Source organism: Pseudomonas sp. UBA1879 (assembly GCF_002338065.1).
GTDB lineage: Bacteria > Pseudomonadota > Gammaproteobacteria > Pseudomonadales > Pseudomonadaceae > Aquipseudomonas.
The window spans coordinates 697730-813072 of the sequence record NZ_DDHJ01000004.1; the positions used below are offsets into that span (position 1 = coordinate 697730).

100 protein-coding genes, 4 tRNA genes and 1 riboswitch (2 of these 105 running past the window's edge) are annotated in these 115343 nt (G+C 60.3%); of the genes, 53 read left to right on the forward strand and 51 right to left on the reverse strand.

Annotation, left to right across the window (positions count from 1 at the left end):
- A protein-coding gene (locus B3N48_RS06370) for a pyrroline-5-carboxylate reductase family protein (RefSeq protein WP_296180842.1) crosses the window boundary here: on the forward strand, positions 1-143 show its 3' end. It extends 637 nt beyond the left edge of the window; 143 of the gene's 780 nt are visible here — the last part of the coding sequence; its start codon lies off the left edge, out of view; it ends in the stop codon at positions 141-143.
- Positions 144-304: 161 nt separating this feature from the next.
- On the opposite strand, the gene B3N48_RS06375 is transcribed toward B3N48_RS06370, so the two are convergent.
- Positions 305-2341: an NADH:flavin oxidoreductase gene (locus B3N48_RS06375; protein WP_296180844.1), complete on the reverse strand. Its 2037-nt coding sequence runs from the start codon at positions 2339-2341 to the stop codon at positions 305-307.
- Positions 2342-2559: 218 nt separating this feature from the next.
- Here B3N48_RS06375 and B3N48_RS06380 point away from each other — a divergent pair, with 218 nt between their 5' ends.
- Positions 2560-3462 (forward strand): glycine betaine ABC transporter substrate-binding protein, encoded by a 903-nt coding sequence (locus B3N48_RS06380; RefSeq protein WP_296180847.1) that lies wholly within the window; start codon positions 2560-2562, stop codon positions 3460-3462.
- 274 nt (positions 3463-3736) lie between these two features.
- On the opposite strand, the gene B3N48_RS06385 is transcribed toward B3N48_RS06380, so the two are convergent.
- The 6 genes from B3N48_RS06385 to minC all read right to left on the reverse strand — a co-directional run bounded on the left by B3N48_RS06385 (position 3737) and on the right by minC (position 10556).
- Positions 3737-5884, reverse strand: a complete 2148-nt coding sequence (locus B3N48_RS06385; RefSeq protein WP_296181637.1) for a mechanosensitive ion channel family protein — start codon at positions 5882-5884, stop codon at positions 3737-3739.
- A gap of 215 nt (positions 5885-6099) precedes the next feature.
- Entirely contained in the window at positions 6100-7389 is a 1290-nt protein-coding gene (locus B3N48_RS06390; protein ID WP_296180850.1) for a M18 family aminopeptidase, read from the reverse strand.
- Between the two features lie 391 nt (positions 7390-7780).
- Positions 7781-8416: an RluA family pseudouridine synthase gene (locus tag B3N48_RS06395; protein WP_296180853.1), complete on the reverse strand. Its 636-nt coding sequence runs from the start codon at positions 8414-8416 to the stop codon at positions 7781-7783.
- Positions 8417-8546: 130 nt separating this feature from the next.
- Positions 8547-8801, reverse strand: a complete 255-nt coding sequence (gene minE, locus B3N48_RS06400; protein WP_166593368.1) for a cell division topological specificity factor MinE — start codon at positions 8799-8801, stop codon at positions 8547-8549.
- Positions 8801-9613 carry a septum site-determining protein MinD gene (gene minD, locus B3N48_RS06405; protein ID WP_062390343.1) on the reverse strand — a complete coding sequence of 271 codons (813 nt, stop codon included), beginning with the start codon at positions 9611-9613 and terminating at the stop codon, positions 8801-8803. Before minD ends, minE begins: the two co-directional genes overlap by 1 nt.
- Positions 9614-9809: 196 nt before the next feature.
- A complete protein-coding gene (gene minC, locus B3N48_RS06410; RefSeq protein ID WP_296180859.1) occupies positions 9810-10556 on the reverse strand; it encodes a septum site-determining protein MinC in 747 nt (248 codons plus the stop codon).
- 145 nt (positions 10557-10701) lie between these two features.
- On the opposite strand from minC, the gene B3N48_RS06415 reads away from it, so the two are divergent.
- The gene (locus B3N48_RS06415) at positions 10702-11634 is read left to right on the forward strand and encodes a lipid A biosynthesis lauroyl acyltransferase (RefSeq protein WP_296180862.1); all 933 of its coding nucleotides are present in this window, start codon (positions 10702-10704) and stop codon (positions 11632-11634) included.
- A 19-nt stretch (positions 11635-11653) separates the two neighbouring features.
- The gene (locus B3N48_RS06420; protein WP_296180865.1) at positions 11654-12889 is read left to right on the forward strand and encodes a patatin-like phospholipase family protein; all 1236 of its coding nucleotides are present in this window, start codon (positions 11654-11656) and stop codon (positions 12887-12889) included.
- A 172-nt stretch (positions 12890-13061) separates the two neighbouring features.
- Here the strand turns inward: B3N48_RS06420 and B3N48_RS06425 are convergent, their stop codons facing one another.
- From B3N48_RS06425 to B3N48_RS06435, 3 genes are all read right to left on the reverse strand, one after another.
- A complete protein-coding gene (locus B3N48_RS06425; protein ID WP_296180867.1) occupies positions 13062-13916 on the reverse strand; it encodes a pirin family protein in 855 nt (284 codons plus the stop codon).
- 199 nt (positions 13917-14115) lie between these two features.
- Entirely contained in the window at positions 14116-14919 is an 804-nt protein-coding gene (locus tag B3N48_RS06430; protein WP_296180873.1) for an MlaA family lipoprotein, read from the reverse strand.
- A complete protein-coding gene (locus B3N48_RS06435) occupies positions 14912-16210 on the reverse strand; it encodes a serine/threonine protein kinase (RefSeq protein WP_296180875.1) in 1299 nt (432 codons plus the stop codon). Before B3N48_RS06435 ends, B3N48_RS06430 begins: the two co-directional genes overlap by 8 nt.
- Before the next feature lie 1308 nt (positions 16211-17518).
- On the opposite strand from B3N48_RS06435, the gene B3N48_RS06440 reads away from it, so the two are divergent.
- The 3 genes from B3N48_RS06440 (at position 17519) to B3N48_RS06450 (ending at position 20717) form a co-directional block, all read left to right on the forward strand.
- Complete coding sequence (locus B3N48_RS06440) at positions 17519-18376, forward strand: glycine betaine ABC transporter substrate-binding protein (RefSeq protein WP_296180879.1); 858 nt, start codon at positions 17519-17521, stop codon at positions 18374-18376.
- A 374-nt stretch (positions 18377-18750) separates the two neighbouring features.
- Positions 18751-19062, forward strand: a complete 312-nt coding sequence (locus B3N48_RS06445; protein ID WP_081565997.1) for a DUF485 domain-containing protein — start codon at positions 18751-18753, stop codon at positions 19060-19062.
- A complete protein-coding gene (locus tag B3N48_RS06450) occupies positions 19059-20717 on the forward strand; it encodes a cation acetate symporter (protein ID WP_093463816.1) in 1659 nt (552 codons plus the stop codon). Before B3N48_RS06445 ends, B3N48_RS06450 begins: the two co-directional genes overlap by 4 nt.
- 1058 nt (positions 20718-21775) lie before the next feature.
- Here the strand turns inward: B3N48_RS06450 and B3N48_RS06455 are convergent.
- Positions 21776-21934 (reverse strand): DUF3309 family protein, encoded by a 159-nt coding sequence (locus B3N48_RS06455; protein WP_092410703.1) that lies wholly within the window; start codon positions 21932-21934, stop codon positions 21776-21778.
- Between the two features lie 303 nt (positions 21935-22237).
- Between B3N48_RS06455 and B3N48_RS06460 the strand changes: the two genes are divergently transcribed.
- From B3N48_RS06460 to csrA (B3N48_RS06475), 4 genes are all read left to right on the forward strand, one after another.
- Positions 22238-22615 carry a DUF2784 domain-containing protein gene (locus B3N48_RS06460; protein ID WP_296180896.1) on the forward strand — a complete coding sequence of 126 codons (378 nt, stop codon included), beginning with the start codon at positions 22238-22240 and terminating at the stop codon, positions 22613-22615.
- Positions 22616-22719: 104 nt separating this feature from the next.
- Positions 22720-23532, forward strand: coding sequence for an SDR family oxidoreductase (locus tag B3N48_RS06465; protein ID WP_296180899.1), 813 nt, complete (start codon positions 22720-22722; stop codon positions 23530-23532).
- 66 nt (positions 23533-23598) lie between these two features.
- The gene (locus tag B3N48_RS06470) at positions 23599-23931 is read left to right on the forward strand and encodes a YnfA family protein (RefSeq protein WP_296180902.1); all 333 of its coding nucleotides are present in this window, start codon (positions 23599-23601) and stop codon (positions 23929-23931) included.
- A 143-nt stretch (positions 23932-24074) separates the two neighbouring features.
- The gene (gene csrA / locus B3N48_RS06475; RefSeq protein ID WP_296180904.1) at positions 24075-24272 is read left to right on the forward strand and encodes a carbon storage regulator CsrA; all 198 of its coding nucleotides are present in this window, start codon (positions 24075-24077) and stop codon (positions 24270-24272) included.
- Between the two features lie 27 nt (positions 24273-24299).
- Here the strand turns inward: csrA (B3N48_RS06475) and B3N48_RS06480 are convergent, their stop codons facing one another.
- The 8 genes from B3N48_RS06480 to mnmC all read right to left on the reverse strand — a co-directional run bounded on the left by B3N48_RS06480 (position 24300) and on the right by mnmC (position 36229).
- Positions 24300-24530 (reverse strand): YheU family protein, encoded by a 231-nt coding sequence (locus tag B3N48_RS06480; RefSeq protein WP_296180908.1) that lies wholly within the window; start codon positions 24528-24530, stop codon positions 24300-24302.
- Positions 24531-24703: 173 nt separating this feature from the next.
- On the reverse strand, positions 24704-25888 hold the full coding sequence (locus tag B3N48_RS06485) for an osmoprotectant NAGGN system M42 family peptidase (protein ID WP_296180911.1): 1185 nt from the start codon (positions 25886-25888) through the stop codon (positions 24704-24706).
- 97 nt (positions 25889-25985) lie between these two features.
- Entirely contained in the window at positions 25986-27734 is a 1749-nt protein-coding gene (ngg, locus tag B3N48_RS06490; protein ID WP_296180913.1) for an N-acetylglutaminylglutamine synthetase, read from the reverse strand.
- Between the two features lie 3 nt (positions 27735-27737).
- Positions 27738-29510 carry an N-acetylglutaminylglutamine amidotransferase gene (locus B3N48_RS06495; RefSeq protein WP_296180916.1) on the reverse strand — a complete coding sequence of 591 codons (1773 nt, stop codon included), beginning with the start codon at positions 29508-29510 and terminating at the stop codon, positions 27738-27740.
- A 335-nt stretch (positions 29511-29845) separates the two neighbouring features.
- Positions 29846-30934, reverse strand: a complete 1089-nt coding sequence (locus B3N48_RS06500) for a lipocalin-like domain-containing protein (protein ID WP_296180919.1) — start codon at positions 30932-30934, stop codon at positions 29846-29848.
- Positions 30924-33404, reverse strand: a complete 2481-nt coding sequence (locus B3N48_RS06505; protein ID WP_296180922.1) for an ABC transporter permease — start codon at positions 33402-33404, stop codon at positions 30924-30926. The genes B3N48_RS06500 and B3N48_RS06505 overlap by 11 nt, the downstream gene beginning before the upstream one ends.
- Positions 33404-34072, reverse strand: a complete 669-nt coding sequence (locus B3N48_RS06510) for an ABC transporter ATP-binding protein (protein WP_296180925.1) — start codon at positions 34070-34072, stop codon at positions 33404-33406. Before B3N48_RS06510 ends, B3N48_RS06505 begins: the two co-directional genes overlap by 1 nt.
- A 180-nt stretch (positions 34073-34252) precedes the next feature.
- On the reverse strand, positions 34253-36229 hold the full coding sequence (gene mnmC / locus B3N48_RS06515) for a bifunctional tRNA (5-methylaminomethyl-2-thiouridine)(34)-methyltransferase MnmD/FAD-dependent 5-carboxymethylaminomethyl-2-thiouridine(34) oxidoreductase MnmC (RefSeq protein WP_296180928.1): 1977 nt from the start codon (positions 36227-36229) through the stop codon (positions 34253-34255).
- Positions 36230-36394: 165 nt separating this feature from the next.
- On the opposite strand from mnmC, the gene pap reads away from it, so the two are divergent.
- Positions 36395-37897 carry a polyphosphate:AMP phosphotransferase gene (gene pap, locus B3N48_RS06520; protein ID WP_296180933.1) on the forward strand — a complete coding sequence of 501 codons (1503 nt, stop codon included), beginning with the start codon at positions 36395-36397 and terminating at the stop codon, positions 37895-37897.
- A 142-nt stretch (positions 37898-38039) separates the two neighbouring features.
- On the opposite strand, the gene B3N48_RS06525 is transcribed toward pap, so the two are convergent.
- From B3N48_RS06525 to B3N48_RS06535, 3 genes are read right to left on the reverse strand one after another with little or no spacing between them, the layout of a single operon-like run.
- Positions 38040-39383 (reverse strand): HlyD family type I secretion periplasmic adaptor subunit, encoded by a 1344-nt coding sequence (locus B3N48_RS06525; protein ID WP_296180936.1) that lies wholly within the window; start codon positions 39381-39383, stop codon positions 38040-38042.
- Positions 39384-39395: 12 nt separating this feature from the next.
- Entirely contained in the window at positions 39396-41561 is a 2166-nt protein-coding gene (locus B3N48_RS06530; RefSeq protein WP_296181640.1) for a type I secretion system permease/ATPase, read from the reverse strand.
- A 45-nt stretch (positions 41562-41606) separates the two neighbouring features.
- Positions 41607-42965: a TolC family outer membrane protein gene (locus tag B3N48_RS06535; RefSeq protein WP_296180938.1), complete on the reverse strand. Its 1359-nt coding sequence runs from the start codon at positions 42963-42965 to the stop codon at positions 41607-41609.
- A 422-nt stretch (positions 42966-43387) separates the two neighbouring features.
- On the opposite strand from B3N48_RS06535, the gene B3N48_RS06540 reads away from it, so the two are divergent.
- A complete protein-coding gene (locus B3N48_RS06540) occupies positions 43388-49237 on the forward strand; it encodes a retention module-containing protein (RefSeq protein ID WP_296180940.1) in 5850 nt (1949 codons plus the stop codon).
- A 420-nt stretch (positions 49238-49657) separates the two neighbouring features.
- On the opposite strand, the gene B3N48_RS06545 is transcribed toward B3N48_RS06540, so the two are convergent.
- Both B3N48_RS06545 and B3N48_RS06550 read right to left on the reverse strand, forming a co-directional pair.
- Positions 49658-50071, reverse strand: coding sequence for a YbaN family protein (locus B3N48_RS06545; protein WP_296180943.1), 414 nt, complete (start codon positions 50069-50071; stop codon positions 49658-49660).
- A gap of 10 nt (positions 50072-50081) precedes the next feature.
- Positions 50082-50669 carry a YecA family protein gene (locus B3N48_RS06550; protein WP_110947439.1) on the reverse strand — a complete coding sequence of 196 codons (588 nt, stop codon included), beginning with the start codon at positions 50667-50669 and terminating at the stop codon, positions 50082-50084.
- A gap of 211 nt (positions 50670-50880) precedes the next feature.
- On the opposite strand from B3N48_RS06550, the gene recQ reads away from it, so the two are divergent.
- The 5 genes from recQ to B3N48_RS06575 all read left to right on the forward strand — a co-directional run bounded on the left by recQ (position 50881) and on the right by B3N48_RS06575 (position 57586).
- The gene (gene recQ, locus B3N48_RS06555; RefSeq protein ID WP_296180945.1) at positions 50881-53007 is read left to right on the forward strand and encodes a DNA helicase RecQ; all 2127 of its coding nucleotides are present in this window, start codon (positions 50881-50883) and stop codon (positions 53005-53007) included.
- A gap of 301 nt (positions 53008-53308) precedes the next feature.
- Positions 53309-53743, forward strand: coding sequence for a MarR family transcriptional regulator (locus tag B3N48_RS06560; protein ID WP_296180946.1), 435 nt, complete (start codon positions 53309-53311; stop codon positions 53741-53743).
- A 137-nt stretch (positions 53744-53880) separates the two neighbouring features.
- Entirely contained in the window at positions 53881-56175 is a 2295-nt protein-coding gene (locus B3N48_RS06565; RefSeq protein WP_296180948.1) for a FimV/HubP family polar landmark protein, read from the forward strand.
- A gap of 3 nt (positions 56176-56178) precedes the next feature.
- Positions 56179-56478 (forward strand): SelT/SelW/SelH family protein, encoded by a 300-nt coding sequence (locus B3N48_RS06570; protein WP_296180951.1) that lies wholly within the window; start codon positions 56179-56181, stop codon positions 56476-56478.
- A gap of 274 nt (positions 56479-56752) precedes the next feature.
- Complete coding sequence (locus tag B3N48_RS06575; RefSeq protein ID WP_296180953.1) at positions 56753-57586, forward strand: UDP-2,3-diacylglucosamine diphosphatase; 834 nt, start codon at positions 56753-56755, stop codon at positions 57584-57586.
- Here B3N48_RS06575 and B3N48_RS06580 read toward each other — a convergent pair.
- A complete protein-coding gene (locus B3N48_RS06580; RefSeq protein ID WP_296180955.1) occupies positions 57583-57894 on the reverse strand; it encodes a DUF962 domain-containing protein in 312 nt (103 codons plus the stop codon). The two genes, B3N48_RS06575 and B3N48_RS06580, sit on opposite strands and share 4 nt — an antisense overlap.
- 130 nt (positions 57895-58024) lie before the next feature.
- Here B3N48_RS06580 and B3N48_RS06585 point away from each other — a divergent pair, with 130 nt between their 5' ends.
- Positions 58025-59032 (forward strand): AraC family transcriptional regulator, encoded by a 1008-nt coding sequence (locus B3N48_RS06585; protein ID WP_296180957.1) that lies wholly within the window; start codon positions 58025-58027, stop codon positions 59030-59032.
- A gap of 117 nt (positions 59033-59149) precedes the next feature.
- On the opposite strand, the gene B3N48_RS06590 is transcribed toward B3N48_RS06585, so the two are convergent.
- On the reverse strand, positions 59150-60604 hold the full coding sequence (locus B3N48_RS06590; protein WP_296181646.1) for a TrkH family potassium uptake protein: 1455 nt from the start codon (positions 60602-60604) through the stop codon (positions 59150-59152).
- Between the two features lie 171 nt (positions 60605-60775).
- Between B3N48_RS06590 and B3N48_RS06595 the strand changes: the two genes are divergently transcribed.
- A complete protein-coding gene (locus tag B3N48_RS06595) occupies positions 60776-61336 on the forward strand; it encodes an NAD(P)H nitroreductase (RefSeq protein WP_296180959.1) in 561 nt (186 codons plus the stop codon).
- 278 nt (positions 61337-61614) lie between these two features.
- Here the strand turns inward: B3N48_RS06595 and B3N48_RS06600 are convergent, their stop codons facing one another.
- From B3N48_RS06600 to B3N48_RS06625, 6 genes are all read right to left on the reverse strand, one after another.
- A complete protein-coding gene (locus tag B3N48_RS06600) occupies positions 61615-62946 on the reverse strand; it encodes a sensor histidine kinase (protein ID WP_296180961.1) in 1332 nt (443 codons plus the stop codon).
- 94 nt (positions 62947-63040) lie between these two features.
- Positions 63041-63487, reverse strand: coding sequence for a Spy/CpxP family protein refolding chaperone (locus B3N48_RS06605; RefSeq protein ID WP_296180965.1), 447 nt, complete (start codon positions 63485-63487; stop codon positions 63041-63043).
- Positions 63488-63729: 242 nt separating this feature from the next.
- Positions 63730-64407: a response regulator transcription factor gene (locus B3N48_RS06610; protein WP_296180967.1), complete on the reverse strand. Its 678-nt coding sequence runs from the start codon at positions 64405-64407 to the stop codon at positions 63730-63732.
- 7 nt (positions 64408-64414) lie between these two features.
- Entirely contained in the window at positions 64415-64834 is a 420-nt protein-coding gene (locus B3N48_RS06615) for a translation initiation factor 2 (protein ID WP_296180970.1), read from the reverse strand.
- 646 nt (positions 64835-65480) lie between these two features.
- The gene (locus B3N48_RS06620; RefSeq protein ID WP_296180973.1) at positions 65481-65780 is read right to left on the reverse strand and encodes a YciI family protein; all 300 of its coding nucleotides are present in this window, start codon (positions 65778-65780) and stop codon (positions 65481-65483) included.
- A gap of 1 nt (position 65781) precedes the next feature.
- On the reverse strand, positions 65782-66390 hold the full coding sequence (locus B3N48_RS06625) for a septation protein A (RefSeq protein ID WP_296180975.1): 609 nt from the start codon (positions 66388-66390) through the stop codon (positions 65782-65784).
- A 65-nt stretch (positions 66391-66455) separates the two neighbouring features.
- Between B3N48_RS06625 and B3N48_RS06630 the strand changes: the two genes are divergently transcribed.
- The 6 genes from B3N48_RS06630 (at position 66456) to rluB (ending at position 71374) form a co-directional block, all read left to right on the forward strand.
- Entirely contained in the window at positions 66456-67316 is an 861-nt protein-coding gene (locus B3N48_RS06630) for a PHP domain-containing protein (protein WP_296180978.1), read from the forward strand.
- Positions 67317-67329: 13 nt separating this feature from the next.
- Positions 67330-67962: an L-threonylcarbamoyladenylate synthase gene (locus B3N48_RS06635; RefSeq protein ID WP_296180980.1), complete on the forward strand. Its 633-nt coding sequence runs from the start codon at positions 67330-67332 to the stop codon at positions 67960-67962.
- Positions 67963-68078: 116 nt separating this feature from the next.
- Positions 68079-68777: a segregation and condensation protein A gene (locus B3N48_RS06640; RefSeq protein ID WP_178115694.1), complete on the forward strand. Its 699-nt coding sequence runs from the start codon at positions 68079-68081 to the stop codon at positions 68775-68777.
- 17 nt (positions 68778-68794) lie between these two features.
- A complete protein-coding gene (gene scpB, locus B3N48_RS06645; protein WP_296180982.1) occupies positions 68795-69586 on the forward strand; it encodes an SMC-Scp complex subunit ScpB in 792 nt (263 codons plus the stop codon).
- Between the two features lie 197 nt (positions 69587-69783).
- Complete coding sequence (locus tag B3N48_RS06650; RefSeq protein ID WP_296180983.1) at positions 69784-69972, forward strand: DUF1289 domain-containing protein; 189 nt, start codon at positions 69784-69786, stop codon at positions 69970-69972.
- 184 nt (positions 69973-70156) lie between these two features.
- On the forward strand, positions 70157-71374 hold the full coding sequence (gene rluB, locus B3N48_RS06655) for a 23S rRNA pseudouridine(2605) synthase RluB (protein WP_296180985.1): 1218 nt from the start codon (positions 70157-70159) through the stop codon (positions 71372-71374).
- Between the two features lie 69 nt (positions 71375-71443).
- Here rluB and B3N48_RS06660 read toward each other — a convergent pair whose 3' ends face one another.
- Complete coding sequence (locus B3N48_RS06660; RefSeq protein WP_296180987.1) at positions 71444-72421, reverse strand: leucyl aminopeptidase; 978 nt, start codon at positions 72419-72421, stop codon at positions 71444-71446.
- A 70-nt stretch (positions 72422-72491) separates the two neighbouring features.
- Positions 72492-72629: a hypothetical protein gene (locus B3N48_RS06665; RefSeq protein WP_296180989.1), complete on the reverse strand. Its 138-nt coding sequence runs from the start codon at positions 72627-72629 to the stop codon at positions 72492-72494.
- 515 nt (positions 72630-73144) lie between these two features.
- Between B3N48_RS06665 and B3N48_RS06670 the strand changes: the two genes are divergently transcribed.
- On the forward strand, positions 73145-74569 hold the full coding sequence (locus tag B3N48_RS06670; protein WP_296180991.1) for an amino acid permease: 1425 nt from the start codon (positions 73145-73147) through the stop codon (positions 74567-74569).
- A gap of 10 nt (positions 74570-74579) precedes the next feature.
- Positions 74580-74993 (forward strand): alternative ribosome rescue aminoacyl-tRNA hydrolase ArfB, encoded by a 414-nt coding sequence (arfB, locus tag B3N48_RS06675; protein WP_296180993.1) that lies wholly within the window; start codon positions 74580-74582, stop codon positions 74991-74993.
- A 52-nt stretch (positions 74994-75045) separates the two neighbouring features.
- Here arfB and B3N48_RS06680 read toward each other — a convergent pair whose 3' ends face one another.
- The 6 genes from B3N48_RS06680 to phhA all read right to left on the reverse strand — a co-directional run bounded on the left by B3N48_RS06680 (position 75046) and on the right by phhA (position 79500).
- Entirely contained in the window at positions 75046-76260 is a 1215-nt protein-coding gene (locus B3N48_RS06680) for an MFS transporter (protein WP_296180995.1), read from the reverse strand.
- Between the two features lie 175 nt (positions 76261-76435).
- The gene (locus B3N48_RS06685) at positions 76436-76615 is read right to left on the reverse strand and encodes a hypothetical protein (protein WP_296180998.1); all 180 of its coding nucleotides are present in this window, start codon (positions 76613-76615) and stop codon (positions 76436-76438) included.
- A 79-nt stretch (positions 76616-76694) separates the two neighbouring features.
- Complete coding sequence (locus B3N48_RS06690) at positions 76695-76832, reverse strand: hypothetical protein (RefSeq protein WP_296181001.1); 138 nt, start codon at positions 76830-76832, stop codon at positions 76695-76697.
- Between the two features lie 294 nt (positions 76833-77126).
- Positions 77127-78323 carry an amino acid aminotransferase gene (locus tag B3N48_RS06695; RefSeq protein WP_296181003.1) on the reverse strand — a complete coding sequence of 399 codons (1197 nt, stop codon included), beginning with the start codon at positions 78321-78323 and terminating at the stop codon, positions 77127-77129.
- A 1-nt stretch (position 78324) separates the two neighbouring features.
- Entirely contained in the window at positions 78325-78681 is a 357-nt protein-coding gene (locus B3N48_RS06700) for a 4a-hydroxytetrahydrobiopterin dehydratase (protein WP_296181005.1), read from the reverse strand.
- A gap of 15 nt (positions 78682-78696) precedes the next feature.
- Positions 78697-79500 (reverse strand): phenylalanine 4-monooxygenase, encoded by an 804-nt coding sequence (gene phhA, locus B3N48_RS06705; protein WP_296181007.1) that lies wholly within the window; start codon positions 79498-79500, stop codon positions 78697-78699.
- A gap of 282 nt (positions 79501-79782) precedes the next feature.
- Between phhA and B3N48_RS06710 the strand changes: the two genes are divergently transcribed.
- Complete coding sequence (locus B3N48_RS06710) at positions 79783-81336, forward strand: sigma-54-dependent transcriptional regulator (protein ID WP_296181009.1); 1554 nt, start codon at positions 79783-79785, stop codon at positions 81334-81336.
- 118 nt (positions 81337-81454) lie between these two features.
- Here the strand turns inward: B3N48_RS06710 and B3N48_RS06715 are convergent, their stop codons facing one another.
- Positions 81455-81733, reverse strand: a complete 279-nt coding sequence (locus B3N48_RS06715; RefSeq protein WP_296181011.1) for a DUF2790 domain-containing protein — start codon at positions 81731-81733, stop codon at positions 81455-81457.
- A 450-nt stretch (positions 81734-82183) separates the two neighbouring features.
- On the opposite strand from B3N48_RS06715, the gene acs reads away from it, so the two are divergent.
- Complete coding sequence (gene acs / locus B3N48_RS06720) at positions 82184-84139, forward strand: acetate--CoA ligase (RefSeq protein ID WP_296181013.1); 1956 nt, start codon at positions 82184-82186, stop codon at positions 84137-84139.
- Between the two features lie 361 nt (positions 84140-84500).
- Here acs and B3N48_RS06725 read toward each other — a convergent pair whose 3' ends face one another.
- Genes B3N48_RS06725 through B3N48_RS06735 form a run of 3 tightly spaced genes read right to left on the reverse strand, consistent with a single transcriptional unit; the run spans position 84501 to position 86314 of the window.
- Entirely contained in the window at positions 84501-84854 is a 354-nt protein-coding gene (locus B3N48_RS06725) for a hypothetical protein (RefSeq protein WP_296181015.1), read from the reverse strand.
- The gene (locus B3N48_RS06730; protein WP_296181016.1) at positions 84844-85815 is read right to left on the reverse strand and encodes a hypothetical protein; all 972 of its coding nucleotides are present in this window, start codon (positions 85813-85815) and stop codon (positions 84844-84846) included. Before B3N48_RS06730 ends, B3N48_RS06725 begins: the two co-directional genes overlap by 11 nt.
- 10 nt (positions 85816-85825) lie before the next feature.
- Entirely contained in the window at positions 85826-86314 is a 489-nt protein-coding gene (locus B3N48_RS06735) for an Hcp family type VI secretion system effector (protein WP_296181018.1), read from the reverse strand.
- Positions 86315-87002: 688 nt separating this feature from the next.
- Between B3N48_RS06735 and B3N48_RS06740 the strand changes: the two genes are divergently transcribed.
- From B3N48_RS06740 to astE, 13 genes are all read left to right on the forward strand, one after another.
- Positions 87003-87779 (forward strand): ABC transporter substrate-binding protein, encoded by a 777-nt coding sequence (locus B3N48_RS06740; protein ID WP_296181021.1) that lies wholly within the window; start codon positions 87003-87005, stop codon positions 87777-87779.
- 90 nt (positions 87780-87869) lie between these two features.
- Complete coding sequence (locus B3N48_RS06745; RefSeq protein ID WP_296181024.1) at positions 87870-88559, forward strand: ABC transporter permease; 690 nt, start codon at positions 87870-87872, stop codon at positions 88557-88559.
- Positions 88556-89254 (forward strand): ABC transporter permease, encoded by a 699-nt coding sequence (locus tag B3N48_RS06750; protein WP_296181026.1) that lies wholly within the window; start codon positions 88556-88558, stop codon positions 89252-89254. Before B3N48_RS06745 ends, B3N48_RS06750 begins: the two co-directional genes overlap by 4 nt.
- 1 nt (position 89255) lies before the next feature.
- A complete protein-coding gene (locus B3N48_RS06755) occupies positions 89256-90368 on the forward strand; it encodes a succinylglutamate desuccinylase/aspartoacylase family protein (RefSeq protein ID WP_296181029.1) in 1113 nt (370 codons plus the stop codon).
- Positions 90369-90389: 21 nt separating this feature from the next.
- Positions 90390-91154, forward strand: a complete 765-nt coding sequence (locus B3N48_RS06760; RefSeq protein ID WP_296181031.1) for an ABC transporter ATP-binding protein — start codon at positions 90390-90392, stop codon at positions 91152-91154.
- A gap of 149 nt (positions 91155-91303) precedes the next feature.
- A complete protein-coding gene (argR, locus tag B3N48_RS06765; protein WP_296181034.1) occupies positions 91304-92287 on the forward strand; it encodes a transcriptional regulator ArgR in 984 nt (327 codons plus the stop codon).
- Positions 92288-92668: 381 nt separating this feature from the next.
- A complete protein-coding gene (locus B3N48_RS06770) occupies positions 92669-93889 on the forward strand; it encodes an aspartate aminotransferase family protein (protein ID WP_296181036.1) in 1221 nt (406 codons plus the stop codon).
- Between the two features lie 184 nt (positions 93890-94073).
- Positions 94074-95105: an arginine/ornithine succinyltransferase subunit alpha gene (gene aruF, locus B3N48_RS06775; protein WP_296181039.1), complete on the forward strand. Its 1032-nt coding sequence runs from the start codon at positions 94074-94076 to the stop codon at positions 95103-95105.
- Between the two features lie 90 nt (positions 95106-95195).
- Positions 95196-96221: an arginine N-succinyltransferase gene (gene astA, locus B3N48_RS06780; RefSeq protein WP_296181041.1), complete on the forward strand. Its 1026-nt coding sequence runs from the start codon at positions 95196-95198 to the stop codon at positions 96219-96221.
- Positions 96218-97687 (forward strand): succinylglutamate-semialdehyde dehydrogenase, encoded by a 1470-nt coding sequence (gene astD / locus B3N48_RS06785; protein WP_296181043.1) that lies wholly within the window; start codon positions 96218-96220, stop codon positions 97685-97687. Before astA ends, astD begins: the two co-directional genes overlap by 4 nt.
- A gap of 149 nt (positions 97688-97836) precedes the next feature.
- Positions 97837-99183 carry an N-succinylarginine dihydrolase gene (gene astB, locus B3N48_RS06790; protein ID WP_296181046.1) on the forward strand — a complete coding sequence of 449 codons (1347 nt, stop codon included), beginning with the start codon at positions 97837-97839 and terminating at the stop codon, positions 99181-99183.
- Between the two features lie 77 nt (positions 99184-99260).
- Positions 99261-99551 carry a topoisomerase II gene (locus B3N48_RS06795; RefSeq protein ID WP_296181049.1) on the forward strand — a complete coding sequence of 97 codons (291 nt, stop codon included), beginning with the start codon at positions 99261-99263 and terminating at the stop codon, positions 99549-99551.
- Between the two features lie 15 nt (positions 99552-99566).
- The gene (astE, locus tag B3N48_RS06800) at positions 99567-100574 is read left to right on the forward strand and encodes a succinylglutamate desuccinylase (protein WP_296181051.1); all 1008 of its coding nucleotides are present in this window, start codon (positions 99567-99569) and stop codon (positions 100572-100574) included.
- A gap of 150 nt (positions 100575-100724) precedes the next feature.
- Here the strand turns inward: astE and B3N48_RS06805 are convergent, their stop codons facing one another.
- Positions 100725-101219 carry a 6,7-dimethyl-8-ribityllumazine synthase gene (locus tag B3N48_RS06805; protein WP_296181054.1) on the reverse strand — a complete coding sequence of 165 codons (495 nt, stop codon included), beginning with the start codon at positions 101217-101219 and terminating at the stop codon, positions 100725-100727.
- A gap of 126 nt (positions 101220-101345) precedes the next feature.
- A riboswitch (FMN riboswitch) is annotated at positions 101346-101490 on the reverse strand.
- Between the two features lie 178 nt (positions 101491-101668).
- Between B3N48_RS06805 and ltaE the strand changes: the two genes are divergently transcribed.
- The 7 genes from ltaE (at position 101669) to B3N48_RS06840 (ending at position 107682) form a co-directional block, all read left to right on the forward strand.
- Positions 101669-102673 carry a low-specificity L-threonine aldolase gene (ltaE, locus tag B3N48_RS06810; protein WP_296181653.1) on the forward strand — a complete coding sequence of 335 codons (1005 nt, stop codon included), beginning with the start codon at positions 101669-101671 and terminating at the stop codon, positions 102671-102673.
- 144 nt (positions 102674-102817) lie between these two features.
- Positions 102818-105436: an alanine--tRNA ligase gene (alaS, locus tag B3N48_RS06815; protein WP_296181056.1), complete on the forward strand. Its 2619-nt coding sequence runs from the start codon at positions 102818-102820 to the stop codon at positions 105434-105436.
- A 93-nt stretch (positions 105437-105529) separates the two neighbouring features.
- On the forward strand, positions 105530-106762 hold the full coding sequence (locus B3N48_RS06820) for an aspartate kinase (RefSeq protein ID WP_296181059.1): 1233 nt from the start codon (positions 105530-105532) through the stop codon (positions 106760-106762).
- A 182-nt stretch (positions 106763-106944) separates the two neighbouring features.
- Positions 106945-107133 carry a carbon storage regulator CsrA gene (gene csrA, locus B3N48_RS06825; RefSeq protein WP_020290522.1) on the forward strand — a complete coding sequence of 63 codons (189 nt, stop codon included), beginning with the start codon at positions 106945-106947 and terminating at the stop codon, positions 107131-107133.
- Positions 107134-107195: 62 nt separating this feature from the next.
- Positions 107196-107286, forward strand: a tRNA-Ser gene (locus B3N48_RS06830).
- Between the two features lie 107 nt (positions 107287-107393).
- A tRNA-Arg gene (locus B3N48_RS06835) sits at positions 107394-107470 on the forward strand.
- A 135-nt stretch (positions 107471-107605) separates the two neighbouring features.
- Positions 107606-107682, forward strand: a tRNA-Arg gene (locus tag B3N48_RS06840).
- Positions 107683-107731: 49 nt separating this feature from the next.
- On the opposite strand, the gene B3N48_RS06845 is transcribed toward B3N48_RS06840, so the two are convergent.
- Positions 107732-108235, reverse strand: a complete 504-nt coding sequence (locus tag B3N48_RS06845; protein ID WP_296181075.1) for a cell envelope protein SmpA — start codon at positions 108233-108235, stop codon at positions 107732-107734.
- A gap of 321 nt (positions 108236-108556) precedes the next feature.
- Here B3N48_RS06845 and mgtE point away from each other — a divergent pair, with 321 nt between their 5' ends.
- On the forward strand, positions 108557-109999 hold the full coding sequence (gene mgtE, locus B3N48_RS06850) for a magnesium transporter (protein WP_296181077.1): 1443 nt from the start codon (positions 108557-108559) through the stop codon (positions 109997-109999).
- A gap of 121 nt (positions 110000-110120) precedes the next feature.
- Here the strand turns inward: mgtE and B3N48_RS06855 are convergent, their stop codons facing one another.
- The 3 genes from B3N48_RS06855 to B3N48_RS06865 all read right to left on the reverse strand — a co-directional run bounded on the left by B3N48_RS06855 (position 110121) and on the right by B3N48_RS06865 (position 111388).
- Positions 110121-110447, reverse strand: a complete 327-nt coding sequence (locus B3N48_RS06855) for an Arc family DNA-binding protein (protein WP_296181082.1) — start codon at positions 110445-110447, stop codon at positions 110121-110123.
- A 459-nt stretch (positions 110448-110906) separates the two neighbouring features.
- The gene (locus B3N48_RS06860) at positions 110907-111104 is read right to left on the reverse strand and encodes a PA3371 family protein (RefSeq protein ID WP_296181085.1); all 198 of its coding nucleotides are present in this window, start codon (positions 111102-111104) and stop codon (positions 110907-110909) included.
- A 50-nt stretch (positions 111105-111154) separates the two neighbouring features.
- Complete coding sequence (locus tag B3N48_RS06865; RefSeq protein WP_296181087.1) at positions 111155-111388, reverse strand: hypothetical protein; 234 nt, start codon at positions 111386-111388, stop codon at positions 111155-111157.
- Positions 111389-111697: 309 nt separating this feature from the next.
- Here B3N48_RS06865 and B3N48_RS06870 point away from each other — a divergent pair.
- Positions 111698-111774, forward strand: a tRNA-Arg gene (locus tag B3N48_RS06870).
- 184 nt (positions 111775-111958) lie between these two features.
- On the forward strand, positions 111959-112750 hold the full coding sequence (locus B3N48_RS06875; protein ID WP_296181089.1) for a class I SAM-dependent methyltransferase: 792 nt from the start codon (positions 111959-111961) through the stop codon (positions 112748-112750).
- Between the two features lie 315 nt (positions 112751-113065).
- Here B3N48_RS06875 and mqo read toward each other — a convergent pair whose 3' ends face one another.
- Together mqo and B3N48_RS06885 are read right to left on the reverse strand one after the other, a co-directional pair.
- Positions 113066-114703, reverse strand: coding sequence for a malate dehydrogenase (quinone) (gene mqo / locus B3N48_RS06880; RefSeq protein ID WP_296181090.1), 1638 nt, complete (start codon positions 114701-114703; stop codon positions 113066-113068).
- 445 nt (positions 114704-115148) lie between these two features.
- Positions 115149-115343, reverse strand: partial view of a methyl-accepting chemotaxis protein gene (locus B3N48_RS06885; RefSeq protein WP_296181091.1) — the 3' end only. The gene runs 1446 nt beyond the window's last position; 195 of the gene's 1641 nt are visible here — the last part of the coding sequence; its start codon lies beyond the right edge, outside the window — the gene reads right to left on this strand; its stop codon occupies positions 115149-115151.

A 115343-nucleotide genomic window follows, 5' to 3' on the forward strand; every position in this document is an offset into this window, starting at 1 on the left:
ATCCTCAAGCCATGATTGATTCGCTGGTGGCGTATAAGGGCGTCACGGCGGCGGCGTTGCAGAGCCTGATTGATGCGGGGTTTGGGGAGCAGATTGGGCGCGCGGTGCAGGCCGGCGCCGACGTGGCACGTAAGGGGATGTGATCGGCGCCGGGACGTCTGGCTGTTAACCATCAAGGTGGCACAACGCTGTGGGAGTGAGCATGCTCACGAAGAGGCCAGATCATTCAGCCTCTTATTGCCTGACCTTCCACCTTCGTGAGCAGGCTGACTCCCACAGCGGATCGTGTTTGATCCATTGCCTCCTACAAATCCTTCACCAACCGCAACGCATCATAAATCGCCGCATGGGTATTGCGCGCCGCGACCGCATCGCCAATCCGGAACAGCTGGAAACGTCCCTCAGGGTTGGTCACCAGGTTCTGCGCTTTCCCGGCGATCAGATCATGCTGTTCCACCGCCCCTTCATTGCTCGACAGCGGGCGCAGCTCGAAATACAGCTCGTCCATCGGCAGGGTGCCGTGGTTGATCACCACCTGGTCGACGATGCGCTCCTTGTTGACCCTCCCGTAGTCGCTGCCGAAGATCGCGGCGAGTTTGCCGTCGCGGCGCTGCACGGCTTCTACGCGATAGGTCACGGTGAACACCACGTCCAGGTCCTGCAGGCTGCGCATGTAGGGCACCAGGTTCATGGCCATGACTTCCGGCGAGAACGAGCGGTCCGGGGTTACAACCTCCAGACGCGCACCGCTCTGGGCGATGACTTCGGCGGCCTGTAATGCTGCATGGTCACCCGCGTCGTCGAAAATCAGCACGTTCTTGCCCGGTTTGACGTCGCCGGAAATGATGTCCCAGGCCGAGACCACCAGTTCGTTGCCTTCCTTCAGCACCTCGGTGTCGGGCAGGCCGCCGGTGGCGACGATGACCACGTCCGGCTCCAGGTCCAGCACCGTTTGCCCTTCGGCCCAGGTGTTGAACTGGAACTTCACTCCCAGCCGCTCGCATTGGGCCATGCGCCAGTCGATGATGCTGATCATCTCGCGACGACGTTCGCTGAGTGACGTCAGGCGAATCTGTCCGCCCGGTCGATCCGCCGCTTCCAGCACCGTCACGTCGTGCCCGCGCTCACCGGCGACCCGCGCCGCTTCCAACCCACCGGGGCCTGCGCCAATGACCACGACCTTGCGTTTGACCGCTGCCTTGGGAATCTCATGGGGCATGGTGGTTTCGCGACCGGTCGCCGCGTTGTGAATGCAGTACGCGGCGCCGCCCTGATAAATGCGGTCCAGGCAATAGTTGGCGCCGACGCAGGGACGAATCTCTTCTTCGCGCTTCTCGATGATCTTGCGCACGATATGCGGGTCGGTCATGTGGGCGCGGGTCATGCCCACCATGTCGACTTTGCCGGAGGCAATCGCATGGCGCGCCGTGGCGACGTCGGGAATCTTCGCGGCGTGGAAGGTCGGAAAGCCCGTGGCAGCGCGAATCTCGCCGGCGAAATCCAGGTGCGGCGAGTTGCGCATGCCCTGGATCGGGATCACGTCGGTCAGCCCGGCGTCGGTGTCGATGTGGCCTTTGACCACGTTGAGGAAATCCACCAGGCCGCTGTCTTTCAGGCGTTTTGAAATCTCGATGCCGTCTGCAGCGCCGAAGCCACCTGGCAAATCCTCGTCGCCGGTGTAGCGCACGCCGAGCAGGAAGTCTTCGCCGCATTGCTGGCGAATGCCGCGCAGGATGTCGAAGGTGAAACGCAGGCGATTGTCCAGCGAACCGCCGTAGTCGCCGTCCAGGTCGTTGGTCAGTGGCGACCAGAACTGGTCCATCAAGTGGCCGTACGCCTGAAGCTCAAGGCCATCCATCCCTGCGGCTTTCATGCGTTCGGCGGCGTCGACGTAATCCTTGATGATGCGCTGAATGTCCCAGTCTTCCAGCTTCTTGGGGAAGGAGCGGTGAGAGGCTTCGCGCCGATGGGAAGGCGACACCACAGGCAGCCAGTCGGCCTTGTCCCAGCGGGTGCGCCGACCGAGGTGGGTCAGCTGAATCATCACCGCCGCGCCGTGTTCGTGGCATTCGTCGGTCAGGTCCTTGAGCCAGCCGACCACTTCATCCTTGTACGCCAACACGTTGTTGAACACCGGCGGGCTGTCGCGGGACACCGCCGCCGACCCTGCGGTCATGGTCAATGCCACACCGGCCTTGGCCCGTTCCACGTGGTAAGCGCGATACAGGTCCTTGGGCATGCCATCCACCGGGTACGCCGGTTCGTGGGAGGTGGTGATGATGCGGTTGCGCAGGGTCAGGTTTTTGATCTTATAGGGCTGCAGCAGAGGATCGCTGGACATGGTGGTGCGCTCCTGGGAGGAACATCAGGCGTGGTTTGACGCGAACGTATGTGAAATGTACATGTGTGTCAATCGATGGTGACGCTGGTGTACATTTCGCTTGCTACCCCACTCCGTGTGTGGATAAGATCGGCGCAACAGCTGGCCAAAGACTGGCGCGATTCACTCTCTTCACTGCCACACCCAGTTACACCCATACACAACAGGGGAGATGCACGATGGTTGCTTATTCGCCGTATAAGAAAAAAAGTATTGGTTGGTTAGCAGGGGTCGCCTTGACGACTGTGAGTCTGTTCAGCCACGCCGCCGATCAGCCGCCGGTGCGCATCGGCTGGGTCAACTGGTCGGACACCGAGATCACCGTCAAACTGGCGACGCTGGTGCTGGAAGATCAGCTCAAGCAGCCGGTGAAATTGGTCATGGCCGACATCGGCATCCAGTTTCAGGCCATGGCCAACGGCAACATCGACATGATTCCGATGGTCTGGCTGCCGGGCACCCACAAGGCCTTCTACGACAAGTACAAGGACAAGATCGAAGATTTGGGCGTGCTGTATGAAGGGCGGATCGGCATGGCGGTGCCGGACATCGTGCCGGCCAGCGAAGTCTCCAGCCTGGCGGACCTGAACAAACCGGGCATCAGCGAGAAGTTCGACGGCAAAATCCTGACGTCCGAAGTGGGCAACGGGCAGTACAAGCTCACCGAAAAGGTGCTCAACGACAAGAAAATCGTCGGCTACAAAATGGTGGCGTCTTCGGAAAGCGGCATGTTGAGCGAGCTGGACCGCAACCTCAAACGGGGCAAATGGTCATTGGTCAACGCCTGGAGCCCGCACTGGATGTTCTCCAAATACCCTCTGCGTTACCTGGATGACCCTGAGCACTTGTTCGGCGGCGCGGAGCAGATCCACGCCTTCGCGCGCAAGGGGTTCAGTGATCAATACCCGAAAGTGGCGCAGTTCTTCGCCCACTATTCGATCCCCAAGGACGACCTGCAAAAGATGATGCTCGACGCGCGTGCGAGCTCGGCCGAGAAGGTCACCGCCGACTATTACGCGGCCCACAAGCAAAGCTTTGCGGCGATGTTCAAGGACAACACCACGGCCTCGGCCACGCCTTGATCTGACGTTCAACCTCAAACACGAAACCCCTGCAGCAGTCCGACTTGTCGGCGGCAGCGACCACACGGATGTCGCTGGCGAGCCGGACTGCTACAGGGGTTTCGTGTTTTTCATGGCTGTTTACGTTGGAGCTTGACCATTGATGGCCCGGGTTGCTGTCCTGGTGTCACTGAACCGGGTCTGTAGGAGTGAGCTTGCTCGCGATAGCTATTTGTCAGTCCCAAAGGGGTTGGGCGAACGCATCGCGAGCTCACTCCTACAGGCAGGCATGGCATCAGCTGCCGGATGCGCCATCCTTCTTCCCGGGAAAACCGCTGACGCTCCCGCCACTGGTATTCACCTGCACATTCAGGCGCGGCGTCGCCAGGTCCATGCCCGCCTCATCCAGATAGCGCTTCAGCGACAGGTTGAACGCTCGCGACACTTCCCATTGCTTGATCGGCGCGGTCTTGAAACGCGCTCGCAGGATGGCGTTGCCGGACTCGAAACTCTCTACCCCCTGGATCTCCAGCGGCGACCAGATGTTGCGGCGTTGCAGCGGGTCGGTGCGCATTTTCTGGCCGACGTCTCGAATCATCTTCAAGGCGTCGTCAATGTTCATGTTCGACGGAATGGCGATGCGGAAGATCGCGTAGCCGAACTCCCGCGAGTAGTTCTGGATACTCTTGATCTCACTGAACGGGATCGTGTGAACGATGCCGTCGATGTCCCGCAGGCGCACGGTGCGAATGGTCAGGCCTTCGACAGTGCCCAGGTGCCCGCCGACGTCCACGTAATCGTCGATTGCCAGCGAGTCCTCAATGATGATGAACAGGCCGGTGATCAGGTCCGCGACCAGTGACTGCGCCCCGAAACCGATGGCCAGACCGATCACACCGGCACCGGCCAGCAGCGGCGTCACGTTCATGCCCATGTTCGCCAGCGCGACGATCACCGCAATGATGAAAATCGTGACGAACAGCACGTTGCGGATCAGCGGCATCATCGTCTGCGCGCGCGCATTGGCCAGGCCTTTGCGCGAGCGGGTGAGGGCGTGATGAATCGCGGTGTCGGCAAGAATCCATACCAGCCAGGCGAAGATCAGCGTAGTCGCCAGACCGATGACGCGCACGCTGATGTCATGGCCGTCACCTTCGGAAAAGCGAATCAGCGACAAGCCCCACACCCGCAGCCCCAATTCGATGAACAGCAGCCAGACCAGCAGGTGCGCCACCATATAGAAGAAGCTTTTCAGCCGCTCCGAATACAGCGCGTGGCGTTTGTGACCGTGGGCCGGTTTCTGTGAATGACGCCGCACCAGGCCATTGATGACCATGCACAGGACCAGCAACACCGTGCAGATCAGCGATTGGCGCAGCGCGGTGCTGGTGTCGCCCGCGGAAAAGAACGTGGCAAACAGCGATACGCCCACCAGCACCAGCGCGGGGAGATACCAGAAGCTGCCGAGGATCTCGATGGTGTCGCTCAAGGCGCGGCGTTTCAGGCGGCGAGACAGCGGCTGGTTGCGGATCAGATGCGCGATGGGCCGACGGAAGCGGACGATGAACAATCCGGTCGAAATCGCCGCCATGACATTGGCGAGGGTCGCGGCCGTGTGGGCAAGGTGCACGCCGAGGCTGGCCACCAGTCGCGGATCACTCAGCGCTTCGCCGAAAGCGGCAAAGCTGCCGATCCACCACAGCGGCCGGAACGCCTGGTGGCGCAGGATATACAGCGCTTTGTGGCGGTGAGGGCCGTCGAGCAGGGAAAAAGCAATCACGCAGATCGCTGAAAACAGCGTGCCGACCACCAGCGCGTAGGCCAGCACCATCGCCAGATCACGGCCCAGCGACGGCGGCAGGGAATAGCTCAGGTAAACCGTGATGACCAGCGCAATCAGCCACGGGCCCAATTTGCGCAGTGCAAAGCGCAGCATGTCGGTCGGACGCGGGTGTTGCGGCAGCTCTTCCGACAACCCGAAGCGCACCCGCACGCGATGGCTGAGCCAGATCAGCGCGGCCGCGAGCAAACTCCACAACGCAATCACCACAGCGAAGCTGAAGATGATCGGCCACCACTGATTGGCCGGCAGCAGCAGGTCCATCAGCTCCTGTTCGGCGAGCGCCACTTCGTCGCCCCAACGGCTAAGAGGGCTGTCGTCGCCGGTGAACTGTTTCTCGAAGTCATGCAGCGTACTGCCGATCAAACCCAGCACGCCTTGCTCGACCGTGGGTTGGGCTTTCTTGGTGGCGTCGCGTAGCTTCTTCAGATCATCCAGCAACTTGCTGCGCTGCTGATCGTTTTCCAGCGAGGTGATCACCTCATCGAGGGACTGGCCCAAGGGTTCCTGGGCTTGTGGCTGGGCTTTCTGGCCGCCGCCCAGCAGGCTCGGCAACCCGGCGGCGTGGGTCAGCGCGACGGGGAACAGCGCCATCAGCAACATCAGCAACAGTGGGGGCAGGAAAGAACGGGAAGGGGCAGTCACCGGGTCATCAACCTCGATTGGGGACGGGTCGTTGATCACATTGTGGGAGCCGGCTTGCTGGCGAAAGCGGTGGATCAGTGACAGATGAACCGACTGATACTCCACCTTCGCCAGCAAGCCGGCTCCCACAACAGGCATTCACCATCTGGTCGGGCAGCGCCCGCGTAGTGGCGTTAAGGCAACTCGGCACTCGCATAAAACGCAGTCAGCACTTTGACCAGATGCGCCAGATCCTGACTTCCTGCCAGCTCGCGGATCGAGTGCATGGCGAAGGTCGGCAGGCCGATGTCCACGGTGCGCACGCCCAGATGAGCGGCAGTGATCGGGCCGATGGTCGAGCCACAGGCCATGTCGCTGCGCACCACGAAGCTCTGCACCGGCACTTCCTCGGCCATGCACAGATGGCGGAAGAAACCGGCGGTTTCGCTGTTGGTGGCATAGCGCTGGTTGCTGTTGACCTTGATCACCGGGCCTGCATTGAGTTTCGGGCCATGGTTGCCGTCGTGCTTCTCAGCGTAGTTCGGGTGCACACCGTGGGCGTTGTCAGCGGAAATCAGCAGCGATTTCTGCACCGTGCGCACGTAGTCATCGCCCTCCGGCATCAGACGTTGCAGCACTTGCTCCAGCATCGGGCCATCGGCGCCGCAGGCGGACGTCGAACCGACTTCTTCGTGGTCGGTGCAAACCAGCACGCACGTCTCTTCGCCATCGGCGTTGAGCAACGCTTGCAGACCGGCGAAGCACGACAGCAGGTTGTCCAGCCGCGCGCCGGCGATGAAGTCGCCGTTCAGGCCAATGACCGCGGCGCTTTGGGTGTCATAGAAACTCAGCTCGTAATCGAGGACAACGTCGGCATTCAGGCCGTGTTCGCGGGCGAGTTGATCGGTCAGCAGGGCGCGGAAATCGGCGCGCTCATCGCCGGCCACTTGGGCGAGGATCGGCGGCAATTCGTTCTGCGGGTTGATCTGCCAGCCTTCGTTGGCGGTGCGGTTGAGGTGGATCGCCAGGTTGGGGATGATCGCGATGGGCAGCTTGAAGTCGATCAACTGGCTTTCGACTTTGCCGTCGCGACGGAAGGTGACACGCCCCGCAAGCGAGAGGTCACGGTCGAACCACGGGGCCAGCAACGCGCCGCCATAGACTTCGACGCCCAACTGCCAGAAACCCTGGCGCTGCAATTCTGGCTGGGGTTTGACCCGCAGGCACGGGCTGTCCGTATGGGCACCGACCAGGCGAATGCCGCTGGTCAACGGTGATAGACGACCCAATTTGAAGGCGACGATGGAGGAATCGTTACGGGTGACGTAGTAGCGGCCACCGGCTTCGGTGTACCAGGGTTCGCGCTCGTCGAGACGCTGATAGCCCGCGCCTTCGAGACGTTGCACCAGGCTTGCGGTGGCGTGAAACGGGGTGGGAGAAGCCTTGAGAAAATCGATCAGGCCTTGGTTCAACTCTTCGCGCATAAGTTACTCCAGACAGCAATGGCGGGAGTTTACAGGCCAACGTCGGTGGGGGCGAATTCATTCGCTTGAGACCGCTACATCAATGCCCTACGGGCCTTTCGCCAGCAAGCCGGCTCCCACATTTGTCCAAACGTGCCGCAGTCTGACAGTTCTCCTTGACCGCCTTGAAAAGCCTCTCACCAAAGCCACGAAATAGCGTTGCGAGTCAACCGCCAATGCGGACAAGGAGATCCATCAGGCTGCGGCGCGTTGCAAAAAATGTGGGAGCCGGCTTGCTAGCGAAAAGGCCTGAAAGGCATCGAAGTAATGATCTAAAGTGAACTGCCCCTCAAATCATCTATAGCCCAAACCCACAGCCAACACTCTAAACCCACCCCTGGAGCCCACTCCCTCAAAACGGCGCCGGACACTCAAACCGCATCCGCGCTTTGCTCACCGGATGGGTAAACGTCAACATGCTCGCGTGCAGGCACAGCCGCGGATACGCCGCCAGCGCCTCGGGATGCGCATACAACCCATCCCCCAGTAACGGGTGCCCGATCGACAGCATGTGGACCCGCAACTGATGGGACCGCCCGGTGATCGGCGTCAGCTCCACGCGGCAATGGGTGTCATAGCGTTCCAACACCTTCCAGAACGTCAATGCGTGCTTGCCGAACTCATGATCCACCACATGCCGAGGCTTGGTGGGCGGGTCGTAGCGCAGGGGCAGGTCGATGCTGCCGCTGTCCAACTCGGGGTTGCCCCAGGCCAGCGCTGTGTAGGCTTTTTCGGTTTCCCGGTCATGAAACTGCCGAGAGAGCTCCCGATGCGTGTCCGCGTCACGCGCCAGCAAAATGATCCCCGATGTTTCCCAATCGAGCCGATGGACAATGCGCGCTTCGGGGTAGCCGTTTTCCTGCAGGCGCGTAATCAGGCAGTCCTTGTTGTCATCAGCGCGGCCAGGCACCGACAGCAGCAGGGTAGGCTTGTTCACCACCAGAACGGCGTCGTCCTGATGGAGAATGTGAACGTTGGACAGCGGCATGGAACAGCCTCGTGGCGAAAGCACTTTCAGAGCAGAAATCGGTGTGGACACAAACGCCAACGGCGGCTCGCTCACCCGAATCCCGCAAGGGATCAGGGCAACCGAGCCGCCGTGGCGGCAACCTGTTCGATCAACGATCAGGCAGGGTGATGTTGAGTTCCAGAATCGAGTAGCTGCCCTCGTTGTCGAGCGCAACCTGCACTTTGTCGTCCTCGATCTGGACGTATTTACGGATCACTTCCACCAGTTCTTTTTGCAGAGCGGGCAGGTAGTCCGGGGTACTGCGTTGGCCGCGTTCATGCGCCACGATGATCTGTAGACGCTCTTTCGCGACCGATGCGGTACTGGGCTTTTTGTTGGCACGAAAGAAGTCAAAAATGTTCATTAGTTACCCCCGAACAGGCGTTCGAAAAATCCTTTTTTCTGTACGTCCAGGAAACGGTGCTCGCGGTCTTTGCCCAACAGGCGGTCGACAGCATCGCTGTACGCCTGGCCGGCATCGCTCTGGTCATCGAGGATGACAGGCACGCCCTGGTTGGAAGCCTTGAGCACCGCTTGGGATTCAGGAATCACCCCGAGCAGGGTCACGGCCAGGATTTCCTTGACGTCTTCCACGCCCAGCATTTCGCCCTTGCTGACGCGCTCAGGGTTGTAGCGGGTCAGGAGCAGGTGTTCCTTGATTGGGTCTTCGTTGCGTTCGGCACGGCGGGATTTGCTGGCCAGCAGGCCGAGCATGCGGTCCGAGTCGCGCACGGAGGAGACTTCAGGGTTGGTCACGACGATCGCTTCGTCCGCGAAGTACATCGCCAGGTGAGCGCCCGTTTCGATACCGGCTGGGGAGTCGCAGACGATGTACTCGAAGGATTCCTTGAGTTCCATCAGGACTTTTTCCACGCCTTCTTTGGTCAGCGCTTCCTTGTCGCGGGTCTGGCTCGCGGCCAGGACGTAGAGGCCTTCGATCTTCTTGTCCTTGATCAGGGCCTGTTGCAGGTTGGCTTCGCCATTGACCACGTTGACGAAGTCATACACCACGCGACGCTCGCAACCCATGATCAGGTCGAGGTTACGCAAACCCACGTCGAAGTCGACGATGACCGTTTTGTGGCCGCGCAATGCGAGGCCGGTACCGATAGCGGCGCTGGTGGTGGTCTTGCCCACACCACCCTTGCCGGATGTAACCACGAGAATCTTGGCCAAGGTGTATCACCCCTAAAAGTAGGACGGCTAGTCCCTGAAGAGCCCCTCATCACGCAGCGTCATATCGAACAGAGAAGGAAACGAGCGTCTTGCGAAGCTCACGTTTCGAGAAAACACCTGAATTTCCCGGATTTCCTTGCCCTGTGCATCGTTTTCGCGACGAATCAGAGTGGCTTTGAAAATGGCGCAGTATCCGTTAAAGACGGATGATGTTCAACACGTCACCGGACAGACTGACTTGTACTCCGGCCCCCCACAAAGGGTCGCGTCGCAGGTCCTCCGCGACCTTGTATTGCCCGGCGATGGAGACCAGTTCGGCGACCATCTGCTGGCAGAAAATCCGCGCCTTGGTGTCGCCCTTGATGCCTGCCAGTGCCCGGCCCCGCATCGGGCCATACACATGGATGTTGCCATCGGCGAGAAGTTCCGCACCCGGGCTGACCGACGAAATCACTATCAGGTCCGAACCTTGAGCATAAATCTGCTGCCCGCCACGCACCGGGGCCGTGATGATCTTGGTTGGCTTGATCAATGGCTCGGGCGGTTTTTCCACGACTTCGGGCTTTTTCTTTATTTCCCCTTCCGTCGGATCGAGCGGCCTTTCGCGCGCGCCGGAGGGCGGCAGGACCGGCAGATCGATGGCGATGGCGGCGGCAATGTCTTCGATACGGTTGGCGCGAATGGCCAGGGTGCGCAGGCCGTGATGGCGACAGATGCGCATCATGCCTTGCAGATCGACGGCCCCTTCGTTGGGCGGGAGTTTGTCCAGCGCCAGCACTAATGGGGTATTGCTGAAAAAGTTCGGCGCCTGAGCGACTTTGGCCGCCAATTGACGATCCAGCGCTTCGAGGTTGTTACGGGCCAGTTCCAGCACGGTGATGGCCAGCATGCTGCCCTTCAGCTGGAACACCGGTTCCTTGTCTTGCAATTCGATTTGGCTCATGTCGGCATACAGCGGCTTGTCGCTAAAAGTGCCGAGACTTATAACGAGAACGCCCGCGAGTCGCAAGGGAGCCGCAACCGACGAAGCGTCACGAAAGCCCTCGAACCGATGTAGAATGCCCGCCTTTGTCTTGACGGAAGCCTTAATGGAACGCCCGCGTTTTCGAGCCCGATTTCTTCATCCCCGCTTCTGGCTGCTGTGGCTGGGGCTCGGTTTGCTCTGGCTGGTGGTGCAGCTACCGTTTCGCGTGCTGGTGGCCATCGGTCGGGTGCTGGGCGGGATTATGTATTACTTCGCCACCGACCGCCGGATCATCGCGGCGCGCAACCTCGAACTGTGTTTCCCCCAGTATTCCAGGGCCGAGCGCAAACGCCTGCTCAAGGAAAATTTCGCTTCCACGGGCATCGCTTTTTTCGAAATGGCCATGAGTTGGTGGTGGAGCCCCGCGCGTCTGGCGAAGCTGGCGCACATCGAAGGGTTACAGCACCTCAAACAGCCGCACCTCGACGGGCAGGGCGTGATCCTCATGGCCCTGCATTTCACGACGCTGGAGATCGGCGCGGCGCTGCTCGGTCAGCAGCACACCATCGATGGCATGTACCGCGAACACCGGAATCCGCTGTTCGACTACGTTCAACGCCGGGGGCGCGAGCGTCACAACCTGGATGCCATCGCTGTCGAGCGTGAAGACGTGCGCGGCATGATCAAGCAGCTGCGCAAGGGCCGCGCCATCTGGTATGCGCCGGATCAGGACTACGGCGCCAAGCAGAGCATTTTCGTGCCGCTGTTCGGCATTCCTGCAGCCACTGTGCCCGCCACCAGCAAATTCGCGACCCTCGGACGCGCCCTTGTGGTGCCGTTCACTCAGGAGCGTCTGGCCGATGGCAGCGGTTACCGGCTGGTGATTCATCCGGCGCTGACCGATTTCCCCGGCGAAAGCGACGAGGCCGATTGCCTGCGCATCAATCAATGGGTCGAGCGGGCTGTGACCGCCTGCCCCGAGCAGTATCTGTGGGCACACCGGCGGTTCAAGAGCAGGCCGCCCGGTGAGCCGAAGCTGTATAAAAAGCGGGGCTGACACCTGGGGCTGAGGGTTTATGACGACAAGCGCAGCAGAACAAAAAACAGTCAACAGCGCTTCAACGGTTTCGGTCGGTCGCGAGTCGATCACCGGACTGATTCTTTCTGGCGGGGGCGCTCGGGCCGCTTACCAAGTGGGGGTATTGGCGGGGATCGCCGACCTGCTGCCGGTAGGCACGAAAAACCCGTTCCCGGTAATCGTCGGCACGTCCGCGGGCGCGATCAACGCGGTGAAACTCGCCAGCGGCGCCGCCCAATTTCGTACTGCCATCCATGAATTGACGGTGTTCTGGCAGAGCTTTCGCAGCCATCAAGTGCTGCGCAGCGACTGGTCCGGCGTGATTCGTCAGGCCTCGCGTTTCGTCGGGCGCAGCCTGTTGGGAATCGGCCGCAAGCAGATTCCCGTGGCGCTGTTGAACAGCTCGCCGTTGAAGGATTTGCTGACCGAGCGCCTGAACCTTTCGGGCATCGACGAGGCCATCGAGGGTCATCATTTGCGCGCCGTCGCGGTCACCGCCTTTGGCTATGAGTCGGGGCAGGCCGTCACCTTTTATCAGGGTAAAGGCACCATCGATGCCTGGCTGCGGCATCGGCGGGTGGGCCTGCCGACGCGACTGACCGTCGATCATCTGCTGGCGAGTTCGGCGATTCCGCTGCTGTTCGCCCCGGTCAAGCTCGAACATGAATATTTCGGCGACGGCGCGGTGCGGCAGTCGGCGCCTATCAGCCCGGCGCTGCACCTAGGCGCCAACCGGGTGCTGGTGGTGGGCGTCAGCGGCAATCCGCGCGGCCCGGGGGCGAACAAGCCAGTGCATCGGGTCGTGAGCGGGGCGCAGCCGAGCCTGGCGCAGATCAGTGGCCACATGCTCAACAGCACGTTCATTGACAGCCTGGAGAGTGACATCGAATTGCTGGAGCGGCTGAACCTGCTGAGCCGCATGCTGCCCACGTCGCCCGAGCCGTCGCCGCAGGTGTCCGAACAGCCGACGCCGGTGCAGTCGTTGGCGCCGGTGGAGGTGCTGGTCATCTCGCCAAGCCAACCCCTCGACGAAATCGCCGCCCGCCACCGCCGCGAGCTGCCCCCTGCCTTGCGCACCTTTCTGCGCGGCCCGGGGGCGACCAAGACCAGTGGGGCAGGGGTGCTGAGCTACCTGCTGTTCGAGTCAGGGTATTGCAGCGAATTGATCGAATTGGGCCGCCGCGACGCGATGGCCCAGCGAGAGGAGTTGATGCGGTTTTTGCGGATCGCATGACGCCGCCTATTCCCTGTAGGAGCGTGGCTTGTCCCGCGATTGGCCGGGAACCGGCTATGACACCTGAAGATTTAAGTGCATCTGACAGGCTGCGTTGGCTGGTATGACTGCCGCTGCGCGTCAGATTGCGGGACAAGCCACGCTCCTACAGGAATCGCCATCTAGCGATTGTTTACGCCGTCAATTTGTCATCACGGAAATCCCGCAGCGCTTGTTCAATCTCTTCGCGGCTGTTCATCACGAACGGGCCGTATTGCACGATCGGCTCGTTCAAGGGCTTGCCCGCGATCAGCAATACCTTCGCGCCGGTCGCTGAATTGAGCTGCACTTGGCCATTTTCCGACAACCGAGCCAGACGGCTCTGACCGAGCGTTTGCGCGCAACCGGCAATCTCGACTTCGCCTTCGTACACATACAGCAGCACGCGATGCCCTTCTGGAACGATTGGACTGACCCCCTTGCCTGCCGGGATGTGGAAATCGAAATACTGCGGTTCGGTGTCGGGCCGCTGCACAGCCCCTGCCTGCTGCACCTGACCGTCGTCGAACTGCCCGGCGATCACCACCACGTCGACGCTGTTCTGCGTGGTGAGGCGAGGGACCCGTTCTGGCTGAATGTCATCGTAACCGGCGTCTCCCATTTTTGATTTCCCCGGCAGATTCAGCCACAACTGAAAGCCGCGCATCACGCCTTCTTCCTGCTCTGGCATCTCGCTGTGGATCACGCCACGCGCAGCGGTCATCCACTGCACACCGCCGCCTTGCAACAGGCCGACGTTGCCCATGTGGTCTTCGTGGCGCATGCGGCCTTCGAGCATGTAAGTCACGGTCTCGAAGCCGCGATGGGGGTGCGGCGGGAAACCGGCGATGTAGTCATCTGGCGTGTCTGAGCCGAATTCATCGAGCATGAGAAAGGGGTCGAACAGCTCGATACCGGGGCCACCGAATACCCGCGTCAGCTTGACGCCCGCGCCGTCCGAGGTCGGCTGGCCTGCCTGGATTGACAGCACTTTGCGAAATTGAGTCACGAGGGCGCACTCCGGAAGAGGGTGGGAATGACGCCTATGGTATGCCCGTAAGGGCGATGGATGGGTGACGTTTTTGCGCGGGATTGATCGGGTTGTTAGATGGGTTTTTGCATGCATGCGGTCTTTATTGTGGGAGCCAGCAAGCCGACTCCCACAGGGTTTTGCAGCGCCGATCAGCCATGTGATCGGCGGACACTCATCACTCCTGAATCTGCAATTTCCGCGCTTCGGTGTACACGTACCGCACTTTTTCGTACTCGAACGGGGAGTTCATCTGCCCATAGCGGAAGCTGGTGGTGTAGCGGCGATCGATCGCGCGCAACAGGTACAACTCCGGATGGTCCTCACTGACCTGCGCCACGTTCAGGAAGTTGATCTGCGATTCGGCGGTGAAGTCGAACACCAGGCCGCCGGTATCACGCAGGTTCGAAGGCCCAAGGATCGGCAACACCAGATACGGCCCTGCCGGAACACCATAGAAACCCAGGGTCTGACCGAAGTCTTCGCTCTGTTTCGGCAGGCCCATCCAGGTCGCCGCGTCCCACAGGCCCGCGATACCGATGGTGGTGTTGATGATCAGCCGGCCCGTCGTGTCCAGCGAGCGCTTGCCTTTGAACTGCAGCAGGCTGTTCAGCAAATTCGGAACGTCGCCCAGATTGCTGAAGAAGTTGCTGACGCCCGTGCGCACGAAACTCGGTGTGACGTATTTATAGCCATTGACCACCGGCAGGAAGACCCACTCATCGAAGCGGTAGTTGAAGTGGTAGACCCGGCGGTTCCACGACTCCAGCGGGTCGTACACGTTGAGGGCGTTCAGCGACGAACGCTCGAACTCCTGAGCGTCCAGGCCGGGGTTGAATTTCAGCGACTTCAACGGCTCGGTGAAGCCATCGGGGTTATCGACGCGCTTGACCGGCTGGGCCTGAGAAATGATAGGCGCGTCGGCCGCGTGAACGGCACCTGCGCAGAGCAGGGCGGCGATGAGCAATAGACGTTTAGCCACGGAAAAACTCCAGCATGGCGTCGCTGTTGACGCGATAGTTCATGTTGCCGCAATGACCGCCATACGGGTAAACGGTCAGGCGATCGCCAAATGTCTTGCGCAGAAAACCGAGGTCACCCGGGCCGAGGATCACGTCGTCGGCGTTGTGCATGACGGAAATCTTTTTGCTGGTGCTCAGGTAATCCTTGAGGGCGTACAGGCTGACTTGATCGACAAGTTGCAGCAGGCTGCCGCCGTCGGTGCGGGCGCGCCACATCGGGATCACTTGCTCGGTGACGTAACAGTCGAAATCGCACTGCAACGCACGCTTGAGGAATGGCGTCAGGCTGGTGCCTTCGCTGATCGGCGTCTTCGGCGGCGTGATCAGGCCGCGGCGGTTGATCAGGTCGGAGGTGAACGCGATGTCGGCGGCCGAGAAGCGGAACGACGTGCCGATCAGCATCGCCATTTGCTCGTTGGACAGGTGCTGCTTGGACTGCTGGAAGTCATAGAGCAGCGCGTCGTTGAGGTCGATGTAGCCTTTTTCGCGGAAGTAGCGGGTCAGCTTTTGCAGCACCAGCTCATAGAACGTCGTGCTGTTGGTGATGCCTTTCACGTCGGTCTGGACCATTTTGTCCAGGTTGGTGATCGAGGTGTAAAGGTTCACCGGCGGGTTGATCAGCAGGACTTTCTTGAAGTTGAAGCTGCGGCGTGTTTCGTCGAGTTTGCTGACGAAGGCCGCGTCCAGCGCACCAAGGCTGTAACCGCTGAGGTAATACTCGGTGACTTGCAGCTTGGTCTGCTGGGCCCGTACCGCCTGCATCACGCGATACAGGTCTTCAGCGTCCTCGGTCGTCACCCCCGGCGTCGCGAAACGTGAGGCTGCGCTCATGAAGTCGTAGCTGGTGGGCGACGACAGCTGCACGACGTTGTACCCGGCTCCGTAATACAGCCGTTTGAGGTATTCGTTGAGGGTGCTGTTGTAGGGGGCGCCGGTGCCGGCGATCAGGAAAATCAGCGGTGCGGGATGGTCTTGTTTGGCAAGGCGGTAACGCAGCTTCTTCACAGCCCAGAAGTTGTCGGGCAGGGTGAATTCACGATCCGGGCGCAACGTCAGGCTGTAGTCGTCCTGATCAATGTCAGCGTCGTCCGGTACCTTGGCGCGCAAATCAGGCGGCGTCGTGGCGATGGTCGCTTCAAACGGGTTGGTCAGAGGGAAGCCATAGCTGGACGGATCGATGTCGACCGCCATCACGGACGCACTCAAGAACAAGCCGCCCGAAAGGGCGGCGAGGCGTAGAAAACGAAGCATGACTGAATCCCTTGGGAAAGAAGTGCTGTTGAGATACGCAGGCTATGACACAGGGGGTGTGCAAAAAGTGCCGTAGTGGCAATTTGCAGTTAATCCCTCGCAGGCCCCTGCGAATCCTAGGCCACAATACAGGTTCTGGCATCCTTGGAGCGCGAGGTTGTGCTTTTAATAGGGGGCATTTCGTGTTTTGGGCCGACTGCGCACAGGCCGTGCGTGGTTTTCCTGCCTTTGAGAGTCGCATCGTGCGGCGATGCCGCTGATCGGTGGGAGATTAGGGTGGCTAGCAGGCCTCATTCGCCACCCAGGCGGCTCCCACTAATCTGATCACGCTTTTCCGAATTCCGGACAGCATAAAGGGGAGCCGAGGCTCCCCTTTAAATCGTTGCACGTGCTCTTTCTTATTGTTGTAGGGCGGTCTGTTGTTGTTTTTGGCAACCGGTCCCTTTCCAGCGTCTTCAGTGATCCCCATTCGGGATACAAGAGCAAACGTATTTTTTTGAGCGCTTATCTGCTTCGATCCAGTGCCTGAGGCGAGGATCCAACCCGTTCTGGACGCTACCTGACGGTAGTTTTATTGTTCTCGGTCGGGCTGTGAGGCCTGGGCCTCTGTAAAGCACATCTACTCCAAAAAAATCTGTTGGCTGCGTCTCTGTGCCGTTGTTCTTGTTATGTCAGAGCCGTTTCATCTTATTTTTATTGGGTTTTCACATTTTGTTCTTGTTATGAAGGAGATATAGCAGGCGGCGTGCCAACTTTATAAAGTCGTTATAAATCAATGGCTTGAAAAATAGACTCAAAGCGGCAGGCGTTCAAAGGCTGTTTTTCTGTTTCCGTGTTACCCGCATCTGGCTCCGGAATACCGTGTTCGGTAACACAATGTGTTTCTGGCGAAGGTCGCTTGGGGTTGCGCCGGATCGCATCAGCGACGGCAGGAGGGGAAGTGAGCTGCGAGCTACACGCGGCGGGAGGATCGTGCGGCGCCTGTTGTGACGCGCCGCTCGAGGCTCGAAACTCACCGCTGCCTTTGGGCATGCAAGATTCGGACGGATTGCCTCTTCGTTTACGACCTGTTTGTCGTTGATGGCCCGGTGATGTCGTTTCCCACTGCCTGAGTGTCGTTGACAGGAAAGGCACAAGGTCGGTGGGGGTTGATGATCGGTTCGTCGATGCAGCGAGTGCCGCTGTGAAGGCAAGGGGTTGAAGCGTGAAAGTTAAGCGGTGCGCCACCGAGGTGCGTCGGCCGCGAGCTTAAAAAAACGTTAACGATACCCGACCGCCGTCGGGTGCAGGACTACCGGGGAAGTAACGATGAAGATGCGAAATATCCTGGGTGCGGGCGCCGCGCTGGCCCTCGCCATCAGTTCCACGCTGGCCGTTGCCGCCGACAAACCCGAGCTGAGCATCGGTTATGTGGATGGCTGGTCCGATAGCGTTGCGACCACCAACGTCGCAGCCGAAGTGATCAAACAGAAACTGGGCTACCCCGTGAAACTGCAGGCCGTCGCTGCCGGGATCATGTGGCAGGGCGTCGCCACCGGCAAACTGGACATGATGCTGTCCGCCTGGCTGCCCGTCACTCATGGTGAATATTGGACCAAGAACAAAGACAAGGTCACCGACTACGGCCCGAACTTCAAGGACGCCAAGATCGGTCTGATCGTGCCTGAGTACGTGAAAGCCAACTCGGTTGCAGACCTGAAAACCGACGAGTCCTTCAAGAAGAAAATCGTCGGCATCGACGCTGGCTCGGGCGTGATGATCAAGACCGACCAGGCCATCAAAGACTACGGCCTCGACGGCTACAAACTTCAGGCGAGTTCCGGCGCCGGCATGATTGCCGAGCTGACCCGCGCCGAGAACAAGAAAGAGTCCATTGCCGTAACCGGTTGGGTGCCGCACTGGATGTTCGCCAAATGGAAACTGAAATTCCTGGAAGATCCAAAAGGTGTCTATGGTGCGGCTGAAACCGTGGACAACGTCGGCAGCCTGGACCTGGCGAAAAAAGCGCCAGACGTGGCTGACTTCCTGAAGAAATTCCAGTGGAGCAGCAAGGACGAGATCGGCGAAGTCATGCTCGCCATCCAGGACGGCGCCAAGCCCGAACAAGCCGCCAAAGACTGGGTCGCCAAACACCCTGAGCGCGTTAAAGAGTGGACCGGTAAGTAATTTGCCGCAAAAGATTCATGCGTGACATGAACCGCCCGACGATTTCTCGCCGGGCGGTTTTTTATTCCCCGCACCGATCAATCTTTGTGGGAGCCGGCTTGCTGGCGAATACGGCGTATCAGCCCCTGATTTGTTGATTGACACACCGCTTTCGCCAGCAAGCCGGCTCCCACGGCCTCCGGCCATAATCAAAATCTGCGTAGCCCCACAGGTCACTTCCGCCAAACATGCCTCTTCTTTTTTCTCATCCCTGAAACACATGGGCCTCCCTCCATCAACTAATGTCGTTCTAATACTAAGGTCGTCTGGAGCGCGGCTTAGAGCGAGCTACAGTGGAATACGTGACATCCATCTGTGCTGCGAGGACAAAAACAATGAACGACAGCATTTACCTCTCGATTCAGAACAGCCCCCGTTTCAAGGAGCTGGTCTCGAAAAGGGAACGATTCGCCTGGATTCTCTCGGCGATCATGCTTGGGCTCTATTCCGCTTTCATCCTGTTGATTGCGTATGGGCCTCAGATTCTCGGCGCCAAGCTCAGCGCCACTTCATCCATTACCTGGGGTATGCCTATTGGGGTCGGTCTGATCATTTCCGCGTTCGTGTTGACCGCCATCTACGTTCGCCGCGCCAACGGCGAGTTCGATGAGCTGAACAACGCGATCCTGAAGGAGGCACAACAATGATCCGGCGCCTGTTTGCAGCATTAGGCCTCGCGGCCTTTGCACCGACTCTCTGGGCGGCGGATGCTCTGACGGGGGCTGTACAAAAACAACCCCTTAACGTCGCGGCGATCGTCATGTTCGTGATCTTCGTCGGCGCCACGCTCTGCGTGACCTATTGGGCGGCGAAGAAAAACAAATCGGCGGCGGATTATTACGCCGCGGGCGGCAAGATCACCGGCTTCCAGAATGGTCTGGCCATCGCCGGTGACTACATGTCGGCAGCGTCCTTCCTGGGTATTTCCGCTTTGGTGTACGCGTCCGGCTATGACGGCCTGATCTACTCGATCGGCTTCCTCGTCGGCTGGCCGATCATCCTGTTCCTGATCGCCGAACGCCTGCGTAACCTGGGCAAGTACACCTTCGCTGACGTGGCGTCCTACCGCCTGAAGCAGAAGGAAATCCGGACCCTGTCCGCCTGCGGTTCGCTGGTGGTCGTGGCGTTCTACCTGATCGCGCAAATGGTCGGTGCCGGCAAGCTGATCCAGCTGCTGTTCGGCCTCGATTACAACGTGGCGGTGGTGCTGGTCGGTATCCTGATGTGCCTGTACGTGCTGTTCGGCGGCATGCTGGCGACCACTTGGGTGCAGATCATCAAGGCGGTGCTGTTGCTGTCCGGTGCCTCGTTCATGGCGCTGATGGTGATGAAACACGTCAACTTCGACTTCAACGTACTGTTCTCCGAAGCCGTCAAGGTTCACCCGAAAGGCGAGGCCATCATGAGCCCCGGCGGTCTGGTGAAAGACCCGATCTCGGCATTCTCGTTGGGGCTGGCGCTGATGTTCGGTACGGCAGGTCTGCCGCACATCCTGATGCGCTTCTTCACCGTGAGCGATGCGAAGGAAGCCCGTAAGTCGGTGCTGTACGCCACCGGTTTCATCGGCTACTTCTACATCCTGACCTTCATCATCGGCTTCGGCGCGATCCTGTTGGTCAGCACCAACCCGGCGTTCAAAGATGCAGCGGGCGCTCTGTTGGGCGGTAACAACATGGCCGCGGTGCACCTGGCCAATGCGGTCGGTGGCAGCCTGTTCCTCGGCTTCATCTCGGCGGTGGCGTTCGCGACCATCCTCGCGGTCGTGGCCGGTCTGACCCTGGCGGGTGCCTCGGCGGTGTCCCACGACCTGTATGCCAGCGTGATCAAGGCGGGCAAAGCCAACGAGAAAGACGAAATCCGCGTGTCGAAGATCACCACGGTTGCGCTGGCGATCGTCGCCATCGTGCTGGGTATCGCCTTCGAAAGTCAGAACATCGCGTTCATGGTCGGCCTGGCGTTCTCCATCGCGGCGAGCTGTAACTTCCCTGTGTTGTTGCTCTCGATGTACTGGAAAAACCTGACGACTCGCGGCGCGATGATCGGCGGCTGGATGGGCTTGATCAGTGCCGTGGTGCTGATGATTCTTGGCCCGACCATTTGGGTGCAGATTCTGCATCACGAGAAGGCGATCTTCCCGTACGAGTATCCGGCGTTCTTCTCGATCATCATCGCGTTCGTGGGGATCTGGTTCTTCTCGATCACTGACAAGTCGAAAGCGGCTGAGGGCGAACGTGCGTTGTTCTTCCCGCAGTTCGTGCGTTCGCAGACCGGTCTGGGGGCGAGTGGGGCGGTTTCGCACTGATCTGAGTTAAGCGTTTCAAATGAAAAACCCCGCTCTTTGTAGTGGGGTTTTTTTATGCTGAGATTGGGGGCCTATCCAATTGCGGTGGTGTGGCTGATAGTGGTTCCGCTCTTACAGCGGGTCACTTTTGTAAGAGCGACAAAAGTAACCAAAAACGCTTGCTCCTGGTTTGGCCCTGACTGCGTCAGGGTTCCCGAACGCCGGCGACGCTCCGTGGGCCCGCGCCGAACGGACATCCATGTCCTTGCGGCGCTCTCGCGGCATCCCTGCCGCTCGGCCCACTCCGCGCCACCGGCGTTCGGCCTGCACCCAAGTCGCGTTCGGCGGCGTCTGTGCCGTCGTGGATAAAGAGCAACAGCAATAGCCGGAGTGGAACTGCACTGCACACGCTGGCTGGATACACGCGAATAAATGTAGGAGCCGCCGGAGGTACGACGGCAGCGAAAGCGGTAGGCCTGTGATAAACGATTTGCCTGATACACCGCTTCGCTGCCGTCGTACCTCCGGCGGCTCCTACAGGGACAGCTTTAAGATTCGAATTCAGCGTTCGCATTCGCGTCCGCAGCGGTAGGCCTGTAATAAACGATTTGCCTGATACACCGCTTCGCTGCCGTCGTACCTCCGGCGGCTCCTACAGGAATAGCGCTGGGGTGCGGGCTCAGCGTTCGCTTTTGATCTTGATCTTCGTGCACGTAAGTCCAGACACTGCTGGGCGCGACTTCGGTGCAGGCCGAACGCAGGCGGCGTGGAGTGGGTCGAGCGGCAGGGATGCCGCGAGAGCCGCGCTGGGCCATGGATGGCCCTTCGCGGCGGGCCCACGGAGCGTCGTCGGAGTGAGGGGACTTCGACGAAGTCGAAGCCAAACCAGGAGCAGGCACCCTTGGTTACTTGGGGTGCTTTTCCAAGTAACTCGCCGGAGGCGAAATCTTCTGCCCCTAGGCAGAACCGTAATCAGCAACACCACCGCAATCGGATATACACACAAAACCCAACAGCCCAAAAAGCCCAATAAAAAACCCCGCTACAAAGAGCGGGGTTTTTCGCTGGAGGCGAGTCAGTTATATCCTGCCAAGCAACACCAGAATCAGCAGAATGACCAGAATCGTACCGATGATCCCCGACGGCCCGTAACCCCAACTTCTGGAGTGCGGGAAGACCGGAAGACCGCCGATCAACAGGAGAATCAGGATGATGATCAGAATTGTGCCGATGCCCATGACGAGTTCCTTCTAATGTTCTTGGTAAATGGCAATGCCGTTCAAGCCTTCGCCAACTTTGTGAAAAGTGGTAGTGCTTGAATGATCCGACTCTGTGCCGCGACAAAAGGTTCTGATGGAAGGAAATAAAAGCTAACATTTCAAAAATAATCATCAGAATCAATGAGATGTGTTCATCAGGGGGGTTCTTTATTTCCCGAAATGCCGTGGTCGATCATTCCGCTTACAGCGAATTGGCATGGAACTTAGACATGTCACACAGGTCACGAAGTTGCCCTTGAGTCCACAATTAGGAAGCACGCTATGTTTTATTCGGTGATGGCCGATGCCGTGGTCGTCTTCCATCTAACGTTCATTGTGTTCGTCATGTTGGGCGGACTGTTGGTGTTGCATCGACGGGCATGGGCGTTACTTCACCTGCCTGCCGTGGCGTGGGGTATGGCGGTGGAGTTCTTGCACCTGTATTGCCCACTGACGCCGCTGGAGAACAGCCTGCGTCTGCAGGCCGGTGCCGCTGGCTATGAGGGCGACTTCATCGGTCATTACCTCATTGCGCTGATTTATCCCGCAGGCCTCACCCCACAGATTCAAACAGTACTGGGCAGCGTGGTCGTGTTGGCCAATCTGGGCATTTATCTTTGGGTCATCCTGCGGTGGCGGGGTCGGCGCAATGCCGCCTGAGGCGCCGGTTTGCCTGGCATATTCAGCGAGCTAATGAAGGCGCTGTCTGACAATGTGTCTGTTTACACTGAGGCCACTTCCCCGCAATCGACAAGGCAACGGTTATGCAAAATCGCATCATGATCACTGGCGCAGGTTCCGGCCTGGGGCGTGAAATCGCGCTGCGCTGGGCGCGCGAAGGCTGGAGACTGGCGCTGTCGGACGTCAGCGACGCGGGCCTTCAGGAAACCTTGAGTCTGGTGCGCAAAGCGGGGGGCGATGGTTTCGTTCAGCGGTGCGATGTGCGCGACTACAGCCAGTTGACCGCTTTCGCACAGGCTTGCGAGCAGAAGTTCGGCGGCATCGACGTGATCGTGAATAACGCGGGCGTGGCATCGGGCGGTTTCTTTGGCGAATTGTCGCTGGAGGACTGGGACTGGCAGATCGCGATCAACCTGATGGGGGTCGTCAAAGGCTGCAAGGCGTTCCTACCGCTGCTGGAGCAGAGCAAAGGCACGATCATCAACATCGCGTCCATGGCTGCATTGATGCAAGGCCCGGCGATGAGCAATTACAACGTCGCCAAGGCAGGGGTGGTGGCCCTGTCGGAAAGCCTGTTGGTGGAATTGCGTCAGCAGGAGATTGCGGTGCATGTGGTCTGCCCTTCGTTCTTCCAGACCAATCTGCTCGACTCCTTCCGCGGCCCCACCCCGGCGATGAAAGCCCAGGTCGGCAAGTTGCTGGAAAGCTCGCCGATCACCGCCAGCGACATCGCCGAGTATGTCTACGATCAGGTCGGCAAAGGCGAGTTTCTGATTCTGCCCCACGAACAGGGCCGCGTGGCCTGGCAGATCAAGCAGCAGAACCCTCAAGCGCTGTACGACGAAATGGCCAACATGGCCGACAAGATGCGCGCCAAGTCCAGGTCCGTTGGCTGACGATCAGCCCTGAATTTTCTGATAGGGTGGCGCGCAACCTCTGGCCACCCTCGAAGGGATTTCATCGTGCTCAATTACCTTTGGTTTCTCCTCGCGGCGCTGTTCGAGATTGCTGGCTGTTACGGGTTCTGGATGTGGTTGCGTCAAGGCAAAAGCGCGCTGTGGGTGATTCCGGCGTTGTTGAGCCTGACCGTCTTCGCATTGTTGCTGACCCGCGTCGAGGCCGCCTACGCCGGTCGTGCCTACGCCGCGTACGGCGGCATCTACATCGTCGCGTCGTTGGCCTGGCTGGCTGTGATTGAACGCGTGCGGCCCTTGACCTCGGACTGGCTCGGGCTCGCCCTGTGCGTCGTTGGCGCAACGATCATTCTATTGGGCCCACGCGGCACAGTTTCTTAAGGGAAATAACGCCTATGTAGGACACGTCTGTCAGCAACCGCCGCCAAGCCTTGCAGGGCAAGACTGATTTGTTCCAAGCACATTGATGCATTGGATCCAGCGCGGCAACCTGCCACCTCGGTTACCACCCAGGGAGTAGGAACATGCTGGTATTGACGCGGGAAATAGGCGAAACATTCTCCATCGGTGATGACATCACGGTGCAGGTTCTGGGGATCACTGGCAATCAGGTTCGCTTGGGTATCAATGCCCCGCAACACGTGAAAATTCACCGTGCCGAGGTCTTTCGGCGCATTGCAGCGCGCTTGCAGCAGAGGGCGACGCGACCTTCCGGCACCTGAAGGTGCCGCTTCATCCCTCGGTTTCATTCACTCGTCGAAATATTCCTTGGGCACGTCGTGCTTGAGCATCAGTTGGCATTGCTGGCTGTCGAGGTCGAAGAAGATCACCGCCTGACCTTTGCTCAATGCGTGGCGAACCCGTAAAACGCGAGTTTCCAGGGGTGTGTCATCGCCGTTGTCGGTGCCGTCGCGGGTCACGAAATCCTCGATCAGGCGCGTCAGGGTGTCAGCTTCGAGTTGGTCGTAGGGGATTAACATGGGGTTCTCGGTCGTTGCGAAGGGCAGATGGCGGGGATGCTAGCGTGGGCACGGTTGGCAGGCTACAGCGGTCGTCAATTTTCCTACTAGGGCACCGATGCTCGCGAGTCGAGAATTGTGGGAGCCAGCAAGCCGGCTCCCACAGGTTGGGACCGTGTACAGGCGTAGAGCGTCTAGCGCTGACCCACCAGCGTATCCACCGCAGGCACCCGCGTGTCCGATTCCATCTGCGCGTCGTGCTCCAGTTGATGGCTGAAGTTTTCCAGTGACGCATTGGCCGGCTTCGCATCACTGGCAAACACTGGCGGGCTGAGGATGTAGGCGGTCAGCAGCTTGCTCAACGTATTCAGGCTGTCGATGTGCGTGCGCTCATAACCGTGGGTGGCGTCGCAACCGAAGGCCAGTAGTGCGGTGCGCGTGTCATAACCGGCAGTGATCGCCGAATGCGCGTCGCTGTAGTAATAGCGGAACAGGTCGCGACGCACCGACAGTTCTTTTTCCTGGCCCAGTCGCAGCAGGTGGCGGGACAGATGATAGTCATACGGCCCGCCGGAATCCTGCATGGCCACGCTGACGGCGTGTTCGCTGGAGTGCTGGCCCGGGGCGACCGGGGCGATGTCGATGCCGACGAATTCACTCACATCCCACGGCAGGCTGCCGGCCGCACCACTGCCGACTTCCTCGGTGATGGTAAACAGCGGGTGGCAATCGATGGGTGGCTCGGCGCCGCTGTCAACGATGGCCTTGAGCGCCGCCAGCAACGCCGCGACCCCTGCTTTATCGTCCAGATGGCGCGCGCTGATGTGTCCGCTTTCAGTGAACTCGGGCAGCGGATCGAATGCCACGAAATCGCCGACGTTGATGCCCAGTGACTCGCAATCGGCCCGGGTCGCGCAGTAAGCGTCCAGCCGCAGCTCGATATGGTCCCAACTGATCGGCATGGTGTCGACCGCTGTGTTGAACGCGTGCCCGGAAGCCATCAACGGCAAAACGCTGCCGCGAATCACGCCGGTGTCGGTGAACACGCTGACACGGCTGCCCTCGGCGAAACGACTCGACCAGCAACCGACGGCTGCCAGGCCCAGACGACCGTTGTCCTTCACCTCACGCACACTCGCGCCAATGGTGTCCAAATGCGCAGAAACGGCGCGGTCGGGGCTGTTCTGCTTGCCTTTCAACGTCGCACGAATGGTGCCGCGTCGAGTGAGTTCGAAGGGAATGCCCAGTTCTTCAAGACGCTCAGCGACGTAGCGCACGATGGTGTCGGTAAAGCCCGTAGGGCTGGGAATCGCGAGCATTTCCAGCAGGACTTTCTGCAGATAATTCAGATCCGGTTCGAGGATTTTCGCAGTGGTCATGGGAGGCTCCAGTTGGAACAGCGGCTAGCTTCAAGCCACAAGCTGCAAGTGGTCGCGCCGACTTCTTGCAGCTCGCAGTTTGCAACTCACAGCTGTTTTACCCGTGAACGGGCAGGCTATGGGGGAACAACAGGTCAACGAAGCGTTCAGCGGTCGGCTGTGGCTCGTGGTTGGCCAGGCCGCAGCGCTCGTTGGCTTCGATAAACACATACTCCGGCTGGTCGGCGGCCGGGACCATCAGGTCCAGGCCGACCACCGGAATGTCGAGGGCGCGGGCAGCGCGGATGGCGGCGTCTTTCAACACCGGGTGCAGAATTGCCGTGACGTCTTCCAGACAGCCGCCCGTGTGCAGGTTGGCCGTGCGGCGGACTGCCAGCTTCTGATCGGCAGGCAACACGCTCTCGAAGGTGAAACCGGCGTCTTCGACCGTGCGGCGGGTTTCGTCGTCCATCGGGATCTTGCTTTCGCCCCCGGTGGCGGCGGAACGACGACGGCTTTGGGCCTCAATCAGTTGACCGATGGTGTGACGCCCGTCGCCCATGATTTCGGCCGGACGACGAATCGCAGCGGCCACCACATCAAAGCCGATGACCACGATGCGCAGGTCGAGCCCTTCATGAAAGCTTTCCAGCAGTACCCGGGAATCGAATTGACGCGCCCGATCCACCGCTGCCTGAACGTCTTCGATGGTACGCAGATCGACCGCCACGCCCTGACCCTGTTCGCCATCCACCGGTTTGACGACGATGCGTTGGTGTTCGTCGAGAAAGGCCAGGTTGTCATCGGCATTGCCCGCCAGTTGCTGCACGGGCAATTCAAGGCCCGCTGCTTTCAGTACCTTGTTGGTCAGGCGCTTGTCCTGACACAGGGTCATGCTGACCGCCGTGGTGAGATCGCTCAGCGATTCGCGGCAGCGAATGCGTCGGCCGCCATGGACCAGCGTGAACAGACCCGCTTCAGCGTCATCCACCTGCACCTCGATGCCCCGCCGATGGGCCTCATCGACAATGATCCGCGCATAGGGATTGAAATCCGCCTGCGGGCCAGGGCCGAGGAACAGTTTCTCGTTGATGCCGTTTTTGCGCTTGATGGCGAAGGTCGGCAGATTGCGGAAGCCGAGCTTGGCGTAGAGGTTTTTCGCCTGCTGATTGTCGTGCAGCACGGACAGGTCCAGGTAGGCGAGGCCGCGACTCTGAAAATGCTCGATCAGATGCCGCACCAGCACTTCACCCACGCCAGGCCGGGTGCACTGAGGGTCGACCGCCAGGCACCAAAGACTGCTGCCGTTTTCCGGGTCGTTGAAGGCCTTTTGATGATTCAGGCCCATGACGCTGCCAATGACCGCGTTGGTGGTTTCGTCTTCGGCGATCCAGTACACAGGGCCGCCCTGGTGACGGGGTGTGAGCAGTGTCGGCTCAATCGGCAACATGCCACGGGCGATGTACAGGTGATTGATCGCGTCCCAGTCAGCCTGATTTTGCGCGCGGCGAATGCGAAAGCCGCGGAACACCCGCTGGGCAGGACGATAGTCGCTGAACCACAGACGCAGCGTGTCCGAGGGATCGAGGAATAACTGCTGCGGCGACTGCGCCAACACCTGCTGGGGCGCCGCGACGTACAGAGCAATGTCACGCTCGCCGGGCTTTTCATTCAGCAGTTCGTGGGCCAAGGCTGCCGGATCAGGGTACGTATGGCCAATCAGCAAACGGCCCCACCCGCAGTGCAACGCGAGGGGCGCGTCATCGAGGGAACTGCCGTCCTCAGCAAAGCGCGCTTGCAGACGCTCGTAGGACGGCGCCTGACCGCGCAACAGGCGCTGATTGTAGATCGAAGCGTTGGCTTTCATTGGTCAGAGTCCTTGTTCGCTGAGCCACAGGTTCAGGGCCGCGAGTTGCCACAGCTTCGAGCCGCGCAGTGGGGTCAATTGCCCCTTCGGATCGGTCAGCAGTTTGTCCAGCATCGTCGGGTTGAACAGGCCGCGGTTTTGGCTCGGGTCGAGCAGCAGGTCGCGCACCCAGTTCAGCGTGTCGCCCTCAAGGTGCTTGAGGCCCGGCACCGGGAAATAGCCTTTTTTGCGGTCGATGACCTCGGACGGGATGACCAGACGCGCCGCTTCTTTCAGCACTTGCTTGCCGCCATCCGGGAGCTTGAAGCGCGCCGGGACGCGGGCCGACAGTTCGACGAGGCGATAATCGAGGAACGGCGTGCGCGCCTCCAGGCCCCACGCCATGGTCATGTTGTCGACGCGTTTGACCGGGTCGTCCACCAGCATCACGGTGCTGTCCAGACGCAGGGCTTTATCGACACCTGCCTCGGCGCCCGGCATGGCGAAATGTTCGCGCACGAAATCGCCGGCCGCGTCGTTCTGAGTCAGCCACTGCGGGGCGACCGTGGCAGCGTACTCGTCGTAGCTGCGATCGAAGAACGCGTCGCGGTAAGCGGCATACGGGTCGCTCGCGCCGTCCACTTGCGGATACCAGTGATACCCGGCGAACAGCTCGTCCGCGCCTTGGCCGCTCTGCACTACTTTGCAGTGCTTGGCGACTTCGCGGGACAGCAGGTAAAAGGCGATGCAATCGTGGCTGACCATCGGTTCGCTCATGGCGCGAAACGCGGCAGGCAACTGTTCGATGATCTCGCTTTCCTTGATGCGCAGTTGGTGATGGTTCGTGCCGTAGTGCTTGGCGATCAGGTCCGAATACTGGAACTCATCCCCGCGCTCGCCGCCGGCGTCCTGAAAACCGATCGAGAATGTCGACAGGTCCTTCACCCCGACTTCGCGCAGCAGCCCGACCAGCATGCTCGAATCGACGCCGCCCGAGAGCAGCACGCCGACGTCAACGGCCGCACGTTGACGGATGGCCACGGCTTCGCGGGTGCTATCGAGCACGCGGTCGCGCCAGTCTTCGAGGGTCAGGTTCGCTTCGTCGGCGCGAGGGCCATACGGCAGCGTCCACCAGACTTTCTGCTCAACCTTGCCGTCCGCACTGATGCGCATCCAGGTAGCAGGCGGCACCTTCTCGACGCCCGCCAGCAGGGTGCGCGGTGCAGGGACCACAGCATGGAAATTCAGGTAATGGTTCAACGCCACTGGATCGAGCATCGGGCTGATGTCGCCACCCTTGAGCAACGCTGGCAGGGTCGATGCGAAACGCAGGCGCTTGTCGGTGCGCGACAGGTACAGCGGCTTGACGCCCAGACGGTCGCGAGCGATGAACAGGCTCTTTTTGTCGCGCTCCCAGATGGCAAAGGCGAACATGCCATTGAGTTTGGGCAGCATCTCGGCGCCCCACGCGTGGTAGCCCTTGAGCAGCACTTCAGTGTCGCCCCCGGAATGGAAGGTGTAGCCGAGGGCTTCAAGCTCGGCGCGCAATTCCGGAAAGTTATAAATCGCGCCGTTGAAGGCCAGTGACAGGCCCAGATGACTGTCGATCATCGGCTGCGCCGAGCCGTCAGACAGGTCCATGATTTTCAGGCGACGATGGCCCAGGGCAATCGGCCCTTGGCTATGAAAACCCCAGGCATCCGGGCCACGGGGCGCCAGATGATGGGTGATGCGTTCTACTGCGGCGAGATCCGCAGGTTGATTGTCAAAACGTAATTCACCAGCTAATCCGCACATATCATCCTTACCGGTTTTCCGTTGGGGAACGTAGACGGGAAGTCCGGCTACCCAAAGACTGACCGGAGACGATTGTGAGAGTTTTAGAACGATCGGTTATAAGGCACAAAGGATGAGCGAGTCATTCACGGATAGGCGTTTGATTCTGGCCGAAGGCCGTAGGCGTTGGCTTGCTTGCGATCTGCCCGGGGTTGCGCCCGACCGCGGCGCTAGCGAATCGGGTATTTGGGTGATGTCTGTCCGCACCGGGTGGTCAGGGTTGCTGCCGGTAACCGGCAGATCGCGAGCAAGCTTGCTCCCACGCCCTCCGGACAGAGGCGGGGCTGCGTATGACGCTAATACCCCGTCATCTCCAGATACCCCACGCCTTCCTGGCTCCCGCTGACCTGCACAGGCCCTTCCCAATAGGGGATCTGCAGGTTCATCCATGCCTGGGCGTTGAGGGCTTCGACGGTGACGTCTATGCCCTTGCCGGGAATCTTTACCGACCAGCGGGTGGGCATGTCGCGGCCTTGAACGTCAGTGGTGTCTTCCGGTTCCAGCGCGATGTCCTCGGCGTTGAGCATTTCGGTGCTGCCGTCAGCGTTGATCCAGGTGCCGGTGAGGTACGGATCGTCGTGCCGCTGGCGCATGCGGTACAGCATGACCTGCGCGCCATCCTTCAAGTGCAGCGAGAACCAGTCCCAGCCCGTCTGGTTTTGCGTCAGCGGCTGGCTGCTCCATTCGCGATCCAGCCAGGCGGGGCCTGAGACCTGGTACGTCTTGCCATCGATTTCAATGCTCCCATCGGCCTCGAAGAACGGCTGGCTGTAGTAATACGAGGCCTGCCCCTGTTCCGACTTTTGACTGAAACCCTGCTGGCCCTGCAGCACCAGCGGCTTGCTCGATTTCAGGTGCAAGCGGTAGCTGAACTGCGCGCCCCGGGCCTCCAGTTGCATGTCGGCCAGCGGGTCTTCGACGCTGGCATGGCTGTTCAGTGACCAGTCGTCTATCCATGCCGACAGCGGCGCCAGCGTCACACCCGCCTGACCCACACCGCCACGAGCGTACCGTTCAGCGGCGTAGTGATCACCTTCCGAGGTCACCGCTGCGTGGCCCATCCACAGGTTGCGGTTGTTCCAACCGTGGTTGTCCTGCGGTCCGCTGTTCGAGCGGGGCAGGGCGTTGCGGAACAGCGTCCATTGCACGCCGAACGACTGACCGTCGGCGTCTTTCAGGTTGGCAGTGATGTACCACCATTCGATGCGGAAATCGTTGTGCGCGCCGTGATCGAGGGGGAACAGGAACGCCTTACCGGGGGTGACCTGCGCGTAATGCGCGGCATCGTCCGCCAACCCCGCGAAGCCTTTTTCTTCCTCGGGCTTGTCGTCGCACCCGGCCAGCCACACCATGACCAGCAGCAGGGCCATCGCCTTAGTTCTCATGGGCGAAGGTCCTCAACAGATCGGCCGGGCGAGTCCGATACAGGCGATACAGCGGCCAGGCCGAAGCCAGCAGCGTGGCGAGCATCGCCAGCAGCATCAAGCGCAACAATTGCATCGGGAAGACCTGCAACGGCAAGCGCCAGCCGAACGCCTGCACGTTGATCACCGCGTCCAGACACCAGGCCAGCAACAGCCCCAACGGAATCGCCAGCACCAGCGTCAGCACCGCCAGCAGCCAGGTCTGCGCCAGGTTCAGCAACATCAGCTGCTTGCGCGTCACACCCAGGGCCCACAGCGGCGCCAATTGCCCGAGGCGGCTTTGGCTTTGGGTCAGCAGACTGATGAACAGCGCCACACCGGCCACCATCAGCGTCAGGCTGTTGAGCGCAGCGGTGGCGGAAAAGGTGCGCTCGAACACCTGCCGCGACCAGGCCTTGAGCTGAATCTGGTCGACGATGCGATTATCGTCGATAGTGAATTTGTTGTGCAGCACCCGCAGCAATTGCGGGATGGCTCGGGTGTCGATGCGCAGATTGAAGCGATTGGGCGTCAGGTCCGGCCAATGTTCGAGCAGGTGATTGGCGTTAACCAGCATGTGCCCCTTGGGATTGCCGTAATCGGCGTAGATGCCCACCACACGCAGTGTCCAGTCGCCGTCTGGCGCCGGTAGCTTCACCTCGTCGCCGACGCCGACCTTGAGCCGGCGCGCCAACTGCTCGCTGAGCATCAGCGTGTTGTCCTTGGCCAGTTGCGCCCACGGGTCGCCGCTCGCCGCTTCCAACAGCGGCCAATGCTGGCGATAGTGCGGGTTGTCGACCACCCCGTACAACTCGGCAGGCCAGCCGTGCAACGGCAGCGATACTTGCCAGTTCGGCAGCACCGCGCGGGTCAGCGGCTGCTCGCTCAGCCATTTTTGCAGGGGCGCGGCCTGTGCCGGGTTCTGCGGGTTGATGTACAGCTCGGCGCTGAGGCGCTGTTCAAGCCAATGGCTGAAGGTCTGACGGAAACCGGACGTCATGCTGCCCGCGCCGATGTTCGCCGCCATCGCCAACAGCAGCGCCATCAGCGCCAGGCTCAGCGCCGGTAACTGCTGACGACAATCGGCGAGAAACCACTGCCCCAGCACCGAACGGCTTTTGCCCAGCAACGCGTCGAGCAGGGCGTTGAGCAGCACCGGCAGACCCAGTGCGGCGCTGAGCAACAGGCTGGCCATCAACACGAAACCCAGCGCCAGGCTGTTACCAAACACCGCCGCGAGCAGCGCAACCACCGCTGAAATGCCGGCGACCCAGCCTTGCCGCTTCAACCAATTGGCGTGGGTGTCATGCCAGGCCTGCGCGTTGGCCAATGCCAGCAACGGCAAACGCGCCGCGCGCAACAGGCTGCTGGCGCCGGCGAGAAAGGCGCCCAGCAGCGAGACACCAAGACCGCTCAACCACCACCAGAGGCTCAGGTTCAGGTGCCCGGCCAGTTCAGCGCCGTACAGCCCACGCAAGCTGGCGGCGACGTCAGGGAGCAGCGCGCTCGCCAAACCGTAACCGGTAATGACCCCGGCAATGCCGCCGAGCAGGGCAAGCACGCCGAGTTCGATCACCAGACTGCCGATCAGCCCGCGACCACTGACACCGCACGCCCGCAAGTTGCGTAGCAGGCCGCGACGCTGCTCCAACGCCAGGCCAATTGCAGCGTGAACAATGAACAGCCCGACCACGAACGACAGAAACCCCAGCGCGTCGAGGTTCAGGTGGAAGCTTTCGGTGAGGCGCCCCAAGTCGTTGTCTTCGCCGCTTTTACGGATCACCAGCTCGCCTTTCATGTCGGCTGGCAAGTCGGGCGGGTTCTCCGCGAAGTCAGCGGGAAGGATCATGCGCGAGATCTGGTCGGGCTGATTCAACAGCTGCTGGGCGAAACCGATGTCCATCAGCAACAGACCGGGGGCCATGTCGGGCTGCGCGTGCATCGGCGGCAAGGCCTGGCCGGATTCGCTCAGTGGCCGCTCACCTTCATGCAGACCCAGCGCCTGCATCGTCTGCGGGGATATCCAGGTGCTGCCCGGCGGGGTGAAGAAATTGACGATCTGCGCAGTGTCCAGCGACTGCCCCGCGAGCGCAGTGTTGGCCGGTAACGTCACCGGCTCGATACCCAGCACGATCAGGCGCTGATCCGGTGCGTTCTTCAGCGCGACACGACCACGCAACGCTGGCGACACCGGCCAGCCGGCGCGACGCAGGCTGACGAACAGTTCTTGCGAGTAATTCGCGCCATTGGGGGCGACCAGCACTTTTTGCGGCTCGCCGCCGATCAGCTGACTGGCCTTGGCGTAGCTTTCCCGCGCCTGGCTGTTCAGGGCCTGCACGCCTGTGAGCAAGCTGGTGGCGAGCCACAGGCCGGTCAGCACGCTGAAGAATTGCACCGGATGACGCCGCCAATGGCTGAGCAGCGCCTTGAGCGTCCAGAAAAACACCGGCATCAGCGATCGCCTTCAGTGGCCAGTCGGCCCAAATGCAACACCGCCTGACGGTTCAACCGCGCCGCGACCCTCGGGCTATGGGTGACCATCAACAGACTGGTAGGGCTGTCGACCAACAGGTCCAGCAGCAATTGCAGGACTTCGTCGCTGGTGTGTTCGTCGAGGCTGCCGGTGGGTTCGTCTGCCAGCAACAGACCGGGACGGGAGGCGAGGGCACGGCCGATCGCCACCCGTTGCTGTTGGCCCCCGGACAATTGCTCGGGGTAACGCTTGAGCAGCGCGCCAAGGCCCAGGCGCTCGATCAACTCCGCCTGCCATGAAGCGTCGAAACGCCCTGCCAGCCGCGCCTGAAACGCGAGGTTGTCTTCGACCTTGAGGCTGCCGATCAGGTTGAACTGCTGAAACACCAGACCGATTTCAGTACGCCGCCAGTTGGCCAATTGCGCCTCGTTCATCTGATCCAGCCGTTTACCGGCGATCTCGATGCTGCCCTGATCCACCTGATCCAGGCCCGCGACCAGATGCAACAACGTGCTCTTGCCGCTGCCAGACTCACCCATCAGCGCCAGGCTCTCGCCCTGGCCCAGCTGCACATCCACCCCGCGCAATACCGCCAACGGGCCTTGCGCCGTGGCATAGCTCTTGAATACGCCTTGGACTTGCAGCATTGACATGCACCTGGAAGAACGATGAAGGCGAGCATACCGGGATTTGCGTTGTGTTCGCGATCTGCTTCTGGCCGCAGGCCGTAGGAGCGCGCGTGCTCACGAAAGCGCCGGGTCAGGCACCATGCCTGTCACTGATCCACCGCAGCAAGCTAGCTCCCACGCGACACATGTCGCCTGCATTTATTTCCCGCGAATCAACTGCCTTACCACAAACCGATTCGGATGACAGGCCTCGGCCACGCTGCGGGGCAGGGGCAGGGGTTCGTTGTCCAGCCAGGCGGCAATCAACTCACCGGACAATGGGGCGGTGATCAGCCCTCTTGAGCCGTGTCCGCTGTTGACGTACAGGCCGTCGAGCCACGGGCAGGGGGCGTCGGGGGTTTGTCGGGCGTCTTTGCGCAAAACTGCATAGGCCTCGAAAAAAGCCTCTTTATCCGACAGCGGCCCGACGATGGGCAGGTAATCCGGGCTGGTGCAGCGAAAGGCTGCGCGGCCTTGCAGTGCTTCGATCGGGCGTTGCTCAGCCTGCAAGCGATGGGTCAGGTCGTTGGAGATTTCTCGCAGCAGGTCGAGATTGCCCCGATGCTCGGCGACGGTGGGGGTGAGGTCATCATTGTTGAAGTCGAAACTGGCGCCCAGCGTGTGCTCGCCCAAGCGACCCGGCGCGACGTAGCCTTCGGCACAGACCACGGTGTTCAGTGATCGGCTGGCCGGGGTTTCAGGCAGACGCGTGATCTGCCCGCGAATGCGCTTGAGCGGCAGGTCGGCACTGTGAGGGAAGCGTTTGACCTCGGCGGCCCCTGCCAACACCACGACAGGGGCCGAATCCAGCAAACGCTGGCCGTCCCACGCTTGCCACAGATCACCTTCACGGCGCAGCTCGACCACGTCGTTGTGCGTCATCAAACGAATGTTCGAAGCGCTGGCTTGCAACCGACACAGCGCGGGCGGGTGCACCCAACCGCCTTCCGGGTAAAACAGTCCGCCGCTGGGCAGCGCAACGCCCGCCGTGGCTTCAGCGTCAGACTGATTCAGCACGTGCAGCAATTCAGAGGAAAACGCTCCGGCCAATTGCGCCTGTCGCTCGCCTTCCTTTTGGTCAAACGCCAGCTGTAGCACACCACAATCGTCCCAATCCAGCCCCCGCTCGAGCCGCTCCAGCAGGCGCCGGGTGTGGCCGAAGCCGCTGAGGATCAGCTGCGACAACGCCGTGCCGTGGGCTGACAGTTTCAGGTACAGCACGCCCTGCGGATTGCCGGAGGCTTCTTGCGCCAGACCGGCATGGCGCTCCAGCAGGCTGACCTGCCAGCCACGGGCCGCGAGGCTCGACGCCGTGGCACAGCCTGCGAGTCCTGCGCCGATGACCAGGGCGTGGCGTTCCGTATTCTTCACGGCAGGGCGGGCGAACCAGGGTTTCGCAGGTAGGGGTCTCGGGACGTCTTCCGGCCAGCCGACAAACATCCCCCGCAGCACCTCCCATTTATGGCCGATGCCCGGTACCCGTTTCATCTTGAAACCCGCGGCGTTCAAGGCGCGCCGCACCCAACCCGTGCTGGTGAAGGTGCCGATCGTGCAACCCGGCGCCGCCAGACGCGCCAGTTCGGCGAACAATTCTGGGGTCCACATTTCAGGGTTCTTGGCGGGCGCGAAACCGTCGAGAAACCACGCGTCGATTGGCCCGTCCAGCTGCGGCAGCATCTCCAGTGCATCGCCGATCAGTAACGTGAGGGTCACGCGCCCACCGTCGAACACCAGCCGCTGAAACCCTTCATGAATCGCCACGTATTGCCCCAGCAGTTGATCGGCGAAGGATTTCAGTTCAGGCCACAGGTTCAGGGCGCGTACCAGATCCGAACGACTGAGGGGGAATTTCTCGACACTGACGAAGTGCAGCCGCGCGCCGTGAGCCGCACAGGCATCGAACAACTGCCAGGCGCACAGAAAATTCAGCCCGGTGCCAAAACCGGTCTCGCCAATCACCAGACGTCCGTCCGCCGGCAGCGCCGCGAAGCGCTCGTGCAGCGCGTTCTGGGTCAGGAACACGTGGCGGGTCTCGGCCAGGCCGGACTCATTGGAAAAATAGACGTCGGCGAACGCTCGGGAAATCGGGTTGCCGTTTTCGTCCCAGTCGAGCTGAGCATGCTGGAAGGTGGTCATGAGTGATCTGTCGGGGTGCGTTGGCAAGAGCGAGGCCGGCATCTTAACCCACTGCGGGCCTGGCCTTGCTGCACGACGATTGACCCATGGCAGGGTTTCGTTGTCACAACCCTCATCGCTCGCTTCGATCCGCTAGTCTTGAGCGATCTGGAACAGGAGCCCTACATGTTCGAATCCGCCGAAATCGGCCATACCATCGACGACGACACCTACGACGCCCAGGTCCCGGCCCTACGCGAAGCGCTGCTCGAAGCCCAATATGAACTCCATGAGCAGGCCAAGCGGCCCATTATCGTGCTGATCAACGGCATCGAGGGCGCGGGCAAGGGCGAGACCGTCAAGTTGCTCAACGACTGGATGGACCCGCGTTACATCGAAGTGCGCACCTTCGACCAACAGACGGACGAGGAACTGGCGCATCCACCGGTCTGGCGTTACTGGCGTCAGTTGCCGCCCAAGGGCCGCATCGGCATCTTTTTCGGCAACTGGTACAGCCAGATGATTCAGGGCCGGGTGCACAAACAGTTCAAGGACCCGGTGCTCGATCAGGCGATCAACGCTGCCGAACGCCTGGAAAAGATGCTCGTCGATGAGGGCGCGGTGATCTTCAAGTTCTGGTTTCATCTGTCGAAAAAACAGATGAAATTGCGCCTCAAGACCCTCAAGGATGACCCGTTGCACAGCTGGCGCATCAGCCCCCTGGACTGGCAGCAATCCAAGACCTACGACAAATTCGTGCGCTTCGGCGAGCGGGTGTTGCGCCGCACCAGCCGCGATTATGCGCCGTGGCACGTGATCGAGGGCGTGGACGCCAACTACCGCAGCCTGACCGTGGGCCGCGTGCTGCTCGAAGGCTTGCAGAACGCGCTGAAGACGCCGGAAGGCAACGCCAACCTGGTGAATATCGGGCCGCTGCCGAGCAACACCGATGAGCTGAGCCTGCTCGACAACCTGGACATGACCCTGGCGCTGGAGAAGGACGATTACAACGAACAGCTGATCGTCGAACAGGCGCGTTTGTCCGGGCTGATGCGCGACAAACGCATGCGTCGCCACGCGCTGGTGGCGGTGTTCGAAGGCAACGACGCGGCAGGCAAGGGCGGGGCAATCAAGCGCGTGGCCGGGGCGCTCGATCCGAGGCAGTACCACATCGTGCCGATTGCCGCGCCAACGCAGGACGAATTGGCTCAACCGTATTTGTGGCGCTTTTGGCGGCAGATTCCGTCGCGGGGCAAATTCACGATTTTCGATCGTTCCTGGTATGGCCGGGTGCTGGTCGAGCGGGTCGAAGGTTTTTGTTCCCAGGACGACTGGCTCAGGGCCTACAGCGAGATCAACGATTTCGAAGAACAGCTCACCGACGCGAACATTGTGGTGGTGAAGTTCTGGCTGGCTATCGACGACCAGACCCAACTGGAACGTTTCAAGGCTCGTGAGAAAATACCCTTCAAACGCCACAAGATCACCGACGACGACTGGCGCAACCGCAGCAAATGGCCGCAGTACCGCGAGGCGGTTGGAGATATGGTCGATCGCACCAGCACTGAAATCGCGCCCTGGACGTTGATCGAGGCGAACGACAAACGCTGGGCGCGGGTGAAAGTGCTGCGCACGATCAACGACGCGCTGGAGGCGGCGTTTGAGAAGGGTGACAAAAAGCGCAAGTAGCCTCTACGTGCTCTCTGGAACGTGCTTCATCTGTGGGAGCCGGCTTGCTGGCGAATGCGTCGTGTCAGCGAAACACATGTTGACTGACGTACCGCATTCGCCAGCAAGCCGGCTCCCACAGGTCCTGTGAACGGTCAGGAAATCACCGCTCCCGCAACGCCTCGGTCCGCGCTTTCAGCACCGGCTTCAACAGGTAATCCATCACGCTCTTTTCACCGGTAATGATGTCCACCGTGGCGACCATGCCGGGGATGATCAGCAGGGGTTTTTCGTCACTGCCCAGGTGATTGCGGTCGGTGCGGACCTGGATCAGGTAGAAGGTGTTGCCCTTGTCGTCGGTGGTGGTGTCGGCGCCGATCAGTTCGAGTTTGGCCGGCAGGCCGCCGTAGATGGTGTAGTCGTAGGCGCTGAACTTGACCATGGCTTTTTGTCCCGGATGCAGGAACGCCACATCCTGGGGGCGCACTTTGGCTTCGATCAGCAGGTTGTCGTCCAGCGGCACGATTTCCACCATGTCGCTGCCGGGCTGGACCACACCGCCGATGGTGTTGACCTTGAGCGTTTTAACGATGCCTTTGACCGGCGAGGTGACGGTGGTGCGGGTCACGCGGTCGTCGATGGCGATGCTGGTGGCGCTGGCTTTGGCCAGGTCCGAGCGCTTTTCGTTGAGGTCTTTGGCCGCATCGGAGCGAAAGCTGTCGAGGGATTCCTGAATCTTGCTCCTGATCTCGCTGATCGCCGCTTCCGCCCGGGGAATTGCGAGGGAGGTTGCGTCCATTTGCCCCTTCGCTTCCGAGGCCTTGCCTTTGAGCCGAATGATTTCAACCGGCGACACCGCGCCGCTGTTCACCAACGGCGCCGACATGCTCAGCTCCTGCTGAATGAATCCCAGCTGATTACGGTACTGGTCCTGTTTGGAACGAAACTCGGCAACTTCCTGCATTTTCTGCCGCAGTTGCTCCTGCAGCGTGCGTTGTTCGCTGGCCAGACGGCGCTGGCGCGAGTCGTACAGTGATTGCTCATCTGCTGCGACCTGCGGCGCCTTGCTCAGCACCACGGCAGACGGCTTGAACGGACGCCCTTCGGACTCCGCCGACAGCCGATCCACCTGCGCCATCAACGTGTATTTATCGACCTCGCTCTCGCCCTTGTTCGACAGAAATCGCGTGTCATCGAGGCGCAGCAGGGTGTCGCCCTTGTTCACGATCTGCCCTTCACGGACAAAGATCTCGGTGACGATGCCGCCCTCGAGGTTCTGGATCACCTGAACCTTGCTCGACGGAATCGCTTTGCCTTCGCCCATGGTGACTTCTTCGAGGACGGCGAATTTGGCCCAGACCAGTGCGCTGATGATCAACGCAGCGGCGATCCACACCGTGACGCGCGCGCCGCGGGACGAATCTTCGGCGGCAACGCCAGCGACTTCGGGCATGAACTCGGTGTCGACCTGACGGGCCGGATGAAAGTAGCTGTGAGCGGAAGACATGAGTGACGCTCCTTAAACCGAGGGCGGGCCGACACGGCCCTTGCGCAGGGCTTCGACGACCAATTCTTTGGGGCCGTCTGCGACCACTTTGCCGTTGTCCAGTACCACCAGCCGGTCCACCAGGCTCAGCATCGACATGCGGTGGGTGACCAGCAGCAGTGTCTTGCCTTGCATCCGGTCGAACAGCTTGTGCCGCAGAACATCTTCGCTGGCGTTGTCCATGTGGCTGGTGGGCTCGTCGAGCAACATGATCGGCGGATCGAGCAACAATGCCCGCGCCATCAGCACCGCTTGCCGCTGTCCGCCGGACAGCAACTGCCCGCGCTCACCGACCGGCCGGTCAAAGCCCAACGGGTGACTGCGTGCCAGCTCGGTCACCCCGGTCAGCTCCGCCACTTCGAGCATCCGCGCGTCGGTGACGTAGCGGGCGCCGAGGGTCAGGTTGTCCCGCAGGCTGCCCGCCAACAATGGCAGGTCGTGAGCGACGTAGCCCACTTGCTGACGCAAATCGGCCACGTCCAACTGACGCAGGTCCAACCCGTCGAGCAGCAGCTGGCCTTGGTCCGGCGCGTAGAACCCCATCATCAGGCGCGCCAGGGTGCTTTTACCGGAGCCGCTGCGGCCAATGATGCCGACGCGCTCGCCGGGTCTTATGCTGAGGCTGACGTCCTGCAGCGCTGCCGCCGTGCCCGGGCCGCCATACGCAAAACCGACGTTGACGGCCTGGATTTCACCTTTGAGCAGGGTGTGTTGCAGCGGGGTTTTGCCTGCTTCGCGCTCTTGAGGCAGGGCCATCAGGGCGTCGGTGCTTTTCATCGTGACCTGCGCCTGCTGGTAGCGCGTGATCAGCCCCGCGATCTGCCCCAGCGGCGCCAGTACCCGACTGCCGAGCATGTAGCTGGCGACCAGTGCGCCGACGCTGAGGTTGCCGGCAATGATGATGTACACCCCGGCCACAATGGTCGCCATTCCGGAAAACTGCTGGATGAACAGCGTGCCGTTGCTGGCCAGCGCTGAAAGATCGCGGGCATGGCTGTCGAGGCGGGTGAGGGCGCCGTGGGTGGATTCCCATTTGTGCTGACGCTCGCTTTCGGCGCCGCAAGCCTTGAGGGTTTCCAGGCCGCCCAAGGTTTCCACCAACAGCCCCTGTCGCTCGGCCCCGAGCGCCAGACTGCGTTCCACGGTATCGCGCAGGCGAATCTGAATGATCCAGGCAAACAGGATCGTCACCGGGAACGCCACCAGCGGAATTACCACCAGCCAGCCGCCGAGCAAGCCAATCACCGCCAGCATCAACACAGCAAAGGGCAGGTCGATGATGCTGGTCAGCGTCACGGCGGTCAGGAATTCCCGCAGGCCCTGAAAGTCGTGAATGCTTTGTGCGAAGCCGCCGATGGTGGTCGGGCGCGCTTTCATCGCCATGCCTGTGATGCGCTCGAACAGCGTGGCCGAGAGGATCACATCGGTTTTCTTCCCGGCCTTGTCCAGCAGGTGCGCGCGCACCAGGCGCAGAGTCAGTTCGAAGCCGGTGCCGATCAACAGCCCGATCGCCAACACCCACAGGGTCGACGTCGCCTGATTGGGCACCACGCGGTCGTAGGTCTGCATGACGAACAGCGGCACCATCAGGCCCAGCAGGTTGATCAACAGGCTCGCCAGAATCGCATCGCTGTACAGGCCGCGCGACAGTTTGAGCGTGTCGCGGAACCAGGCGTTGACCCTCGGCACCAGCGGCGCGCGCAAGTTTTCCAGCTCATGTCGCGGGCGGGCAAACAGGGCCTGACCGGTGTAAAGCGTTTGCAGCTCTTCGCGGCTGACCCGTTGCTCGCCACCGTCGGCTTCGCTCGGCAGAATCAGCGCGCGCCCATCGTCTTCCCATCGCCGGAGGATCGCGCAGCGCTTGCCCTTGAGCAGCAGCAACACGGGCAGGTTCAGGCCGTCGATGGCGCCAAGGTCGCGGCGCAGGATGCGCGCCTGCAGACCGGCGCGGGCAGCGGCGCGCGGCAGAAGATCGACGCTCAGCGACTGCTGCGCCAGGGGCAGGCCAGCGCTGAGGCTGCTGCGGCTGGCGCTGCAATCGTGGAGCCGACAGAGGATGAGCAAACCATCCAGCAGCGGGTCGTCGAAGTTCGAACGGGGGTCGAACGGCTGAGCCGGTTCTAAATCAGGCAATTCCATGCTGGTCACAGACTTCTCCCAGCGCTCGCGCGCTACGGTACTTCACTACTTCAGGTCGGGCAGCCGGGCTTCGCTTTTGACTTCCGTCAAGGCGACGGCGGCGGCAGGCAGGACGACGCGCGCCTTGCTCAGCAGTTCGCCTTCGGTGGCCAGCACGCGGTACATCGAATATTCCTCGGTGTAACGCAGTTCGGTGTAGCGGCGGGCGGCGTTGTACAGCTCGTTTTCGCTGTCCAGGAGGTCGAGCAGGGTGCGCTGACCGAGGCCGAACTGGTCCTGATACGCGGCGCGGACCTTGGTAGTGGTCTCGGCGTATTCACGGGCGATCGGGGTCTGCACACGGGCGTTGTTCATCGCGTTCCAGGCCAGCGACAGGTTCTCGTTGATCATGCGCAACGCGTTGTTGCGAATGTCCATGGCCTGGCCGGTCTTGTAGCTGTCCGAGTTGAGGCGGGCTTTGTCGCGGTTGCCGTTGAACAGGTTGTAGTTCATCACCACGGCGGCACGCCATTCGTTGTCGTGACCTTCTTCGCCAGCGATGTTGTTGTTCGCGCCGACCGCCAATTCACCGTCGAAACGCGGGTAGAACGGCGACTTGGCGACTTCGTACTGTTTCTCGGCGGCGTTGACGTCAGCCTGGGCCGATTTCAGGTAGGAGTTGTTGACCAGCATGCTTTGCTTGGCGTCGGTCAGGCTCTTGGGCACTTCACCCTTGATCGACGGCGGCGCTTCCAGCTCATCGGGCATTCTGCCCACCGCGCTGAAGAAGTTGGCTTCGGCGTCGGCCAGATCGACTTGAGCGGTGTAGAAGTTGTTCTCGGCCAGGGCACGGCGGGCCTTGGATTGATCGCTGTCGGCGTTGCTGCCGATGCCGCGATTGGTGCGCAGGCCAATCTGGTCGTTGATGCGCAAATGCGCCTGCAGGTTGTTCTTCGCCAAGTCCAGCAGCTCGCGGCGCTTGAGCACTTCGAGGTACACCTCGATGGCCCGCAGCGCGAGGTCTTCCGAGGTGCCGCGCAGGTAGTAGGCCCGAGAGTTGACCACCGCCTGGGTGCGGCCTACCTCGTTCTTGGTGTTGAACCCGTCGAACAGCATCTGCCGCAGGCGCAGCTCGGATTGGGTGTAGTTGAGGGTTTCTTCGTTGTGGTTGCGGCCGAAAGCGCGTGTGGTGGGGCTGTCGGTGTGTTCGCGACCGTAGGCAGCGACGAGATCGACGGTCGGCAGGTAGCCACCCTTGGCGATTTTGACGTCCTCGTCTGCAGACAATCGGTTGTTGAGGTTGGAATGAATCTCCGGGTGATTGTCGATGGTGTTCTGAATCGCCTGATTCAGCGACATGGCTTGCGCTTGAGCGCAGGCCACCGCCAACACAACTGCACTGTACAGCGGGGTCAAATCGCGCATGAAAAACTCTCCCTGAATGAATGTCGTGCCGCTCACGCCAAAAAACCGTCGAATCGGACTGCTAAAACCGTATCAGGTTTGTAACATCACAGCTAAGAACAACTTTCCGAAATGCTCAGACGTTTTTTTCATATGCCTTATTCCAAAAAAAACTTATGCCATTTTGCCGATTCAGGCGAAGGTGCTTTTCAAGAATTGCCTGTATTCAATGTTTTACAGGCGTCTTCGAGTCTATTAAGGCGTTTCAACGGAAATTTGACGACGTGCGATCAAGTGGTTTTTCGAGCAAAAAACTTGAAAAGATTCAGCGACATAAAATTGTCGCTGCGTGATAGCTCTTGGCTACCTCTGTGCGCATAAAGCACATTTTCTGTTGGATTCGTAACATTTTTTGAGCCGGTGTGTGCAGCAAGGGAGTGGATATGGCCAGGTTGATCGGTACCGTGCAGGCAGTTGTCGGGGAAGTTTTCGCGGTGGCCAGCGATGGCACCAAGCGATTGGTCGTCGAAGGTGACAAGGTGTATGCCGGCGAATCACTGGAAACCGGTGCGACCGGGGCGGTGGCCGTGCACCTGGCGAAAGGCGGTGAACTGACACTGGGACGCGACAGCAGCATGCCGCTGACGCCGGAGATCCTCGCCAATCACGCCACCCATGTGGACACCCCCGATGCACCGGCGCCGAGCCAAGGGCAATTGGCCGACGTGCAGCAGTTGCAGCAACTGATCGCAGCCGGTGCCGACCCGAGCCAAGTCACCGACGCCCCGGCGGCGGGCACGGCCAATCCCGGTGGCTCGCCTTCGGCCTTGGGCGGTGGACACAGCTTCGTGCTGCTGACGGAAACCGCAGGCGTGGTCACCCCCGTCATCGGCTTCCCGACTGCGGGCATCACGCCCACGTTCATCGTGCCGGAAGGGGAAGTGGGCCGGTTCGACGATGGTGGTCCTGGCGCCGACCTGCCGCCCATCGTTACCCCGCCTGACGAGCCGCCGGTGGTCACGCTGCCACCGGATCAACCGCCGCCAGATCAACCGCCGCCGGATCAGCCGCCACCGGATCAGCCACCACCGGTTCAACCTCCGCCAGACCAGCCACCGCCGGTCGATCCGCCGCCGCCACCCGTGAACAAGGGTGTGACGCTGGGCGGCAGTGAGGTCACCCTCAACGAAGCCAACCTCGTCGACGGCAGCGCGCCGAACCCGGACGCCTTGACCCAGAATGGCGTGATCAAGGTCAGTGCCCCTGACGGCTTGCTGACCCTGACCATTGGCGGCATCGACGTGGTGGTTAATGGCGTGTCGATGAGTTCGCCGCAGACCGTCACGCTGCCGTCCGGCAATACGCTGACGATCCTGGGCTACAACCCCAGCACCGGCGAAGCCAGTTACACCTACACGCTCACGGGGCCGGAAACCCACAATCAAGGCGCGGGAACCGTCAACGACGAGCAAATCGCGGTGCATGCCGTGGACAGCAACGGCGACGTCGCCGATGGCAGCATCAACGTGCATGTGCTGGACGACGTGCCTCAGGCCACTGCCGATATCGGCTATGTCAAGGAAGGCGGCGAAACCAGCGGCAACATTCTTGCCAACGACCTGTCCGGCGCCGACGGCCCGGGTGCCGGCGGGCTGATCGTCGGCGTGCGTGCGGGCGATGACACCTCGACCCCGGTGTTCGGTGGCGTCGGCACCGTGATTCAAGGGCTCTACGGCACGTTGACCGTGGATGCCAGCGGCCAGGCGTCCTACGTCGCCAACCCCAATGCCGGTGGCAACGGCGATGCCCAGGACATTTTCACCTACACCATTCGTGATGCCGACGGCGATACCAGCACCACCACGGTCACGGTCAACGTCTACCACAACGATGGGGTGATCATCGGTGGCAGCGACTGCACCCTCAACGAAGCCAACTTGCCGGACGGCACCGACCCGAACGCCGCTGCGCTGACCCAGACCGGCACGATCAAAATCACTGCGCCGGACGGTCTGCAAACCCTCACCGTTGGCGGCATCAACGTCGTCGAAAACGGCACGCCGCTGTCCTCGCCGCAATCGGTCACCCTGCCATCAGGCAGCACCTTCACGGTGCTCAATTACGACCCGGCCACTGGCGAGGTTACCTACACCTACACCCTAAACGGCGCGGAAACCCACAATCAGGGAGACGGCACCCTCAATAACGAGCAGATCGCGGTGCACGCCGTGGACAACGACGGCGACACCGCGGACGGCAACATCAACGTCCACATCACCGACGACGTGCCGCAAGCCACCGCCGACATCGGCTATGTCAAAGAAGGCGGCGAAACCAGCGGCAACATCCTGGCCAACGACCATGTCGGGGCCGATGGGCCAGGCGCGGGTGGCTTGATCGTTGGCGTGCGCGCGGGCGACGACACTTCGTCGCCCGTCTCGGGCGGGGTCGGCACAGTGATTCAGGGGCTCTACGGCACCCTGACCGTGGATGCCAACGGCCAGGCGTCCTACATGGCCAATCCGAACTCCGGCGGCCAGGGCGACGTGAAGGACATTTTCACCTACAGCATTCGCGACGCGGACGGCGACACCAGCACCACGACGATTACCGTCAACGTCTACCACAACGATGGCCCGTTCATTGGCGGCGGCGATTGCACGGTCGATGAAGGCAACCTGCCCGGTGGCTCGCACCCGAATGACGACGCTCTGACCCAGACCGGCACGATCAAAGTGACGGCACCGGATGGCGTGCAAAACCTGATCGTCGGCGGCATCGTTGTGATCGATCACGGCGTGCCGCTGTCATCGCCACAATCCACCACGCTGCCTTCGGGCAACACGCTGACCGTGCTGCATTACGACCCGAGCACCGGTGACGTGACGTACACCTACACGCTGAATCAGGCGGAAAATCACAACCAGGGTGACGGCACCTCGCTGAGCGATCCGATTCCTGTGCACGCTGTGGACACCAACGGGGACGTCCGCGACGGCACGGTTGTGGTCAAGATCCTCGACGACACGCCCCAGGCCCATTGCGACATCGGCACGGTCGTGGCCGGTGGCGATGTCAGCGGCAACCTGCTGCTCAATGATTCGGCGGGCGCCGATGGGGCAGGCGCCAACGGTCTGATCATCGGGGTACGCGCAGGCAGCGACACAAACACCCCGGCCATCGGCGGTCTCAACACCGTGATCACCGGGTTGTACGGCACGTTGATTGTCGATGGCCAAGGCAACGCGACCTACCACAGCGATCCGTCACAGGTCGGGCCGCAAGGTGAGCAGGACGTGTTCACCTACACCATCCGTGACGCCGATGGCGACACCAGCACCACCACGGTCACCGTCAACGTGACCGCGCCATGCCCGCCCGTGGCCTGCAACGACCACGACGTCACCGTGCAGGAAAGCGCCCTCGACACCCACAAGGACGGCCAGGATCTGGCGCCAGGTCTCGTCACCGGCAGCCACCCCGGCTCCACGGCGGAAACCGGCAGTGGCAGCGTGGCCAACGCTGTGCAGGGCGGCACCGGCGCGCTGACCTTCGCCCTCGAAGGGGCGCAGAACGGCACCGTGCAAGGGCAGTACGGCGTACTGCACCTGAACACCGACGGCAGCTACACCTACACCCTGACCTCGGCGCCGCACACGACGCCGGCGGCCAATGACGGGCCGAACGTGACCCATGAAGCGTTCAATTACACCGTCACCGATTCGCTGGGCCAGTCTTCGACGGCGCAGATCGTGGTCAACATCGTCGATGACCAGCCCCAGGCTGCCGACCTCGAAAAAACCGTGACCACGGACCCGGTCAACAGCAACCTGATGCTGATCGTCGACAACTCGGCGAGCATGAACGACGCCTCGGGTGTCAACGGTCTTTCTCGTCTGGGCCTGGAAAAACAGGCCATCGTCGCGTTGCTCGACAAATACGAAGCCCTCGGCGACGTGCGCGTGCAACTGGTGACGTTCAACAGCGAGGCGAACATCGGCAGTGATCAATGGGTCGATGTGGCCACCGCGAAGAACATGGTCAATGCGATCACTGCGGGCAATGGCACCAACTACGACGCCGCGCTGGCTTCGGCGCAACAGGCGTTCGTGCAGAAAGGCGCGCTCAGCGGGGCGCAGAACCTGGCGTACTTCTTTTCGGACGGCAACCCGACCGTTTCGCCACAGCATTCCGATCCAGGTCGCGAGCCGAATCCGGCCCGTGGCGATGGCATCAGCCCAAGCGAAGAGGCCGTCTGGACTCACTTCCTCGACAGCCATGACATCAACGCCTTCGCCATTGGCGTCGGCACTGACATCAGCAGCCAATACCTCAACCCTGTCGCCTACAACGGCGCCACCGGCAGCAATACCAGCGCGGTGATCGTCACCGACCTCGGCCAGCTGAACGCTGTGCTGACCGGCACTGTGCAAGGCGGCGTACAGGGCAGCCTGTTAGAGGGCGGCACCTTTGGCGCGGATCAAGGCTTCGTCAAATCCGTCAGCGTCGAGGGCACGACGTACACCTTCAATCCCCAGGCTCACAGCCACCAAGGCGGAATCACTGTCAGTGGCGGTCCGAACCACAGCAGCTTCGAGGGCACCAGCCATACGCTCACGGTCACGGGCCAGCACGGCACGTTCGTGGTCAACATGAACACCGGCGACTACAGCTACACGCCCGCCGCCGGCCTCACGGAGTCGGCAACCGACACGATTCACTACGTGCTGGGCGATAACGACGGCGACCTCGCCGGTGCCAATCTTGTCGTGCATGTCGAAGCCAGCGCGCCGAGTACGCCGACGCCGGTCTACGACGCGCCGGTGGCAGTCGCTGACACTGTCATCACCAACCTAAGCGGCTCGAGCATCGTCATTCCTGGCGCTGCGCTGGTAGCCAACGACGTATCGGGCAATGGCGGTGCGCTGACGGTGTCGCCGGGCAGCTTCACCACGGGCTGGAGCGCGCGGGGTGCAGACTTCAAGGCCGGTTCCCTCAAGACGATCCATTTCAACGGCCAGTCCGATACGGACGTGAACCAGCTGAAAAACCTCAACCGCAGCGACTTCTTCAGCAACACCGCGACGACCGCGATGTTGGTGATCAGCGGGTTCCTCGGGGCGGTCAACGCTTCGCCGTCCAACGCTCAGGACTTGTACAGCGTGCAGTTGAAGGCGGGTGAAACGGTCACGGTCGATCACAATCTGACCAATGACGTGCTAGGCATGGCCTGGCAATTCGAAGACGGCACCGCCCACGGCCTTGGCGACGGCGGCACCTTCACCGCGAGCGAAGACGGTACTTACCGCCTGATCGTGGTCAATCAGGCCGACGCGGATGTTCAGGGCAATTACGAGCTGCACCTGTCCATCGACACGGCGGCGGTCAATACCACGCCGGATGTGCAAAGCGCCTACACCGTTACCGATGCCCACGGCAACAGCAGCACGGCCCCCCTCGACATTAGCCATCAAGACGGCCACGTTGTGGTCGGCACGGCGGGCGATGACGTGCTGGTCGGGGCCGCCAACAGCGAGCTGCATGGCGGCGACGGCAATGACGTGCTGGTGGCCGGGCCGGGCAATAACGAGCTGTTCGGTGACAACGGCAACGACACGCTTTTCAGCGGATCGGGCAATGACCTGCTCGACGGCGGCGCAGGCACCAACACCGCCGACTACTCGCTGGCGACGGCAGGGGTGACCGTGAGCACCGCCGAAACGGGCCCGCAGCACACGGGCGGGGCGGGCACAGACACCCTGGTCAACATCCAGAACCTCATCGGCTCCAACTACAACGATCACCTGACCGGGGATTCGGGCAGCAACGTGTTGAATGGCGGCTTGGGCAATGACGTCCTCAACGGTGGGGCAGGGGATGACATCCTCATCGGCGGACCGGGCAATAACACCCTGACCGGTGGGCAGGGTCACGACACCTTCCTTTATCAGGCAGGCAATACCGGGCACGACACGATCACCGACTTCAACTTCGGTATCGACAAGCTGGACCTGTCGCAACTGCTGCAAGGCGAACACGGGGACGCGAACTCGCTGGAGAACTTCCTGCACTTCAGCGTCAGCGGCAACGGCGCTTCGCTGGTGTCCTCGATTGATGTCAGCAGCGTGGCGGGCGGCGCCGCAACGCAAACCATCGACCTGGCGGGCGTCAATCTGGCTCAGCATTACGGCGTCACCCCCGGGGCCGGAGGCGCCATTGCCGGAGGCGCCGACACCGCGTCGATCATCAACGGCATGCTCGGCGATCATTCGCTGAAAGTGGATACGGTGTGATCGACGGGGTTTGAGAAGCGGAGCTGGGGGTGCAGGGTGTCATGAATCCCGCACCCCCAGGCGGCGGTTCTGCGCTGCGCCGCCCTCGCGCTCGTCGTGGAAATCGCCACGCAGGCCGACCCGCACCCTGTATCAATGACTCAACACAATGCCTGTAGGAGACGCCGGAGGCACGACGGCGGCGACGGCGGGGTGTCAGACCCTTCACCTGTCACTGACCCACCGCGTCGCGGCCGTCGTCCCTCCGGCGGCTCCTACAGATTTTGGGGAGAGGTGGAGGGCTGGGTACGGCACAAAATCGCCACGCAGGCCGACCCGCGCGCTATATCGGTGACTCAACACAGTGCCTGTAGGAGACGCCGGAGGCACGACGGCGGCGGGCCCGAGACCATTCAAACGCCGATGAATACGTGCCGCGCGTTATCGACGCAATGTCTTCTGCCGCACAATAAACACGGTCACCCCCACCGCGCTCGCCAGCATAAACACGCGAGCCCACATTGACGGCACCAGCCAGCACGAAAACCCGATGCTTACCCACATCGACCCGATCGCCCACGCCTTGCCCTTGAGCGGAATCCCATCCCCCGCCAGATACCCACGAATCCACGGACCGAGCCGAGGGTGATCGACCAGCCAATGATAAAAGCGGGGAGAACTGCGCGCGAAACAGGCCGCTGCCAGCAAAAGAAAAGGCGTCGTCGGCAACACAGGAAGAAAAATCCCGATCACCCCCAACGCCACACTTAGCCAGCCAACGCCCTGCAACAGACCCCGTACAAGCCGCGACCGACTCGTAGGGGGGGATGAATCGCTCGAACCACTCGGCGCCATTGGCGCCGACTCAATGGTGACGGGGCTTGAGAATCGCCGGTTTCTCATCCGGCGCGTGCAACAGCAGATACAACGCGGTCAGCGCCTCTGGAATCTGCACGATCATGTCGTCCATCAGGTTGGCATCAGCGGCAATGTCCGCGAACTCCGCCTGCTCATCGAACAGACCTGAACCGACCATGATCGGCAACAACATCTCGCTGACTTCTTCCTCGTCATTCTCGAACCACGCCGATTCACGCAGGAAGACACCTTCCATGAAGCCGATGCACCAGCCGCGCAGTTCGGAATCGTCCGGGTCATCGCCCAGGTCCAGATCGCAGGGCAGTTCGAATTCTTCATCCGAGGCCAACTGACGGGCGATGTGTTCTTTGAGCTTGATCAGCGTGGCTTCGATTTCCTCGTGCTGCGCCTGATCGGCGTAGTGCGGCGGCTCGGCGAACAGCGCGTCGATCCACTCCCGGTCGGGGACGGTTTCAGCACAGATCGACAGCGCGGTCAGGTAGCCATGGGCGGCTACATAGTCCAGCGCTTCGTCATGCAGCTCATCGGCATCGAGGAAGGCTTGCAGGCGGTGTAATTGCTCAGCGAAGGACATGGACGGACTACCCTGGAAATAAACGATGCTGAATTCTAGGCCTTGGGGGCTGTAGATGCCAGCAAAGAGGCCCATGGAATCGGCATTCTTGATAATTTCGACCGCTGGTGTCGCCGCTGTCCTATCTCCGGGAGCGCTCCGGTATACTGCCGCGCTTTGCGATTTCAACAGCGATGTCTGACCCGCTGTAGTAGCACCATCCGGGGTATTTATGCTCGACCAGGCTCAACGCGTACTTAAAGACATCTTCGGCTACGACAGTTTCCGTGGTCGCCAGGGTGCCATTATCGAGCGCGTGGCCAGTGGCGGTGATGCGTTGGTGTTGATGCCCACAGGCGGCGGCAAGTCCTTGTGTTTTCAAGTGCCTGGCCTGTTGCGCGAAGGCCTGGCCGTGGTGGTGTCGCCGCTGATCGCGCTGATGGACGATCAAGTCGCGACCCTCGACGAGCTGGGGGTGTCGGCCGCCGCACTGAACTCGACCTTGAGCGCCGAACAGCAGCGGGACCTGGCCAACCGGATTCGCCTGGGCGAAGTCAAAATGCTCTATCTGGCGCCCGAGCGGTTGGTTCAGCCGCGCATGCTGGCGTTCCTGCAAAATCTCAAGATCGCCCTGTTCGCCATCGACGAAGCCCACTGCGTATCGCAATGGGGTCATGATTTCCGCCCCGAATACCTGCAATTGGGCCAGTTGGCCGAGTTGTTCCCGGACGTACCGCGCATCGCCCTGACGGCCACGGCCGACAAGCGTACCCGCGAAGAAATCGTTACCCGCCTGCATTTGCAGAATGCCGAACGCTTCCTGTCGAGCTTCGACCGGCCGAACATTTTTTACCGCATCGTGCCCAAGGAGCAGCCGCGCAAACAGTTGCTGGCCTTTCTCTCCGAACGGCGCAGCGATGCCGGGATCGTCTATTGCCTGTCGCGCAAGAAAGTCGAGGAAACCGCAGCGTTTCTCAGCGACAACGGTTATCCCGCCTTGCCGTACCACGCTGGACTGCCCATCGAAACCCGCTCCGAGAACCAGCGCCGCTTCCTTAATGAAGAAGGCCTGATCATGGTGGCGACCATTGCGTTCGGCATGGGCATCGACAAGCCCAACGTCCGTTTCGTGGCCCACCTGGACCTGCCTAAATCCCTGGAAGCCTACTACCAGGAAACCGGTCGGGCAGGGCGCGATGGCTTGCCCGCCGACGCCTGGATGGCCTACGGGCTGCAAGACGTGGTGATGCTCAAGCAGATGTTGCAGAACTCCGAGGGCGACGAGCGCCACAAGCGCGTGGAGCAACACAAGCTCGATGCCATGCTGTCGCTGTGCGAAGAAACCCGCTGTCGGCGTCAGGCCTTGCTCGCCTATTTCGACGAACACATGGCCAACCCTTGCGGCCATTGCGACAACTGCGTCGACGATGTGCAGACCTGGGACGCCACCGAACCGGCTCGTCAAGCGCTGTCGGCGATCTACCGCACCGGCCAGCGCTACGGCGTCGGGCATCTGGTGGATGTGCTGTTGGGCAAAGAAAACGATAAGGTCCAGAGCTTCGGTCATCAGAAACTGGCAGTGTTTGGCGTGGGCAAGGGCCGCAGCGAGGGCGAATGGCGCTCGCTGTTTCGTCAATTGGTCGCACGCGGGCTCGCGGATACCGACCTTGAAGGCTACGGCGGTCTGCGTTTGAGCGATTCGTGCCGTCCTTTATTGCGCGGCGAAGTCACCCTGGAACTGCGCCGGGATCTCAAACCCCAAGTGACCGCGAAGGCGTCCGGCAGCCCGGCAAGCCAGCTGGTGCGGGCCGAAGAGCGCGAACAGTGGGAGGCCTTGCGCACATTGCGTCGCAAGCTGGCCGAAGAGCATGGTGTGCCGCCGTACGTCATCTTCCCGGATTCGACCCTGCTGGAAATGCTCCGCAGCCAGCCCGGCAACATGGCTGAAATGGGGCGGGTCAGCGGCGTCGGTGCGCGCAAGCTGGAGCGTTATGGCGAGGCCTTCCTCGAAGTCCTGGGGGGGGCGGCCCCGGCGCCACGGGTGGTGACCGACCTGCGCCATGAGCTGATCAGCCTGGCCCGCGCGGGCATGACGCCGATGCAGATCGCCGGCCAACTACAATGCTCGGAAAAGAACGTGTACACCCTGCTGGCTGAAGCCATCGGCAGTCAGCAGCTGTCCCTGGAGCAGGCGCTGGATCTGCCGGAAGACCTGCTCACCGAAATTCAGGACGCCTTCCTCGACGGCGAAGGCGAACTGCCCCCCGTCGCCGCTATCGCCGAACTGTTCACCGGTCGTGTGCCGGAGGGCGTGCTGTACTGCGTGCGTGCAGCGTTGCAGTCCGAGTTTGAGGTTTAAAAGCCACTCGCGCTTACGTTCAAACAACACATTGCCTGTGGGCGCCGGCTTGCCGGCTTGCCGGCGAATACGGTCTGACAGTTGACGAAGAGGTCGCTGACCCTCCGCTTTCGCCAGCAAGCCGACTCCCACAGGGTGGGTATGCGGGCTTGAGGGAGTGAATACCTCAGGCCAAACTGGCCGCTTTCCGGTGTATGCCGCCTCGGTGCGACGAAACGCCACACCCGGCCCCTTGCCTCGTCCCAGGCTCCATGGTTAGCTGCCTATTGATTAGGAATTGCCCTTAACCATCGAGTTACTTATGCCGTTATCAGAAGAACACCGCTTTGGCATGCAACTGGCCAGTCTGTCCCGTGGCTGGCGTGCCGAACTGGACCGTCGACTGGCCGATCTCGGACTGTCTCAAGCGCGTTGGCTGGTCCTGTTGCACCTGGCCCGTTTCCAGGAGGCCCCCACCCAGCGCGAACTGGCGCAGAGCGTCGGCGTTGAAGGCCCGACCTTGGCGCGGTTGCTCGACAGCTTGGAAAGTCAGGGGCTGGTCAAACGGCAGGCGGTCGTCGAAGACCGACGGGCGAAGAAAATTCTCTTGAGTGACACGGCGCGGCCGCTGATCGAAAAAATCGAGACCATCGCCACGGCGTTGCGTCATGAACTGTTCGAGGGCATCGATGTGAATGATTTGCGAGTGTGCATGCGCGTGCACTCGATGATTCTGGCCAATCTGGAAAAATCCTGACGTTATGGCCCCGCGCCAGCGACAAATACATTGAACCTGTCGAAACATCCTGTTCTATTTGCACCCATACTGATTCTGTCCGGGCATGGTGTCCGCACAACGAAGTCTGCAGGGAAGCCTGCCTCATAAGGGTTCGCATGCTGAAGAGTTTTCAGGCCGGTAGTCGGCGCGGGAGTTACGGAGCATTTCGCGTTCAGTCGGGTCTTCGCACGGGGGTGCTGACGCTGGCAATCGCTTCGGCGTCTTTGCTGCACAGCGCCACCGCGGCCGCATTGGGGCTGGGCGACATCACCCTGCATTCAGCGCTGGGCCAGCCGTTCAATGCCGACATCGAGCTGATCGAAGCCGGTGGCCTGACCCCCGAAGAAATCGTGGTCACCTTGGCCTCGACCGAAGCGTTCGCCAAGGCGGGCGTGGAACGGGTGTTCTTCCTCAATGACTTGCGTTTCACCCCGGTTATACGGGGCAACCGCGCGGTCGTGCATGTTGAGTCGCGCAAGGCCGTGACCGAGCCGTTTATGGATTTCGTCGTGCGCCTGTCGCGCCCGAACGGCGATCAATTCCACGAATACACGGTGCTGCTGGACCCGCCGAATTCCCCAGCGGGGCTGGCCGCGACACGCAGCCGCGCGAACTCCCCGGCGACAGCGGCGAAAACCGACCCGTCGCGCTTGCCCGTGGCCCCGCCGAAAGCGGTGCAGGGCAAGCATTACACGGTCGTGTCCGGAGACACGCTCGCTGGCATCGCCCGGCAAATCCAGGCACCGGGCAGCAAAACTTCCAGCGCCGACCTGATTGCCGGTCTTCAGGCGCTTAACCCTCAGGCCTTTCCCGATGGCACGCGTAGCCAACTGAAAATTGGCCAGAGCCTGCTGCTGCCCGACAACGCTGTCGAACCCAAGGCCGTTGTCCCTGCCGCGAATGCTGCAATGTCGCCAGCGGCCTCACCCTCGACGCCGGGCGCTCCCGCCGCGAAGCCGAATGCGGGTGAGCAGCTGACCGCCACGGCCATGGAAAACCAGCAGTTGGCCAAGACCGTCGAGGACCTCAAGGGCCAAATCGCTCAGGTCTCGGAAGACGATGCCGCGAAGAACAAACAGATCATCGAGTTGCAAACCCAGCTGGCGGAAATGAAGGCGCTGGCTGCTCGACCAGCGCCTGCCCCTGCTGTGACCGCTCCCGTGCAAAAAGCGGAACCGGTGACGACCGCCGCACCCCCCGCACCTGCTCCGGCGCCGATCGTTGAAGAGGACGAGCTGCCCTGGACGACGATTCTGGCGGGCCTGTTGCTCCTTGTTCTCTTGCTGGCGCTGGCGTGGTCGGTGCGGCGCAACCGGATCAAGAACCAGTTGGCCCAATCGGGAGCGCCATTGGAATCCATGGCTGAGCCCGTCGAGCCGATCATCAAGCCGGCTCAGGCCACCGTCACACCAGTGTTCGAAGTGCCCGCCGTGACGCCACGCCCGACGCCAAACGCTGCCGCGCCGAGTGCCACTGCCGCCCCGGCCGGGCAACGGCTGGCGGGTGCGGCAACCGATGCTCTCGACGGGGCGAGCATTTATATCGCTTATGGTCGATTCGCCGAGGCCCAGGCCATTCTGCGCGAAGCCCTCGATCGGCAGCCGCAGCGCACTGACGTACGCTTGCGCATCCTCGAGTTGCTTGGCGAACAGGGCGACCTCGCCGGGTTCGACGAAGAAGAGAAGATCCTGCTGAACCAGGGCATCGAGCCGCAAAAGCTACAAGAAATTCGTGCCCGCTACCCGAAACTCAAAGCGGCCCCTGCGCCGGTACAGGCCGAAGCGACTTCTCCGGTTGCGCCTGTGGTAGCGGCGGCGGTAGGGGGAGCAGCGGCCGCTGCGGCAGTGGCAACCTCGGAACAAGCCCCCGCGCAGTTGGACGAGACGGCAGCGGCCGCGTTGAATCCGGAGCCGATCGACGATTTCCAGCTCAATCTGGATGACTTGTCAATGGACGCGGATTGGGATCTGGTCGACCCCTTCGACAGCGCCCCGGCCCCGCGCAAACCGGCGCCGGAGGCCGAACCTGAGCTGGACCCCACGTTTGCCTCGGACCTCACCCAACTGCCGGAAGTCTTCGAGATGCCGGAGGAGCAGTTCCTCAGCGATTTTGCCGAAGACGAAACAGCCCCGGAGATGGCACTGCAGGTCGAACCTGAACCGCTGTCCGTTGCCCAGAGCGACAGTGATTTGCTGGACGACGCCTTTCTCGACAGTTTCATGACTGACGACACTGAATTTGATCTCATGGACATCGAAGAAGAGGCGCCCTTGAGCAAGATCAATGAAGCCCAGGTGCTGATTGACGAGGGCAACATCGACGAAGCGCGCCGGCTGCTTGAGGAAGTCATTGCCGAGTCCGATGACGGCCCGCAGCAGACGGCCCGCGACCTGCTGGCAGGGTTGGGCTGATCAATGGGCGACAAGGCTGAAATCGTCATCACCTATTGCACGCAATGCCAGTGGCTATTGCGCGCCGCGTGGCTGGCGCAGGAACTGCTCAGCACCTTTGGAGATGATCTGGGCAAAGTCTCGCTGGTGCCCGGCACCGGCGGCGTGTTTCGCATCACCTGCGACGACGTGCAAATTTGGGAGCGCAAGGCCGATGGCGGTTTCCCCGAAGCCAAGGTGCTGAAACAGCGGGTGCGCGACCGGATCGACCCCGACCGCGACCTCGGCCATAACGATCGCAGCACACTACCTACGGCGCAATGACCGAAGCATTCGTGCTGCTGCGACCATCGAGCCTTTGATGGCCGCACGCCGTGGGCGCTGCCTTGCCTGCGATCGGCCGCTGACCCGCAGCAAATCCCGACCCCACCCTTCGGCCGACACACTGCATCTGCGGTTGCTGCGCAACACATCGAAGTACGCCACCACCCATGCCTGGCGGCAAACGCGAGCGCGTTGTCATCAATCCTCCATATCTCCGTCATGTTCATTTCACCCATCCGGTCCACCCTTGTGAAAACCCGAGTGGAGGCTTTCCATGAGCATTGCCGAGAGCGTGAAACCCAGTGGTAAACAACGTGTCCGGACCTTGTGGATCTCTGACGTACATTTGGGAACCCGGGACTGTCAGGCCGAGCACCTGTCCGCGTTCCTCAAGCGCTATCAGGCCGACAGGATTTATCTGGTCGGCGATATCATTGACGGCTGGAAATTGCGCGGCGGCATGTACTGGCCCCAGGCGCACACCAACGTCATCCGCCGCTTGCTGACCATGAGCAAGCGCGGCACCGAGGTGGTTTACGTCACCGGCAACCACGACGAATTCTTGCGTCGCTACTCGAAACTGATCCTCGGCAACATCCAGTTGGTGGACGAAGCCGAGCATGTCACCGCCGATGGCCGACGCCTGCTGGTGATTCACGGTGACCAGTTCGACGTCATCACCCGCTATCACCGCTGGCTCGCCTTCCTCGGCGACTCCGCCTATGAGTTCACGCTGACCCTCAACCGTTGGCTCAATCATTGGCGCGCCAAGTACGGCAAAGGCTATTGGTCGCTGTCGGCGTACCTGAAGCACAAGGTCAAGACGGCCGTGAACTTCATCAGCGATTTCGAAGAAGCCATCGCCCATGAGTGCGTGAAGCGGGGGTTGGACGGGGTGGTCTGCGGGCACATTCACCACGCGGAAATCCGTCAGGTGGGCGGGGTGGAATACCTCAACTGCGGCGACTGGGTCGAATCTTGCACCGCTCTGATCGAACACTGGGACGGCACCATCGAGTTGTTCCGACTGGCCGATGCCCATATCAAAGCCAAGGCGCTGGACACCCTACCGATGGTTGAAACGGTTAAAGCGTCAGAGACCGTCTAGAACGGTACCTTGCCGATCAGCATGTCCTTGTACATCACAAAATCGCCCAGCAGGCTGTAGAACGGATGCTTGAACGTAGCGGGGCGATTCTTCTCGAAAAAGAAATGCCCGACCCACGCAAAGGTGTAACCCGCCAGCGGCAGAACCCACAGCAGCCACCAACTCGCGCTCAATAGCGCAGTCGCCAGAATCAGCAGCACCAGCGTCGTACCCATGAAATGCAGACGGCGGCACGTGCTGTCCCGGTGTTCTTCCAGGTAATACGGATAAAAATCGGAGAATCCTTCGAACGTTTTGACGGTATCCACAGCGTTCTTCTCGCGTCGAGTCGATGGATCGAGTCTAGACCCGCCCCGTAGCCAGCCAATGACAATAGGTGCCAACGTAGTATCCTTGCGCTATCAGTCGCGTCGGGCGGCGGGTCTGGAAGGCGTAGCCATGGAAAGAACGACTTCTTCAAGCTGGGCGATGGGGATCGTCAAATCCCTCGAAATGGATGGCCTGGATTGTCAGGCGTTATTCAAGGAACTGGGGCTGGTCTACGCCGATCTGGAGAACCCGGATGCGCGCTTTCCCCAGGATTCGATGACCCGGCTGTGGCAACGCGCTGTGGCGCTGTCCGGAAACCCGGCTGTGGGTTTGAACATGGCGCGAGTGGTGCGGCCTGCGTCCTTCAGCGTTGCCGGTTATGCCCTGATGTCGAGCCGTACCTTGAAAGAAGGTTTCGAGCGGTTGGTGAAATACCAGCGCATCATTTCCGACAGCGCTGACCTGAGTTTCAAACTGTTGCCCGACGGTTACGCGCTGATTCTGACCGTCCATGGCGACTTGCTACCGCCGACCCGACAGAGCGCCGAAGCGTCACTGGCCGTCGCCTTGGCGTTCTGCGGCTGGCTGAGCGGGCGCCCGTTGCATCCTCGCCAGGTGATGATCCAGGGTCATCAGCCGGACAACGTTGAACCCTATAAGAACGTCTTCCACGCCCCCCTGTCCTTCAATGCGCCGTACGACGCTTTGGTGTTCGAGCGCTCGGACATGGAAGCGCCATTGCCCACGGCTGATGAAGCCATGGCCAAGCTGCATGATCGTTTTGCCGGGGAATTTCTCGCGCGATTCTCCGGCAATCGCGTGACCCATCAGGCGCGCCAGGTGGTATGCCGGTTGCTGCCTCAAGGCGAACCGAAACGCGAAGTGGTGGCGCAAAGTCTGCACCTGTCCCAGCGCACCTTGCAGCGTCGGTTGCAAGAGGAGGGCACCAGCTTCCAGACCCTGCTCGACGACACGCGACGGGAACTGGCGCAGCAGTACCTGGCCCAGCCGCAGATGACCCTGCTGGAAATCGCCTACCTGCTGGGGTTTGCCGATCCAAGTAACTTCTTCCGCGCCTTTCGCCGCTGGTTCGATGAGACGCCGGGGGAGTATCGGATCAGGAAATCCATCCCCTGACGGCCGATGTTTTGTAGGAGTGAGCTTGCTCGCGATCTCGGCGTGTCAGTCACAGATGCCGTAAGCGGACAAACGCGATCGCGAGCAAGCTCACTCCTACAGGGTCCAATTGAGGCTTCAATGCCGCCAAAACGCCGGAACACACAGCACCAGCACGGTGATGATTTCCAGCCGCCCCAGCAGCATGCCCAGCGACAGAATCCATTTCGCCGCGTCCGGCAGTGTCGCGAAATTGCCCGCCGGGCCGATAGTCTCGCCCAGCCCAGGCCCCACTCCCGACACGGTACTCGCCGCGCCGGTCAGCGCTGTCATCCAGTCCAGCCCCAGCAACGACAGCAGCAAGGCGATGAGGCAGATCGTGAACGTAAAAAAGAACGAAAAGGTCAGAATCGATCGCACGATTTCTTCGTCCAGACGGTGGCCGTTGTACTTCTGCTTGATGACCGCGCGTGGGTGAATCAGCTGGTTGAGGTTGGCCTTGAGCAGGATGTACGCGACTTGAAACCGGAACACTTTCACGCCACCCGCCGTCGAGCCCGAACAGCCGCCGATGAAGCCGATGTAGAAGAAAAACATCAGCGCGAAGTTGCCCCACAGGCTGTAGTCGCCGAGAGCGAACCCGGTGGTGGTGATCACCGAGGTCACGTTCAACGCCACATGCCGCAGCGCGTCGTACCACGGTAAGTCGGTGGTGGCCCAATACCAGAGCGTCAGGACGGCCCAGGTCACGAGCAGCAAGCCGATGAACCCCCGGACTTGCTCGTCCTTGATCAGCGCCTTGCGATGGCCGCGCAGCGTTGCAACGTAGAGGGTGAAGGGCAGGCTGCCGAGGATCATCATCACGATCGCCACCCAATGCACCGCCGGTTGCGGCCACTTGGCAAGGGACAGGTCGGAGGTGGAAAAGCCCCCGGTGGAAATCGCTGACATCGCGTGGTTGATCGCATCGAACAGGCTCATGCCCGCCCACCAGAATGCGAGGCTGCCGATCACGGTGAAACCGACGTACACCAGCACGATGAACTTGGCCACCATGTGCGAGCGCGGCATGACTTTTTCGGAACGATCTGACGACTCGGTCTGAAACAGTCGCATGCCGCCGATCCGTAGCAGCGGCAGAATCGCCACCGCCATTCCGATGAAGCCGATGCCCCCCAGCCAGTGCAACAGCGAACGCCAGATCAGAATGCCCGGGGACATGTCGTCCAGCTTGCTCAGCACCGTTGAACCGGTGGCCGTGATGCCGGACATGCTTTCGAAAAACGAATCGGTATAGCTGATGTGTTGGGTCAGCAGAAACGGCAGCGCCGCGAACACGCAGACCACCACCCAACTGCTGACGGTCAGCAGGTACATGTCCCGGGGGCGCAGGTGAATGTGTTCGGGTCGGCCTTGCCCCACCAGCGCCAGCCCGGCGACGAACGTGATCATGCTCGACCAGAGAAACGAGGGCATGTCGCGGGTTCGATCGAAGATCACCAGCGTCGCCATCGGCACGACCATGGCGATGGCCAGGGTGATGAGAAAGATGCCGATAATGAAGCCAATGATGCGGAGGGTCGGCAACGCCATGCAGTCGCTCTGCTGAGGGATGGAAAGGCGCACATTCTACCTGCGGGTCACTTTGTGTAAACCGAAGCCCTTTCCGAGAGTCATGTAAGAATTGCCGCTGTCGTTGATTAGTGAGTTCAAGAAGCCGCTGCGGACACTACAATGCCCCATCCATTTTCAGGAGACGATTCAATGGAAGCGCTCGACGTATTGCTCAATCGCGTATCCGTCCCCCGGCTGGTCGAGCCAGCCCCGGACGCTGCCCAGCGCGAGATCCTCTTCGGCGCGGCCTTGCGGGCTCCCGACCACGGCGGCTTGCGGCCGTACCGTTTTCTCACCGTGGAGGGCGAAGCGCGCAACCGCATGGGCGAGTTGCTGGCGCAAGCGCTGATTGAGCAGGGGGGCGAAGCGGACGAAAAAGCCTTGGAAAAAGCGCGATCCGGCCCTTTGCGGGCGCCGCTGGTGGTCGTGGTGATCGCCAAGCTGACCGATCACTACAAAGTGCCAAAAAAGGAGCAGGTCATCACTGCAGGTTGCGCGGCCCATGGCGTGTTGCTGGCCGCGTATGCGTTGGGCATCGGCGCGGTCTGGCGCACGGGCGAGCTGTCGTATGCAGCCCACGTCGCGAAGGGGTTGGGTCTCGCAGCGGATGAGGAGGTGGTGGCGTTTCTGTACCTCGGCACCCCGCAGAACCCGCCGCGTGAAGCGCCGAAACCGGATGTGGCGCAGTTTGTCAGTGCGTGGCAGGGGTAAACGCCAGATACCCAAAGGGACTGCGGTGTGTCAGTCACAGACGGAGTGCCTCATACGTCCTCCAGGCAAATCCATGCAGTCGATCGCTGACATTTGACACACCCCCGAACTTGTAGGAGACGCCGGAGGCACGACGGCCGCGATCTGGCGCGTAGCTGCAGCAACACCTGTGCATGCGGTATACCTGACACGCCGTGTTGTCAGGTCCAACTACCGCTTCGTCGCAGATCACAGGCAAGCTCGCTCCCACGGCCTTCGGCCAGAAGCAACGGTGGCCCTCAGGGGGTGTTCAATTCTCGCGGTACGACAATGCTCGCCACAAAGCCACCCTGCGGGTGGTTCTCGAACTGCAGCGCACCACCGTGCTTCTCGGCGGCGCGTTTGGCGATGGCCAGGCCCAGCCCATAACCCGGTGCGGTCTGGTTCGGCGCCCGGTAGAAAGGTTCGCCCAGCTGCGACAGATGCTCGGCGCTTACCCCCGGTCCGTGATCGCGCACGCTGATGCGCAATCCTTCTTCGCACGTCCGCGCACTCAATTCGATCGGCTGACCCGCCGGGTTGAAGCGCAGGGCGTTGCGTAGCAGGTTGTCCAGCGCCCGCTCCAGCACATTAGGCCAGCCTTGCAACTGCGCTTGCGGTTCGGCCTCCACTACGACGACCTGTTCGGGGTTGCTCAGCTCGGTCTCGGCCTTCAGATGGTTCAGCAGTCCAGGCAGATCGATCGCCGTCGCGTTGCCGATGTCGGCGTCCAGACGGGCGAGCGCAAGAATCTCGCTGATCAACTCTTCCAGCCGGTCGCACTCGCGGGTCAGCCGCGGCCAGAGTTTCTCCCGTTCAGCAGGCTCGGCGCGCTCGGCCAGGGCCAGGGCGATGCGCAGGCGTGCCAGAGGGGAACGCAGTTCGTGGGAAACGTCCCGCAACAACTGGCGCTGGCTGCTGATCAGACTTTGCAGGCGCGCGCCCATGCGGTTGAAATCATTGGCCAGCACGCCGAATTCATCGCGTCGGTTGGCCAGCTGCGCAAGGCTGTTTTGCTGATATGTCGTCTGCCCCAGATCATGCACGGCGCCGCGCAAACGGCTCAAAGGACGGGTGATCGAGAGGGTCACCAGGAGACTGAACAGGGTCAGCACCACCAACGCAATGCCCAACGCGCTGAGAGGCCAAAGCAGGCTCTCGCGATGCCAGGCGTCGAGTTCCGGATGGGGAATACGGTAGATGAGCAAATAGGTTTCGCTGGTTTTCGGGCTGGTGTATTCCGCCGTCAAACGGCGCCAGGGGAGGGGTCGGGTGTCATCCTGCTGGCGGGCTTCGAAAGCGGCTGCCCGAGGCGGAAAGGTGCCGGGTATCACGGCTTCGCCACTGTCGTTCAACACCTGGACATCGATGTGGTACTTGCGTTTGAGCTCTTGAAGGAAGTCCTGCGCCGGGCCTTCGCCCTGATCTTCGTACAGCGCCGTCCATTTTGCCGGCAGGTTATGCAGGCCGGGGTGGCGACTGAGGATCCAGGCGTCCTGATTGAGCATGTGGCCCAGCAGGATCGACAGACCTGCCACCAACGCAATCGCGAGCCAGAAGCTCGCCAGAATCCGCCAGAACAATGAACGCACGTGTAGCCCTCGATCCGATCCCATAATGAAAACAACCCGACACGCCGGAGAGCGCGTGTCGGGTTGAGAGTGTAAAGCAGCGACGCTGAACGGGTTACTGAGTCTTCTGCGCCTTTTGCGCTTTCCAGGCTTCGAACTCGGCGCGATCAGCACGACGTTGTTCACGGTCCTTCTGCATCTGGTCAAAGGTCTTTTGCTGGTCTGGCGTCAGCAGCGCGCGAACGTCGGACTGGGTTTTCGCCTGCTTGGCAGCGATCTCGTCTTTCATGGCTTTCTGATCGGCCGGCGACAGCTTGGCCAAGTACTTCTGAGTGATCTCGGAACGGCTGTGCCATTGATCGCCCATCAGTTTGCCGACTTGCTGACGTTGTTCCGGGGTCAGGTTCAACTTGTCGAAAGGGCCTCGGTGGTGGTGCATGCCAGGACCGTCAAAGCCAGGACCGCCAGGGCCACCCAGTGGGCCGCCATCGACAGGGGCAGCCGCCATCGCAACAGCAGGCAGGGCAGCAGCGAACATCAAAGCCATCAGAGTCTTACGCATGGTGTATCTCCTTGTCTCGAATCCGGCTCTGTGCCGGTTGTGGCCAGTTTAGGGAGATCAAGGTCAAGCGAGGTCAGGGGTGGGTAAAGCTTCGGTAAAGGCGGCGCGCCGAGCTGTTGACGTGAAGTCATGATTGGGTGGGCGCTGCGAGCTGCAAGCCTCAAGCTGTCCGCGCACGGCTCTTGCTTGCAGCTTGCAGCTTGCAGCTTAAAACTCGCAGTTCCTCGTTTGCAGCTCCCCCGCTAGGGGGCGTAGTAGTAGCCACGACTGCGCAACGCCACGATTCGCGGCCTGCCATCGGCGTGAGGCCCGATCTTTTTGCGCAGGTTGCTGACGTGCATGTCCAGGCTGCGGTCGTACAGGGTCAGCTTGCGGCCTAGCGCCAATTGCGCCAGTTCCTGTTTTTCCAGCGGTTCGCCGGGCTGGCTCAGCAGGGCTTCGAGCAGGCGCGCTTCAGACACCGTCAGGGTGAATTCCTGATCGTCGATGGTCACCACGCCACGGGCCGGGCTGAAGCACAGGTCGCCCAGTTCGAGCTGGCTGGACACCGCCGCCGGGTGACTGCGACGCAGCACGGCACGCAGGCGAGCAGTGAGTTCGCGAGGATCGCAGGGTTTGGCCAGATAATCGTCGGCCCCCAACTCCAGACCGAGGATGCGGTCCAGCGGCTCGCCACGGGCCGAGAGCATCAGCACCGGAAGGTCGGGGTGATCGGTGCGCAGTTGCTTGAGCAGTTCCAGACCGCTGCCATCGGGCAGCATCACATCCAGCACCACGGCGGCAGGGGAGGATTCGGCGAGCGCTTTGCGGGCGCTTTGGCCGTCGTGGCACGCATGCACCACGAAGCCTTCCTGACTCAACCAACTGCTCAGGAGCTCGCACAGCTCCTGGTCGTCATCAATAAGTAACAGCTCGCTCATGACTCACTCAATTTAGCCATTGCCGACGCTGTCTACGCCAGCCGCTGGCAAAGATACCGCACAGCAGGGCAATCATTGCAACGCCGCCCCCCGTGACGAACCATTGTTGTTGCTCGGTCAATACGCGCGCAGGCTGTACCGACTGCGCTTCTTTGAGCTGCAGTTTAAGCCTTTGGTTCTCCTGACGCAGACGCCCGACCACAATACTTTCGCGCTCAGTGTCGGCATTCAGCAATTGGCGGGTCAACGCTTCGCGCTGCTTTTCGCTGTCGGCGAGGCGTTGGCGCAGATCGCTCAACTGGCTGGCGGTGCTGGGCAGGGGCAGCGCCTGGCTGACCAAGTCGGTGGTCTCTTCGGCCTGAACATCGAAACTGGTCGCCGATACGGCCAAGGCGGCCGCCAGCACACACCACGGACGTGGACGCATGGGAACTCCTGACTTTTCCTGGTATTGGCAGGCTATCGGCAGGCCGATGCGAATAATGAGCAATCAGAAGGGAGGGGCGAAAGAGAGAGTGTTGCCCAGTCGCAGGGCTTGAACACTGCCGTAGTGGGAGCCGGCTTGCTGGCGAAGACGGTGGGTCAGTGACGGATGAGCTGACTGACAGGCCTCGTTCGTCAGCAAGCCAGCTCCCACGAATCCGACATCGGTCGCAGATGTTATGACCTATGTATGACCCTTGTGGGAGCCGGCTTGCTGGCGAAGGCGGTGGGTCAGTGACGGCTGAGCTGACTGACAGGCCTCGTTCGCCAGTAAGCCGGCTCCCACGAATCCGACATCGGTCGCAGATGTTGTGACCTATGCATGACCTTTGTGGGAGCCGGCTCGCTGGCGAAGGCGGTGGGGCAGTGACGGCTGAGCTGACTGACAGGTCTCGTTCGCCAGCAAGGCGGCTCCCCCGGATCCGACATCGGTCGCAGATGTTATGACCTATGCATGACCCTTGTGGGAGCCGGCTTGCTGGCGAAGGCGGTGGGTCAGTGACGGATGAGCTGACTGACAGGTCTCGTTCGCCAGCAAGCCGGCTCCCACAGTCGGTGCTTGATCAGCAACCGACGTTCTAAGGGACTCTTTACGGCAGGACTTGCTTGAACGGCTTGACCACGACGTGGTCGTAAACGCCAGCGGCGATGTACGGATCGGCATCGGCCCAGGCTTGCGCGGCGCTGAGAGACGCGAATTCGGCGACGATCAGGCTGCCGGTGAAGCCTGCAGCGCCCGGGTCGTTGCTGTCGACGGCAGGCAGCGGACCGGCCAGCACGATGCGGCCTTCGTTTTTCAGCGCGGTCAGGCGCTCCAGGTGCGCAGGGCGCGCTTCGATGCGTTTTTCCAGCGAGTTGGCGACGTCCGTTGCAACGATGGCGTAGAGCATGTCAATCCTCGGTTTTTTTTGTGGAAGGCTGGGTCGATGGGTCGGCATCGTGAAGATGACGGGCCAGGTAGATGCCCTGACCGATCAGGAAAATGAGCGTCATGCCCAGGCTGCCGAAGACTTTGAAGTCGACCCAGAAATCCTGGTACGTGAACGCGACATACAGGTTGGCCGCGCCGCAGAAGACGAAGAACACGATCCAGGCGATGTTCAGCCGGGTCCAGATCGCCTGGGGCAGGGTCAACGCGTGGCCCATGATGCGCTGGATCAACAGCCGGTCACCGATGAAGTGGCTGCCTGCGAACACCAGCGCGAAGATCCAGTTGACCACCGGGGCTTTCCATTTAAGAAAGGTCTCGCTGTGGAAGGCCAGCGTCAGGCTGCCGAACACCAGGCACCCGGCGAGGGTCAACCATTGGCTTTTCTCGAGTTTGCCCTGCTGGATGTAGAGGATGCTGTAGACCACGATTGAGCTGGCGATCAGCACCGCGGTGGCGCTGAAAATCCCGCCGACCATGATGCTGTGGCCCAGGATATCGACGGCTTGGGGACTGATTTTGTAGACGATGAAAAACAGGATAAGCGGGATGAAGTCGATGAATTGTTTCACAGTAAGAGCCAGAAGCTGGATGTGGCGGCATAATAACAAACATCAATGACTGCGAAAGCGCCCCTATGAATGTCGACCTGCACTGCCACAGTACCGCTTCCGACGGCGCCCTAGCGCCTGCGGCACTCGTCGCCCGTGCCTATGAGAACGGCGTCCGGGTGCTCGCGCTGACCGATCACGACACCATCGAAGGCCTCGAAGAAGCCCGCACGGCGGCGCTTGCGCTGGATATGCGCCTGGTCAACGGCATCGAGTTGTCCTGCACCTGGGGTGGCGCGACCATCCACATTCTGGGTTACGGCTTCAATGTCGATGCCCGCCCTTTGCTCGACGCCATTGAGCAATTGCACACCGGCCGCTGGTTGCGTGCTGAAGAAATCAGTCGCAAATTGGCGATGAAAGGTATGCCCGGCGCGCTGGAAGGTGCCCGCGCGGTGCAACAAGCGTTGGGCGACAGCGGCAATGCGCCGGCACGTCCGCACTTTGCGGACTTTCTCGTCAATGAAGGTTTCGTCAAGGATCGCGCCGAAGCGTTCCGCAAATGGCTGGGCGCCGGCAAGCTCGGCGACGTCAAACAGCACTGGCCGACCCTGGAAGATACTGTCGCCACCCTGCGTGCGGCGGGCGCCTGGGTCAGTCTGGCGCACCCTTGGCATTACGACTTTACCCGCAGCAAGCGTCGCAAGCTGGTCGCCGATTTCATTCAGGCGGGTGGTCATGCGATAGAAGTGGTCAACGGCCTGCAACCCGCCGATCAGGTGGGCAGCCTAGCCATTCTGGCCCGCGAATTCGGTCTGCTGGTCAGTGCCGGCAGTGATTTTCATGCGCCTGGCGCCTGGTCCGAGATAGGCGTCTACCGCCCGTTGCCCGAGGATCTGCCGCCACTTTGGGGGCGATTCAAACATGACCCGCCTACTGCCGTCTGAACAGGAAGATACCGTGAGTCAATTTTTCCAGGTCCATCCGGAAAACCCGCAGTCGCGCCTGATTAAACAGGCGGTGGAAATCATTCGCGCGGGCGGCCTGGTGGTCTATCCCACCGATTCGTCCTACGCGTTGGGTTGCCAGATGGGCGACAAAGGTGCGCTGGACCGCATTCGACGCCTGCGTGATCTGGACGACAAGCACAACTTCACGCTGATGTGCTGCGACCTGTCGCAACTGGGGCTGTTCGCCAAGGTGGACACCGCAGCGTTTCGTCTCCTCAAGGCTCACACACCGGGGCCGTACACCTTCATACTCGGCGCCACACGCGAGGTGCCGCGTCTGCTGTTGCACCCCAAACGCCGCACCATCGGGCTGCGCGTGCCGCAACACCCTATCGCTCAGGCGCTGTTGCAGGAACTGGGTGAGCCGCTGATGAGCGTCAGTCTGATCATGCCGGGTGAAGATCTGCCGATGAGCGATCCTTACGAGATGCGCAAGGTCCTCGAACACCACGTCGATCTGATCATCGACGGCGGCGAGGGCGGCATTTCTGCTTCCACCGTGATCAATCTGACCGAAGACGAGCCTCAAGTGGTGCGCGTGGGTTGCGGCGATCCGACGCCGTTCGGGGTCGAAGTCGAGTGACTGACGCCCAGACACTGGACCCGCTAGCCGACGCCCAACAGGAGTTGCCGTTTGCGATGGTCTATGGGCAGGCCGTCACGCAGATGCCGCTCGACTTGTACATTCCCCCCGACGCACTGGAAGTCTTTCTTGAAGCGTTCGAAGGCCCGCTCGACCTGCTGCTGTACCTGATCCGTAAACAGAACATCAACATCCTCGACATCCCCGTGGCCGAGATCACACGGCAGTACATGGGCTACGTCGAGCTGATGAAAACCGTGCGCCTCGAACTGGCCGCCGAGTACCTGGTGATGGCCGCGATGCTGGCCGAAATCAAATCGCGCATGCTGCTGCCGCGCTCGGAAACCGCCGAAGAGGAAGAAGACGACCCTCGCGCCGAGCTGATCCGTCGCTTGCAGGAGTACGAACGCTTCAAGGCTGCCGCCGAGGGCATCGATACGCTGAGTCGGGTGGGTCGCGACGTGGTGGTGCCCAAACTCGACGCGCCGGAAGCCCGCGCCCGCAAGCTGTTGCCGGACGTAGCGCTCGAAGAGTTGCTGGTGTCCATGGCCGACGTGCTGCGGCGGGGTGACATGTTCGAAAGCCATCAGGTCAGCCGCGAGGCCCTGTCCACCCGCGAGCGCATGAGCGATGTGCTCGAACGTCTGAAAGGCGCCGGCTTCGTGCCCTTTGCCGAACTGTTCACGGCCGAGGAAGGGCGTCTCGGCGTGGTCGTGACGTTCATGGCAGTGCTGGAGCTGGTCAAGGAGCAATTGGTCGAGCTGGTGCAGAACGAACCCTTCGCTGTCATTCATGTGCGGGCGCGAGCCGAATAAAGAGCCAGAGCTGATCGATGAACCTGAACGAACCCCGCGAACTCGCGCCGCTGCTCGAAGCGTTTCTGCTGGCCTCCGGCAAACCGCAATCTCTGGAACGGCTCTACGAATTGTTCGAGGAAGGCGAGCGCCCGGAACCTGCAGTGTTCAAAAAGGCGCTCACCCTGTTGACCAAGTCCTGTGACAACCGGGCGTTCGAATTGAAGGAAGTCGCCTCAGGCTATCGCCTGCAAATCCGCGAAAAGTTCGCGCCATGGGTGGGCCGTTTGTGGGAAGAGCGCCCGCAGCGTTATTCCCGCGCCTTGCTCGAAACCCTGGCGCTGATCGCCTACCGCCAGCCGATCACCCGGGGAGAAATCGAGGACGTGCGCGGCGTCGCGGTCAACAGCAACATCGTCAAAACCTTGCTGGAACGCGAGTGGATCAGGATCGTCGGCTATCGCGATGTGCCCGGCAAGCCGGCGATGTTCGCGACCACCAAGGCGTTTCTTGACCATTTCAACCTGAAAAACCTCGACGAGCTGCCGCCGCTGGCCGATTTGCGGGAGATGGAAGCCGAGCCAGTCCTCGATTTCGACGATGCCCCTGTTCCTGCGCATTTGCAGGCGTTGGCCGATGCCAGTCTGGAGCCGGAGGTTGACGCACAGCCTGAAGCACCGCGGGACGAGACCAGCTTCCGCAGCCTGCTGGCCGAACTGGATACGATGGAAGACGGCCTGAAAATTGATTTCGACGATTTATTGCTCGATCAGCCCGATCAAGGGTCTGAATTGGAAGATGAGCAGCAGGAAGACGAAGATCCCCGCTGAGCGTTGGTGTGACCGATTCATACGACTGTAGGCGCGCGGCTTGTCCCGCGATCTGGCGCGAAGCGGCGGTGGATGTCAGTCAGTGCGGAGTGCCAGGTGTACCGCCTCGACAGGAATCGCGACGGGTTCCTCATCGATCGCGGGACAGGCCACGCGCCTACCGTATTCGGCGCTTTTCCATTATTTCAGGCGAACCCATGAGCACTAAGAATCCCTGCATCAGCATTTGCAAATTCGACGACGACATTTGCATCGGCTGCGGCCGCAGCAAACGTGAGGTCAAGTCGTGGAAGAAAATGGACAAGGACGAGAGACGCTCGGTGGTCGCCGATTCTGTCCAGCGTCTGAAGACGCTCAAGTCTTCCGCCCGGCGGAAAAAGAAATGAGTGGACGGATTTCATCTACGCTCTGATGCGCAACGCGCGCCATGAGCGTATGATTCGCGACCTTTTGGCGATCCACACTCGCCAGAGAGATTCCAGTTTCAGCCCCTCGCTTCTGTTCGGAGGCCGGGCAACAGGCCGTGCCCACTCGCGCACGCCCTGATTCGACACACCGGGAGGTGCCCAGATGAGTGAACACGACAAGCAAGACAAAGAGATCGGCCCAGCAGGCGAAAAACTGCAAAAGGTGCTGGCGCGCATTGGCGTCGGCTCGCGCCGGGACGTTGAATCCTGGATCGGCGAAGGCCGCATCAAGGTCAATGGCGTACAGGCCAGCCTCGGCCAGCGCGTCGATCTGCACGACGCCATCACGGTCGACGGTCGCGTCATCAAGCGCGAAGAGGCCGCGGAAACGGTCCGTCGCGTCATCATGTACAACAAGCCGGACGGCGAAATCTGCACCCGTGACGACCCGGAAGGCCGTCCGACCGTGTTCGACCGCCTGCCGCGTCCGAAAGAGGGCCGCTGGATCAACATCGGTCGCCTCGACATCAACACCACCGGTCTGCTGATGTTCACCACCGACGGCGAGCTGGCGAACCGCCTGATGCACCCGTCCTTCGAAATGGACCGCGAGTACGCTGTACGCGTCCGTGGCGAAGTCGACGACGACATGCTGCTGCGCCTGAAGAACGGCGTGATCCTCGAAGACGGTCCGGCCCGTTTCACCGATATCCAGCAAGCGCCGGGGGGTGAAGGCTTCAACCACTGGTATCACTGCGTGGTAATGGAAGGTCGCAACCGTGAAGTGCGTCGTCTGTGGGAATCCCAGGGTCTGGTGGTCAGCCGACTGAAGCGCGTGCGTTTCGGTCCGGTATTCTTGAACTCCGATTTGCCCATGGGCCGCTGGCGCGAAATGAGTCAGCAGGAAGTCGACATTCTCAGCGCCGAAGTGGGCCTGAAACCGGTCGCCATGCCGCAGATGACCGCCAAGACCAAAGACAAGCTTGAGCGTTTGCAGCGCCAGTCTTCGCGTCCATTGGGCAAAGGCGAGCGCGTGCGTCAACTGCGTCCGGCCAAGGACGCTGCGCCGGCTGAGCGCGCACCCCGCGAGCCACGTGTGGCTGATGGCGAGCGCCCGGCGCGCAAGCCTGCCGAAAGTGGTCGTCCGGCCCGCACGCCGCGTCCGGCCGCAGGCGGTCGTGGTGACAGCCGTGGCGACAGTAGCCGTGGCACGCCAGTAGCGGAACGTCCGAGCGAGATGAACAAACGCCCGGTCAAGCCGAAGTCCTCGCGACCCGGCATCAAACTGGTTGACGACGACAAGACCCCCTCGGGCAAGCGTCGTGGCGCGCCTGCCGGTGCCGGTCAGCGCCCAGGCTTTGGTCGTCGCAAGCCAGAGTGATCGAGGCTCGATAACAAGAACGCCAGTCAATGACTGGCGTTTTTTTTGGGGGTGTCGATGCCGGTGAGATCACTGGAGATTCACGTACCGGGTGCCGTCGAACACCACCTGCTGGTCCACGGCCAACGTGCCGCTGCTAAAGATCAAGTCGAGATGATGGCTGCCCTTGGCGCCGCCGCCGAGGCCCAAATGAAGGCCACAATGGCGCTCCTCGAATCCTGCATTGCGCGCATACAGCTGGGTGACCCCCTCGTTGGTGCCAATCCCCAGCTCTTCGATGCGCCGATTTGACGGGTTAGCGTCGAGGTACTTGCCGAAGTCGTTCGCCAATCCCGGCACGTCAGTGGCGATCCGCGTGATGGTGGAGTCTTCGATCCACATCTCCAGGGGTGATTCGAGGATGCCGTATTTGCGGGCGAAGGGAATCGTGCCCAAAAACGTGCCGATGAATTTCACATGACCATTGATTGATTCGCTGTGGGTGGCGATTTCGCCGGGTGCCAGGTCGTAGTTACCCACGCCGTTGACGTTCGTCCACTTTTTGAGGTCGCGAAGCGGCGCTTCGAAGTAAGAGCCGCGTTCGTCGCTGAAACGCAAGGTGTCGCCTTGGCTCATGCGTTGAATAAGCGCGGCATTCAGCTGCGCAATGCGCTCGGGCTCGACGCTGAACGTGTCATAAAAGTAATCACCGTAGTCTTTGAACAGCAGCGATTTTTTCCAGTGCTCCGACATGACGCCCTGCAGCGCACGAATGAAGGGGGGGCCTTCGGCACGCGGGTTGGGCAGTGTCGAGGAGTCGTAGAACAGCACGTAAAGGTCCGAAGACGTGATAGCCAGTTCCAATTGATCGGTGGGCGTCGTGTCCAATCTCAAGCTGCTGAACTGGAAGTCATGGAGGCCTTCGGGGTTGTCAGTGATCTGCCCGGTCAGCGTGGTGTACTCATCGGTATGCGCCAGCAATACGTTCGGCGCGGCGATATTTTGAAGGGCGGGGTGGTGGTGCAGGTAGTAAAGAAAGTGCTCGATTGCGCGGTTCTGTTCCGTCATATGGGCGCTCCCGCAGACAGGCTGAAAACAAAAAGGGCGACGCAATGACTGCGTTCGCCCCCTCGCTACGTTAGAACGGCCACATCGCTGTGCCAAATGGCACGACCGCTTCTGCCTGCATCATTTCGACCGCAGCATCGTGGGTCGGTGCTTCAAACCAATCGTCGAGTTGCAGTTCTTCTTCCAGGTTCAGTTCTACGGATTGCATAGGTAAATCTCCTGAGAATGACGTACTTGCCGAATGCGACGGGGCGACCCGGAATTGAATTGCCTCGCCAAGGAAGCACACTGACCTTCGTGGCCAGCAAGCGATAACGAAACTAGTTCATGTAAACGGGACTTGCCAAGTAAAAAACGTCTGCGAAAATGCTGGCAAATTGCCGGAAAATAGAAAAGTTTCAAGAAAAACAAAGGGTGAGCTGAAGCGATTCCGCTCAAATTTTTTTCTGACGGAATTGTGTCGATATTGGATCCGTTCAACGTAAAAAGAACATTTCGAGCGGGGACTTTCTTGTTCGCAAGGGCTGCCCGAACTTGACCACCTTCCCAGGTTTCTCGGTCCATCGTGTTCGCGGAGGTGTACAATGCGCCGCGTTTTTTCTGTGATTCATCGGCGTATGGACGCCACCCCACTCGGAGCTACCCGCTCCGTTTCACTCCGCCGCGTCATGAGCGCGTCGGGTTCGATTCCGTCACAGACAAGAACAACAAGGTGACTATTCAATGAGTGAACACATGTCCCATTCGGGAGCGTTGAAGCGTGGTCTCAAAAACCGCCATATCCAGCTGATTGCCTTGGGCGGTGCCATCGGCACAGGCCTGTTCCTGGGGTCGGCGGGTGTCTTGAAGTCGGCGGGCCCATCGATGATTCTGGGCTATGCCCTGTGCGGCTTCATCGCCTTCATGATCATGCGCCAATTGGGCGAGATGATCGTCGAAGAGCCGGTCGCCGGTTCGTTCAGCCATTTCGCACACAAATATTGGGGCGGTTTTGCGGGCTTTCTGTCTGGCTGGAACTGCTGGGTGCTGTACATTCTGGTGGGCATGTCCGAGCTGAGCGCCGTCGGAAAATACGTGCAGTACTGGTGGCCGGAAATCCCGTCCTGGGCCTCAGCGGCCGTGTTCTTCGTGATGATCAACGTCGTCAACCTTGCCAACGTCAAAGTCTTTGGCGAAGCCGAGTTCTGGTTCGCGATCATCAAAGTCGTCGCGATTCTGGGCATGATCGCGTTGGGCAGCTACCTGCTGGTCAGCGGCAACGGCGGCCCCCACGCGTCGGTGAATAACCTTTGGGACCACGGCGGCTTCTTCCCCAACGGGGTGAGTGGTCTGGTCATGGCGCTGGCGTTCATCATGTTTTCCTTCGGCGGCCTGGAGATGCTCGGTTTCACCGCCGCAGAAGCCGACCAGCCGAAAGTCATCATCCCGAAAGCGATCAATCAGGTGATCTACCGCATCCTGATTTTCTACATCGGCTCGCTGGTCGTGCTGTTGTCGTTGACCCCGTGGGACGCGTTGCTGACTGACCTGAATGCGTCCGGCGATGCCTACAGCGGCAGCCCATTCGTACACGTGTTCTCGATGCTAGGCAGCAACACGGCAGCGCACATCCTCAACTTCGTGGTACTGACCGCCGCGCTGTCTGTATACAACAGCGGCACCTATTGCAACGCGCGCATGTTGTTCGGCATGGCCGAGCAGGGCGATGCGCCTCGTTCACTGGCCCGGGTCGATGGCCGGGGTGTGCCGGTGCGGGCCATTCTGGTGTCAGCCGCAGTAACCGTGATCGCCGTGTTGCTCAACTACCTGATCCCGCAAAACGCGCTTGAGTTGCTGATGTCGCTGGTGGTCGCAACGCTGGTGATCAACTGGGCGATGATCAGCTACTCGCACCTGAAGTTTCGCCAACACATGGCACGCAAAGGCCAGCAAACGCTGTTCAAGGCGCTGTGGTATCCGTATGGCAACTACCTGTGCCTGGCATTCGTGGTGCTGATTCTGGGGATCATGCTGATGATCCCGGGGATTCAGGTCTCGGTGTACGCAATTCCGGTGTGGCTGCTGGCGATGTGGGTGTTCTTCCTCATCAAGAACAAACGCCACGCCGACGCTGAATCGATGGCTCAAAGGACGTCCATCATCAAATAAGGTGTCTGCCGTGCTGATCATCTCGAACAACGTTCACCTGCCCGACAGCGAGGTCGAATTGACGGCCATTCGCGCACAAGGTGCGGGCGGGCAGAACGTCAACAAGGTGTCCAGCGCGATGCACCTGCGGTTCGACATCAACGCCTCGTCATTGCCGCCGTTCTACAAAGAGCGGCTGCTGGCCCTGAGCGACAACCGGATCACCAGCGACGGCGTGATCGTCATCAAGGCTCAGCAATACCGGACGCAGGAACAGAACCGGGCCGATGCGCTGGAGCGGTTGAGTGCGTTGATCGTCAGTGCGGCGAAGGTGGAGAAGAAGCGCCGCCCGACCAAGCCGACGCTGGGTTCGAAAACCCGCCGCCTGGACTCCAAGTCCAAGCGCGGGTCGATCAAGGCGGGACGCGGGAAGATCGACTTTTGAACTCCGCCGTATTGTGGGAGCCAGCAAGTCGGCTCCCACAGGTTTTGCAGTGTCAGACGCTTGCAGTCTTCTCCCGCATCACCTTGGCCTGCTTGTACAAATAAACGCTCAACCCCAATCCGCCCAGCGACGCCAACGCTGCGAAGAGAAAGATCGAGGCGAAGCCGAAGCCCGACGCCACAGCCCCCGCGAGCGGCCCGGTGATGCCTAGCGACAGGTCGATGAACAGCGAATAAGCGCCCACCGCCGCCCCCCGGCTGGACGCTGGCACCAGGTTCACGGCCTCGACGCCCAGTGCCGGGAACACCAGCGAGAAACCAAAGCCGGTCAGGGCCGCACCTGCCAGCGCCAGATTCGGGTTCGGCGCCAGCCACAGCAGCAATAAGCCCAATGCTTCCACCGACAGACAGGCGATAGCCACCCGAAAGCCGCCGATGCGATTGATCATGTTGCCGAACAACAAGCGCGCCCCGATGAAGCAGGCGCCGAACAGGCTCAGGCACAGCACAGCATTCGGCCACGAGTGGCTGGCGTAATACAGGGTGATGAACGTGGCGATGGTGCCGAAACCGATCGAGCCCAACGCCAGCCCGGTCCCGTGAGGGAGGACCCGGCCCAGCACATGGATAAAGGGCATCCGCTCGCCGTGCACGATGGGCGCAGGCGTCTTCTTCCAGGCCAGCCCAATACCCAGCGCCGCGAGCAGGATGATGCTTACGCCCATGCTCCACAGCCCCAGCGCGTTGACCATCAACACACCCAGGGGGGCGCCAATGGCCAGCGCGCCGTAGCTGGCGATGCCGTTCCAGGAAATCACCTTGGCTGTATTCGCGGCGCCCACGCGGCCGATGCCCCAGCCGATGGCGCCCGATCCCACCAGACTTTCGGCGCTCCCGAGTACCAGGCGACCCAGAAACAGGCTGATCAGGCTCACCATCGGCCATGCATCCAGCCAGCCGGCCAACAGCATGAACACACCGCTCAGCCCGCAGCCAAACAGGCCGATGATGACCGCCTTTTTGGGACCTTTGTTATCGATGATGCGTCCGGCATGGGGGCGGCTGAGCAGGGTGGCCAGGTATTGCACGCTGATCACCAGACCGGCTGTTACCGCGCCAAAGCCAAGGTCGGTGTGCACGTAGCCGGGTAACACAGCCAGCGGAATGCCGATGTTCAGGTAACCGATAAAGGTGAACAGGACGATGGAAACGACCTGCAAGGTGACTTTGACAGGACGTTGAGTTGCGGCGCTTGAAGCGTCTGGCATGGGGCTGGATCCACGGTTACGACTGAAGAGGGTAGCGGGGGGGTACATCTGAATGAAGCGTAGACGCTGGAAACTCAAGCGATGCCACATGATAACGAGGGTTTCGCGTTCCAGGGAGTCGAAGGTTGAAGCTGCGCTGAATCGAACGCTGATTTAGCAGCGTGAAGGGTCGTGTTTATTCGGCGGCGGGCGTCACCAGCTGAGTCGTGATCAGCGCGGCGAGAGCGTTTTCCCGGGTGCCGAAGCGCGCCAGCAGCGCTTGCTGTTTTTCCGGTGTAAGGCGCGCCCAGATGTCGATCATCTTTTCAGCGGCGCCAATGAAGGCTTGAGCCTGGGGATCTGTAGATTCGGTCATGGTTCTGGTCTCGGAGCATTCAGCCCTTATGGAAGTACGCCTCGAAGACGCTCTTGCATAGGGGCTGAACATTTAACCCTCAGCGTTGGCCTTCGGCTTTCTTGCGGTCACTGTCTTTCGCACCGGCTTTCATCTCGATCGGCTGACCAAGTTCCTGACGGGCTGCTGCGCTTTGCTGGGTTTGGCTTGGGAAGGGGAAGTTTGGGATTTCATGCATCGTCTGTCGCTCCTCACAAGTGGCGTTGTTCAGTCCGCAAAAGGCCTGTAGCCAATCTGCGGACTTCCCTGAGCTGCCGATCAGGCAGCGCGTCCAAAAAACGCAGACGGAGGATACCCCACAACAAATGACAAACAGACTTTTTATCGGTGCCCGTTGGTCATGTAGTGGCGTTTGAGTCCTACAACTTATCCTGGATCACGCTGAATCCTGTGAGAACCGGCGTGCTGGCGAATGCGGTTTGCCAGCCGACATAGCATCTCCCACAGGGATGGCGTAGCCCGCTTTAGCGGGTCAGTCCTTGCACACCGCAGCGAACGCTGCAGCCAGGGCATCAAGCCTTGTGGCATCAATACCCGCAACGTTGGCGCGCCCTGCCGCAACCATGTACACGCTGTGCTCCTTGCGCATGCGTGCCACTTGATCATCGTTCAAGCCTGTGTACGAAAACATGCCACGCTGGACGCCGATATGGGCGAAGCGCTCGCCGAGCCCCAGCGGTGTCAGGGCCTCGACCAGCCCTTGACGCAAATGCGCGATGCGGCTGCGCATGGCCTCGACTTCATCGGCCCACAGCGCCTTGAGCTCCGGATCCCCCAAAATTTCAGCCACCACCGCCGCGCCATGATCCGGTGGGCTAGACCACAGATTACGCGCCGTCGCGGACAATTGACTGCGCACGTCGGCCAGCTTTTCACTGTTGTCGGCGCACACCAGCAGTGCACCCGTGCGCTCGCGGTACAAGCCGAAGTTCTTCGAGCAGGAACTGGTGATGAGCAGTTCCGGCAGTTCAGCCGCGAACAGCCGAACCGCCCATGCATCTTCTTCCAGCCCGTCACCGAAACCCTGATACGCGAAATCGATCAGCGGCAGCAGATGGCGGCGTTTGACGATCGCGAGCACGTCTCGCCAGTCATCGTGGCTGAGGTCGAACCCGGTCGGGTTGTGGCAGCAGGCGTGCAGCAGCACGACGTCACCTTCCGGCACGGTGTTCAACGCTTCCAGCATGGCGGGAACATTGAGTGTGTTGTCGCTGCCCACATACGGGTAGTGATTGACCTTGAGCCCCGCTGCGGCATAAATCGTTTCGTGAATCGGCCAGGTCGGGTCGCTCAGCCAGATGCCCTTGCCCGGCAGGCAATTGGCGATGAAGTCGGCGGACAAACGCAAGGCACCCGTGCCGCCCGGCGTCTGGGTCGCGCCCACACGCTTTTGCTGGATCAGCGGCGAACCGGCGCCCATCACCAGTTCACAGATCAACGTGCCGAAACGCGGCTCGCCATGGCCACCGATGTAGGTCTTGGTCGGCTGCGAGTCCAGCAGACGCTGCTCGGCCAGCTTGACCGCGCGGGGAATGGTGGTCAGGCCTTGCGCGTCCTTGTACACGCCAACGCCCAGGTCGAACTTGTCCGGATTCGGGTCTATGGCGTACGCCTGGATCAAGCCCAGGATTGGATCGTCAGGTACACGCTGAATCTGTGAAAAATGCATTTTACTTACGGCCCTCGGCGCCTGTAGCCACCTCGTCGGTGCGGGCGGCCATGATGAAGTCGTTGCGGTGCAGCCCTTTGATGGAGTGGCTCCACCACGTCACGGTCACCTTGCCCCATTCGGTCAGCAGACCCGGGTGGTGACCTTCGGCTTCGGCAATTTCGCCGACCGCGTTGGTAAACGCCAGCGCAAATTTGAAATTCTTGAAGAGATACACCTTTTCCAGTTGCATCACGCCATCACGGACTTCGATGTTCCAGTCCGGAATCTGCCGCAGCAGTTCCGGCAATTCGGTTTCACTGACCTGCGGGGCGTCAGCGCGGCAGGCTTCGCAATGGGCTTGGCTTAGAGCAGTCATACGAGGGTCCTTCTTTCAGGCAGCTGTTGTTTTGGAAGGCTGTGCTTTAGGAGCAAAGCGGGGTGCATGCAGGCCCAGGCCCATCGCGGTCTGGACCATGCCCATGATGTCTGCGTGGGCAAGGTCGAACAGGTGCTTCAGGTCAGGGAGTACAAAATACACCGGTTGCAAAATGTCGATGCGGTACGGCGTGCGCATGGCTTCTATCGGGTCGAACGGCTGGTGTGCCGGGGTCGAGGACAGGCTGTACGGCGTTTCACGGGGTGAGGAGAGGATGCCACCCCCATAAATCCTGCGCCCCTGTGCGGTGTCCACCAGTCCGAATTCGATGGTCATCCAGTAGAGGCGGGCAAGATACACGCGCTGTTCTTTACTGGCTGCCAGACCGAGCTGGCCGTACATGTGGGTAAATTCTGCAAACCATGGGTTGGTCAGGAGTGGGCAGTGTCCGAAGACTTCGTGAAAAATGTCAGGCTCTTGCAGGTAGTCCAATTCCTCTTCGGTGCGAATGAACGTGGCGACTGGAAAACGCTTGCTGGCCAGCAGTTCGAAGAAGGTCTGGAAGGGGATTAACGCTGGAACCCGAGCGACTTGCCAGCCCGTCGTAGCGCCCAACGTGGCGTTGATTTCGGCCAGTTGCGGGATGCGATCGTGGGGCAAGTCGAGCTGCTTGATACCGTCGAGGTATTCCTGGCAAGCGCGACCTTCGATCACCTTCAACTGACGAGTGATCAGGGTGTTCCACACCCGATGATCGGCCTCGGGGTATTCGATAAAGCCGCTGGGGTCCGGTTCTCGGGCAACGTACTGCGTGCTCATGCTGCTCTCCTGAATGGCTTGTTTTTATATGGAGCGCGGGGTTGCAGGGGGTGACCCGCATGAGCCTATAGATACCGTTTCCGGGTGATTTTGCAGCGGGGCATGAGCGAGCTAGGCCCGAGGCTAGATCCCTGATCTGTAAAGAAATCCTGACAGATCGATTTCAACCACGCCGAATCCGCGCCCGTCGACGCCGATGAGCACTTTGGCTGTCACGTATTCTTGACGGTAAACTTCGCCCTATGACAAAAAAGTCTGTCCGATGACAAGAGTCGACTCGCCATGCGTATCAAAGTCCATTGCCAAAACCGCGTCGGAATCCTGCGCGACATCCTCGAATTGCTGGTCTCCTACGGCGTCAATGTGTCCGGCGGCGAGGTGGGGGGGGAGCATGGCGACGCGATTTACCTGCGCTGTCCGAACCTGATCAACCTGCAGTTTCAGGCGCTGACCCCTAAGTTCGCAACGATTTCCGGGGTTTTTAGCGTCAAGCGAGTGGGATTGATGCCCAGCGAGCGTCGGCACATGGAGTTGAATGCGCTGCTGGGGGCGCTGGAGTTTCCCGTGTTGTCGATCGACATGAGCGGCTCCATCGTCGCAGCCAATCGGGCGGCCGCTCAGTTGCTGGGCGTGCGGGTCGATGAGGTCCCTGGCATTCCGCTGTCCCGTTACGCCGAAGACTTCGACCTTCCGCAATGGGTCCGCGCCAATCGCTCACGGATCAATGGCCTGCGGGTCAAGGTGAAAGGCGACGTCTTTCTCGCCGACATCGCGCCGCTGCAATCCGAACACGAAGACAGCGAAGCGATGGCCGGTGCAGTGTTGACCCTGCACCGGGCGGACCGCGTGGGTGAGCACATCTACAACGTGCGCAAGCAGGAGCTGCGCGGCTTCGACAGCATCTTCCAGAGCTCCAGAGTAATGGCCGCCGTGGTGCGGGAGGCCCGGCGTATGGCGCCGTTGGACGCGCCTCTACTAATAGAAGGTGAAACCGGCACTGGCAAGGAACTGTTGGCGCGGGCCTGTCATTTGGCAAGCCCTCGGGGCCAGTCGCCAATGATGGCGCTCAACTGCGCGGGATTATCCGAGTCCATGGCCGAGACCGAACTGTTCGGCTACGGCCCCGGCGCGTTCGAAGGCGCCCGGGCCGAGGGCAAACTCGGGCTGCTGGAACTGACGGCGGGCGGTACGTTGTTTCTCGACGGCGTGGCGGAAATGAGCGCCCGGTTGCAGGCGAAACTCTTGCGTTATCTGCAAGAAGGCTGCTTTCGCCGCGTAGGCAGCGATGAAGAGGTGTATCTGGATGTGCGGGTGATCTGTGCCACGCAGGTCGATCTGTCCGAACTCTGCGCGCGCGGTGAGTTTCGCCAGGATCTCTATCACCGTCTGAATGTGTTGTCGTTGCACATCCCGCCATTGCGCGAATGCCTCGATGGCCTGGCGCCGCTGGTGCAGCATTTCCTCGACCAGGCCAGCCGGCAAATCGGCTGTTCTCTGCCGCGCATTGCCCCTGCCGCGTTTGACCGCCTCAACCAATACCACTGGCCTGGCAACGTGCGTCAGCTGGAGAACGTACTGTTTCAAGCGGTTTCGCTGTGCGAGGGGGGTGTGGTCAAAGCTGAACACATTCGTCTACCGGATTACGGCGTACGTCGACCGTTAGGGGACTTTTCATTGGAAGGTGGGTTGGACGCGATTATTGGACGGTTTGAAAAAGCCGTGTTGGAGCAACTTTATGCCGCACACCCAAGTAGTCGCTTATTGGGCAAACGGTTGGGTGTTTCACATACGACAATTGCCAATAAGTTGAAACTTTATGATGTCGGTAAAGGTTGAGCCAATGCAGTGCAGAGACGCGCCTGCCCGCGATTGCGATATGTCAGATAACCCGGAATTAACAGCCTGATCGCATTCGCGGGCCAGCGCGCCTACAGGAGCAAGCCTGCAAGTGGCATCAACCGTTGCTGCACCCGTTGCCCATGACCATGTATTCCATGACATGACGCTGGCCGTGGGAATCTTCGTAGGTCATGTGCTGCGGCACAACGCGGCATACGTTTGGCACCTCGCCCACCGAGATGACTTTGGCGATGTCCAGCTTGGTGGAATAGCTGTAGTGCTCGACCTGTTGCTGGGTCCGTTGTTCGTGTGCCGCGACTTTGGCACCCGATTCTTCTGCCATTGCCAAGGCGCTGAAACCACAAAGCGCCATTACAACCAGTGCAGCTTTCATTCACGTGTTCCTCTAGGTTGCTTCGTCGACGCTGCAGAACAGGAATGCCGTTCAGCAGGGTGCCCAAAACCCTTATGGGGCTTTGTGAGAAGCCGGTTAATTGCAGGTTGAGTTGCTGATCGACATGCCGCTGTGGGGGGCTGTTAGTTGTCAATCGTTTGCCGAGTTGGCGAAATGAATTCTAAGCGCCTGACCTGAAGTTATATACGAACCATTTTGATAAAGACTGTTGAGCTTTTCGGTAACAATCGCCCCTTCAGCCCACAATGCGGTGGATTCCTTTGTGCTTTGGTTCGCGTGCTTAGATGAAGATTCATCGCGTTCCAGGCAATCGCTTGCTTTTCGGCGTTATGCTGACGACCGGTAAGACCATCGTCGAATGGCTTTCAAAGCCTTCGGGGGATACAACGGTCCCCATACAAAAACAACATTTCCACCGAGGTAAGAAAGATGAGTGCGGCTTCCCTGTACCCCGTTCGCCCAGAAGTGGCAGCCAACACGCTGACCGACGAGGCGACCTACAAGGCCATGTACCAGCAGTCGGTGGTCAACCCGGATGGCTTCTGGCGTGAGCAGGCCAAGCGCCTGGATTGGATCAAGCCTTTCACCACCGTCAAACAGACTTCTTTCGACGATCACCGCGTTGACATCAAGTGGTTCGCCGACGGCACCCTGAACGTTTCCTACAACTGCCTGGACCGTCATCTGGCAGAGCGCGGCGACCAGGTCGCGATCATCTGGGAAGGCGACGACCCCTCGGAAAGCCGCCACATCACCTACCGCGAACTGCATGAAGAAGTCTGCAAATTCGCCAACGCCCTGCGTGGTCAGGACGTGCACCGGGGTGACGTGGTCACCCTCTACATGCCAATGATCCCGGAAGCCGTTGTCGCCATGTTGGCCTGCGCGCGCATCGGCGCCATTCACTCGGTGGTTTTCGGCGGTTTCTCACCAGAAGCCCTGGCTGGCCGCATCATCGACTGCAAATCGAAAGTGGTGATCACCGCCGACGAAGGCCTGCGTGGGGGCAAGCGCACCGCACTCAAAGCCAACGTCGACCGCGCCCTGACCAATCCTGAAACCAGCAGTGTGCAGAAAGTCATTGTGTGCAAGCGCACCGGTGGCGACATCGAGTGGAACCGCCACCGCGACATCTGGTACCACGCCCTGCTGGAAGTGGCTTCTACCACTTGCGCACCAAAAGAAATGGGTGCCGAAGAGTCGCTGTTCATCCTTTACACCTCAGGCTCCACCGGCAAACCGAAAGGCGTGCTGCACACCACCGCGGGCTACCTGTTGTATGCCGCGCTGACCCACGAACGGGTGTTCGACTACAAGCCGGGCGAAATTTATTGGTGCACGGCGGACGTGGGCTGGGTTACCGGCCACAGCTATATCGTCTACGGCCCGCTGGCCAATGGCGCGACCACGTTGTTGTTTGAAGGGGTGCCGAACTACCCGGACATCACCCGCATGTCGCAGATCATCGACAAGCACAAGGTCAACATCCTTTACACCGCGCCGACCGCCATTCGCGCCATGATGGCCGAAGGCACCAAAGCCGTTGAGGGCGCTGACGGGTCGAGCCTGCGTCTGTTGGGTTCGGTGGGCGAGCCGATCAACCCGGAAGCCTGGAACTGGTACTACAACACCGTGGGCAAACAGAACTGCCCGATCGTCGACACCTGGTGGCAGACCGAAACCGGCGGGGTGCTGATCAGCCCGCTGCCGGGCGCGACGGCGCTGAAGCCTGGTTCGGCGACCAAGCCGTTCTTTGGTGTGATCCCCGCCCTTGTAGATAACCTCGGCAACCTGATCGAAGGTGCGGCCGAAGGCAATCTGGTGATTCTCGATTCATGGCCGGGCCAGTCTCGCAGCCTGTACGGCGATCACGATCGCTTCGTTGACACCTATTTCAAAACCTTCCGTGGCATGTATTTCACTGGTGACGGCGCCCGCCGCGATGAGGACGGCTACTACTGGATCACCGGTCGCGTCGACGACGTGCTCAACGTGTCTGGCCACCGCATGGGCACCGCCGAGATCGAAAGCGCGATGGTTGCTCACCCGAAGGTCGCCGAAGCAGCAGTGGTGGGCGTGCCTCACGATCTGAAAGGGCAGGGCATTTACGTCTACGTCACCTTGAACGGCGGCGAAGTGCCAGACGAAGCGCTGCGCATCGAGCTGCGCAATTGGGTGCGCAAGGAGATTGGCCCGATCGCCTCGCCTGACGTCATTCAGTGGGCGCCGGGCCTGCCGAAGACACGCTCCGGCAAGATCATGCGCCGCATTTTGCGCAAGATCGCCACGGGGGAGTACGACGCGCTGGGTGATATTTCCACGCTGGCTGATCCAGGTGTGGTTGCGCACTTGGTCGAGACCCACAAGACCATGAACGTCGCCTGACGCTTCACCGGTCAAGACGCCCCGTTCGGTGTAAGCCGTACGGGGCGTTTTTTGCGATGTCGATCTTGAGCGCTCACCATAGGCCTAGTCGTTTATTGGCAATCAGAAAGCTTGGCGATACTGCCCATGCCGCACTTGTTTCTAATTGGCGAACTCAAGCATTGCTTGGCTATAGGAGATTAGGCAATTTCGAGTCTCAATCGGAAATAGTAAAGCAACGCCGTTGCGATCGTAGTCACAATCATGAGGTACGCATTTAGCTTTGTCTGGCACGCGAAGCGTGATCATGGGGCAAGTATCAGAGTTATATGTTTAATGTGATTGCCCATGCCACCTGATCCGGATGTGCTTAGGCGCTATATTAAAAAAGGAAATAAAAACCTGTTGCTCCTAGGCAATTGATAAGCGCCATTATATATAGTGCACGCACCTGCGCAATAAGCGAGTAGGGAAGTCGCGAATAAACTTCAGGGGAAACTTCTCCGCGTTTTTGCATAAGCTTTGGCATGAATATGATCATTGATAATGCGTTGAGTCTAGCCTGTCTTCCTATCAAGCTCGCACCACAGGTATTTTTGTACCAGCCGATAAAGCTCGTGTCGTATAAAAGCTTTTCAGCTTTCTCAAGTTTGGTATAGAGAAATAATATAATTAAAACTACATTGGCCAAGACGCTACCTAGATTGATGAACGCCCACCACAATTTAATTCCCATTTTCGGTCTGCCATTCGTAAAGCTTTGTGCCCACTGCCTCGCCAATTTTTTCACCACCCATACCAGCCCCATAACCCCCAGCAGCGGCCCCCACGATCATACAAGCCAAGGCGCCGGGTCCGCTGAGAGCGCCTAGCACAAGAAAACAGGCGAAAGTCCCAGCTGTGCTGCCGAGCATTCCTCCTACATACCCCAAGCCAACACCCCCCACCAGCTTTGAGCTTTCTACAAACTTTGCTTTCGTACACTGGTGCTCGCGCCCAGCGGAGCAAGCCTCCTTCACTTCCAGTCCCGCTGCGGCGATATTCAACCCAATCCCAACCGGCGTCCCAGCCTTCAGAATCTTCGCAGCCTTGGCAATACTCCCGATACGTGCCGCGTAGCCCCTAATTTCCGGCGTGTTCAGGTAGCTCTTGGTTGATATCCCCAGCATTTTCTTGATTGAGCCTTTGTTGTGCATGCCTGTTCCCCAACGCGCGATTCCTTTCAACTGCGTTTCGAGCTTAGAGAACAAAACTCGACGCTGTGTGATGAACTCCTGCCGTGCGAGGGTCGTGCCTTTTCTGAGTGAGGTCTTGTGAAGCTGTTCGATGTCCTTGAGGGTTTGTTCAACTCCGCCCAAGTGTTTGGCCCAACTGCCACTGACGGCACCGATGCCGAGTGAGCTGTAACTGAGCATGTTCTGCAGCAGGTCGTAATTTTTGATCATGTGCCCATCGCCGCCAACTTGATGCGAACGCAGATGGCGTCGGACGTTATCGGCGTAGTCCATCATTTCGACTTCTTCGCCGGTCAGGGTGCTTGTCGAGAGGTCGCCCATGATCACCAATTGACCGGGCACGACGACGATATTTCGGAGGTGCCCGTTGAGTACGTCAAACTTTTGATTGCCGCCTACTCGGTTTTTCAAGGCGGTGTAGGTTTGCATCTGGTCGTTGATAAAGAAGTACGGTCTGGCCATGTGCGTGTTCTCAACCGAAGCGTTTATTAGCGATGCGATCCCAGCCGCCGGAGATATTCCCTGCAGCCGCGCCGTCGCTGCGTTTCTGCTGGGTGTACACGATGTGGATACGGCCGAAATTGATCTGTACGCGCTCCAGAGGCTCGCCGCTTTCGCCATCTTGTGAGAAGTCCGAGATGATCACTTCTTCGAGGCGCACTTCGTAGTATTTGAGTTTGTCGCCACCTGCTCGATAGAGGCACAGCGTCAGTTCTTTGATGTGCTCACCCGAGCAACTGGCTTCGAACAGGCGGGCGCTGGAATTGTCCAGTCGTTTGCTGAAACTGAAGTCCGTCAGGGTCGCGCGACCTGAGCCTGCGCCGCCGTTGGAGCTGGCCGTCGCTGAGGTGCTTTGATTGACGCCAAAGGTATACCCGGTGATTTCAATCCAGCCTTTGTGCCGATCATCCAGCGACTCACCGGCGATTCCGTCTAGTTTGATGAATCCGTCAAATGCCATACCACCACGTCCTTGCTAGTTGAGGAGTCGCGAGGATAGGGTCGGAAGGTTGCTGTCTGATAGCGTCCAGTGAAGAGCTTTTTGGTGGTTTCGGAACGATCCTACGCGCGTTGTTTTCTTGCCCTACTAAATGCTGCGTTTCGAGTAAGGGGAGGGGGTGGGGGTTGTTCGAGAGTGGCATTTGGATCGGGATGTGGCGCGCCCCCACGTGAGGATCATGACAACGATCCGATCGTCCGACGAGTCAACATGCTCGGGATATATCGGTTTGTTACCTGAAGAGCGAACCGTGTCACCCGTTGCGTTGGAGTGGGGCGAAACGCCCCGCTTCTGTTGCAATTCATCGCCCCAAGCCGACCGCCCGACACGCTGGACTTGCCGGATTAGAAGGCTTTGCCAATAATGGGCGCGTTATTTGCTTCGTTGATAGGTTTGTCGCTACCGGCTCAGGCATAAACCCGCTGGGCTGTCAATCGGGCTGAACGACTTTCCCAGTGCTTCTGTAATTTGTTGTCGCATTGAAGAAATATCGACTTCCCGCCTGCCGTTAAAATGCCGACCACTCGCCGAAGGCCTGTCGAGCCCTGAGCCCCGACGGCACCTCGCGTCGCAATTTCAGTGATTCCTTCTGCCCATTGAGCGTTTTGCTCACTGCCCCTTGTCGCGTTATACCGATGGAGTTCCACGAATGAAAAAGCTCATGCTGCTGGGCGCGTTGGCGCTGTCCGTACTGGCACAGCCTGTGTTCGCCGATGAAAAGCCCCTGAAGATCGGCATCGAAGCGGCGTACCCTCCATTCGCCTCGAAAGCACCGGACGGCAGCATCGTCGGCTTCGACTACGACATCGGCAACGCCCTGTGCGAAGAGATGAAGGTCAAATGCGTGTGGGTCGAGCAAGAGTTCGACGGTCTGATCCCGGCCCTGAAAGTGCGCAAGATCGACGCAATCCTGTCCTCGATGTCCATTACCGAAGACCGCAAGAAGTCCGTCGACTTTAGCAACAAGTACTACAACACCCCGGCCCGTCTGGTCATGAAACAGGGCACTGTCGTCAGTGACGGCCTGACCGAACTCAAAGGCAAGAACATCGGCGTGCAGCGTGGCTCGATCCACGAGCGTTTTGCCAAGGAAGTCCTCGCTCCGCTGGGTGCTGAAGTCAAACCCTACAGCTCGCAGAACGAAATCTACCTGGACATCGGCGCCGGTCGTCTCGATGGCACTGTGGCAGACGCCACGTTGCTGCAAGACGGTTTCCTGAACACCGAATCGGGCAAAGGCTACGCGTTCGTCGGCCCGGCCTTCACCGACGTCAATTACTTCGGCGACGGCGTGGGCATTGCGGTCCGCAAGGGCGACAAAGCCGATCTGGACAAGCTCAACGCGGCCATCGCGGCCATCCGTGCGAACGGCAAATACAAAGCGATCCAGGACAAGTACTTCAACTTCGACATTTACGGTCAGTAAGTCGACGTCTGTCTGCAATGGCGCGATCAGCGGGGTTTCCACCCTTCTGATCGCGCCATTTTTCTATCCCGCGTTCGAGGGCCAAACAACATGTTGAAAGGCTACGGAGCCGTCATCCTTGACGGTGCATGGCTGACCTTGCAACTCGCCCTGTGCTCCATGGCACTGGCCATCGTGCTCGGGCTGATCGGCGTGTCGTTGCGCCTGTCGCCGGTGCGCTGGCTGGCCTGGCTCGGCGACCTGTATTCCACGGTCATCCGCGGCATTCCCGATCTGGTGCTGATCCTGCTGATCTTCTACGGCGGTCAGGACCTGCTTAACCGGGTCGCGCCGTTGCTCGGCCACGACGACTACATCGACCTGAACCCGCTGATGGCCGGTATCGGCACGCTGGGTTTCATCTTCGGTGCCTATCTTTCCGAAACTTTCCGGGGCGCGTTCATGGCCATCCCCAAAGGGCAGGCCGAAGCCGGCATGGCCTATGGCATGAGCAGCGGTCGAGTATTTTTTCGCATCCTGGTGCCGCAGATGATTCGTCTGGCGATTCCGGGGTTCACCAACAACTGGCTGGTGCTGACCAAGGCCACCGCGCTGATTTCCGTCGTCGGTCTGCAAGACATGATGTTCAAAGCCAAGCAGGCGGCCGATGCCACCCGCGAGCCTTTCACCTTCTTCCTCGCCGTGGCAGCCATGTACCTGGTGATCACCAGTGTCTCGCTGCTGGTGCTGCGTCACGTCGAAAAACGCTACTCGGCTGGTGTCAGGGTGGCCGAGCTATGATCTTCGATTACAACGTCGTCTGGGAGAACCTGCCGCTGTACTTTGGTGGCCTGCTGATCACCCTCAAACTCCTCGCGCTGTCGCTGTTTTTTGGCCTGCTGGCGGCGTTGCCGCTTGGGCTGATGCGCGTATCGAAAGTGGCCTGGATCAACCTGCCGGCCTGGAGTTACACCTATGTGATTCGCGGCACGCCGATGCTGGTGCAGCTGTTCCTGATCTACTACGGCCTGGCGCAGTTCGAAGCCGTGCGCGAAAGCGTTCTCTGGCCCTGGCTGTCCAGCGCGACGTTCTGCGCGTGTCTCGCTTTTGCCATCAACACCAGTGCCTACACCGCCGAGATCATCGCTGGCAGCCTGAAATCCACGCCGCCGGGCGAGATCGAAGCGGCGCGGGCGATGGGCATGTCCAGAGCCAAGATGTATCGGCGCATTCTCCTGCCGTCGGCCCTGCGCCGGGCGCTGCCGCAATACAGCAACGAAGTGATCATGATGCTGCAGACCACCAGTCTCGCGTCCATCGTCACCCTGATCGATATCACCGGCGCGGCGCGCACGGTGAACGCGCAGTTCTATCTGCCGTTCGAGGCCTATATCACGGCGGGCATTTTCTACCTGTGCCTGACGTTCATTCTGGTGAAACTGTTCAAGCTGGCCGAGCGCCGCTGGCTCAGTTACCTCGCACCGAGGAAGCACTGATATGCAACGCATCGATCATGATTTGCCATGGGGAAACCTCGGCACCCAGCGCACGTTGAGCGTGTTCCGCTTCGGTCAGGGCGAGCGCAAGGCCTACATTCAGGCCAGCCTGCATGCCGACGAGTTGCCGGGCATGCGCACGGCATGGGCGCTGAAAAAACGCCTGACGCAACTGGAAGAACAGGGCCTGCTCAACGGCGTCATCGAACTGGTGCCTGTGGCCAACCCGATCGGTCTGGGTCAGTTGCTGCAAGGCAATCATCAGGGCCGTTTCGAGTACGGCAGCGGCAAGAATTTCAATCGGGATTTCACCGAACTCAGCGAACCTGTGGCGCAACGACTGGCCGGTAAGCTGGGCGATGATGCTCACGCCAACGTCCGGTTGATTCGTCAAGCCATGGCCGATGTGCTGGACGAACTGCCGCCTGCGGGCAGCGAGCTGGCGGGCATGCAACGTGTGTTGCTGAGCCACGCTTGCAACGCTGACATCGTTCTCGATCTGCACTGCGACACCGATGCATCCCTGCACATGTACGCCTTGCCGCAGCACTGGCCGCAATGGCGTTCGCTGTCGGCGCATCTTGGCGTCAGCGTCGGGCTGCTGGCGGAGGACTCCGGCGGAAGCTCCTTCGACGAGGCCTGTTCGCTGCCGTGGCTGCGCCTGGCGAAGCAGTTTCCCGACGCGCAGATCCCGCTGGCCTGCCTGTCCACCACGCTGGAACTGGGCGGCCAGTCCAACACGGGCAAAGCCGAGGCCGAAGCCTACGCCGAGGGCATTCTCGCGTTCCTGGCCGAGCAAGGCCTGATCAGCGGCGAGTGGCCGAAAGCGATGCACGAGGCCTGCGAAGGCATGCCGTTCGAAGGCACTGAAATGATCTACGCGCCGCACCCCGGTGTGCTGACCTTTCTGCGCTCGGCTGGCGATTGGGTCGAAGCCGGCGAACCGCTGTTCGACGTCATCGACCCGCTGACTGACCGCGAGACCACGGTCTGTGCCGGCACCACCGGTGTGTTGTTTGCCATCGAAAAACTGCGTTACGCCCAGCCGGGTTTCTGGATGGCCAAAGTGGCCGGGCGCACCCCGTTGCGCAGCGGCCGCCTGCTCAGTGACTGATTACTTGTGAGAACCGACATCATGAACAAACTGGAAGTCCAGGACCTGCACAAGTGCTACGGCAGTCACGAGGTGCTCAAGGGCGTTTCGCTGACCGCGAAGGCGGGGGATGTGATCAGCATCATCGGCTCCAGCGGTTCGGGCAAAAGCACGTTCCTTCGCTGCATCAACCTGCTGGAACAGCCGAAGTCCGGGCGTATTCTGCTCAACAACGAAGAGTTGAAGCTGGTGGCCAACAAGGACGGCGGTCTGAAGGCTGCGGACCCCAAACAGCTGCAACGCATGCGTTCGCGGCTGTCCATGGTGTTCCAGCATTTCAACCTGTGGTCACACATGACGGCGCTGGAAAACATCGTCGAAGCACCGATTCACGTCCTGGGTGTGCCCAAAAAAGAAGCGCTGGAAAAGGCCGAACACTACCTCAACAAAGTCGGCGTTGCCCACCGCAAGGACGCCTTTCCAGGGCACATGTCCGGTGGCGAGCAGCAGCGCGTGGCGATTGCCCGGGCGCTGGCGATGGAGCCTGAGGTCATGCTGTTCGACGAACCGACTTCGGCGCTCGATCCCGAACTGGTCGGCGACGTGCTGAAAGTCATGCAGGCCTTGGCGCAAGAGGGCCGCACGATGGTCGTGGTGACTCATGAAATGGGCTTTGCCCGTGAAGTGTCGAACCAGTTGATCTTCCTGCACAAAGGGTTGGTCGAAGAGCGAGGCGACCCGCGCGAAGTGCTGATCAACCCGAAATCGGAACGTCTTCAGCAGTTCCTTTCGGGCAGCCTGAAGTAACGATAGGCGCCGTCTCGAACGGTGCGTTTTGTCTCAGAACAGTTCATGCTGCGCGTCACCTTGACCGCTGCCATGAACTGAACGCAACAGATTGACCTCACACGCCTGGCGTGTGACCCCTAACAGCGACACGTTCCGGATTGCACGCTATGACTGCCCATCGAATCGGATTTCTTATCTGGCCCAGCACTAAAGCCTTGACGCTGGCGCTGGCGGAGGAAGCCCTGCGTGTCGCTCAGCGCGTTCATCCGGAGGTGGTGTATGAACTGACGTTCATGCACGCCGAGCCTCTGGTGGAAGGCGACGGTTGGCAACTGCCGGGCGAGCCGTGGGGCGGTCGCCTCGAAGGCTGTCAAAAGGTGTTCCTCATCGCCGATGAACCCCCCGCGCCCATGGCCTCGGCCCTGGCCGGCGCGCTGAAGCAACTGGTGCGGGCAGGCTGTGTGATCGGCGGGCTGTCAGCGGGTGTCTACCCCTTGGCGCAGCTGGGCTTGCTCGATGGTTATCGGGCCGCTGTGCACTGGCGCTGGCAGGATGATTTCGCTGAACGGTTCCCGAAGGTCATCGCCACCAGCCACCTGTTCGACTGGGACCGCGATCGCCTGACCGCCTGCGGCGGAATGTCGGTGCTTGACCTGCTATTGGCCGTGCTGGCCCGCGACCATGGCGCCGAGCTGGCGGGCGCGGTGTCGGAGGAGCTGGTGGTGGAGCGCATTCGCGAAGGCGGCGAGCGTCAACGGATTCCGTTGCAGAACCGCCTCGGTTCCAGCCATCCGAAGTTGACCCAGGCGGTGCTGTTGATGGAAGCCAACATCGAAGAGCCGCTGACCACCGACGAAATCGCCCAACACGTCTGTGTGTCCCGACGCCAGTTGGAGCGCATCTTCAAGCAATACCTCAATCGCGTACCGAGCCAGTATTACCTCGAGTTGCGCCTGAACAAGGCCCGGCAAATGCTGATGCAGACCAGCAAATCGATCATCCAGATCGGCCTGTCTTGCGGCTTCTCCTCAGGCCCGCATTTCTCCAGCGCCTACCGCAACTTCTTCGGCGCCACCCCCCGCGAAGACCGCAATCAGCGACGCAGCAGCAGCCCGTTCGAATTGTCGTCGGTGCCTGCCGAGCGCGGTTGATCGTCGAGAGAACCGGGTGGCAATGGCTGCACTGGTCGCGGTTTCTGGCCGAAGGCCGTGGGAGCCGGCTTGCTGGCGAATGCGCCGGGTCAGTCAATCAAGATGTGTCGGATCCACCGCTGTTCGCCAGCAAGCCGGCTCCCACAGAGGTTGTGCGTACGTTGAGATCAATTCAAATCCACACGACCCTGCTACAACCGCTCATCAACGTTTAAACTGCGCCATTCCGACGCAATTTGTCGCATTGCCGAAAGCCTCGGAAAAAGCCGGTGTTGCGCTATAAGAAGTTGTCGCTTGGCGGCAAGGCCGGACCGAAATCAGTCCTTACAATCCTCCCATCGCTCGCCAGCCCAGGCAGGCGTTCCTCTTCAGGAGACTCCGATGTCCGTTGAGCAAGTTCCGGTGCAACGTGCCGATTTTGACCAGGTGATGGTCCCCAACTACGCCCCTGCGGCGTTCATCCCTGTGCGCGGTCAGGGTTCCCGCGTTTGGGATCAGGCGGGCCGTGAATTGGTCGATTTCTCCGGTGGCATCGCGGTCAACGTGCTGGGTCACGCCCATCCTGCGCTGGTCGGCGCGCTCACCGAACAAGCCAACAAGCTGTGGCATGTCTCCAACGTATTCACCAACGAACCGGCACTGCGTCTGGCCAAGAAGCTGGTCGACGCCACGTTTGCCGATCGCGTGTTTTTCTGTAACTCGGGCGCCGAAGCCAATGAAGCGGCCTTCAAGCTGGCCCGCCGCGTGGCCCACGACCTCTACGGCACCGAGAAGTACGAAATCATCGCCGCCCTCAACAGCTTCCACGGCCGCACGCTGTTCACGGTGAGCGTCGGCGGTCAGCCGAAATACTCCGACGGTTTCGGCCCGAAAATCACCGGCATCACCCACGTCCCGTTCAACGACCTCGACGCGTTGAAAGCGGCGGTCAGCGACAAGACCTGTGCGGTCGTGCTGGAGCCTATCCAAGGCGAAGGCGGTGTCCTGCCTGCCGAACTCGACTATCTGCAAGGTGCACGCACGCTGTGTGACGAGCACAACGCGCTGCTGATCTTCGATGAAGTGCAGAGCGGCATGGGCCGCAGCGGTCATTTGTTCGCCTATCAGCATTACGGCGTGACCCCGGACATCCTCTCCAGCGCCAAAAGCATCGGCGGTGGTTTTCCGATGGCGGCGATGCTGACCACCGAGAAACTCGCCAAACACCTGGCGGTGGGCGTACATGGCACCACCTACGGCGGCAATCCGCTGGCCTGCGCCGTGGGCGAAGCCGTTATTGATGTGGTCAACACCCCGCAAGTGCTGAACGGTGTCACGGCCAAGCACGCGCTGTTCAAGGCGCGTCTGGAAAAAATCGGCCAGCAATACGGCGTGTTCAGCAAGGTTCGGGGCATGGGCCTGTTGATCGGCTGCGTGCTGACCGACCCGTGGAAAGGCAAAGCCAAGGACTTTTTCAACGCCGCCGAGCAAGAGGGCGTGATGATCCTGCAAGCCGGTCCCGACGTCGTGCGCTTCGCGCCGAGCCTGGTGATCGAAGAGGCCGACATCAACGAAGGCCTGGACCGTTTTGAACGCGCTGTGGCCAGGTTGACCCAGGCCTAAGCAACGCATAGATCTCCTGTAGGAGTGAGCTTGCTCGCGATAGCGGTTCGTCAGATACATCAATGTTGTCTGATACAGAGTCATCGCGAGCAAGCTCACTCCTACAAGGGCGAGCCATCTCGGGATTTGTTTTTTCTTTCCCATGCCGGATTTCCCCGGCCTGTTTTTCTCAAGGAGTGACACCATGTTGGTAATGCGCCCTGCGCAAATGGCTGACTTGAGCGAGGTCCAACGACTCGCCGCGGACAGCCCGATTGGTGTCACGTCCCTGCCGGATGACGCTGGCCGTCTCAGCGACAAGATCGCGGCGTCCGAAGCGTCGTTCGCCGCGGAGGTCAGTTTCAATGGCGAGGAGACCTATTTCTTCGTGTTGGAAGACACCGATTCCGGGCGCCTGGTGGGGTGTTCCGGGATCGTGGCTTCGGCCGGTTATTCCGAACCCTTCTACAGCTTTCGCAACGAAACCTTCGTTCACGCCTCCCGCGAACTGAAGATCCACAACAAGATCCATGTGCTTTCCCAATGTCATGACCTGACGGGTAACAGCCTGCTGACCAGCTTCTACGTGCTGCCGGAACTGGTTGGCACCCTGTGGTCGGAACTCAACTCCCGGGCTCGCCTGCTGTTCGTTGCCGCGCACCCGGAGCGTTTCGCGGACTCCGTGGTAACCGAGATCGTCGGCTACAGCGACGAATACGGTGACTCGCCGTTCTGGGACGCCATCGGCCGCAACTTCTTCGACCTCAACTACGCCGAGGCCGAGCGCATCTGTGGGCTGAAAAGCCGGACATTCCTCGCCGAGCTGATGCCGCATTACCCGATCTATGTGCCGCTGCTGCCCGATGAGGCCCAAGAGGCCATGGGCCAGGTGCATCCGCGAGCGCAAATCACCTTCGACATTCTGATGCGCGAAGGCTTCGAAACCGATCACTACATCGACATTTTCGATGGCGGCCCAACGCTTCACGCTCGGGTATCCGGCATTCGCTCCATCGCGCAAAGCCGCGTCGTGCCTGTGAGGGTCGACACCGTCGACAGTGGCGACGCGGTGAAAGGCGGTCGTCCGTATCTGGTGGCCAACAACCAGTTGCAGGACTACCGCGCGGTGATGCTGGAGCTGGACTGGGTGCCCGGCAAACCCGTGACTTTGAGCCTTGCAGCGGCCGAGGCACTGGGTGTGGGTGAAGGGGCCAGCGTGCGCATCGTTCCGGTTTGAAGGTTGAGTCGGCGGCAACCGCCCTCGGTTGTCGTGTCGCAGGTTAGCGAGTTCGCCAGTGTCTGACCGACACTGGCTTGAGGAGAAAGCATGATCGTTCGTCCCGTACGCAGCAGTGACCTCTCGGCACTGATCGATTTGGCGCGTAGCACCGGCGCAGGCCTGACCACGCTGCCGGCCAACGAAGAGCGCCTGACGCACCGGGTCGGCTGGGCGGAAAAAACTTTCCGTGGCGAAGCCGAGCGAGGCGACACCGATTACCTGTTCGTACTCGAAGACGATGATGGCCGCGTGGTAGGCATCTCGGCCATCGCTGGCGCCGTCGGCCTGCGCGAGCCCTGGTACAACTACCGGGTGGGGCTGACAGTCAGCGCCTCCCAGGAACTGAACATTTATCGCGAAATTCCTACGCTGTTTCTGGCCAATGACCTGACCGGCAACTCGGAGTTGTGCTCGCTGTTCCTGCACGCCGATTTCCGCAATGGCCTTAACGGGCGTTTGCTCTCCAAGGCGCGGATGTTGTTCATCGCCGAGTTTCCGGAGCTGTTCGGCAACAAGATCATCGCCGAGATGCGCGGCATGTCCGACGAGCAGGGGCATTCGCCGTTCTGGGAAAGTTTGGGCCGGCACTTTTTCAAGATGGAATTCAGCCAGGCCGATTACCTGACCGGGGTCGGCAACCGGGCCTTCATCGCCGAGCTGATGCCGAAATTCCCGCTGTACAGCTGCTTCCTGTCGGAAGCGGCGCGCAACGTCATCGGTCGCGTGCACACCAGCACCGAACCCGCGTTGACCATGCTCAAGGCCGAAGGCTTCAGCTACCAGGGCTACGTCGATATCTTCGACGCAGGGCCTGCGATCGAATGCGAAACCGGCAAAATCCGAGCGGTGCGTGACAGTCAGGCGCTGGTGCTGGCCGTCGGGACGCCAGGCGATGACGCAACGCCGTTCATCATTCACAACCGTAAGCGTGAAGACTGCCGAATCACCGCGGCCCCTGCACGTTTGGCGGCAGGCACGCTGGTGGTCGACCCGATGACGGCCAAGCGTCTGCGCTTGACGGCGGGCGATCAGGTGCGCGCGGTGCCGTTGTCTCCAGCGCGGGAGGGGGTGTGATGAGTACGTTGTATATCGCAGGGGCCTGGCAGGCGGGGCAGGGTGAGGCGATTGAATCGTTGAACCCGGTGACGCAGCAGGTCGTCTGGTCAGGGCAGGGCGCGACCGCCGACCAGGTCGGTGCCGCCGTGAAGACTGCGCGTCAGGCATTTCCGGCATGGGCGACCCGCACGCTTGAAGAGCGCATTGTTGTTCTGGAGGCTTTTGCCGCCACGCTGAAAAGCCGTGCCGACGAGATCGCTCGGTGCATCGGCGAGGAAACCGGCAAACCCTTGTGGGAATCGGCGACTGAAGTGACCAGCATGGTCAACAAAGTCGCGATTTCGATTCAGAGCTACCGCGAGCGCACGGGCGAAAAGAACGGACCCTTGGGCGACGCCACTGCCGTGCTGCGCCACAAGCCCCATGGCGTGGTGGCGGTGTTCGGGCCTTACAACTTCCCGGGGCATCTGCCGAACGGGCATATCGTTCCGGCACTGCTGGCGGGCAATGCGGTGGTGTTCAAGCCCAGCGAGTTGACGCCCAAAGTCGCCGAACTGACGGTGCAGTGCTGGATCGACGCCGGTTTGCCGGCTGGGGTGTTGAATTTGGTACAGGGCGCGCGGAAAACCGGTATTGCGCTGGCCGCCAACAGCGGCATCGACGGTCTGTTCTTTACGGGTTCCAGCCGCACCGGTAACTCGCTGCATCAGCAGTTCGCCGGGCGTCCGGACAAGATTCTTGCGCTGGAAATGGGCGGCAACAATCCGCTCGTGGTGGATCAGGTCGCCGACGTCGATGCAGCGGTGTACACCGTGATTCAGTCAGCCTTCATTTCGGCAGGTCAACGTTGCACCTGTGCCCGGCGTCTGCTGGTGCCGCAGGGCACGTGGGGCGATGCCTTCCTGAAGCGTCTGGTTGAGGTCAGCCAGACCCTTCAAGTGGGTGCCTTCGATCAGCAGCCGGCGCCGTTCATGGGCTCGGTGATTTCCCTTCACGCCGCTCAAGCCCTGTTAGACGCCCAGGCCCACCTGCTGGCCAATGGCGCCGTGGCCCTGCTGGAAATGACTCAGCCTGACGCGCGTTCGGCGCTGTTAACGCCTGGCCTTCTTGATGTCAGCAATGTCCGCAATCGTCCGGATGAAGAACTGTTCGGGCCGTTGTTGCAGGTGATTCGCTATGAAGACTTCGCGGCGGCCATCGAAGAGGCCAACGCCACGCAATACGGGCTAGCTGCCGGGTTGCTGTCGGATTCGCAGGAACGCTACCAGCAGTTCTGGCTGCAAAGCCGGGCGGGCATCGTCAACTGGAACAAACAGCTGACCGGCGCAGCGAGTACGGCGCCGTTCGGCGGGGTAGGTGCCTCGGGCAACCATCGCGCCAGCGCTTACTACGCGGCGGATTATTGCGCGTATCCCGTGGCGTCGTTGGAGAGCGGGACGCTGGCGTTGCCGACGAGCCTGACACCTGGCATTACCTTGAGTTAGTCCTTGTAGGAGTGAGCTTGCTCGCGATTGCGCTGTGTCTGTGACGCATTGAGCGCCTGACAAGCCGCCATCGCGAGCAAGCTCACTCCTACAGGTCGGGCAGCGCACGAAGAATGTGCCTATAAAAACAGATCCACGGAGCCTCACCGATGAAATCCTGTGAAGTCAACTTTGACGGTCTAGTGGGGCCAACCCATAACTACGGCGGGCTGTCTTACGGCAACGTCGCGTCCCAAAGCAACTGCCAGCAGTCGTCCAGTCCCCGAGAGGCGGCGCTGCAAGGGCTGGCAAAAATGAAAGCGCTGATGGACATGGGCTTCACCCAAGGTGTGCTGGCGCCCCAGGAGCGTCCGGACATCGCCGGACTGCGCAAACTGGGCTTCAGCGGCACCGACGCGCAGGTCATCGAACGGGCGGCCAAAGAGTCCATGCCTTTGCTGGTTGCCAGTTGCTCGGCGTCGAGCATGTGGGTCGCCAACGCCGCGACCGTCAGTCCGAGTGCCGATACCGCAGACGGGCGCGTGCATTTCACCGCCGCCAACCTCAACTGCAAATACCACCGCAGCATCGAACACCCGACCACCAGTCGCGTGCTCGGCGCGATGTTCGCCGATCAGCAGCATTTCGCCCATCACGCGGCCCTGCCTGCCGTCGCCCAGTTCGGCGATGAGGGTGCGGCCAACCACACCCGTTTCTGCCGCAGCTACGGCGAGGCGGGCGTCGAGTTCTTCGTGTTTGGTCGCGCCGCGTTCGATACGCGTTTTCCGGCGCCGCAGAAATATCCGGCGCGCCAGACCCTCGAGGCCTCGCAAGCCGTCGCACGCCTGCATGGTCTGAGCGATGACGGTGTGGTCTATGCGCAACAGAACCCTGCAGTGATTGATCAGGGTGTGTTCCACAACGACGTGATCGCGGTCGGTAACGGCGAGGTGCTGTTCTACCACGAGGATGCTTTCCTCAATACCGAGCACATGCTCAGCGAACTGCACGACAAGCTCAGCCGTCGCGGCGGTCGCTTCCAGGCCATCTGCGTGCCGCGCACCGAAGTGGGCGTGGACGACGCTGTCCGCTCCTACCTGTTCAACAGCCAGTTATTGTCGCGCCCGGATGGCTCGATGCTGCTGATCGTGCCCGAAGAGTGCCGCAGCAACGAACGTGTGTGGCACTACCTGCAGCACCTGATCGCCAATAATGGCCCGATCAGCGAGGTCAAGGTTTTCGATCTCAAGCAAAGCATGCAGAACGGCGGCGGCCCGGCCTGCCTGCGTTTGCGCGTGGCGCTGAATGAAACGGAACTGGCGGCGGTCAATCCAGGGGTTATCATGACCGCGCCGTTGTACGACACGCTGACGCAATGGGTGGACAAGCACTACCGCGATCGCCTGAGCGAAAGCGATCTGGCCGACCCGCACCTGCTGACCGAATGCCGTACGGCGCTGGATGAACTGACGCAGCACCTGAAGCTGGGCGCGGTCTATCCTTTCCAACTCAATTGATGCATCCGCTCCATCACGCCTGATCCTTACCACGTCAGGCCGCGATGCCGCAGCTTTATACAGAGAGAATGTTTGTTATGACCGACGCCCTGCGTTTGATCCTTGAAGACACCGACGGCACTCAGCTGGAAACCTCCTGCACGCGTTTCGCCGTGATCTGGCAGGGCAAAGAAGTGTGGATTCAGCAAGACGGCCGGGGCCAACTGCTCATCGGCGTGGACGTTGAGGAAGGTGATGCCGAATACGCCAACCTGCTGCTGCGCCCGCTGGCGACCAACCTGGTCAGCCTTGAGCTGGAAATGGAACCGGCGGATGTCAGCGATGACGATGAAGCCGGCCACGTGCATGGCCCGGATTGCAACCACTAAGCAGGAGCCCGTCCTATGCTCGCCCTCGGCAAACTGCTTGAACTGACCCTGGCGGGTCGTGAACCCGCAGCAAAGACTCAACTGACTGTCGACGGCGTGCGTTTGCGCTGGCTGGCTGAGGGGGCACTGGAAGTCCGGCCCCCCGAGGCCAAAGACAATGGCACCGACCTGCTGCTGTCCGCAGGCATTCATGGCAATGAAACGGCACCCATCGAGCTGCTCGACGAGCTGATCCACGCCATCGCCCGGGGCGAACTCAAGCCCCGGGCACGCATTCTGTTCCTGTTCGGTAACCCCGAAGCGATGCGGCGCGGGGTGCGCTACGTCGAGCAAGACGTCAATCGATTGTTCAATGGCCGTCACGAGCAAGCGGAGGGCAACGAAGCCTTGCGAGCCTGCGAGCTCGAACGCCTGGCCGCGAGCTTTTTCAGCCTGCCGGATCGTTATCGCCTGCATTACGACCTGCACACGGCGATCCGTGGCTCGAAGATCGAGCAGTTCGCGCTCTACCCCTGGAAGGAGGGGCGCCAGCATTCGCGGCGTGAACTGGTGCGTTTGCACCGAGCGGGGGTGGAGGCGGTGCTGTTGCAGAACAAGCCGTCCATTGTGTTCAGCGCCTACACCTACGACACGCTAGGCGCCGAGGCTTTCACGCTGGAGCTAGGCAAAGCGCGGCCGTTTGGGCAAAACCAGCAGGTCAACCTTGCGCCGTTGAGGGCCACCCTGGAGCATCTGATCAAGGGCACCGAGCCGCTGGTCGGCGATCAGATCGATGGTCTCAAGCTGTTCAGCGTCGCGCGGGAAGTCATCAAGCGCAGCGATGCATTTCGCCTGCATTTGCCGGACGATATCGAGAACTTCACCCGGCTGGACAAAGGCTTTTTACTGGCCGAGGACGCTGCCGATTCGCGTTGGGTGGTGGAAGAGGAGGGGGCGCGCATCATCTTCCCGAACCCGAAGGTCAAGAACGGGTTGCGCGCGGGGATTCTCATCGTACCGACCACGGATGAGCAGTTGTGCTGATGGGCACATGAGGCCGACGCCGATCAATTGTGGGAGCCGGCTTGCTGGCGAATGGGTTGGATCAGTCGACATCTTCGTCACAGATCGACCGCATTCGCCAGCAAGCCGGCTCCCACTGTCGTTTTGCGTTAACGGCAGGAGCGGTTCAGATCAACCCGCTGCTTTCTGCGGCTCACCCAAACGCCGCACCGCACGCAGCTTCGCCAGGGTATCCGCGCAGGTCTTGGCCGCTTCGTGGCCCTTGTGCACGAAATGGTTGAAGAAGTAGGTGTGATGTTCCTCGCCCGCGTGGAAATGGTGCGGGGTCAGAACCACCGAGAACACTGGCACTTCGGTTTCCAGCTGAACCTGCATCAGCGCGCTGATCACCGACTGGGCGACGAACTCGTGACGGTAGATCCCCCCGTCAACCACCAGTCCTGCTGCCACAACGCCGCCGTAGCGACCGGTGTTGGCCAGCAATTTGGCGTGCAACGGGATTTCAAAGGCGCCGCCAACTTCGAAGAAATCGATGTCACTTTCGGCATACCCGTGGTTGGCCATCTCGGCGACGAAGCCTTTGCGTGCCTGATCGACAATATCCTTGTGCCAACAGGCTTGGATGAAGGCAATGCGCTCGTGAGCGTGGAGAGCGGTCGGTTGCATGTGTTCTGACTCCTGTTTAATGAAAAAAACAGGGCATTTGGATCGAAGGGGATGCCAGGTACGGCCGACAGCAGGTGCGGCGATAAACACGCACGGCAATGCTTCGTGACGATCCTGTGATGCGTATCCCGTTCTCTCTTCATCCGGACTATGACCGTCGGCCTTGGGATCTCACCAAGTCTGCTGACCTCGCAACGCGAGCGCTCGCGGGCTATACGCTTTGCACGTCATTACCGCCGGTGGGGAATTGCACCCCGCCCTGAGAACGTGCCGACGCTGTGTCGCCGGCGTGCAGTTTGTAACACAGATTTTCCGAATGTGCATGGAGCCTTTTGGATGGGTTTCATCAGCTTTTCGCATAAGGCCATCTTGGCAATGCGTCGCGATGCCTTGATTATCAGAAGTCCCGACCTCAAGACTGGGGTTCGAGTCATCTTCCAGGGAGCATCATCGTGGTTATCGATCTGCGCAGCGACACCGTGACCCAACCCACCGCTGGCATGCGGGACGCCATGACCCACGCGCCATCAGGCGATGACGTGTACGGCGAAGACCCGACAGTCAATAAACTGGAATCGTGGTTGGCGCAACGTCTGGGGTTTGCGGCTGCGCTGTTCGTCCCGACCGGCACCATGAGTAACTTGCTGGCCTTGATGGCCCATTGCGAGCGCGGTGACGAATACATCGTCGGCCAACAAGCTCACACCTACAAATACGAAGGGGGCGGCGCAGCGGTATTAGGTTCGATCCAGCCTCAGCCCCTGGACAATCAGGCCGATGGCTCGTTGGACCTCAGTCAGGTCGTGGCAGCGATCAAAGCCGACGACTTCCATTTCGCCCGCACGCGCTTGCTGGCGCTGGAAAACACCATGCAGGGCAAAGTGCTGCCAATGGACTATCTGGTGGCGGCCCGCAAGCTGACCCGAGACAAAGGGCTGGGCCTGCACCTGGACGGCGCGCGCCTGTACAACGCGGCCGTCAAGCTGGGCGTCGAGGCCCGTGAAATCACCCAGCATTTCGATTCGGTCTCAGTGTGTCTTTCCAAAGGCTTGGGGGCGCCGATCGGCTCGGTGCTGTGCGGCTCGACCGGGTTCATTGCCAAGGCCCGTCGTCTGCGCAAAATGGTCGGTGGCGGCATGCGCCAGGCGGGGCTGATCGCAGCGGCCGGTTTATATGCGCTGGAGCACCAGGTCGAGCGCCTGGCCGAGGATCACGCTAACGCCGCATTCCTCGGCAAGGCACTGGGCGAGCTGGGCTTCGAGGTCGAGCCGGTACAGACCAATATGGTCTACGTGCAGGTCGGTGATCGCGCTGAACGTCTCAAAGCCTTTTGTGCCGAGCGAGGGATCATCCTGAGTGCGGCTTCGCGTTTACGCATGGTGACGCACCTGGACACCTCGGCGGCGCAAATGGAGCAGGTGGTTGCGGCATTTGCCGAATTTGGTATTCGATAACCGACCGATAATCCAATTGGCCGCTTCTATCGTACAAAGACACTGTACCGTGGAAGCAACGCCTATATAATGCGGCCCTTTGCCGTCGCTACGTCGAATGACGTTATGCATGTGCCTCTGGCCGCAGTTCCCGTGGAAGAACCTATGAAAAGCGCAGAAATCCGTGAAGCCTTCCTTCGCTTCTTCGAAGAGCAAGGCCACACCCGAGTCGCCTCCAGCTCTTTGATTCCGGGCAATGACCCGACCCTGCTGTTCACCAACGCAGGCATGAACCAGTTCAAGGATTGCTTCCTGGGGCAGGAAAAACGGGCGTACACCCGTGCCGTCAGCAGCCAGAAGTGCGTCCGCGCCGGTGGCAAGCACAATGACCTGGAGAATGTCGGCTACACCGCACGTCACCACACCTTCTTCGAAATGCTGGGTAACTTCAGCTTCGGCGACTATTTCAAACGCGATGCCATTACCTTTGCCTGGACCTTCCTGACCGGCGTGCTGAAGCTGCCAAAGGACAAGCTCTGGGTGACGGTCTACGCGACCGACGACGAAGCCTACGATATCTGGACCAAAGAAGTCGGCGTGCCTGCCGAGCGCATGGTTCGCATTGGCGACAACAAAGGCGCGCCTTACGCCTCCGACAACTTCTGGACCATGGGCGATACCGGCCCGTGCGGCCCTTGCACCGAGATCTTCTACGACCACGGCGCTGACATCTGGGGTGGGCCACCGGGCTCGCCGGAAGAGGACGGCGACCGTTACATCGAGATCTGGAACAACGTCTTCATGCAGTTCAACCGCACCGCCGATGGCGTGCTGCACCCGCTGCCAGCGCCGTCGGTCGACACCGGCATGGGCCTGGAGCGGATCAGCGCCGTCCTGCAACACGTGCATTCGAACTACGAGATCGATCTGTTCCAGAGCTTGCTGGACGCCGCGGCCAAGGCCATCGGTTGCACCAACGATGCTCAACCGTCGCTGAAAGTCGTCGCTGACCACATCCGTTCCTGCGGCTTCCTGATCGCCGATGGCGTCCTGCCGTCTAACGAAGGCCGCGGCTACGTGCTGCGCCGCATCATCCGTCGCGCCTGCCGTCACGGCAACAAGCTGGGCGCGAAGGGGAGCTTCTTCTATCAGATCGTCGCCGCGCTGGTGGCCGAAATGGGCGAAGCCTTCCCTGAGCTGAAGGCTCAGCAGGCGCATATCGAGCGCGTGTTGAAGGCCGAGGAAGAACAATTCGCCAAGACCCTCGAGCAGGGCCTGAAGATCCTTGAACAGGATCTGGCTGAACTCAAAGGCACCGTGGTGCCAGGCGACGTCGTGTTCAAGCTGTATGACACTTATGGCTTCCCGATGGACCTGACCGGCGACATCGCCCGCGAACGTAACCTGACGCTCGACGAAGCCGGTTTCGAGCGCGAAATGGACGCCCAGCGTGAACGTGCGCGTTCCGCCAGTGCCTTCGGCATGGACTACAACAGCCTGGTCAAGGTCGATGTGGCCACTGAGTTCACCGGCTACAGCGCCACCACGGGGGAGGCCAAGGTCGTTGCCCTTTATAAGGATGGCGTGGCGGTCGAACATTTGAACGAAGGCGAGGACGGTGTAGTGGTCCTCGACAAGACCCCGTTTTATGCCGAGTCCGGCGGCCAGATTGGCGACAGCGGTTATCTCACCGCTGGTGACGTCCGTTTCGATGTCAGTGACACCACCAAAACCGGCGGCGCGTTCCTGCATCACGGTGTTCAGGTGTCAGGCAGTCTGAAAATCGGCGCGCTCGTGAGTACTCAAGTTGCAGCCGAAGTGCGGCAAGCCACGTCCCTGAACCACTCGGCCACACACTTGCTGCATGCCGCGCTGCGTCAGGTGTTGGGCGATCACGTTCAGCAGAAAGGCTCGTTGGTCGACAGTCAGCGCCTGCGCTTCGATTTCAGTCACTTCGAAGCCATCAAGCCTGAGCAGATCAAGGCGCTGGAAGACATCGTCAACGCGGAGGTTCGCAAGAACACTGCCGTTGAAACCGAAGAAACCGATATCGACACCGCCAAGAAGAAGGGCGCCATGGCGCTGTTCGGCGAGAAGTATGGCGACAGCGTTCGCGTGCTCAGCATGGGCGGTGATTTCTCTGTCGAGCTGTGCGGGGGGATTCACGCCAATCGCACGGGCGATATCGCGCTGTTCAAGATTGTCAGCGAAGGTGGCGTGGCCTCGGGTGTGCGCCGCATCGAAGCAGTGACCGGCGCTGTGGCGCTGGCCTACCTGAACGCCGCTGAAGAGCAAGTGAAGGAAGCGGCGAACCTGGTCAAAGGCAACCGTGACAACCTGCTGGACAAGCTGTCGGCGGTGCTGGAACGCAACCGCCTGTTGGAAAAACAGCTGGAACAACTGCAGGCCAAGGCGGCCAGCGCGGCGGGTGACGACCTGTCTGCCGCTGCCATTGAGGTCAAAGGCGCCAAAGTCCTCGCTGCCCGGCTTGACGGTCAGGATGGCAAAGCGCTGCTGGCGCTGGTTGATCAGTTGAAGAACAAACTCGGCCGCGCAGTGATCCTGCTCGGCGGTGTGCATGAAGACAAGGTCGTGCTGGTGGCAGGCGTCACCAAGGACCTGACTGGCCAACTCAAAGCCGGTGATTTGATGAAGCAAGCGGCCGCCGCCGTGGGTGGTAAAGGCGGCGGTCGTCCTGACATGGCGCAAGGTGGCGGCGTTGACGCTGCCGGTCTGGACGCAGCGCTCGCGCTGGCGGTTCCGTTCGCCGAACAAGGAATTTAAGTCGACCCACCGCCCTTTTCTTCATGGGAAGGGGCGGCGCTATGCGGTTTGAATGTTTAACGGGGGCCCGTCATGGGCTGAGGCGGCTTTGAGATGGCTTTAATCGTACAAAAATTTGGCGGCACCTCCGTGGGCTCGATCGAGCGCATCGAGCAGGTGGCCGACAAGGTCAAGAAATTCCGCGAAGCGGGCGATGATCTGGTGGTAGTGCTGTCCGCGATGAGCGGCGAGACCAACCGTCTCATCGACCTGGCCAAGCAAATCAGCGATCAGCCGGTTCCTCGTGAACTGGACGTTATCGTCTCGACGGGTGAGCAGGTGACTATCGCATTGCTGGCCATGGCGCTGATCAAGCGTGGTGTGCCGGCAGTGTCCTACACCGGTAATCAGGTGCGCATCCTGACCGACAATGCCCACAACAAAGCACGGATTCTTCAGATCGACGATCAGAAGATTCGCGCGGACTTGAAAGCAGGTCGCGTCGTCGTCGTTGCCGGGTTCCAGGGCGTCGACGAAAACGGCAACATCACGACCCTCGGTCGCGGTGGTTCCGACACCACTGGAGTTGCTTTGGCAGCAGCCCTGAAGGCTGATGAATGCCAGATCTACACTGACGTCGATGGCGTTTACACCACCGACCCGCGTGTCGTACCTCAAGCGCGACGTCTGGAGAAAATCACCTTCGAAGAAATGCTGGAAATGGCCAGCCTGGGCTCCAAGGTGTTGCAGATCCGCTCGGTGGAATTCGCCGGCAAGTACAACGTTCCGCTGCGCGTGCTGCACAGCTTCAAGGAGGGTCCGGGTACCCTCATTACCATCGATGAAGAGGAATCCATGGAACAGCCGATCATTTCTGGCATCGCCTTCAACCGTGACGAAGCCAAGCTGACGATCCGTGGCGTGCCAGACACCCCGGGCGTTGCCTTCAAGATCCTTGGCCCGATCAGCGCCGCGAACATCGAAGTCGACATGATCGTGCAAAATGTCGCGCACGATAACACCACCGATTTCACCTTCACCGTGCACCGCAACGAGTACGAGCAGGCGCTGAGCGTTCTGCAGAATACCGCCCGTGAAATCGGTGCACGCGAAGTGATTGGCGACACCAAGATCGCCAAGGTCTCCATCGTGGGTGTCGGCATGCGTTCCCACGCAGGGGTGGCGAGCCGCATGTTCGAAGCGCTGGCCAAGGAGACCATCAACATCCAGATGATTTCTACGTCTGAAATCAAGGTCTCGGTCGTCATCGAAGAGAAATACCTGGAGCTGGCCGTTCGCGCGCTGCACACGGCATTCGAACTCGACGCGCCTCGCCAAGGCGAGTAAGCGTTTCATCAAAGGGCGCGGTACACTCCGCGCCCTTTGTGTTTCTGACGTGCGTGAGAAAGCTGTTTTTTCCTGACGCTAGTCAATACTCAGGACACTGGCCCGCTGCCTTTTCTGGCGCGGGCCAATGCCTTTATGGCTGTGCAGACTGTTGTCCCTGAATTCAGGTTGAGGAGATAGGTATGCTGATTTTGACCCGTCGGTGCGCGGAGAGCCTGATTATCGGTGACGGTGAAATCACCGTCACCGTGCTCGGTGTAAAAGGTAACCAGGTACGAATTGGGGTTAACGCTCCCAAGGAAGTGGCTGTACACCGTGAAGAGATTTACCTGCGCATCAAGAAAGAGAAAGACCAGGAACCAAGCCATTAATTTTTATTGAATTTTTGGTTTGCAAACGGGGAAAAGGGTGGTTATTATACGCCCCGTGTTGCGGAGAGCTGGCCGAGTGGCCGAAGGCGCTCCCCTGCTAAGGGAGTACACCTCAAAAGGGTGTCGGGGGTTCGAATCCCCCGTTCTCCGCCATTATTTGCGTAGTACGTTGCATCTGGCTTGATTCGGTAACTTGTTGAATTTACTGGAAAAAGTTCTTGACCAAAAGATTCGACGGCCTATAATGCGCGGCAACAAATGCACTCGTAGCTCAGCTGGATAGAGTACTCGGCTACGAACCGAGCGGTCACAGGTTCGAATCCTGTCGAGTGCACCATTTAAGCGTTGTCTGCAGTGATGCGAACAGCAGCTTGAAGAAAGAGCCTGACTTCAACAGGTCTTCGGAAGCACCACTCGCTTCCAGAAGTTAAATGCAATCACCAGAGGTGATCTGGTCTATCAAGCGCCATTTGCACTCGTAGCTCAGCTGGATAGAGTACTCGGCTACGAACCGAGCGGTCACAGGTTCGAATCCTGTCGAGTGCACCATAAAACAGAAAGCCCGCATGTGAATGCGGGCTTTTTGCTTTTCGAGCATTTATCGTTTGACCTTGCCTTTTTGGGTCGCCCCTTTTACGCAGCCATGCGCGTCGAATGTCACCTGCCGACTTCGTCCTTTCTTCTCTTCGTACACATAACGCACCTCGGCGTTGCGGCCTATGATTTTGTCAGGCTTGCCGAGCAGACTTTCCACGTCGCGCTTGGTCATACCCGCAGGTGTCTGCTGGTTGATGATCGCCTTGCGCCGCAGTTCTGGGCTCAGCACATTGCCACAGCCATCGTCCCGCTGACCGACGACTACCAACTCCGAATTCAGGTGAGCGCTTCTCGAAGGGGCGGGTTTGGGTGATGTCACTGAAATGGAGCCAGTAAGTGGGGTCTTAACATTCTTCGACGTCAGGTGGTGACCGGGTGGGCAACTGAGGGTAGTGAACATGATGCGCCCGCTTTCGTCTTCACAGCGATGGACTGTCGTTGCCCACGCACACGAAGGCAAGATGAGCAGTGCGGTCATCACCGTTTTACAGATGTCCAATGGCATGGCAGCGTCCTCCTTGGCAGGTGAGGGGGAAGACTAGCCAGATGGAAATAACCGGGCGAGCGTGTTTTCTTCTCCTGATGTGACGTCGTAGCAATAACGACTCGGACAATGCTTAACATTGTGTTGCAAGCGCTTGTTCCGTGTTGAATTTTTATCATGAAGTCCCGGCAAGGGGTGTATGATTGCGCCCGTCAGCCCCGCCGGGGCTTGTGGAATACCTCCATGGACTTACCCAGTAGCAACTCAGAATCAAGCTGTACCAATCAAGAATCGACTGATTGATCTTCCGGCGTGGTCCACTGCTGGGAGTGGAGTTCGCCTATGACCGAAATCGAAGTAAAAAAAACGCAGGAAAGTCTTCAGGATCGCCTTGCACAAGTGGTCGACCTGCTGCAGCGTCAGCGTATCGTCGAAGACCTGACCCATCGCCAGGAAGGCCAGAACCAGGATCGTGTTGAGAACCTGGTTCACCGGCAAAATCTGGTCGAGCTGCAACGCAAGCTCGATGATCTGCACTCTGCTGACGTCGCTTACATCCTCGAAGCCCTTCCGGTCGAAGACCGTCTGACGGTCTGGCAGCTGGTCAAGGCCGAGCGAGACGGCGACATCCTTCTCGAGGTATCCGACTCCGTTCGTGAAACCCTGATCGCCGACATGGACGACCAGGAGTTGCTGGCCGCCGCCAAGGAAATGGACGCGGACGAACTGGCTGACCTTGCACCCGAACTGCCCCGCGACGTCGTTCATGAGCTGATGGAGGCCCTCGACAGCCAGCAGCGCGAGCGTGTGCGTTCGGCGCTGTCCTACGATGAGGATCAGGTGGGTGCGTTGATGGACTTCGAGATGGTCACCATCCGCGAAGACGTCAGCCTTGAAGTGGTGCTGCGTTATCTGCGTCGCCTCAAGGAGCTGCCGGGCCACACCGACAAACTCTTTGTGGTGGATTACGACGGCGTGCTCAAAGGGGTGCTGCCCATCAAGCGTCTGTTGGTCAATGATCCCGAAAAAAAGGTGTCGGATGTCATGGCCAGCGATCCGGTGAGCTTTCACCCGGATGGCGATGCCTATGAGGCTGCTCAGGCCTTCGAGCGTTACGACCTGATTTCCTCGCCGGTGGTGGACAAGAACGGCAAGCTGATTGGCCGTCTGACCATCGACGAGATGGTTGACCTGATTCGAGAAGAGAGCGAAACCGAAGTTCTCAATATGGCGGGTTTGCGTGAAGAGGAAGATATTTTCGCGTCGGTATGGCGATCGCTTCGTAACCGCTGGTCATGGCTGGCCATCAACTTGATTACTGCCTTTATCGCGTCTCGGGTAATTGGCTTGTTCGAAGGCTCCATTGAAAAACTCGTCGCTTTGGCAGCTTTGATGCCGATCGTCGCAGGAATCGGCGGCAACTCAGGAAATCAGACAATCACCATGATCGTGCGTGCAATGGCGTTGGACCAGGTCAGCACGGGCAACACATCACGACTGATGCGCAAGGAACTGGGTGTTGCCCTGCTTAACGGCCTGATATGGGGTGGCGTGATCGGCGTGGTCGCTTATCTCCTTTACCACAGCTGGTCGTTGGGCATAGTGATGACCGCTGCCATGACGCTGAACCTGTTGTTGGCGGCATTCATGGGGGTGTTCATCCCGATGACCCTGGCAAAGCTGGGACGGGACCCTGCCATGGGTTCCAGCGTGATGATCACCGCAATGACCGACAGCGGTGGCTTTTTCATCTTCCTGGGGCTGGCAACGGTGTTCTTGCTCTAGGGTGATCCCGCAAAAAAAACCGTCTCTTGAGGCGGTTTTTTTTTAAAAAGAAGGGGATCGGTGTTCGACGGCCACAAAAAAGCCAGCGGAGCGCTGGCTTTTGAGTCTCTGGCCCCGGGACTTATTCGTCGTCGGCGGTCAGGCTGGTGTCGTGTGCAATCAGTGAAACCAGCGCGTTCTGCTGGCGATGGGCGAGTTGACGGAAGCGCTGCAGCAGCTCGCGTTCATGCAGTGACAACTCAGGGCTGTCAAGACGCAGTTTGGCCTCGTCACCCAATGCGCCTTCTTGAATCAGACTTTGTTCGAGACGCGCAATAATTTCAGAATTCATGCTGCGATGGTTGTCTTTGGAGACTTCCGCAATGCGCTCGCGCATACCTTCCGGGAGACGGACAACGAACTTGTCAGCTGTGCGACTGGAATAATTGGCCTGTTTCATAGGGCTCATATATTTAACCGATTTAGTTCAAAGGGGAGGCGGTTCAAGCATTCGGCCGCGAGATGTCACTGTCTGACTGTCATTTCGGCGAAATGTTCAACGTGCCAGCATAAAGGTCCGTCATGATGCATGAATGTGTCGGAACCTTGGCGTCAAATCTGTGACAAATATTGAACCAGATAAAGGCTTTTAGCCAGCACCAATTATCTGAAATGCGTTCTGGTTAGCAAAGTTCCCGGACGTCACCATCCGCTTGACAGTCTCAGAATGCGCAGGATGTCTGCCGTGATGGCTATCTGTCTTCAGCTTAGAAGCGTCTGTAGGAAATTTCGAGGACGACGCCGAGAAAGGGACGAAGGGTCCGGTGGCGTCAGTGCGATTGAGCGGGAACTAGGTCACAGGACGGAAGGAGGAGGGGGTGGGCGTGTAGCCGCCCGGTACTCAGAGAGGACTGACTGGGACGAGCGACTAGGGCTTCGCTTGGCGTAACACAGGATCAAACTTGATGCGGCGACCTACGAACAAGGCGGCGATGAACAGTGTCGCGAACATTCCCGCAGCGGTCTTGGAGATGGTTCCAGCGGCTTCCATCGAAGGTGGAAGCAACTGATCGGCCGTCATGGCTATGATTGCGAGGACCAGAAACGACAGTGCGGCTTTTGACATGGCTTTTCTCTGAATAGAAATGTTGGCGAACTCGCGTGTTACGAGAAGACTCAAAACACCCAGCGTTGCGAACGGTCAACGGCTATGGCCTCGTCCGTATCGTTGGCGAGCAATGCATCTGATCGTTGCGAAGACATTGCCGCGAAGCGCGGAGATTGTTTCATCAGATAATGCGGCTCAGCCTGAACAGCGACGCTCTCTGTTTTGCTGTCGTTCGCTTGAAAGTGGAAAGCGACCAGCGCGACCAATGCTGCAGCATTCAACAGGGAGAGAGTCATGTTCATCTCGGATACCTTCGCTTGGGAGTCTGTGAGAAGGGGGGCGTGCGTAGATAGAATGCACTCCGCATGCCAAGCAAATTTCAAAAATAAATCCATATAAATCATAGATTTATAGTTTTATTGGCTGTGCTGCGGCTTGCAGTTTGCAATGATGTCATTTTGCGCCATTGCAATTTGCATGACCGGATATTTCGGCAGGCCAAATCCCCGGCGGACTACCCCCTCAAGCGACAATGACGACATGACAAATCAAGAGGTTGCCGTTAACATGCTCGCCGTCCCGCTGGCGCCATCCCGCGCGCCGGCAGCCGTGTCTCAGTAGCTCAATTGGATAGAGCATCCCCCTCCTAAGGGGAAGGTTGCAGGTTCGAACCCCGCCTGGGACACCACACCTCATTACGACGTCTGATGCATCAGCCCGTCTTGTCCAAGTCCACTCAGGGTTGCATTTGGCAGCGCACGTCAACGTGGGCGTGTTACTTGCACAAGCTGAGGGAAATTCCCTGCGATGCGGGCTCTTTGACGCTTTGCGTTGCAGTCCGCCAGCTTTCACGTTGAGCACTGGGTTAAGCGATGGCAATTCCCTATAGCGTAAAAATGTCGTTCCAGGATTTTTGGAGAGGGATATTCACGGGGCGCGCGTTGATTCAACGCCGTTTGAAACGGCATTTGAATGAGCAGCGCAAAAGTTGGCCCAAAGGTAAGCAATACACCCAAGGCTATTACTATCAGGGCCTGGAAGAACTGGGGATCACCGGCGCCAAACCCACAGGGTTTCGTTTTCGCCAATACGATGTCGACCCGCTTTTGATCAATGCCGAAATTCTCGACATTGGCAGCAACTGCGGATTCGTCGCGGCGTACTGCGCGAAACGGGCAAAGTCCGTGATGGCGGTAGAGCTCAATCCTTATCTGAACCGGATTGCCATCGATACCGCAAAATACCTGAAGCTCGGCAACATTACGGTGGTTGAGGATGACTTTACGCGCTTCAGCACGGACAAAAAGTTCGATGTCGTGTTGTCGTTCTCCAACCATCACACGATCGATGGCAACCTCAATATGGGGTTCGAGAATTACATCAAGAAGATCGTGGCGCACCTCAAGCCCGGCGGCTACCTGTTGTTCGAAAGCCATAATGTCTACGGGCCGGGAACCGGTGCTGAAGGTGACGACGGCGACATGGAAGAAAAGATGCGGATCATGAATACCTGGTTCACGATCGAGCGATATCGGATGGTGAATTGCTTCCTTGAACACATGGTTCACGACGTGAATAAGTTATTTATCGTCGCCCGCCTCGCGGATCAGCCCGAACCGGTTTCGTTTAGCTTGCCCGAGGCCATCACCCGCTTTCATTACTGATCGGGCTCAGTGCTGCATCTCGAACGCCTGTGCGCAGGCTTCGTTCGCCAGTTGCCGACGGCATTCACGCGTGCGCGGGCCTTCGAAGGGAGGACGTTTCCACCACCCTGAATGACGTTCAGCGTGAAGACTGGTGGTTTGGCCAGGATGAGATGCAGTACGCCCCCCCCAGCAATGAATTGTCGAGATCCGCTAGCAGGCCTGCGTGTCGAAAGGTCTCCGGGGGCGCCTCGCATGACGTGCTTCCAGCGCCCATAAAAAAGCCACGGGGTTGATCCCGTGGCTTCTTTTTACTGCGACGTGGTGTGGCGAAAATTACAGCGCCATGTCATTCGCAGGCTTGCTTTCAGCCGGTTTGCTCGGCTCGGTGCTTGTGCCGACGCTCTGGTCAATGACCGGCGGCTTGTCCAGTTGCAGGACTTCGGCGGTGTAGTTCCACTCTTGCTGCACAGCGGCAGGCGAGTCGTTCAGCTTGGTGCCGTAGCTCGGCACGATCTGGCGGATCTTGGCTTGCCATTCAGGCGTTGCCACTTTGTCCTTGAACACTTTTTCCAGCACGTTGAGCATGATGGGAGCGGCGGTCGAGGCGCCCGGCGATGCACCCAGCAGCGCAGCGATGCTGCCGTCCTGCGACGACACAACTTCAGTGCCCAGTTTCAGCACGCCGCCTTTTTCGGCGTCACGCTTGATGATCTGCACGCGCTGACCGGCCTGCCACAGACGCCAGTCTTCTTTTTTGGCATGCGGGAAGTATTCCTGCAGCGCCTTGAAGCGGTCGTCGTCGGACAGCATCAGTTGGCCGGCCAGGTATTCGACCAGCGGGTACTGTTCGATGCCCACTTTGGTCATTGGCCAGAAGTTGTGGGTGGTCATGCTGCTGAACAGGTCCAGGTACGAACCTTCCTTCAGGAACTTGGTAGAAAAGGTCGCGAACGGGCCAAACAGAATCACCCGCTTGCCGTCGAGCACGCGGGTGTCCAAGTGCGGAACCGACATGGGCGGGGCGCCGGTGGAGGCGATGCCGTAGGCCTTGGCCATGTGTTGCAGGGCAATGTCCTGGTTCTCGGTGACCAAGAACGAACCACCGACCGGGAAGCCCGCATAATCGCGGCCTTCGGGGATGCCGGACTTCTGCAACAGCTTCAACGCGCCGCCGCCTGCACCGATGAACAGGAATTTGGCATCCGTTGCGCTACTGGTGCCGTCCTTCAGGTTCTTGTATTCGACGTGCCAGGAGCCGTCTTGGTTACGGGTGATGTCGTTGACTTCGCTGGACAGCTTCAGGTTGAAGTTCGGGCGAGTCTGCAGCGCGGAGACGTATTGACGCGTGACCTCACCCCAGTTGACGTCAGTGCCGATCGGCGTCCAGGTGGTCGCCAGCTTTTGGTTCGGGTCGCGCCCTTCCATCATCAGCGGCACCCACTTGGCAATCTGCGCGTGGTCTTCGGAGAACTGCATCGGCCGGAACAGTGGGCTCGCTTGCAGCGCTTCGTAACGCTTTTTCAGGAACGCAATGTTGTCATCGCCCCACACGAAGCTCATGTGCGGTGTGGAGTTGATGAAGGAGTGCGGGTTCTTCAAAACGCTCTGGCGCACTTGCCAGGCCAGGAACTGACGGGTCACCTGAAACGCTTCGTTGATTTCGATAGCTTTCGAGATGTTGACCTTGCCGTCTTTGTCTTCGGGGGTGTAGTTCAGCTCGGCCAAACCCGAGTGGCCAGTACCGGCATTGTTCCAGCCGTTGGAGCTTTCTTCGGCGACCTTGTCCAGGCGCTCGACCATCTCCATGGACCAGCTTGGCTCCAGCTCGTTGAGCCATACGCCCAGGGTCGAGCTCATGATGCCGCCGCCGATCAGCAGCACGTCCACTTTTTTGTTTTCGGCGGCGTGTGCCTGAAGCATACCCATCGAAATTGCCAGACCCAGCAGGGCTTTGCTTGTCGCTTTGATCATTGCACGCAATCCAGTTGATAGAACGTTATCCGCCTGCCGCATGCGTCGAGGCGACGCCGGTCTGGCTCACATCAGGCTTGAGTGAATGGCAGTCCGGTTTCGCGCCCGGCGGGCGAGGGGGTAAGGGTTCAAGGTCGAAGAAACGGACCCCGAGTTCTGTGTCCCTCTGCGCTGGCTTTTTGTTAAATCATTGGGATGCAGCAGCTTGAGTAAACAACAAACACCCCCGCAGGACTCGGTCATCAGGTCCAAGCAATCTGCGGGAGGGCGGCGATTGTACCCGAAATGTTATTTCTGACAAAACGAGTGACACTTTAGTCAAGACGCCACGGTGTCACAGGTGGCGAAAGGGTGGCAAAGAAGTGGCGAAGCTACGTGAAACGGCGGCCTGCACGGTAGGAGCCGGCAAGTCGGCCCCTACCAGATGACGCCATCTCTGCGGCTGTTACAGCGTGAATTTACCCACCATCATGTTGAACGACACCGCCAGCCGCGATAGCTCCTGGCTCGACGCGTTGGTCTGGTTGGCACCGGCGGCGGTCTGGGCGGACAGGTCCTGGATGTTCACCAGGTTGCGGTCGACTTCACGCGCGACCTGGGCCTGTTCTTCGGCGGCGCTGGCAATGACCAGATTGCGTTC

What these genes read in the sequence shown, in the direction of transcription:
- B3N48_RS06375 (WP_296180844.1), bottom strand. Translation starts at nt 2,341, where the DNA reads ATGTCCAGCGATCCTCTGCTGCAGCCCTATAAGATCAAAAACCTGACC.
- B3N48_RS06380 (WP_296180847.1), top strand. Translation starts at nt 2,560, where the DNA reads ATGGTTGCTTATTCGCCGTATAAGAAAAAAAGTATTGGTTGGTTAGCA.
- B3N48_RS06385 (WP_296181637.1), bottom strand. Translation starts at nt 5,884, where the DNA reads ATGTTGCTGATGGCGCTGTTCCCCGTCGCGCTGACCCACGCCGCCGGG.
- B3N48_RS06390 (WP_296180850.1), bottom strand. Translation starts at nt 7,389, where the DNA reads ATGCGCGAAGAGTTGAACCAAGGCCTGATCGATTTTCTCAAGGCTTCT.
- B3N48_RS06395 (WP_296180853.1), bottom strand. Translation starts at nt 8,416, where the DNA reads ATGCCGCTGTCCAACGTTCACATTCTCCATCAGGACGACGCCGTTCTG.
- minE (WP_166593368.1), bottom strand. Translation starts at nt 8,801, where the DNA reads ATGAACATTTTTGACTTCTTTCGTGCCAACAAAAAGCCCAGTACCGCA.
- minC (WP_296180859.1), bottom strand. Translation starts at nt 10,556, where the DNA reads ATGAGCCAAATCGAATTGCAAGACAAGGAACCGGTGTTCCAGCTGAAG.
- B3N48_RS06415 (WP_296180862.1), top strand. Translation starts at nt 10,702, where the DNA reads ATGGAACGCCCGCGTTTTCGAGCCCGATTTCTTCATCCCCGCTTCTGG.
- B3N48_RS06420 (WP_296180865.1), top strand. Translation starts at nt 11,654, where the DNA reads ATGACGACAAGCGCAGCAGAACAAAAAACAGTCAACAGCGCTTCAACG.
- B3N48_RS06435 (WP_296180875.1), bottom strand. Translation starts at nt 16,210, where the DNA reads ATGCTTCGTTTTCTACGCCTCGCCGCCCTTTCGGGCGGCTTGTTCTTG.
- B3N48_RS06440 (WP_296180879.1), top strand. Translation starts at nt 17,519, where the DNA reads ATGAAGATGCGAAATATCCTGGGTGCGGGCGCCGCGCTGGCCCTCGCC.
- B3N48_RS06445 (WP_081565997.1), top strand. Translation starts at nt 18,751, where the DNA reads ATGAACGACAGCATTTACCTCTCGATTCAGAACAGCCCCCGTTTCAAG.
- B3N48_RS06450 (WP_093463816.1), top strand. Translation starts at nt 19,059, where the DNA reads ATGATCCGGCGCCTGTTTGCAGCATTAGGCCTCGCGGCCTTTGCACCG.
- B3N48_RS06455 (WP_092410703.1), bottom strand. Translation starts at nt 21,934, where the DNA reads ATGGGCATCGGCACAATTCTGATCATCATCCTGATTCTCCTGTTGATC.
- B3N48_RS06460 (WP_296180896.1), top strand. Translation starts at nt 22,238, where the DNA reads ATGTTTTATTCGGTGATGGCCGATGCCGTGGTCGTCTTCCATCTAACG.
- B3N48_RS06465 (WP_296180899.1), top strand. Translation starts at nt 22,720, where the DNA reads ATGCAAAATCGCATCATGATCACTGGCGCAGGTTCCGGCCTGGGGCGT.
- csrA (WP_296180904.1), top strand. Translation starts at nt 24,075, where the DNA reads ATGCTGGTATTGACGCGGGAAATAGGCGAAACATTCTCCATCGGTGAT.
- B3N48_RS06480 (WP_296180908.1), bottom strand. Translation starts at nt 24,530, where the DNA reads ATGTTAATCCCCTACGACCAACTCGAAGCTGACACCCTGACGCGCCTG.
- B3N48_RS06485 (WP_296180911.1), bottom strand. Translation starts at nt 25,888, where the DNA reads ATGACCACTGCGAAAATCCTCGAACCGGATCTGAATTATCTGCAGAAA.
- ngg (WP_296180913.1), bottom strand. Translation starts at nt 27,734, where the DNA reads ATGAAAGCCAACGCTTCGATCTACAATCAGCGCCTGTTGCGCGGTCAG.
- B3N48_RS06495 (WP_296180916.1), bottom strand. Translation starts at nt 29,510, where the DNA reads ATGTGCGGATTAGCTGGTGAATTACGTTTTGACAATCAACCTGCGGAT.
- B3N48_RS06500 (WP_296180919.1), bottom strand. Translation starts at nt 30,934, where the DNA reads ATGAGAACTAAGGCGATGGCCCTGCTGCTGGTCATGGTGTGGCTGGCC.
- B3N48_RS06505 (WP_296180922.1), bottom strand. Translation starts at nt 33,404, where the DNA reads ATGCCGGTGTTTTTCTGGACGCTCAAGGCGCTGCTCAGCCATTGGCGG.
- B3N48_RS06510 (WP_296180925.1), bottom strand. Translation starts at nt 34,072, where the DNA reads ATGCTGCAAGTCCAAGGCGTATTCAAGAGCTATGCCACGGCGCAAGGC.
- mnmC (WP_296180928.1), bottom strand. Translation starts at nt 36,229, where the DNA reads ATGACCACCTTCCAGCATGCTCAGCTCGACTGGGACGAAAACGGCAAC.
- pap (WP_296180933.1), top strand. Translation starts at nt 36,395, where the DNA reads ATGTTCGAATCCGCCGAAATCGGCCATACCATCGACGACGACACCTAC.
- B3N48_RS06525 (WP_296180936.1), bottom strand. Translation starts at nt 39,383, where the DNA reads ATGTCTTCCGCTCACAGCTACTTTCATCCGGCCCGTCAGGTCGACACC.
- B3N48_RS06530 (WP_296181640.1), bottom strand. Translation starts at nt 41,561, where the DNA reads ATGGAATTGCCTGATTTAGAACCGGCTCAGCCGTTCGACCCCCGTTCG.
- B3N48_RS06535 (WP_296180938.1), bottom strand. Translation starts at nt 42,965, where the DNA reads ATGCGCGATTTGACCCCGCTGTACAGTGCAGTTGTGTTGGCGGTGGCC.
- B3N48_RS06540 (WP_296180940.1), top strand. Translation starts at nt 43,388, where the DNA reads ATGGCCAGGTTGATCGGTACCGTGCAGGCAGTTGTCGGGGAAGTTTTC.
- B3N48_RS06545 (WP_296180943.1), bottom strand. Translation starts at nt 50,071, where the DNA reads ATGGCGCCGAGTGGTTCGAGCGATTCATCCCCCCCTACGAGTCGGTCG.
- B3N48_RS06550 (WP_110947439.1), bottom strand. Translation starts at nt 50,669, where the DNA reads ATGTCCTTCGCTGAGCAATTACACCGCCTGCAAGCCTTCCTCGATGCC.
- recQ (WP_296180945.1), top strand. Translation starts at nt 50,881, where the DNA reads ATGCTCGACCAGGCTCAACGCGTACTTAAAGACATCTTCGGCTACGAC.
- B3N48_RS06560 (WP_296180946.1), top strand. Translation starts at nt 53,309, where the DNA reads ATGCCGTTATCAGAAGAACACCGCTTTGGCATGCAACTGGCCAGTCTG.
- B3N48_RS06565 (WP_296180948.1), top strand. Translation starts at nt 53,881, where the DNA reads ATGCTGAAGAGTTTTCAGGCCGGTAGTCGGCGCGGGAGTTACGGAGCA.
- B3N48_RS06570 (WP_296180951.1), top strand. Translation starts at nt 56,179, where the DNA reads ATGGGCGACAAGGCTGAAATCGTCATCACCTATTGCACGCAATGCCAG.
- B3N48_RS06575 (WP_296180953.1), top strand. Translation starts at nt 56,753, where the DNA reads ATGAGCATTGCCGAGAGCGTGAAACCCAGTGGTAAACAACGTGTCCGG.
- B3N48_RS06585 (WP_296180957.1), top strand. Translation starts at nt 58,025, where the DNA reads ATGGAAAGAACGACTTCTTCAAGCTGGGCGATGGGGATCGTCAAATCC.
- B3N48_RS06590 (WP_296181646.1), bottom strand. Translation starts at nt 60,604, where the DNA reads ATGGCGTTGCCGACCCTCCGCATCATTGGCTTCATTATCGGCATCTTT.
- B3N48_RS06595 (WP_296180959.1), top strand. Translation starts at nt 60,776, where the DNA reads ATGGAAGCGCTCGACGTATTGCTCAATCGCGTATCCGTCCCCCGGCTG.
- B3N48_RS06605 (WP_296180965.1), bottom strand. Translation starts at nt 63,487, where the DNA reads ATGCGTAAGACTCTGATGGCTTTGATGTTCGCTGCTGCCCTGCCTGCT.
- B3N48_RS06610 (WP_296180967.1), bottom strand. Translation starts at nt 64,407, where the DNA reads ATGAGCGAGCTGTTACTTATTGATGACGACCAGGAGCTGTGCGAGCTC.
- B3N48_RS06615 (WP_296180970.1), bottom strand. Translation starts at nt 64,834, where the DNA reads ATGCGTCCACGTCCGTGGTGTGTGCTGGCGGCCGCCTTGGCCGTATCG.
- B3N48_RS06620 (WP_296180973.1), bottom strand. Translation starts at nt 65,780, where the DNA reads ATGCTCTACGCCATCGTTGCAACGGACGTCGCCAACTCGCTGGAAAAA.
- B3N48_RS06630 (WP_296180978.1), top strand. Translation starts at nt 66,456, where the DNA reads ATGAATGTCGACCTGCACTGCCACAGTACCGCTTCCGACGGCGCCCTA.
- scpB (WP_296180982.1), top strand. Translation starts at nt 68,795, where the DNA reads ATGAACCTGAACGAACCCCGCGAACTCGCGCCGCTGCTCGAAGCGTTT.
- B3N48_RS06650 (WP_296180983.1), top strand. Translation starts at nt 69,784, where the DNA reads ATGAGCACTAAGAATCCCTGCATCAGCATTTGCAAATTCGACGACGAC.
- rluB (WP_296180985.1), top strand. Translation starts at nt 70,157, where the DNA reads ATGAGTGAACACGACAAGCAAGACAAAGAGATCGGCCCAGCAGGCGAA.
- B3N48_RS06660 (WP_296180987.1), bottom strand. Translation starts at nt 72,421, where the DNA reads ATGACGGAACAGAACCGCGCAATCGAGCACTTTCTTTACTACCTGCAC.
- B3N48_RS06665 (WP_296180989.1), bottom strand. Translation starts at nt 72,629, where the DNA reads ATGCAATCCGTAGAACTGAACCTGGAAGAAGAACTGCAACTCGACGAT.
- B3N48_RS06670 (WP_296180991.1), top strand. Translation starts at nt 73,145, where the DNA reads ATGAGTGAACACATGTCCCATTCGGGAGCGTTGAAGCGTGGTCTCAAA.
- B3N48_RS06680 (WP_296180995.1), bottom strand. Translation starts at nt 76,260, where the DNA reads ATGCCAGACGCTTCAAGCGCCGCAACTCAACGTCCTGTCAAAGTCACC.
- B3N48_RS06685 (WP_296180998.1), bottom strand. Translation starts at nt 76,615, where the DNA reads ATGACCGAATCTACAGATCCCCAGGCTCAAGCCTTCATTGGCGCCGCT.
- B3N48_RS06690 (WP_296181001.1), bottom strand. Translation starts at nt 76,832, where the DNA reads ATGCATGAAATCCCAAACTTCCCCTTCCCAAGCCAAACCCAGCAAAGC.
- B3N48_RS06695 (WP_296181003.1), bottom strand. Translation starts at nt 78,323, where the DNA reads ATGCATTTTTCACAGATTCAGCGTGTACCTGACGATCCAATCCTGGGC.
- B3N48_RS06700 (WP_296181005.1), bottom strand. Translation starts at nt 78,681, where the DNA reads ATGACTGCTCTAAGCCAAGCCCATTGCGAAGCCTGCCGCGCTGACGCC.
- phhA (WP_296181007.1), bottom strand. Translation starts at nt 79,500, where the DNA reads ATGAGCACGCAGTACGTTGCCCGAGAACCGGACCCCAGCGGCTTTATC.
- B3N48_RS06710 (WP_296181009.1), top strand. Translation starts at nt 79,783, where the DNA reads ATGCGTATCAAAGTCCATTGCCAAAACCGCGTCGGAATCCTGCGCGAC.
- B3N48_RS06715 (WP_296181011.1), bottom strand. Translation starts at nt 81,733, where the DNA reads ATGAAAGCTGCACTGGTTGTAATGGCGCTTTGTGGTTTCAGCGCCTTG.
- acs (WP_296181013.1), top strand. Translation starts at nt 82,184, where the DNA reads ATGAGTGCGGCTTCCCTGTACCCCGTTCGCCCAGAAGTGGCAGCCAAC.
- B3N48_RS06725 (WP_296181015.1), bottom strand. Translation starts at nt 84,854, where the DNA reads ATGGGAATTAAATTGTGGTGGGCGTTCATCAATCTAGGTAGCGTCTTG.
- B3N48_RS06730 (WP_296181016.1), bottom strand. Translation starts at nt 85,815, where the DNA reads ATGGCCAGACCGTACTTCTTTATCAACGACCAGATGCAAACCTACACC.
- B3N48_RS06735 (WP_296181018.1), bottom strand. Translation starts at nt 86,314, where the DNA reads ATGGCATTTGACGGATTCATCAAACTAGACGGAATCGCCGGTGAGTCG.
- B3N48_RS06740 (WP_296181021.1), top strand. Translation starts at nt 87,003, where the DNA reads ATGAAAAAGCTCATGCTGCTGGGCGCGTTGGCGCTGTCCGTACTGGCA.
- B3N48_RS06745 (WP_296181024.1), top strand. Translation starts at nt 87,870, where the DNA reads ATGTTGAAAGGCTACGGAGCCGTCATCCTTGACGGTGCATGGCTGACC.
- B3N48_RS06750 (WP_296181026.1), top strand. Translation starts at nt 88,556, where the DNA reads ATGATCTTCGATTACAACGTCGTCTGGGAGAACCTGCCGCTGTACTTT.
- B3N48_RS06755 (WP_296181029.1), top strand. Translation starts at nt 89,256, where the DNA reads ATGCAACGCATCGATCATGATTTGCCATGGGGAAACCTCGGCACCCAG.
- B3N48_RS06760 (WP_296181031.1), top strand. Translation starts at nt 90,390, where the DNA reads ATGAACAAACTGGAAGTCCAGGACCTGCACAAGTGCTACGGCAGTCAC.
- argR (WP_296181034.1), top strand. Translation starts at nt 91,304, where the DNA reads ATGACTGCCCATCGAATCGGATTTCTTATCTGGCCCAGCACTAAAGCC.
- B3N48_RS06770 (WP_296181036.1), top strand. Translation starts at nt 92,669, where the DNA reads ATGTCCGTTGAGCAAGTTCCGGTGCAACGTGCCGATTTTGACCAGGTG.
- aruF (WP_296181039.1), top strand. Translation starts at nt 94,074, where the DNA reads ATGTTGGTAATGCGCCCTGCGCAAATGGCTGACTTGAGCGAGGTCCAA.
- astA (WP_296181041.1), top strand. Translation starts at nt 95,196, where the DNA reads ATGATCGTTCGTCCCGTACGCAGCAGTGACCTCTCGGCACTGATCGAT.
- astB (WP_296181046.1), top strand. Translation starts at nt 97,837, where the DNA reads ATGAAATCCTGTGAAGTCAACTTTGACGGTCTAGTGGGGCCAACCCAT.
- B3N48_RS06795 (WP_296181049.1), top strand. Translation starts at nt 99,261, where the DNA reads ATGACCGACGCCCTGCGTTTGATCCTTGAAGACACCGACGGCACTCAG.
- astE (WP_296181051.1), top strand. Translation starts at nt 99,567, where the DNA reads ATGCTCGCCCTCGGCAAACTGCTTGAACTGACCCTGGCGGGTCGTGAA.
- B3N48_RS06805 (WP_296181054.1), bottom strand. Translation starts at nt 101,219, where the DNA reads ATGCAACCGACCGCTCTCCACGCTCACGAGCGCATTGCCTTCATCCAA.
- alaS (WP_296181056.1), top strand. Translation starts at nt 102,818, where the DNA reads ATGAAAAGCGCAGAAATCCGTGAAGCCTTCCTTCGCTTCTTCGAAGAG.
- B3N48_RS06820 (WP_296181059.1), top strand. Translation starts at nt 105,530, where the DNA reads ATGGCTTTAATCGTACAAAAATTTGGCGGCACCTCCGTGGGCTCGATC.
- csrA (WP_020290522.1), top strand. Translation starts at nt 106,945, where the DNA reads ATGCTGATTTTGACCCGTCGGTGCGCGGAGAGCCTGATTATCGGTGAC.
- B3N48_RS06845 (WP_296181075.1), bottom strand. Translation starts at nt 108,235, where the DNA reads ATGCCATTGGACATCTGTAAAACGGTGATGACCGCACTGCTCATCTTG.
- mgtE (WP_296181077.1), top strand. Translation starts at nt 108,557, where the DNA reads ATGACCGAAATCGAAGTAAAAAAAACGCAGGAAAGTCTTCAGGATCGC.
- B3N48_RS06855 (WP_296181082.1), bottom strand. Translation starts at nt 110,447, where the DNA reads ATGAGCCCTATGAAACAGGCCAATTATTCCAGTCGCACAGCTGACAAG.
- B3N48_RS06860 (WP_296181085.1), bottom strand. Translation starts at nt 111,104, where the DNA reads ATGTCAAAAGCCGCACTGTCGTTTCTGGTCCTCGCAATCATAGCCATG.
- B3N48_RS06865 (WP_296181087.1), bottom strand. Translation starts at nt 111,388, where the DNA reads ATGAACATGACTCTCTCCCTGTTGAATGCTGCAGCATTGGTCGCGCTG.
- B3N48_RS06875 (WP_296181089.1), top strand. Translation starts at nt 111,959, where the DNA reads ATGGCAATTCCCTATAGCGTAAAAATGTCGTTCCAGGATTTTTGGAGA.
- mqo (WP_296181090.1), bottom strand. Translation starts at nt 114,703, where the DNA reads ATGATCAAAGCGACAAGCAAAGCCCTGCTGGGTCTGGCAATTTCGATG.